Genomic DNA, 112,702 nt, shown 5'->3' with positions numbered 1-112,702 from the left:
TAATCAGATGGCCACGGAAACACAGATTGACACCGAATCAAGTTCAATATTGTTTCTGTGTGTTCAGTGTTTCAGTGGCAAATATAATCTGCGGCCACCTCACGCTCATCAACTTCGCAAATTCTCTCTAATCAGATGGCCACGGAAACACAGATTGACACCGAATCAAGTTCAATATTGTTTCTGTGTGTTCAGTGTTTCAGTGGCAAATATAATCTGCGGCCACCTCACGCTCATCAACTTCGCAAATTCTCTCTAATCAGATGGCCACGGAAACACAGATTGACACCGAATCAAGTTCAATATTGTTTCTGTGTGTTCAGCGTTTCAGTGGCAAATATAATCTGCGGCTACTTCATGATCATCAACTTCGCAAATTCTCTCTAATCAGATGGCCACGGAAACACAGATTGACACCGAATCAAGTTCAATATTGTTTCTGTGTGTTCAGTGTTTCAGTGGCAAATATAATCTGCGGCTACTTCACGATCATCAACTTTGCAAATTCTCTCTAATCAGATGGCCACAGAAACACAGATTGACACCGAATCAAATTTTATATATTATTTCGCGTGTTCAGTGTTTCAGTGGCAAATATAATCTACGGCCACCTCACGCTCATCAACTTCGCAAACTTCTCCCTAATCAGATGGCCACGGGAAACATAGATTGACACCGAATCAAGTTCAATATTATTTCTGTGTGCTCAGTGCTTCAGTGGCAAATATAATCTGCGATTACTTCACGATCATCAACTTCGCAAATTCTCTCTAATCAGATGGCCAGGGTATTGACGAGCCCGAGAAAAACTACAACACTAACAACCCAAACTCCCTCAAAGTATTAATTGGTTTAGCATACCAGAATAATTCAAAATTCTCCATTTCTCTTTCAAAGTCGGCTTTAACTTCAGCAAAAGTATAAACACTTTCAGCAGAAATGTGAATTTTCTCCAAAATTGAAACTAACCACTTACCCTCATTTTCGTTGGTTTGAACGGTAAAACTTTCTCGTTTATCGTGAAAAGTTAGCAATGCCATTTCCCATGTATTACCCTTCTTCGATTTGGTAAAATATTCGGCAGATGGCTTTCCTCCTATCCAAACCACTTTTGCCGTTGGTTTGGTATTGAAATGATCGTCATCATTTAAAGCACGTTCGATAAAATCAACTGGAATTTTTGTCCTTGGGATTTTAAAATCAAACCAATCCTGTAGTTCATAATCGAAACAAATGCCATGCATGAAATTGAACAGCGATTTTTTCAATCCGTAACTAAATTTATTATGGTCAATTCCCGTTTTGTCTATATAATTAATATCGTTATTGGCAAAATTTCCGATGGTTTCTGTTTCTTTGACCACTCCAAATTTCTCCGGGTACATTCCAACAGGGCTATGCGCAGTCATGGCAAACTGATGCCAGAAACCAGATTGTAACACACCAGCTTCAAATAATTGGCGAACCATTTCCAGGCTATCAACCGTTTCCTGAACCGTTTGTGTTGGATATCCATACATTAAATAAGCATGTACCATTATGCCGGCAGCAGTAAAATTTCGGGTAACTTTTGCTACTTGTTCAACTGTTACCCCTTTATCAATCAGTTTTAATAATCGATCAGAAGCCACTTCCAATCCACCTGAAACTGCAATACAGCCAGATGCTTTTAACAGTACACATAAATCGGCGGTAAAGCTTTTTTCAAAACGAATATTCGTCCACCAGGTGACAGCTAATTTTCTACGGAGAATTTCAAGGGCCACTTCACGCATTAAAGCTGGTGGAGCAGCTTCATCAACAAAGTGAAAACCATTCTGCCCGGTTTTGGCATACAAATCTTCAATCCTGTCTACAATTAATTTAGCGGCAACAGGTTCGTAAATTTTAATATAATCCAGAGAAATATCGCAGAAAGTACATTTTCCCCAATAACAGCCATGTGCCATCGTCAGTTTATTCCAACGCCCATCGCTCCACATGCGGTGCATCGGATTTACAATTTCAATTACTGAAATGTATTGATCCAGAAGTAATCCCGAGTAATCTGGCGTACCTACATCAGCTTGCTTGTAATCATTCCTGAATGCATCATTTTTATACACCACCACTCCATTTTCCAGTAGAAACGTACGTTTATAAAAATGTGCCTCAACAGGAGTTGGATGCGTAATGTTGTGATAAAGCAATTCTATTGGCAATTCACCATCATCCAAAGTAATGTAATCAAAAAATTCAAAAACTCTGGGATCAGATAAAGAACGTAGTTCTGTATTGGGGAAACCACCTCCCATTGAAATTTTAATTTCAGGATAATTCGCTTTTACCCATTGTGCACAGCGAAAAGCGCTATATAAATTTCCTGGAAAGGGAACAGAAATTAAAAATAACTTAGGTTGAATTATTTCAATTTTTGCTTTTAAAACTGAAATCAGGATGTTATCAATGTAGGTTGGGACTTTTAAAAGTGCGTTGTATAATTCATCGAATGAATTTGCACTTCTGCCCAAACGCTCTGCATAACGGCTGAAACCAAAGTTTTCATCAATACACTCTACAATATAATCTGAAATATCTTCAAGATAGAGTGTTGCCAGGTGCTTCGCTTTATCTTGTGTGCCCATGGCACCAAAAGCCCAGTCTAATTCTTCCAATTGTGCAAATCGGGAAGCTTGCGGAAGAAAATCATCTCCGCAAATTTGCAAAGCCAGTGTTGGATTTTTGCCTTGCAGGAAAGCAATTGCAGCATCAATCGTTTTTAAATATTCATCTTTCAAAGCCAAAATTCGCTTTGCATTATCGCTTTTTGACTTTTGATTATCCACATTCAGACCACGCTCGGTGTGACCAAATAAATCTGTTAAACCTTTTTTTGAAAACAACTCGAGAATAACTTCTATACCTAAATCTGCCTGAGTAGCAGATATGTTTTTTGTATTCAGAAAACCTTTTATATACGCCGTTGCTGGATATGGGGTATTCAGTTGGGTAAACGGCGGTGTAATGGCAAAGATGTCGGTTTTCAAAAGGAATTGTTTTTCTGCAAAAGTAAGGGAATTTTTATACAGTCGTTACCCTGAATTTATTTCAGGGTCAATTTTGCCCGAAAGATGCTGACCACGAAATAGCTACAAGACCTTTTAAAATAAATTTACTTCAGCTTTCTACTTCGCTACGATCAGCATGACGAATGCCGCGATATGATTCAATAAACTAAAACACCAATCCAAACGTTTCATAAATACATCAACACTGTTCTGCCTGAATGAAAGTTTTCTATTTCCTCTTATTGATGTTCTTTGCGCAATTTAGCTTTGCTCAAAAAACGTTTTTATTTCCTAAAGTAAAACCACAGGGTGCTTCAATTGAACAACTTACCCCTGTTAATTGGACGGTTATTGAAACTGCAAATGGCGATTTGAACAGTGATGGAACTGAAGATTTGGCGATCATTTTTGAATCAAACAAAATCACTGATGAAAAAAGGACTTATGGCGATAACCACTCTGAAATCATTGAGGAAACACAAAAGCCAAGGATTTTAGCGATTTATTTTAAAGATAAAGCAACAGGAATTTATCGTTTATCCACTCAGAACAACGATTTTATTTTAAGAGAAAAAGAAGGAGGCAAACTCGGCGACCCGCTTAATCAAATCGGAATCAAAGACCAACAATTATATCTGCGCTTTCAAGGCGGTGCCGAATGGCGTTGGGAAATGGGTTATACTTTCAAGTTTGAAAATAAAGATTGGTTTTTAACCAGTGCTATAAACCTTTATTTCAATCAAAATACCGGCGATATGACGGAAAGAGTTTACGATTTTAAAACTCGTGAGCTGTTTACAACTGTAGGTAATTTACACAGAAGAGATGTGGCCAATCGTAAAACCAGCGAGGTTTTGTATTTTTCACAACTGAGAACTTTTAAAACGTTTAAAAAACCCTGGGCATGGGAAATTATGCCGAATGTTTATTTGTAGTTTATTAAATAGTTATTGCTGCACACTGCAACACAAAAATCTAAAAGGAGATTACCACTAATATTACCGATGAAAAAATGGAGAATATTCTCGTAAGGATGGAAAAGAGAGGGAAATTGCCACTCTGCTACACGCCCGTCATTGTTGCAACCTCAAATTCAAAAAAAACCAAAGGAGATTGCCACGAATTTTACAAATTCTGTGCTATTACAAAACCACTTGCCCAGGCCCACTGAAAATTATAACCACCCAACCAGCCTGTAACATCTAAACATTCGCCACCGAAAAACAAATTGGGGATTTTTTTGCATTCCAAAGTTTTGGAGGAAATTTCATTTGTATCAATTCCACCACGCATTACTTCAGCTTTATCGTAACCTTTATCACCTGCTGGTTTAACCTTAAATTCGTGTATAGTTTGTTCAATCAGATGAATTTCAGCATTGGTTAAGGATGCCACGGGTTTCCCTAAAGGCAAAAACTTTCCTAAAGCCTCGGTAAATTTCTTAGTATAAAAACGGTTTAATAAAGTTGATAAAAGTGTTTTACCATTTAATCTTCGCTCCTCATCTAAAAGTGAAACGATATGATGGTGGGGTAATAAATTGATGTTAATAACCTCGCCTCTTCTCCAAAACGAAGAAATCTGCAAAATTGCCGGTCCGCTTAACCCCCAGTGTGTAAATAGAATATTCTCTTCAAAAGAAATCTGATCATTACTTACTTCGCAGAAAACCGAATTGCCAGAAAGCTGAGCAAACCATTCTTCATCTTTTCCGGTAATGGTTAAAGGAACTAAAGCAGGCGCCGTTTCAACTATTTTTAAGCCATGTTTTCGGGCAAAACGTAAAGCAAAATCGGTAGCACCCATTTTCGGGATGGGCAATCCGCCAGTTGAAATAACCAGCTTTTCAGCTGTTAACACAATCTTTTTGCCGTTCTTTTCGTAAGTAACCTGAAAATGATTGTCGAGAATCTCAATATCTTTAACATCGGCATTGCACCTGATTTCCTGGCCAAAATCATCACAAATTGAAGTAAAAACCTGAACAACATCTTTCGCATTCTTTTCATCAGGAAATAATTGACCTAATGTTTTTTCCTTGCCATTAATGCCGTAAGTTTCAAAAAAATTAATGGTGTCATCAACAGTCCATTGGGTAAAAGATGATTTTACAAAATGTGGATTGGCAGATATGAATTGTTCAGCAGATGCAAATTGATTGGTGTAATTGCAGCGTCCGCCACCAGAAATTAAAATTTTGGCTCCAGGTTTTTCGTTCTTTTCGAGCACAATCACTTTCTTTCCAAGATAGCCAGCCTGCACAGCACACATTAATCCGCAAGCGCCTGCACCAATTATTATTGCATCAGCATTCATCAATAAATTTATTATGGTTACTTTTGTGCAAAAGTAGCATTATTTTCAAGCGCATGGCAAAACAGATTAGCGAATTAAAATTAGGTATTTTAGGTGGTGGACAATTAGGCAGAATGCTTATCCAACAAGCAATTAACTATAACGTTACTTCATTAGTTTTAGACCCCGACCCAGATGCGCCTTGTAAACACATTGCAAATTATTTCGAAAACGGTTCAATAACCGATTTTGATACCGTTTATAAATTCGGAAAAAAAGCAGATATCATTACCATTGAAATTGAAAAGGTAAATATTGATGCCCTTGAACAACTGGAAAAAGAAGGCAAGCAGGTTTTTCCTCAATCAAGAGTTATTCGCTTAATTCAGGATAAAGGTGTACAGAAGCAATTTTTTAAAGAAAATGATATCCCTACCTCTCCTTTCCAGATTGTAAACACTAAAGACGATATGGTAAACAGCCACTTTCATTTTCCATACATATTAAAGCTGCGAAAAGATGGTTATGATGGTAAAGGTGTAATGAAAATAAATAGCGCTGCTGATTTAGACAAAGCTTTTAACGCCCCTTGCATCATTGAAAAATTAGTAGATTTTGAAAAGGAAGTTGCCGTGATTGTAGCGCGTAATTCAAACGGCGATATGAAAACTTTTCCAATGGTTGAGATGGAATTTAACCCTGAAGCAAATCTTGTTGAATTCTTGATTTCGCCATCAACGTTTGCCGAAAGCCTGCAGCAGAAAGCAGAAAACATTGCCAAAAACATCGCTTCAGCGATGAACATTACCGGTATTTTAGCAGTTGAAATGTTTATTTGCAAGGATGGTGAATTGCTGGTAAACGAGGTTGCTCCCCGCCCACACAATAGCGGACACCAAACCATTGAGGGCAATTACGTTTCGCAGTTTGAGCAACATTTACGCTCCATTTACAATTTACCATTAGGCGATACCACCAGCATTACCAATGCCATCATGATTAATTTGCTTGGCGAAAAAGGATCGGAAGGGGTTGCCAAATATGAAAATCTAGAAAAAATACTGGCTATTGATGGTGTATTTGTCCACCTATATGGAAAGAAGTATACTAAACCTTTTCGCAAGATGGGGCATGTAACTATTGTTGATATCGACAGAGAAAAGGCAATTGAAAAGGCCAGATACGTACAAAAAACATTGAAAGTAATTGCATAATACCCCCTAGGCCCCTAAAGGAGGAACTACAGGCAAGGTGGATGTAGCAAAGCTTAAAAACAATTTTTAAATAAAAGACTAAACGATATATGAACGCTGGAAATTCAAAGTCCCCTTTAGGGGATTTAGGGGTAGTTGTAGGAATAATCATGGGTAGCAAGTCAGATTTACCTGTAATGCAAGATGCTGCTGACGTATTAAAAGAATTTGGAATCAATTATGAAATCACTGTGGTTTCAGCGCACCGAACGCCAGAACGCATGTTTAATTATGCTAAAGAAGCTCAAAGCAGAGGCTTAAAAGTAATTATTGCAGGTGCTGGTGGCGCCGCTCACTTACCAGGAATGGTAGCTTCAATCACAACGTTACCTGTTATTGGCGTTCCGGTTAAATCATCAAACTCGATTGATGGCTGGGACAGTATTCTATCCATTTTACAAATGCCAAATGGTATTCCTGTTGCAACAGTAGCCTTAAATGCTGCTAAAAATGCAGGTTTACTGGCTGCTCAGATTTTGGCTACTGCCGATGAATCTCTAACCGTAAAAATGCAAGCTTACAAAGATGAGTTGAGAAGAAAAGTTGAGGAAAGTGCAGTTGAGATAGAAAGTTAATTTAATTAACTATTTTTAAACATGGAAAAACTTATCACTAAAAATGAAATTATAAGCCAGCTTAAGTCTAACAAACAATTTCTTTTAAGTTTTGGCGTACAAGAAATTGGCCTCTTTGGTTCGTTTTTAAAAGATGATGCAAATAATGGCAGCGATATAGATTTGCTTGTTGATATAAAAAAAGAGTATAAAACCTTTAAAAATTTTATGTCATTAAATTATTTTTTAGAGCATTTGTTTAATAGAAAAGTAGATTTGGTTACAAAACAATCGCTTAGTCCATATATAGGTCCACATATTTTAAATTCGGTTGAATATGTTCCTTTCTCAAGTTGAATTTTTAAGGCATATTTTAAACGAGTGCGAATATCTAATCAGAGAAAGTAGGCAAAATACTTATGATGATTTTATCAGTAACGAACGCTTATCAAAAGCCATTTGTCGAAGTTTAGAAATAATCGGAGAAGCAAGCTCAAAAATAAATCCCGAATTAAAAATCACATATCCCTTTGTTTCTTGGAGAGAAATGTCTGACTTGAGAAATAAAATTATCCATCACTATTTTGGAATTGATTATGATATTGTTTGGGATGTTATTATTACTGATATCCCTGAACTTAAAGAACAAATTATTCTGATTATTAAAGAACTATCATAACAGTAAAGTTAATCAGTTTAATTTTAACTAAACATCACCAACCAAAACTGATTAATTCAAACTTGGGTCTATTGGGAAATTGCTCACATGAGCATATTTTGGTCCCAGGTTTACCACAACATCTCTCCAAAGTTGTTCATCATCATTATTAAAAATTAAGTCAGGATTAAAAATATCACTAACCATCCAGGCATTTTGATCGATCTCCCGGTCAAGCTGTCCATGATCCCAACCAGAATAGCCCATAAAAAATTTAACTTCATCTTCTCTTATTGCATTCGTATTGATTAAGATTCTTAGCGTTTCGAAATTGCCTCCCCAATATAAATCATTACCAATTGGCTCCCCGCTTTGTAACTTATCATAGCAACGGTGGATAAAGTGCAGCGTATCCGCGGCCACTGGTCCTCCGAAATAAATCAAGTTGTTTGCCTCCCATAAATCCTGAATTACATCCTTTAAAAGAAGGTTCCCTGCTTGATTTAGAATATAACCAACTGTTCCCTCTTCGCCATGCTCCGTTAATAAAACAACAGATCTTTTAAAATTTGGATCGGCCATGAAAGGCTCAGAAACAAGTAATCTTCCGGTTTTGGGTTTAATAGAATTAAGCATGATGATATTTATTTGTAAGCCATTAAAAGATGCGTTAAGTTTGCTCTATGCAAGTTACAAATGAATTTCTACAAAACCTGCGCCAAGATTACAAAAGCGCAACGTTAGATGAAACTGACGTAGATGATAATCCTGTTGTTCAATTTAAAAAATGGTTTGAACATGCCCTGAAGGCACAAATTTATGAGCCTAATGTGATGACTCTGGCTACAGCCAATAAAGCTGGCAAACCTGATGCCCGTATTGTGTTGTTAAAAGGAGTTGATGAGGAAGGCTTTAAATTTTTCACAAATTATCTTAGTGCAAAAGGAAAAGAGTTAAAACGAAATCCATATGCAGCATTAGTGTTCTTTTGGCCCGAGTTGGAACGCCAGGTAAGAATTGAAGGTATTGTAGAAAAACTGAATAAGGAAACCTCTGAAGAATACTTCAACACACGACCAGTTGACAGCCAGATTGGGGCAATTGCATCACCACAAAGCCAGATAATTCCAAACAGACAGTTTTTAGAAGAAAAATTTGAAGAACTAAAATCGAAAAGTGAGCATAAAACTATTTTAAAACCTGCACATTGGGGTGGTTATGTTGTTAAGCCAACCCGTATCGAGTTTTGGCAAGGCCGGAGCAACAGGTTACATGATCGGATAAACTTTGAACTTGCAAAAGGAACCTGGGTTAAAACAAGATTGGCTCCTTAATAAAGGTTAAAATCCACATCGGTTATATTGTATAAACTTGTTGTTGTTCATTAAAAAATAGTATTATAAATGATAAAAAATATTTCAGTTATTGGGTCAGGAACAATGGGAAATGGTATCGCTCACGTATTTGCCCAATTTGATTACAAGGTAAATTTAATAGATATCAATCAAACTGCTTTAGATCAAGCCATACAAACAATTACGAAAAACCTGGACAGACAGATCGCAAAAGGAACCTTAACTGAAGATCAAAAATCAGCCACACTTACCAATATCACAACGTATACTTCCATTAAGGAAGGTGTTCAAAATGCTGATTTGGTTGTTGAGGCAGCAACGGAAAACATCGACTTAAAACTTAAGATTTTTAAAGAACTGGACGAATTAGCTCCGGAACATACCATATTAGCATCAAATACTTCTTCTATTTCGATTACACAAATAGCATCGGTAACTCATCGTGGAGAAAAAGTTATTGGAATGCATTTCATGAATCCGGTTCCGGTAATGAAATTAGTTGAGGTCATCCGGGCTTATCAAACAAGTGATGAAACCACAAAAGCGGTAATGGCACTTTCACAAAACCTGGAGAAAACACCTGTTGAAGTAAATGACTATCCTGGTTTTGTGGCGAACAGAATTTTAATGCCCATGATTAATGAAGCCATATATGCTTTATACGAGAACGTTGCGGGTGTTTATGAAATTGATACCGTAATGAAATTAGGTATGGCTCATCCAATGGGGCCATTGCAACTGGCAGATTTTATTGGATTAGATGTTTGCCTGGCCATTTTAAAAGTACTTCATGATGGCTTCGGAAATCCGAAATATGCACCTTGCCCGTTATTGGTTAATATGGTTACTGCCGGTAAAAAAGGAGTAAAAACAGGAGAAGGTTTTTATAAGTATACCGCAGGAACGAAAGAATTGGTAGTATCAGATAAATTTAAAAAATCCTAATTTTTTTAGCATTTAATTTTATATTTGCTGTATGAATGAAAATCTTGATCCAGATTCCAGCCACTTAACGCCAACCGATAGAGATATTGAAAGAGTTTTGAGGCCTCAGGCTTTTGAAGATTTTACCGGGCAGGAAAAAGTGATGGAAAACCTGAAGATTTTTGTTCAGGCGGCTAAACTTCGTGGAGAAGCATTAGATCATGTTCTTTTACACGGCCCTCCCGGATTGGGAAAAACTACGCTTTCTTACATTATCGCCAATGAAATGGGTGCCGGAATCAAAGTAACTTCTGGCCCTGTACTGGATAAACCAGGCGATTTAGCTGGCTTATTAACTGGTTTAGATACTGGCGACATTCTTTTTATTGATGAAATTCATCGCTTATCTCCATTGGTTGAAGAATATTTATATTCTGCCATGGAAGATTTCAAGATTGATATCATGCTGGAAACAGGACCAAATGCCCGTTCTGTACAAATATCACTTAATCCTTTTACACTTGTTGGCGCAACAACGCGTTCAGGCCTATTAACTGCTCCTTTACGTGCCCGGTTCGGCATCAATTGTCGTCTTGCTTATTACGATGCTAAACTTTTAACTACGATAGTTTTAAGATCATCAGATATCCTCAATACACCAATTAGTGATGAAGGGGCTTATGAAATTGCCCGGCGAAGCCGCGGTACACCGCGTATTGCAAATGCGCTATTGCGCAGAACCAGAGATTTTGCCCAAATTAAGGGCACTGGAAATATTGATCCTGAAATTGCAAATTATGCACTTAATGCATTAAATGTTGATGAACATGGATTGGATGAGATGGACAATAAGATCTTAATGACAATCATCGATAAATTTAAAGGTGGCCCGGTTGGTTTAAAAACCATTGCAACTGCTGTAGGAGAAGATGAAGGTACAATTGAAGAGGTTTATGAACCTTTCCTGATTCAGGAAGGGTACATCATGCGTACGTCTCGTGGACGTGAAGTCACCGAAGCTGCTTATAAGCACCTAAACAAAAATTTTCCAGGACAAACAGGAAAGTTATTTTAAAAGCGTGCCTTTAGTTTCCCGCAAATTTAAAATGATAAATTGACTGATTCACGCAAATTCTAACAGTATCTATTCCCTAGTTTGTCATGCTGAACCTGTTCAGCATCTTTCTTTCAATAAACCTTTATTAAGGAGTAAGTACAAGTCTTTTAAATATTATCTTCGAAAATGCAGAATATTCAGTGCGATAAAGAATAAGACATATTGAAGAAAATTTTAAAACAATTAACCTCTCAATAAGCAAAAAACATTAGTGGACTTTTTCTGTTCATAGATTAGAAATCAAACATTATGAATATAGAATTACGCAAATTAACGCTTGAAGATTACGCCGATTTAAAAGAATCCATGTTACAGGCATACGATAGTATGGGTGGATCGATTTGGCCAAAATCAAGTATTGCAAAACTTTTAAATATTTTTCCAGAGGGGCAGCTTTGTATTGCAGTAGATGATAAGGTTGTTGCCTGTTCACTTTCAATCATTGTGGAGTATGATGAATATGGAGACCGGCATACGTATAAATTAATCACAGGCGATTACTCCTTCTCTACACACGATCCAAATGGTGATACATTATATGGCATTGAGATTTTCGTTCACCCTGAATATAGAGGTTTACGTTTAGGAAGAAGATTATATGAAGCCCGTAAAGAACTATGCGAAAGTCTGAACCTGAAAAGTATTATTGCCGGTGGTAGAATTCCCGGATATCATGCTTATGCAAATGAACTTAGTCCGAGGCAATATATTGATAAGGTAAAAACAAAAGAGATTTATGATCCTACCCTAACCTTTCAAATTTCGAATGATTTTCACGTTAGGAAAGTGCTTAAAAACTATCTTCCGGGTGATCATGAATCAAAGGAATATGCAACGTTAATAGAATGGAACAACATTTATTATCAGGGCGTAGATGCTTCGGCACGCTCAGCCATGACCATTCGCTTAGGTTTGGTACAATGGCAAATGCGTTTGTTTCCAGATATGGAATCTTTTTATGAACAAGTGGAGTTTTTTGTGGATGCTGTAAGTGGATATAAATCAGACTTCATTATGTTTCCTGAATTATTTAACACACCATTGCTTCAACCTTATAATCATCTGCCAGAAATTGAAGCGATGCGCAAACTGGCAGAAAAAACAGCAGAAATTGTGGCAAAAATGCATGAATATGCCTTAAGTTACAACGTGAATATCATTACCGGAAGTATGCCTCTCCTTGATGATGGCAAACTTTACAACGCCACTTATCTCTGCCATAGAACTGGTAAAATAGATGAATACAGAAAAATTCACATCACACCAAATGAGCAAAAATACTATGGCATGGTTGGCGGAGATAAAGTACAGGTTTTTGATACTGATTGCGGTAAAGTGGGAATCTTAATTTGTTACGATGTAGAATTTCCGGAATTGAGCAGAATTTACGCCGATCAGGGAATGCAGATTCTCTTCGTTCCATTTTTAACCGATACACAAAATGGATATACGCGTGTTCGTCATTGTGCGCAAGCCAGGGCTATTGAAAACGAATGTTATGTGGCCATTGCAGGTTGTGTGGGCAATTTACCTAAAGTGAATAATATGGATATTCAATTTGCGCAATCGGCAGTATTTACACCATCTGATTTTGCTTTTCCTACCAATGCTATAAAAGCTGAGGCTACGCCTAATACTGAAATGGTTTTGGTTGTTGATGTAGATCTTCATTTATTGGATGAATTACATCATTATGGAACAGTGAAGGTATTAAAAGATAGAAGAGCGGATTTATATCAGGTTAAGCTGTTGAAATAGCGTTTTGAAATCATATTTCTACAAAACAGACTTGAATCTTTTATAATTAAAAATCCTGATCATGGGGGGAAATAATGGCTGTATTTTCCATAAAAAATGCCGGTCGCATCAACAACCGGCATTTCAAATTTTACACTAAGCTAATTATTTTCTCATGGCAAACCATATAATTAAACCAATAATAACAGCAATTGGAATAACCCATTTTAAGGCCTGCCCTGCACCATTTTCGTCCTTTTCGGTAACAGCAGGCTTTGCTGGTCCCGGGTCTTCTTTATGACTTTCGTAATCTTGTTCTATCGGTTTAGGAGCTTCTCCCGATTCCGTATGTTGTGGATCTATATTTTCCATGTTTTGTTACTGAATAAAGTTCCTTTTATTCAATTATCGAATTTGAAGAACTGCTATTAATTAATTTAGTTTTCTGTAGTTAGAACAAGTGATTAGTAAAAAGGTTTTAATTCCTAAGCCTTATCTTTGCAAACTCGTGTATAACCATTCTGCAAAATATAGCCAACTGATAAAAGACGAAGCCATTAGGTTAGGTTTCTTGTCGTGTGGAATTTCCAAGGCAGAATTTCTCGAAGAAGAAGCACCACGATTAGAGAAATGGTTATCTCAAAACCATCATGGCGAAATGAAGTATATGGAAAATTACTTCGATAAACGACTTGATCCCAGGTTGCTTGTTGATGGTGCCAAATCAGTTATTTCGTTATCATTAAACTATTATACCGAAGAAAAACAAACAGATCCAAGTGCACCTAAAATTTCCAAATATGCTTACGGACAAGATTACCATCATGTGATCAAAGAAAAACTTAAGGCGCTTACCTATTTTATTGAAGAGAATATTGGCGAAGTTTCCGGAAGGGCTTTTGTAGATTCTGCTCCGGTTCTGGATCGGGCCTGGGCGAAGAAATCAGGAATTGGCTGGATTGGAAAGAACTCAAATCTGATCAGTAAAAATAATGGATCTTTTTTCTTTTTGGCTGAACTTATTGTTGATCTGGAACTGGAATATGATCATCCTTTTCAAACCGATCACTGCGGAACCTGCACGCGCTGCCTGGATGCTTGTCCAACTGACGCCATTGTTGCACCGCAAGTAGTTGACGGTACAAAATGTATTTCTTATTTGACCATAGAACTGAAAAATGAAATCCCCGCTGAGTTTAAAGATAAAATGAGCAACTGGATGTTCGGTTGTGACATTTGTCAGGACGTTTGCCCATGGAATAGATTCTCAAAGGTTCATGACGAAGAAGCATTTAAACCAGGAAATGGCTTGTTGGATTTGAGCGCAAAAGAATTAACTGAAATTACAGATGAGGTTTTTAAAAAAGTTTTTAAAGGATCGGCAGTAAAAAGAACCAAGCTTACCGGATTGAAAAGGAATATAGACTTTCTGAAATCTTAAAATAATCGTCCTAGTATTACCAAAGCTTTTCAGTGAATAATAAATCATGTTAACTTCAGTATCATTGAGCCGCCGAAAGCAGTCTGAAGACTTTTGAAACAATAAAAGCTATTGAAAGAACAGTTTTATACAAATGAAAAAACAGCTTTTACTTACTCTCCTCCTATTGATTTCGATATTTGGAAATGCACAAACTTTAAAACTAAAAAAGCGATCAACAGATGCCTTAGGAGGTAAAGCATTTGCTTTAAGTATTAGTGACAGCACTTTAAGTTTACAAGACAGGGAACAAAAAATTTATAGGGAGATCAAGAAAGGAAATGTTCCTGATTTTTTAAGAAAACTTGTTGAAATAAGCGATACGAGTTTGGATTTACAGGTTAGTTACTATGTTTTGGCAGATTATCTTTCAATTGGTAGTGATGATGATTTCTTTTATGTTCCTATGACTCCTATTCTGGCTCAAAAGGTAGCAAACCTGACTAAGTGCAGCTTGCCAACAAAAAAAATAGTTGATAACATTTATAGCCAGGCTAAAATAAAATTAAGTCCGCAACCTATTCCACCCACAAAAGCGATGACAACCGTACCAGTATTTATTGCCCATACAGACAGTGTGTTGGCGCAATTAACATCCATTTTAGCCACACGTCATTTAGGAGAACTGGTTGCGGGAAATAAAAAAGATGTGATTATCTCGAATAAAATTTATGGAGAAATATCGCCCCGGGTTGTTATTTATGGCTGGCATAAGTTAGATGGAAAAGTGATTCAACCTGTTTATAACAAACACACCAATAGCTGGGCAGATTATAGTCATGGAATAAGACTCGTCCAAAAAACAATCTATGTTAATCAAAAAAAAACATCTCTTGAAAAGGCTTTAAGAAATGCGAAATTTAATCTGATTTTTAGTGATGAAGGTTCAATTGAAAAATCTTTCTATCCAGTTTTTGAAAATTATTAAATAGTGAAAGCTTTAAGATTATCTTCGGTTTCTACCCAATGTCATTATTTAAGGGAAAATTGCTATTGAAAATAACGTTATCAATGAATAAATCCCCAGGCAACGAAATGCTAATGTGAATAAACCAACAATCAAATCTTAGCGAAACGGCAGTCAGAGCATATAGGTTGGAGATTCTTCGTTGCACTCAGAATGACAAAACCAGGGAAAAACCCGTTTAATTACATTTTGCCGTCATTCCCACGCAGCTAGGGACCACGATAGCTCATTGAAGATAATCTTAAAGCTTTCGTTATTGAAAACGGCATTAGGATATCCAAAGACGTGTCCACGCAATAGCACTTGATGCGAAATCTTAATATGTTTGTGTTTTATTTAGTTATTAATTAACTGTAAAGCTATTATCGCTTTTAACCTTATCAGGCACATGGCTACTGCCCATTATCACTTTAGAAAGTTTTTTAGCAGTTTTTATTTTAATTTCCACTTGTTTATTCCCTTTCTCCCAAACACCTATAGTACTGTGATTTATTTCTTTTGAGCCATCACTGTAAGTTAAAGTTAAATCGATCGGTAAAGCTTTGATACCTTTATTCTCAATAGTAATGGTGTAACCGAAATTTGTTTTATCAACGGCTTTAATGGCCATATCCAAAACTCCTCCCTCAAAAAACCATGGTTTCCAAAACCAATTCAGATTTTTGCCACTTCCTTCATTCATACTGTTAAAGAAATCGTAAGGCATTGGATGCTTTCCATTCCAGTTTTTAATGTAGGTATGTAAAGCTTTGGTAAATAGTTCATCACCTAAATAATCTTTTACGTATAAATAAGCCAGGGCCGGTTTGGGATAAGAATTAGTAAAACCTGCTGTTCCTTTTAAATCAGGGGTTAAAGTCATAATTGGAGAATCATCTTTACTGCCAGAGGAAGAAGCTGTTGGTTGAATGCCATATTCATCAACAATAGTAGAATCGATCATCGGCGAAATTAACCATTCACCAATTGTTGCCCAGCCTTCATCCATCCACCCATATTTAGTTTCATTAATCCCCATGTAGAAAGGAAACATGGTATGAAAAATTTCGTGATCCGTTAACGTAATTGCATCTTCGCGATTATTAACCGGGTTATCGTTAACCATCATTGGGTATTCCATTTGATCCAAGCCATCAAAAATGGTTTCGTGGCTATAAGGAAATGGCCATTTTGGGAATTTATAACTCATTGCCTCAACTGTTTTACAGGCAAAATCAATTACTTCATAATAATCTTTATGCTTTGGATTAAAAACAGCATCAACTCTCGTTCTCCGCTTCGTTTTAGGATCAACCACCAAACTGGTTGATTTCCATAAATAATGATCGCTAAGCGCAAAAACGAAGTCTGTTACATTCCTGGCCTCAAACTTAAATGTGTTGAACTCGTTAGGCAGCGTAACTTTTCTACTGGCTAAATCCTGATCTGTAATCACATCAACAATGCCATCATTCTTTTCAGCTATTGCAATTCGTGATACAATTTCTTTTTGAAAAACATCAGATGAGTTTTTTAGATCGCCTGTTGCCCAAACACCATAACCACCCGGAACAGTGATGTCGGCATTGAATTGATCAAAGTCGTTATAAAATTCTTCAGCTCCTGTATAAGGGAATTTATTCCAGCCATCAACATCATCATATACAGCGATGCGCGGAAAAAAATATGCTAAAAAGTAAGAGCCTTCATCTACTTGTCCTGTTCGCACATGCGAACCTTTATTTAAAATGTAGTTGTAATCTATCGAAAAATTAATGGTTTTTCCAGGTAAAACAGCAGGAACAGCAACGATCATGTTTGTACCCTCAATTTTAAAATCGCTGATTAAATTTCCATTTGAAAATAATTCTTCGATGGTTACGCCTTCTCCTAAATCAGATTCGGCAATTTTTGATTTTCTTGGCGTTCCCTTTTTGTATAAATTCGGATAAAGTTTAAACCAGATTTCTTCTAACGTATCAGGACTATTATTGGTGTAAACAACTTCAACATTTCCTTTTAACAATCTACTGGCAGGGTTAAAATTAATTTTTAAATCATACTTGGATGAATTCTGCCAATAGTTTTTGCCTGGTTTTCCACTGGCACTACGTGTTCCCTTTTCGTAAGTATTTTGAAAAACAGGCACAACAGGAAGTTGAACCTGAGCATTTATGCTTGCTGCAGAAAAAAGCAGCAGGCACAGTATTTTTATTACCTTCATTTTTGTGTTCGCGTTAGCCTTCTGCTTATTTACCAAACTTCATTTTTAATTGCTCCAACATGTCGTTATTAATTGGTTGCGCAGGTTTTTCAGGTTTTGGCTGAGGCTTTGACTGGTATTGTGTTTTTTGATTTGAAGCAGCTTGTTTAGGTTTATTAGCGCGATTTTCATTCTTCTTTGCATTAAATTTTGCCCATTCTTCATCTAATTTCTTTTTAGTATAAAGCGGAAAATCGCCTTGTTTCATCCAGGCATAATAGCTTGGTTCAACAGAAAAAACCTGCGCTGTTGTTTTACCTTTATGTTTACCGAAATTAAAACAAACTTCATTGGCATCATTAAAAACTAAACGACCCGCAAAATCAACTGGTTTATGAATGTTTGTAAAAACATGTAACGCATCTACATCATTAACCACAGGAATACTTTTAACACCCTGTTTATCTTCAAATTCAGTTTCTTTATACATTTCCAACTGACCAAGCAATACTTTGTACGTGGCAATTACATCTGCTTCAGCAGCATGTGCATTAATCAAATCTTCCTGGCAATAAAACTTGTAGGCAGCCTTTAATGTTCTCTGCTCCATTTGGTGGAAAATATTCTGAACATCAACAAACTTACGTTCGTTCATATCAAAATCAACATCTGCACGCAGAAATTCTTCTAAAAGCATTGGAATATCAAATTTATTTGAATTGTAACCAGCCAGGTCACTATTGCCAATAAAGTCGGCTATTTCTTTAGCCAATGTTTTAAAAGTTGGTTCATTAGCTATATCTTCATCATAAATCCCATGAATTAGAGAAGTTTGCAAAGGAATTGGCATTTCAGGATTAACACGCCAGGTTTTAACAACTTCAGTTCCATCCGGCATTGCTTTCAAAACTGCAATTTCAACTATTCTATCCACTCCGACATTTATACCAGTGGCTTCCAGATCGAAAAATGCTAACGGACGTTTTAAATTTAATTTCATTTTTTTGAATATAAGAGGCGATGTTGGCTTCCTCAGCCTCATCATTAATATATGTTTATCCAAAAGTGCTAAAAAGGTTTGATTAGTTTATAAAACATGGTTATTAAATTCAAAAATATAATTATGAAAATATTTTTAAATATTAAATGCTAGTTTTAAATTGCCCCAAATTAAACAACGCCTCGATGAAGAAATTATTAATTCTACTATCAGTATCTTTTATATCCTTAACTGCTTTTTCGCAAAACTTTAATTTCGGAGCAATTACATACGATGATTATGAATTTGACAGGAAAAAGTTAGATAGCAATGCAAATGCTATCGTGTTAAAAGAGTTTGGAACAGCTTCTGTTCAATTGGATGACGCCACAGGAAGGCTTGAACTTGTTTTTGATTACCACGTCAAGATTAAAATTTATAATAAAGAAGGTTTCACAAATGCCAATGTAATCGTTCCGTTGTATAAAGATGATACACGTGAAGAATCTATTAATGATTTAAAAGCGTCAACATTTAATTACACCGGTGGGCGTTTTGTGGAAACGGTAATGGATAAAAAAGCTGTTTTTACTGAAAACAGATCTAAATACACCAGACTGCTGAAGTTTACCTTGCCTAATTTAACGGAAGGTTCCATCATTGAATACAGTTATCGATTAAAATCCCCCAGGTTATTTAATTTTAAAACCTGGGAATTTCAAAGTGAAATTCCGAAAGTGGTCAGTGAATATGTAGTCTATATTCCCGGAATCTATAATTACAATGTATCTCTTCGTGGCTTCCAGAAGCTTACCGATCAAAAGGCTGAAATATCCAGAGAATGTCTGCGCATTTCGGGCGCTAATATAGATTGCTCAAAAATTACTTACCTGATGAAAGATATCCCGGCTTTCATTGAGGAAGACAATATGACAGCGCCAAGTAATTTTAAATCGGCTGTTTATTTTGAGCTTTCTGATTATACCAATCCAAGTGGAGGAAAAGTATCATATACCAAAACCTGGAAAGATATAGATTATGAGCTTACATCTGATAAATCATTTGGATCGCAAATGAAACGAAAAGATGTTTATAAAGACTTAATTCCCTCAATTATAAAAGATGCAACAGATGATTTAGGAAAAGCACAGGCAATTTTCAACTACATTAAAAAACAAATTAAATGGAATAATTATTACGCTTTATATACTGAAGATAACATTAAAAAATCTTTAGATAGCAGATCAGGGAATGTTGCCGATATTAATTTAAGCCTGGTTGCTGCACTTTCTGCCGCCAACCTGGATGCCGAAGCTGTAATACTTTCTACCAGAGACAATGGAACCATCAATAAACTTTACCCGGTTATTTCTAATTTTAATTATGTAATAGCTAAAGTTAACATTGGAGATAAAAGTTACATGCTCGATGCTACTGAACCGCTTTTACCGTTTGGATTATTACCTTTAAGATGCATGAATGATCAGGGAAGAGTAATCAATCTTAAAAAACCATCTTATTGGATTGACTTAAAAGCCAGTCAAAAAACATCAACAAACTATATTTTGAGCGGAAAATTAAATGCTGAAGGAAAAGTTGTAGGCACTTTAACAACGATTTCACAAGGATATGCTGCTTTTAACAAAAGAAAAGAAATTAAGAAATACAGCTCTCCTGATGAATTTGTAGAAAAATTGGATGAGCGTTTAACTAAGATTAGGATTTTAGATCACAGCATCAGTAATCTTGATAGTGTAGAGAATTTGCTTACTGAAAAATACGAAATAGAGTTTACGGTAAATGATGGCTCAATCAAAAATCAATTTTATTTAAGTCCGTTTTTTATCAATGCCATTAGTAAAAATCCATTCAATTTAAATGTAAGAACTTATCCTGTAGATTTAGGTGCGGCATCAGATGAGCGGATTATTATCAACATCGATCTTCCTGAAAAATATAACCTTTTAGAAAAACCAAAGGATTTATCTATCGGATTACCAAACAGCGGGGGCCGATACTTATTGCAAACAAATCTGGATAATAACACCCTTTCTTTAAGTCAGATTTTACAATTTAACAATGCCATTTATCAGCCTGAAGAATATCCTTATTTAAAGGAATTTTACAGCAGAATCATTCAGAATCAAAAGGCAGAATACTTATTAAAAAAAGCTGATTAAAATGAGATCTATACTATTCTTTTTATGTTTTTTGGCTTTTGCAAATACCGGGTTTGCTCAGGATAATTATGATGTGGATCTAATTCCCGGCAATCTCAGGAACCGGGCAAACTCCTGTATCAGAAATGAGGAGACCGTTGTGGATATGCGGGCTCCGGAAAATGTGATGTTAACCGTTAAAAAAGCCATAACGGTTTTTAATGAAAACGGAGAAGATGAAGCAAGATTAGTTTTGTATTATGACAAGAACACCGCTATAAAAGGAATAAAGGGTGAGGTTTATAATGCCGTAGGAAAGCCAATCAGCAAGTTTACACAAAGTGATTTTGCTGATGTAAGTGCCGCTGATGGTTTTTCTTTATTTATGGATAGCCGGGTAAAACATTATTTACCAAATGTAAATCAATATCCATATACCATAGTTTATAACTATGAGATCAGAAATAAACAAAATTTAATTATTCCAAGATGGATACCTAAACCCGCTCATGATGTTTCGGTTGAGAAGAGTTCATATACATTCATCTCAAAACCTACAGATGAAGTACGGATTAAAACCTTGAATTACACTGGCTCTCCGGAGGTTGTAACGGATGAAAAACAGAAAAAAATGATCTGGAAAATCGACAACATTGTTGCAATTAAACCTGAGCCATACAGTCCTGATCCTGAAACTTACCGAACAAGTGTACAAATTGCACCAAAACATTTTTTTTATTATAACCATAAAGGCACTTACCAGAATTGGGAAGAATTAGGAAAATGGATTTATGCTGATCTTTTAAAACAAAGAAACATCTTACCTCCTGCCACCATTCAAATGGTGCAGGAGTTGGTTAAAGATGAAAAAACAGATAAAGATAAGGCAAGAAAAATCTATCAATATTTACAAAATAAAACCCGGTATATCAGCGTGCAAATAGGCATTGGTGGTTTTCAGCCAATTGCAGCAAGTGAGGTAGACCGTTTGGGTTATGGCGATTGTAAGGCATTGGTAAATTATATGCAAAGTATGCTAAATGCTGTTAACATTGAATCATATTATTGTGTGGTTGAGGCTGGTAACGAAAAGAAAGGTGTTGATCCGAAATTTGCAGATATGACGCAAGGCAATCATATTATCTTATGTATGCCCTTAAAGGGCGATACTACCTGGTTGGAATGCACCAGCCAAAAAATTCCTTTCGGGTATTTAGGTGATTTCACTGATGACAGACTGGTTCTTGCTTGCACAGCAGATGGTGGAAAATTACTTCGTACGCCAAAATTAACAGCAAAAAACAACCTTCAAATCCGTAATGTGGAATTAAAAATAAATGAAAGCGGCACAGCTACGGGAAACATGAATACTGTTTTTTCAGGATCACAATATGATAATCATGAATCATTAATTGGCAAATCAATAACTGAACAACATAAATCCCTTAAAGTTTCCTACAACGTTGATAATATTGATTTTGAAACAGTTGTTTTTGCTCAGGAAAAGAACATTGATCCAAAACTCACAGAAGATATTAAAGTAAATATCAGAAATTATGCGCCAATAAATGGAAATAAAATGTATTTGCAACTTAATGCTTTCAATATTACGAGATCAATTCCTGAAATAAAGAACAGAATCCTACCCGTTTACATCAACAGAGGCTTTACAGATGAAGATACCATTACTTACCTGCTTCCTGAAAATGTTCAAACAGATGATATCATTCCGGAAAATAAAAGCTTTAAAAATGATTTTGGCTTATACCAGGTAAAGGTTACCATTGAAGGTAAAAAACTTATTTATTACAGAAAACTCATGATCAATGATGGAACTTTCCCTGCCAGTAAATATGAGGAGTTTTCTAAATTTATGAGTAATGTAAATGCTGCCGATTATTTAAAGTTGGCGCTTAGCTTAAAAAAATAATCCCCAAAGCAATACCAACAATCATAATTAAATACATCAAAATCTCTGTTGTAGCAAAGCGTTTGTACTTGGTCCAGAAAGAATAATCGTTTTCTTGATTTGGCATTTTTGTTTTTTGAATTGCAAAAATAGCTAAAAATTTTAATTATAGGGTTGACAACTTTCTTTAACGTTAGCTTCCATGAATAGAGTTCACAACTTTCTTTCACGTTTGTTATTTAAAGTTGTCAACTCTCAATCGCTGTGAGAATAAATTTCCCGCCATGAATAGAGTTGACAACTTTCTTTCATGTTTGCTATTTAAAGTTGTCAACTCTCATCTCTGTGAGAATAAATTTCCCGTCATGAATAGAGTCGACAACTTTCTTTCACGTTAGCTATTAAAGTTGTCAACTCTCAATCGCTGTGAGAATAAATTTCCCATCATGAATAGAGTTCACAACTTTCTTTCATGTTTGCTATTTAAAGTTGTTAACTCTCAATCTCTTATAAGTATAAATTTCCTTCCACGAATAGAGTTGTCAACTCTCAATCGCTTATAAATATAAATTTCCTTCCATGAATAGAGTTCACAACTTTCTTTCACGTTAGCTATTTAAAGTTGTCAACTCTCAATCTCTTGTGAGAATAAATTTCCGCCATGAATAAAGTTGACAACTTTCTTTCATGTTAGCTATTAAAGTTGTTAACTCTCATCTCTGTTAGAATAAATTTCCCGCCATGAATAGAGTTCACAACTTTCTTTCACGTTAGCTATTTAAAGTTGTCAACTCTCAATATCTTGTTGAGAATAAATTTCCCGCCATGAATAGAGTTGACAACTTTCTTTCACGTTAGCTATTAAAGTTGTCAACTCTCAATCTCTTATAAGTATAAATTTCCTTCCACGAATAGAGTTGACAACTTTCAATCGCTTATAAATATAAATTTCCTTCCATGAATAGAGTTGACAACTTTCTTTCACGTTAGCTATTAAAGTTGTCAACTCTTAAAAGCTATAATCCAATAAATTAAAGTCATTTTTAAGTAAAACGCAACGTATTATTAAGTTCACATAATTTTTAGCGCAACAAATGTTAAAAATCATCGTATAAGTAGTTCAATATTAAACCAAACATCCCTGAATGAAGAAATACATTTTAGGCATTGCTGCGATTTTATTAGTGAGTATGAGCATTGTCGGAACGAGCTGGAAAGCGGTGGAGGCTCCACAAACACAACAACAAGCAGTAAAAAACATAGCTGCAGATAGTCTTTATAATCAATATATACAGAATCTGTATCATACAGCACAACTGGATTCAGCAGGCTTAAATGAAGAAGTTTTTGAAAAAGCACTTACTGGTTTTTACAATATGAAATATTCAGGTTTGTTACATTCAAAATCTATTTTAACCATAGCTGATTTTGATCAGGAAAGTTGTAAAAAACGCTTGTATATCATTGATTTAGACAAGAAAAAACTAGTTCTGAATACTTGGGTAGCACATGGACAAAACAGTGGAGGCGATAAACCATCCTATTTTTCAAATACCCCAAATTCCAATCAAAGTAGTTTAGGATTTTATTTAACAGGAGAAATTTATTACGGCAAGCATGGCCGTTCTTTAAAGTTAGATGGAATGGACAAAGGTTTTAATAACAATGCCAGAGAACGGGCCATTGTTGTTCATGGAGCTGATTATGTTTGTCAGGAAACCATTAATCAGTTGGGTAGATTAGGCAGAAGTCAAGGTTGCCCCGCTGTAGCTGCAAACCTTGCCGATAAAGTCATTGATGCAATTTCTGATCGCACGGTTTTATTTATCAACAATTCTGATCAAAAGTATCACTCATCATTCTTAAATGAAACATTGGCAGCAAACGTAGCCTTAAATCAGGGAGAAGTTTTAGCAGCACAAATGGATTAATAAGTTTTGAGTTTTCTTTTATTTAAGTTTTTAGGCAATAATTTTATAAATAAAAACCTGAAACTTGCCAGAGCATCCCAAATCCAGCGATTGGAATCTTTGGCGGTCTCGCCACAATCAACCACTTCTGCCCTTCTTAAAAGTTTGTGAACTAATTTGTTCAGGGGTTTTATCTTGACTGTCCGATTAAATCTCAAACCCAGGTAATCGCAATAAACATGCACTAATATTTCTACAATGAGTGAGTTATTTGAAATGGCTAAAGATTTGTTAAAATGATTCTCATAATCGTTTTTTATGGTTTCTACTAATAAAGCGAATCTTTCATCTGCTTTTCCATCTAAAAAACGCCATAGTTCTGCATCGCTATAAACACGGATCAATCCTGGTTCTAAACAGGCTTTAATATCACAACTTTCCAGTTCGTAGATTTTATTCATTTATTTTTTAGATTCAGAAATGTATTTCTTGTTACCAAATTATGCATGCGTAACAGCAAAATAACGAAAATGTTTAATGATCAATGGGTTGGCATGTGAGTAAAATTTTAACGTTTGAACAAATATTTTAATCATCTTTGAGGTTGGAAAAATAAGCCCAATTCATGAAGATTGTTATTGCAGAAAAGCCCTCGGTTGGTCGTGAACTTGCCAAAGTTTTTGGAGCGACCACCAGAAAAGATGGATATATTGAAGGTAAAGGATATTCATTTACCTGGGCTTTTGGGCATTTACTGCAATTGGCTCCTCCGCAGGATTATGGTTTTATTGGCTGGAGAAAACAACATTTACCCATGTTACCGGCTAAATTTAAGCTGGCTGTAAGAAAAATTAAAACTAAAGACGGTTTTGTAGAAGATCCTGCAGTTAGAAAACAACTGGATACCATAAAACGACTTTTTGACAAGGCTACTGAAATCATTGTTGCAACAGATGCCGGGCGTGAGGGCGAATTGATTTTCAGATATATTTACTATTATCTGAAATGTAAAAAACCTTTCAAACGACTTTGGATTTCTTCTCAAACTGATGAAGCAATAAAGGATGGTTTTAGAAACCTGAAACCAGGAACAGATTACGACACCTTATTCAATTCTGCACATTGCCGGTCAGAATCTGATTGGTTGGTTGGCATGAATGCTACCCAGGCGCTCAGTATATCTGCTGGTAACAGAACGGTTTTATCGTTAGGGAGGGTTCAAACTCCTACGCTAGCCATGATTTGTGCCCGTTTTCTGGAGATCAAAAATTTCGTGCCTCAAACTTATTATCAAATTAGTATTCAGCTGATCAAAGATGAGCAAATTTTTAAGGCCGTTTCAGTATCAAACTATAAAGATAAAGAAGAGGCCGAAAAGCTCTTTGCTTTGGTTGAGGATGTGGCATCGGGTTTTCCGACAGGAGGAAATATCACGGCTGTTGAAGCCAAACCCAGAAAAGAACCACCACCACTTTTGCATGATTTGAGCAGTTTACAGCAAGAAGCCAATAAAAAGAAAGGTTTTACTGCCGATCAAACCTTAAATATTTTGCAAAATTTGTATGAAAGCAAACTTGTTTCCTATCCACGTACAGGATCGAGATATATTGGAGACGACATTTTTGCCGGGGTGCCCGATTTGATCGCAAAATTTATTCATCATCCGGATTTTGGAAAGCAAGCACAATTCCTTCAAACAATAAGTTTAAATAAACGAAGTGTTAATGCTAAAAAAGTAACTGATCACCATGCTGTTCTACCTACCGGCGAAGAAGCTTATGGTTTAAGCAGCGACAAACAAGCCATTTATGATATGGTTGTTGGCAGGATGATTGAAGCTTTTCATCAGGAATGTTTAAAAGAAATCACAAAGATCACTGTTCAGTCTGGACTCACTTTTGTTGCCAATGGAACAGTGATCCGTTCAGCCGGTTGGCGTTCTGTATTTAATGAAACAGAAGACGATAAAAAAGATGAAGATAATGCGGCCTTGCCAAAAGTAACGGTTGGTGAGCAACTTCCTGTTACCGAAAAATCATTATTGGAGAAACAAACCAAACCAAAATCAATGTATAATGAGGCATCGCTTTTAAAGGCATTGGAAACTTGCGGAAAGGAAATTGAAGATGAGGAATTACGTTACGCCATGAAAGACAGTGGCTTAGGCACCCCTGCAACTCGTGCCTCAATTATTGAAACTTTAATCACCCGCGAATATATTACCCGTGAAAAGCGTAATCTTGTGCCAACAACAAAAGGCCTTGCTGTTTATGAAGTGGTTAAGGATAAGCAAATTGCACAAGCTGAATTAACAGGTCAATGGGAAAAACGTCTTGAGGAAATTCGTTCAGGGTCATCAGTTAAGGATTTCAAATCAGAAATTACAGAATACACCAAAATGATCACTAATGAATTGTTAATTGCAGGTGCAACTATTTCACATAAGCTAGAAGATAAAAAATTAGAGAAAGTCTAATTAAGTGCCCGTTTTAAGATCTCACCAAGAGAAACTCCCATATTTTCATCTTTTTGAATAAAGCCAAATGCACCAGCCTCAATATATAGCTTTTCAAAAGTTGTTTTGTCGTTTCCGGTAAACATACAAACCTTTATATTTGGCTGGATGGCGAGAACTTTCTTAACGGTATCCGGACTGCTGTCGCCATCTGACATATTGATATCAAGCATTAAAAAATCGAATTTCTCTTTCTCAATTAAAGTAAATGTATCAACCAGATTTGATGCCTCGGTAATAGTTGAAGATGGGAGTAGCTTTTTAAAAAAACCTTTCACAATCATACGCATTAATTCACTGTCATCCGCGATTAAAACTTTAAGGTTTGTGTTCATTTGAGCGCTCTGTATTAAATTTGATACTCATTCCAATCATCTTCATAAAACACAGAAAACTGCAAAATGAAATGTACTTCCTACATTCATAAAGGCAATCAATTCAGCAATAAAACAAGTTTTGGGATGATTTTTTCAAATTTAATAATTTATTTGAGCTTTGAAAAGATTAGCAAAAACTCAAAAACCGTTAAGCATTAATAAATTCCCAGGCGCTATGGTAAGCATTAAGGTTTTCAGAATATGCAATGAAATCTGCATAGAATTTCGATTTTGAAAGCGTAGCACTATCTCCCACTACAACCAGTTTTTTTCTTGCTCTGGTCATGGCCACATTCATCCTTCTGGTATCTGATAAAAACCCGATTGATCCTTCCTGATTACTCCGGGTTAAACTGATGTAAACGATATCGCGCTCTTGTCCTTGAAAACTATCTATGGTATTAACCGAAATTTTATTCTGATGAATTGTCAGTTCTTCACTTTCATCAACCAGTGCTTTTAAGATTTGAACCTGTTGTTTATATGGAGAAACAACAGCAATTGATGGGAAATATTCTGCTGCATTTAAAGATTCTATTTCCTTAACTAAATTAATTAAGTGTTTGATTAAAAAAGCAGCTTCTTCAGGATTTGTGGTGCTTGTTCCATCAAGCTTTTCATCGAAACTGCAACCAGCTGTATCGATAAAGGTTAATGGTTCATCGTTTAAAAAAAGTGTTCGATTAGCTACAGAAGCATCTGCAAGTAATTTATTCTCATAGAAAACTTTTGAAGAATAACCCATAATATCTTTATGCATTCGATATTGCTCATTTAAAAGCACAACCGACTCTGGATGAAGGGACACCGATTTCTCTAATAAAGTATTACTCAAACCATTTCTACCTGCTTCATTAGATTTTATTGTAGGCGATAACTGGAAATGATCTCCTGCAAGAATTACTTTTTGGGCTTTAAGTATGGGTATCCAGCAGGCTGGTTCTAACGCTTGTCCGGCTTCATCAATTACAATGGTATTATATTTTAAATTCCTTACGGTATAATGGTTTGCCCCAACCAAAGTAGCGGTAATAATCTGAGCTTTGTTAAACAGATTGTCCATAATATATTGCTCAGTTTTCTCAACTTCCCTGCCAATTTTATGCGCTTCTTCAAACAAGGCTTTTCGCTGATCGCGCTCTGCTTTACCAAAACTTCGTTTATATTTATGAGCCATGTTTTTATATTCATTGGCTTGTTTTTTTAAAGATCTAATGACTTTCATTTCTGAATGATCTGCCATTTTATGTTCTAAAGTTGCAGCCAGCAAATGCTCAGAAACACGGGCAGGATTGCCTATACGGATAACATTTAAACCTTCAGCAGCTAATTTCTCTGTTAATAAATCAACTGCAGTGTTGCTTGGTGCTACCACCAAAATCTTTTGGTTATTGTGTTTAACCAACGATTTTATGGCATGAACCAGTGTTGTTGTTTTACCAGTTCCCGGTGGGCCGTGAACAATGGCCAAATGATCGGCAGAAATGATTTTATTAACGGCTAATTGTTGCGATTCATTTAATTTATTCGGGATGATAAACTTTTCTTCATTTTGAAATGAAGGTTTTTCGCCCTTAGTCAGAATTCTAATGAGTTTATTTTCTGATTCATTTTCAGCCAGATGTGTTGCCTGCTTAAGTGCATTTTGCATTTCATCGTAGCTGTTGTTATCAAAAAGTAAATCAACGCCGAGTTTTCCATCTTTGGTCCAATCTGGTAATTCATCAACCCGAAGGCTGATTTTCATTTTATTACCTGTTAGATGTGTGATTGTTCCTTCCAATCTGTCTTCTTTTGAATCATGATTGGAAAATAAAACCACTGAAGAGCCAAACCTAAACTGATGCGAAAAATCCTGATGTGTGGTGCGTTCGAGATCAACAGTTAAATAATCACCTCTTCCAATTTCTGTGTTTCTAATCGCTATTGGATACCAGGTTAATCCTAAAGCACGCCTATCTGCTGCCGAAGTATTTTCAGTAAGTTTTAAATAAGATCGTAAATCTTCTTCCCGCTCTATGTTGAGCAAATCCTGAAGGTTTTTAAAATATTCTTTTGGCAAGAGAAAAACTGGTTAATTGGTTAAATGGGAAATTGGTTAATTGGTTAATTGGTTAATTGGTTAATTGTATAATTATTTACTGGGAAATTGGAATTATTAGAAAATAATTGTTTTTAATTTACAAAACCAATTCCTGGTATAACCTCAACAAGGTTTCATGCGGGTCTGCGCTAAAGCCTGGATGCACTTTTGAGCATTGAACCACTGTGCTCCTGGTTGCCGTGAGCCACCTGAAGCGCGATGCCTGATCATATTGCCCGATCGGCCCGGAGCCTTTTGATCCGGCACTGATCCTTTCAAAAGCGCTAAGATTTGCTTTAAGCTCTTCGATATCAATATCTGCTGAAAAAGCCTTGATTTTAGGCTCATTTAATACAAAAATGCTTTGTAAAAATTTCTTTTTGGCACAAAACAAAATAATACCGACATTCAGAAACTCCTCACGTTCTACCCTGGGCATCACGCGAATCACGGCATACTCAAATAAGAATCTCTCTTGCATGCTGTGCTTCTTTTAAAAATATATCAGAATGTGCTAAACGCGTTTCTAAAAAGTAAGCGTAAGCTTCGCGATGGGCATTATTGTCTTCAAAATTAGTTTCGGCTTTCAGCCAATCATCTGGAATTAAATTAATAACGGCCTTAATTTTCTCAGCATTAAGAATGGAACGAAATTCCTGATCTACAGTATCTAACTCAGATGCCCAGGGTAATAACACATGATCTTTAACCAAGAAAAACGGTCTTACAGCCTGTTCTTTCCAATTTTGCCATGAATGATGAAAATATAATGATGCTCCATGATCAATTAACCACAATTCTTTATGCCAAAGCAACATATTGGTGTTTCGGCAAGTGCGGTCCATATTGGTTAAAAAACAGTCTAACCAAACAATTTGCGATGCCAGTTTAGCATCGACTGTGGTAACTGTCGGATCAAATGTAATCGCCCCCGACAAATAGTGAAGTGCCAGGTTTAATCCAACACTCGCCTTCAGTAAGTCCTGGATTTCTTCGTCAGGTTCCGTTCTGCCAAAGGCCTCATCCAAATTGGCAAAAACCAATTCCGGCACCCGCAATCCTAAAATCCGGGCAATTTCCCCGCCAATCAATTCAGCAATCAGCGCCCTTGCACCTTGTCCCGCTCCCCTGAATTTAAGAACATAAAGAAAATTATCATCAGCTTCTGCAATTGCAGGCATAGAACCTCCCTCACGTAAGGGCGTAACATACCGGGTAACATTAACTGTTCTAAGTTGAAAATCGTTCATAAGCATGATTAGAAAGACAGTTGCAAACCATGCGCATTTCTAAACCTGCCACAAATTTAGCAGAATTATATCAATAATTTTGTAAAGATTTTGGCAGAGGGTAGTGACTAGTCGTGCCCTAAATAGGCATTTCCTGCTGGTGTCATCGCTGCTGACCACTGTACATCATCGCGATTTATTTTGATTAAACCCATGCTTTCCAATTCTTCATAATCTTCTTCCATTCCACCTAAAATTGAAGAACTAACTTGCTGATTGATTACCTCAAGTAGAGATATGATTTCTGATCTTTCCATATTAATTAGTGGTTAGATTTAATTTAACATATATCACCGCAAAATGTTTACACCTTTGTTTAAACATTTTATGAGGTTAAAGGTTGTATTTAAAAGGTTCAACTTATGGAATCACACATTTATTATTTGTTTGTTTTAGCATTACCTGTAGCTTGTATAGCCTGGACCGTTACTAAAGAAGAGATTTTTAGAGAGGCCAGAGAATTTTGTATTGACAGGTCAAAAAATGGCAGTCGGCTGGTTAAACGTAAGTTCTTTTATGTATTTACCTGCGAGTATTGTTTTAGTCATTACGTAACCATACTTATTCTTTTTATTACCAATTTTAAACTGCTCTACCTTGATTGGCGTGGCTATATCATTGCTTTTTTTGCTATCGTGTGGATTGCCAATGTTTACATGAGCATTTATAATATCATCAGAATTGATCTTAAAAAAGAGAAAATCCGTGCTGAAAAAGAAGAATCTGAACTTAAAGGAGACTGAAACTATTTAATTGGTCCAGTGTTTTAAAAGTATATTTTTAAGATATGCCTTCATCTGTCATTAATCACTTTAGTTATGATGCTGATGCTAAATCTCTCCAAATAACTTTTGTTACAGGAATGGTTTATCAGTACAAAGGTGTACCACAAAAGGTGTTTAATATGCTCAAAGCTGCTGGTTCCAAAGGAAGATATTTTAACCATTACATTAAAGATAAGTACAAGTTTCAAAAAGTAGAAGAATAACATGCCTGAAGGACCATCAATTGTAATATTAAAAGACCTGGTAAAAAACCTTCATTTGAATAATTCTGAAGTTTTGGGCGTTTCAGGAAATGTAAAAACCATTGATAAAAACATAGTTATCCATCAGAAAATCAAAGATTTCAAAAGCTGGGGTAAACATTTTCTCATTTGTTTTGAAGATTTTACCATTCGGATTCACTTTATGCTATTTGGCACTTATTTAATTAACGATACAAAGACAACGCCTTTAAAACTTGGTCTTACTTTTAAAAAAGATCAGCTAAATTTTTATACTTGTAAAATTGATCTGCTTGAGGGTGATATTAATCAACATTACGATTGGAAAGTGGATGTCATGTCTGATGAATGGGATAGTAAATTGGCCATTAAAAAGCTAAAAGAAATTCCTGACGCTGCAGTATGCGATGTTCTGTTAAACCAGCACATTTTTTCCGGAGTTGGCAACATTATCAAGAACGAGGTACTCTATCGCACCCGTATTCATCCTTTAAGCAAAATTGAGAACCTGCCACCAGCCAAACTAAAAGAATTAGTTAAAGAAGCCCGACAGTATAGTTTTGATTTCTTGGAATGGAAAAAAGAAAATAAGTTAAGTAGAAATTGGAAAGTTTACCACCAAACTGAATGCGCAAATGGCCACCCGATTATAAAGGAAGAATTGGGAAAAACACACAGGCAGACATATTATTGTGTAAAGTGCCAGAAAAAATATGAATAATTAATTTAAAGCATTGTTTCCTGCTTATCCTAAAATACAAGTGCTGTCCTAATAGATGTTAATAAAAAATCAAACCATCAATGACTTAAATTAAAATGCTGAAAATCAATTCATTAAAAAAAAATGAAATTGCTAACTACATAGAGAAAGTATAATTTTAAAGTAAAAGAAATGTTAAACTATTAGGAAATATATAAACTAGTATTATATTTGTCCTCGAGAGCGTTAATTTAGATACGGGTATATGGCTTAGGCTGTATGCCCGTTTTTTATTGAATGATATTTTCGGTATGTTCGATAACCTTATCCAAGCATATTTTAAGCCAAGGTGTATAACGTTCAGGATGGTTACCAATATCAATTTTAAGTGATTCTAAATCAATATACTTATAACTTTCTACCTCCTCTTCATTAATTTCAGGAACTTCATTTGATTTGCCAAAGAAAACATGATCCAATTCATGCTCGGTCAATCCACTGTCAAAATCAGCTTTGTATAAAAAATTAAATGCATAATGCAGTTCACACTCTAACCCCATTTCTTCCTTTAATCTTCTTCTTGCAGCTTCTAAATTACTTTCTCCCATGCGTGGGTGGCTACAGCATGTATTTGTCCATAAACCACCAGAATGATATTTATTATTAGCCCGTTGTTGAAGGAGCAGCTCATTGTTATCATTGAAAATAAAAATTGAAAATGCACGATGAAGCAAGCCTTTTTGATGTGCCTCTAATTTTTCCATTTTACCCGTAAACAGATCATTTTTATCTACAAGTATTACATATTCTTTCATTAATTTAAATCACATTTAATTTATGACGGATCATGGAATCAAACATCAATCGTATTTTATGATGATTAGCTATCCGTATCCGCTTAGTCATAATTTTTTCAGCACTCAGTTCCTTGATCTTGTTAAAAAGTTTCTTGTAATAGATATAAGATAAATAAACCCCGTTTCTCGAGCTCAAAGGAAGCATTTTTATCCCAACCAGAGCCTCTTCAAATTCACATTCAATCTCTCGCTCAATTTCTCTTTTTTCATTATCACAAAAGGCCGCTAAATTAACGTTTGGAAAATAATTACGATTTAATGATAGATGATCTGCTTTCACATCACGCAGAAAATTAACTTTCTGGAATGCGGAGCCAAGTTTCATTGCATAAGGTTTTAAGCGTTTATACTCCAATTCATCCCCGTTGGTAAAAACCTTTAAACACATCAGACCAACCACTTCAGCTGAGCCCAAAATATATTCATTGTACAAATCCTGGGTATAATCTTTTGCTTCCAGATCCATCTCCATGCTTTTTAAGAACAGATCAATCAGTTTATGATCAATCCCAAATTCATTAACCACTTTTTGAAAAGAATTCAGAACAGGATTTAAGCTAATTCCTAACTCAATTGCTTCAAAGGTATCTTCTTTAAATTTATTAAGCAGGTATTTTTTGTCATAATTATGGAAACTATCAACAATTTCATCCGCTAAACGAACAAAACCATAGATAGAATATATCGGCTGACGCAATTCTTTTCCCAAAAAGTAAATCCCGAAAGAGAAACTTGTACTATAACTTGTAGTGGTAAGTTTGCTACAGTTAGCAGATAATTGATCAAATATTTCTTTCATTTTAAATTGGGTTTTGAATTGATTTTTCAAACTCATCAAGCGTTTTAAACCAGTTGATGTGATCTATATTTTTTAATTTCTCAATCACTGAGCTGTTACCTGCTAAGTGTATTTTTGCTGATTTGCATATTTCTGATAATTGATCAATATATTTTTGGGCTGAATCTGCCAATCTGGATCTTACCATAAATAACAACAAGTAATCTACATCAACTGTAGAAAACACGGCTTCAATAGAGTTAATGGGTACTTTACTTCCTAAATAAATAACCTTTTGTTTATATGTTCTTAACATGTAATTGGCAAAGATTAACCCTATATCATGATCTTCATCTTCAGGCAAAAAAAGCACCCATGTTTTTGCTTCGGCATTTTCATTGGGAAAGTTATTTATTGCGGCAAAAAGTTTCTGCCGTATAAGGTTAGACATAAAATGTTCATGCGCAGGACAAATATCATCTTTACGCCACATTAAACCTAACCGGACAAGCAAAGGATATATCACTCTTTTGTAGGTTGGAGGGATACCTATCCTTGAAATGCACTCATCTAACAAGGTATTGAATGAAAAGTCATTAAACTCTAAGCCATGCTTTATTAATCTGGAAACATAAAATTCAGCTAATTCATCGTTTGAATGGTAATCATGTTGCTTATCCAGCAGCTCATCAACTGCCTGATCGGATAAGCTACAAATTTTCGAAATTTTTAAGCCAGATCGATTTAAGCTGGCAATATTTAATAATCTTTTTAATTGATTATCATCATATAACCGGGTGTTACCTTGCGAGCGCATAGGTTTTAAGGCATTATACCTTTGCTCCCAGATCCTTATCGTATGAGATTGAATGCCCGAAAGTTGTTCAAGATCTGAAATAGTATAAATCATTTTTGTTTAAATATATTCAATAAAATCTAAACAAAAAGAATTGTTAAAAGTTTTTTAAAAAAATTAACCACTTTAGAACTCCAAAACATGTCAACCCTAAAAAAACTGGGTACTGGCTGTTTTAGAGTTGACAACTTTAATAGCCACAGGGAAAGAAAGTTGTCAACTCTGGGAATAAACACTATGGCCGATTAAATGGATATGACACAAAACTCCAAAACATGTCAACCCTAAAAAACTGAGTACTGGCAGTTTTAGAGTTGACAACTTTAATAGCCATAGGGAAAGAAAGTTGTCAACTCTGGAAATAAACACTATGGCCGATTAAATGGATATGACACAAAACTCCAAAACATGTCAGCCATAAAAAACTGGGGATTGGCAGTTTTAAGAGTTGACAACTTTAATAGCCACAGGGAAAGAAAGTTGTCAACTCTGGAAATAAACACTATGGCCGATTAAATGGATATGACACAAAACCCAAAACATGTCAACCCTAAAAACGGGTATTGGCAGTTTTAAGAGTTGACAACTTTAATAGCCACAGGGAAAGAAAGTTGTCAACTCTGGAAATAAACACTATGGCCGATTAAATGGATATGACACAAAACTCCAAAACATGTCAACCCTAAAAACGGGTATTGGCAGTTTTAAGAGTTGACAACTTTAATAGCCACAGGGAAAGAAAGTTGTCAACTCTGGAAATAAACACTATGGCCGATTAAATGGATATGACACAAAACTCCAAAACATGTCAACCCTAAAAACGGACATTGGCAGTTTTAAGAGTTGACAACTTTAATAGCCACAGGGAAAGAAAGTTGTCAACTCTGGAAATAAACACTACCGCCAATTAAATAGATATGCCACAAAACTCCAAAACATGTCAACCTAAAAACTGGGTACTGGCAGTTTTAGAGTTGACAACTTTAATAGCCATAGGGAAAGAAAGTTGTCAACTCTGGATATAAACACTCCAAAACATGTCAACCTTAAAAAATGGGGCATTGGCAGTTTTAAGAGTTGACAACTTTAATAGCCACAGGGAAAGAAAGTTGTCAACTCTGGAGTAAAACTTTATGGAAGAAAGTTGACAACGTTGAAATAAATATTTTTCAGCTATTTAATTATGTCGTCCACTACAGGTAGGAATCTTCAAGTCAACCAAATTAATATAAATCTGTTTATCTAATTAACTCAAGTTGTTAGTTAAGGTATTATTTTGTTTAACGTAAAAGCGAAGATGAACAAGGTTATTTTCAACAGCCATCCTTTGAAAGTTACAGCATGAAGCTTTCTAAGGAACAATCCTTTAATCTCACTGATCGTTGTTTCCACCCTTTTACGCATATATTCTTTAATAAAGGCAGCGCTTGCGCTGTCTTTTCTTGTTGCATTTGATTTGCGGTGTACCTTTAAAGCGATCTGATCGGTTTCCATTAATTGATCCTCGATTTCGTGGTTGGTATAAGCAGAATCTGCAAACACTTCGCTTTCAGCAGGCAGTTCAAGAGGCAGTTTTCTCAATGCCTGTGCATCATGTTCACTGCCTGGAACAAAGCCAAATTCAACCGGGATGCCATCTTTGGTAATCAATAACTGAACTTTTACACCATAAAAATATCTTCTCATACTGGTTTGCTTACCATGCCATTGCTTACCTTTCAATATTCGGGCATTCAAAATGCGGATATTATCACATACAGCAACGGGAAAAGAGTCCAACACATAACTCATTTCACAACTGATATACTTTAAATAATGGCCAATCTGCATAAACAGACTGTATATCAGTTCAGCCACGGAATGTAAGCGACGGTTAAAACGGCTTTTATCAAGCATCTCAGGCACCATTCCTGTCATTTTCATAAACTGCCTTGCTTTATCCTGATGCCCGCCAAAATATAATGAGGAAACCACAGCGGTAGTAATGACCTCACTGTCGCTAACCTGTCTGCGACCATCTTCATAATGATTGCTTGTTTTCAACAAATCATCTATAAAACAAAATATTCCTATAATTTTATCACTCGTAAGCATCATCATGGGGTCTTTAGTTGTGGTAAACCAAAGTTCTTTGTTTTGATGCTTACTTTTTTATATATTAACTAGCAACTTGAGTTAATTAAAAGCTTTTTCAGTTAAGAGAACCCCTCTTTCGCCATTACCAGTTTCAATTGTATGGATATGTTTATAAGAATGGCTAAAGAAATCGTATCCGTGCTCCATCGCTTTTATGGCAACAGTGTTCATTGGATATTTTCTGTTAGTTTGCATACAAAGTAAACTTCCGTTAGCTAACAAAAGAAAATCGCAATCATACCCTTTCTCTTGCAATTCGATAACTTTCTTAGTGATGGAGACGTTTAGTCTATTGGTTTTTAAGGTTCTGTTTTTCATAAGATATAGGTTTTAGGGATAATGACTTTTGTTAGTTTATTTGATAACAAAAGCATATTATTATTACGAATACAAATACAATATATTGTTATACAAGCAATTGGATAAATTTGTTTTGTTTATTTTTAAACAGTTAGCCTGTTCATTATTTTTAACCAACTGCCCTTTCATATTTTATTTTTTTTCACACGAGCTAAACGAAATTAACAAAATACGTTACGAACAACCATTAAAACTTTACGAACATTATAAATTTCATTATTTAAAAATCAACCTGTAATTTGGCATGCCTCTAGTCTATCTGCCAAATGAAATTAAAATGTATCGTAATTGATGATGATATTCATGCCATCAACGGTATAAAATCTTACCTGAATACACTGTCTAATGTATCACTTATTAAAGCTTTTACCGATCCTTTACAAGCACTTACTGAAATTACGGGAAACGATAATGTGGATATAATTTTTATGGATATTGATATGCCAATGATTTCCGGAATTGAACTATCAAAGGCCATACGCCATAAAACGAATAAACTTATTTTTACCACATCACATTCAAAATATGCTTATGAGGCATTCGAAATGAACGCCAGTGCTTATTTACTTAAACCATATACTTTTGCCCGTTTTGCTGAAACCATAAACCGTTTATTTCCTAAATCGCCTGGCTTACCAAATGTTTCTGTACAACAAGAAGATGATTACTTTTTTGTAAGAAATAAAACTGAAAAGAACAATTTAATTAAAGTTCGTTACAGCGATATCGTTGCCGTGGAGAGTTTACAAAATTATGTGAGGATATATACAATCAATGAATCAATTGTTACGTATATCGCATTATCAGAAATTAAAGTAATCCTGCAAGGATATACAAACTTTGCCCAGGCACATCGCTCTTTTATCATTGCTAAAAATTATATAGAAAAAGTTGAAGGTCATACGCTCAAAATGATAAACAACTTAACGGTTAACGTAGGTAACAGTTACCGGGAAGAAATACAAGATTACATCAAAGAAAAAACGATAAAAACCAGTCGATCTTAAAAAGATAGATCATTTTTTATCTTTGATTGGGCCTGAAGATTTGAAAAATCTTTATGCAATTTTATCATCTTTATCATCATGATTAGCCGATCCCGAATTAACAAGCAATTTCCACTAAATGGGTACTATAAAAAAAACAAAGCCAACATTAAAATACAGTATCAGAAATTGGCTAATAGCAAAAAAATTCCACATCATTATATGGATTGTATTCATCATATATGAATCGGTAATTATTGGATTATTTACCGGAAAATTTGGTAAACTAAGTAATTATATTTTTTATTATGCCCTTAATGTTACTATTTTCTATGTGCACACCCATGTTGTACTATCGAAAGGCTTAAAGAACACCAGAAAAGTTTGGTGGAAATTACCGCTGTTCTTAACACTGGAAATAATAGGTTATTTATTAGTTACGTTTGGCATGGATTATCTGGTGATCAATTTCACTGATTATGATGGTCCTCGAAAAATGGGTTTTAATATGCCTTATTTGTTAGGTCCCGTTTACAGGGCTATTTATTTCATGTTCTTTTCCACAGGTTATTACTTCTTGCTTAAATTTTTAAGTGAAAGAAAAAAAACTGAGGATCTGGAATTGCAACGCTTAAATAACATGATACAGATAGCCAGATCTGAAAATGCATTTTTAAGAGCGCAGGTTCAGCCACATTTGCTATTTAACACCCTTGACTTTATTTATCAGAATGCAAAAGATACATCTCCAATAGCTGCCGAAACGATTTTATCACTATCGGAAATGATGCGTTATTCAGTAGATAGCAATAAGGATAAAGATTTTATCCCACTGGCAGAAGAAATAAACCAGGTTGAAAATTTTATTAATCTGCACCAGCTTCGAAAAAATCATCAGCTTCAGATTCGATTTTGGTATGATGACGAAATAAAGGAAATTGAGATTATCCCGCTGGTGTTAATCACGTTAACAGAAAATATGATTAAACATGGTAATTTGCTTTTAGAAGCCCATCCTGCAGAAATCAAATTGTCTACAGATCATCACGACTTAATTATCGAAACATCAAACCTGATTAACGTTAACAAAGAAAATTCAGGCTTAAATGCAGGAATTGAAAACATTACTAAAAGATTGAATTATGCTTACGGAGATGGATATTCATTTGACCATTATGCTAATCAAAATCATTATTTTATAGTAAAACTAATTATAAAAAACATTGTCTATTAATATGTCAAAATTTTACTGATACTAATTTTTAATTCATACGAATCAAATTAACACTACAAAACCTTGATGAACCAACCATAATCCATTTCGAAATTTATTTTTTTCCATTTTAATTAACGAAATCGTAATTTGCATAATCTAAACCTTGAAAAATGCCAATAAGTTGCATCGCCATCGATGATGATCCTCATTCTTTAGAAAATTTAATTGATTACATGGATAAGCTGCCAGAGCTTAAACTTGTGCAAACCTTTACTGAACCCCTGCAAGCACTCGCAGAAATATCTGTAGCAAACCCTGTAGATATAATTTTTATGGATGTTGAAATGCCATCACTTTCAGGAATCGAGCTTGCAGGTTTATTAAGACAGAAAGCAAAGTACCTTATTTTTACAACAGCACATGCAAAATATGCTATAGACGCTTTTAAAGTAGATGCAGATGCCTATTTGTTAAAACCCTACTCCATTCTTCATTTTGCCAAAACAATTAACAACCTTTACCCTGCCGGAACCAATGAACAGCAGTCTTTTTCTATTTTTGAAGATCATTTTTTTTACATTCCACTTCAAAATGAAAACAATCAACTGGTAAGGATTGATCTTAATGAGCTAATTGCGATAGAAAATCATCAGGAAGATATTAGTTTTGTGACCACTAAGGGATCGTTTGTTAATGCAAAAATAAATTTTGCCAAAATGATTAAAATGCTTAAAAAACATCCTGGATTTATTCAAATCAGTTCCAGCGTGATTATATCGAAACAACATATCAAGAGTGTTCTGGGCGATCAGATACTACTCTCAAGTGAGGTAAATTATACGGCAACAGACAGTTATAAAGAACTCTTCTCAAATTTCATTAAAATGAACCTGCTAAAGGGTAAAGCTTAGTCAGTACGTTTTTTCTGTTTTTAATGTAATTATTGCATATTTCCATATCCTGTTAAAACATTCCTTTCAAAATTTTGTATTAGAAATAGTCCATTTAATTAAAAATTGATTACCCACTTTGAAAAGAATATTAGTTGTAGATGATGACCCTGATATATTGGAGGTTTTTCAAGTTGCACTAGAAACTGAACATTATAGCGTTTACCCCTTACTATCACCAAGATTTATATTTAAAACGATTAAGGATTTTGATCCGGATTTGATCATTTTAGACATCATGTTGGATGGCATGGATGGAAGAGCAGTTTTTAAGGAATTAAAATCAAATCCAACAACAGAAAATATCCCTGTTATAATGGCTTCAGCCCGATATGATGAAGATTACATTGCTTCACAAAAGTATAATCCTGGTGGTTATTTAGAGAAACCTTTTACCATTTCAGATTTACTTCAAAAAGTAAACAAACTAACCGCAAATTAAAACAACAGCGATGAAATTAAAAATATTAACCCCCATAATATTGCTTTGTGCCGCAATATCTGTGAAAGTTCATGCACAAAGTAGCCGTCCTGATAAACTTTATTCTATGAGTGGAATTGGTTTTGCTTTCCCTATCGGAGAAACATCAGATTATTTTAAACCAAAATTTTCCACTTCACTTGGGCTTAATTTAGCTGTTGGAAATGGTGGTTTATTTGTTTACCCTAAAGTAAGTTTACACGCTTTTACTTTTAATCAAATTACACCCGATGCTGGTTTTAATTATACCTTGCAAAAAAGCAGGGCCACAACTTATTTGCTGAATATTGCTTTAGGATATCGCAAAATAGTCGACAAATGGGCATTTTATGGATTTGCCGGAGCTGGTGGGGGCTTTATACTTACTCCACAGGCAGCCGTAAACACATCTACTTTGCAAGTAAACATGGATAATAAAACCAATGGACTAGGAATTGCTGAAGGAGGCGCGGGCATTGAGTATAATGTTGGTGGTGCAAATTTATTTGTAGAAGCCAGTTATATGCATGGCTTTAGCAAAATTCAAAACAAGATGTTTAACACTGCTCCAATTACCATAGGAATCAAACCTAATTTGAGTAAATTATTGGGCAAACTTTAAAATAATATCATACGTTTATTAAAGCGGTTGCGTTAAATACGTAATCGCTTTTTTTATGAAGTTTATTTCGACAGATTAAAAGCTAAAAAAATAATCAACAAATCACGATGCATATTTTTATTACTAACTATTTTAGTATAGATTTGTAGTGTAAAATTTCCTCATGTTATACGCAGTTGTAGATATCGAAACCACGGGTGGTCATGCATCGGCCAATGGAATAACAGAAGTTGCCATCAATATTCATGATGAAAATCAAGTAGTTGAATCATTTACAACTTTGATTAATCCTAAGCAAGCTGTACCTGTTTATATTACAGCTTTAACAGGAATTGACGATGCAATGCTGGCAGATGCGCCAACATTTCAAGATGTTGCTTTGCAAATTTACCAATTACTTAACGATAAGATTTTTGTAGCCCATAATGTAAATTTCGATTATTCTTTTCTGAAACATCATTTAGCTGCTTTTGGTTACGATTTAAATTGTAAAAAACTTTGCACAGTGAGGCTCAGCAGGAAGTTAATCCCTGGAAAATCTTCTTACAGTTTAGGGAAATTGTGTAGTGCACTGCAAATACCAATTCAAAACAGGCACAGAGCTGCCGGCGATGCTGATGCCACCAGCATATTATTTAATCTGTTATTGGAAAATGATCATGAAGGTGTAATTGCCGAAATGCTAAAGAAAGCATCCAAAGAGCAGGTTTTACCGCCTCATTTAGATAAAGCTTCAATTTTAAGGTTGCCAAATCAGCCCGGAGTATATTATTTTAAGGATAATAAAGGTAAAATTGTATATGTGGGTAAGGCTAAAGATTTAAAAAAAAGAGTGATCAGTCATTTTACCGGGAATAAACCAAACAAGCAACGTCAGGATTTTTTACGAACCATTCATCATGTGGATTTTGTTGTTTGTGGCACAGAACTCATGGCATTGATTTTAGAGGCAAATGAGATTAAACGGCTTTGGCCAGAAAACAACCGGGCAATGAAGCGTTATGAGCACAAATATGATTTATACGTTTTCGAAGATCAGAATGGTTATTTACGATTGGCAATAGATAAACACAAAAAAAACAATAAGTCTCTTCAAAGCTTCAACAGCTTATTGGAGGGATATCATTTTTTAAACCAGTTAATAGAGAAATATCAGCTCTGCGCTAAATTATGTTATCTTCAAAAAACAGCTACAAAATGTACGGCACATGAAAACGGACAATGTTTTGGTGCCTGTAGCGGGATTGAAACCGTGTCGGTTTACAATAAAAGACTTAACCATGCGTTGGATGAAATTCAAAATTTACAACCCAGTTTTGCGCTTGTTGATGAAGGAAGAAAAGAGGAAGAATTTAGCTGTCTGGTTATAGAAAAAGGAAAATTTTACGGGATGGGATATTTCACTGATAAAACTTATTTATCTGATGGCTTAGCTCCTATCAAAAATGATTTGTCTGTTTATCAATCTAATAGTTATATTCTTAATTTAATTTTAAACCACGCAGAACAATTTCCGCAGAAATTATATAAATTGTAAGAAATTTAATGAAGTGGGCTTCAAGTATGACACCATGATTTCAAGCAAGTCAATGAAAAACTTTTCAAAGTTAAGATTATTGATAATCTGCCATCGATGTTATGCTTGCCGCAATGTTACCAAATAGTTAGAACAAAATAATTATGGATATATCAACTTTTATAAAACTGGCCCTATCTTTTGATGAGGCTACTGAACAACCTCACTTTGATAAGAACTCTTTTAGAGTTAACGATAAAATTTTTGCAACGATCGATACTAAAAACTTAAAAGCGGTTTTTAAACTCTCAGAAGTTGATCAATCTGTATTTTCTGATTTCGATCCATCAGCTATTTACCCTGCAACAGGCGCCTGGGGTAAGCAAGGCTGGACAATTTTCGAAATTAAGTTTGTTGAGCCTGAAATGATAAAAGATGCATTAACACTTTCTTATTGTAATGTAGCTCCTCAAAAACTTGCAGCTAAATATCAGGATGTAGCTGAATGATACATCAATCTGTCTCAAATTACCCTCTAAATTTTCGTTTTTAGCTATCATCTTTCAAATTGTTGTTTAATATCTTTATTACTTAATAAAATATTATGATAAAATCACTTTGGATAAACCTTCCCGTGAAGGATATCAACAGATCAAAAGCGTTTTTCACCAAACTTGGTTTCAGATTAAACCAGCAATATGGAGTTCGCGATGATTCTGCTAGCTTTATGATTGGCGACAGCGATTTGGTATTGATGCTTTTCGAAAGATCATTGTATGAAGGTTTTGCCGGAACCTCAATTGCTGATGATCTTTCCGGCAGTGAAGTATTATTCTCCTTCGATGCGGAAAGCCCGGAAGAAGTAGATGAGCTGGCTGAAAAAGTTGTAGCAGCTGGCGGTACTTTATATGGGGAGCCTGCATATAAAGATGGTTGGATGTATGGTTGTGGCTTTATTGATTTAGATGGACAAAGATGGAGTATTCTTTATATGGATTTAAGTAAAATGCCTTTAGGTTAACTACAAAATAACATTATTAAAAAAATGGATACTAAACCAGTTATCGTAGAACGTGTTTACAATGCACCAATTGAAAAAGTTTGGAATGCTTTGACGGATCATGATCAACTCAAAAAGTGGTATTTTCAAATAAAGGAATTCAAACCAGAAATTGGATTTAAATTCGACTTTAGTGGTGGCCCTGAAGATGGCCCTCAATTTCTCCATCTTTGTGAAATCACACAAGTTGTTGATGGAAAAAAGATTGCTTATACCTGGAAATATGATGGTTATCCCGGAAACACAGAAGTAATATGGGAATTGTTTGAAGAAGGAGATCAAACCCGTCTTAAGTTATCGCATACCGGTTTGGAAAGCTTCGCAGAAAATGGGAAAGATTTCAGCAAAGAAAATTTTGTTGGTGGCTGGAATTATTTCGTAAACGATGCATTGAAGAACTTTCTTGAGCCAGAAACGTAGAATCTTTTAAAAAGATAGGATTCGAAGAGTCTATTCTATTCATTTCAAAGAGCTCTAATCATTTACTGCGTTTCATTTGAAATAGTGAATTTCGTGTACTATCTTTTCTTAAATTTCTTCAAGAGCAGATTTTATCGCGCTGTAAACATAATCCAAATCCTCATCGCTAATCACATAAGGTGGTAAAATGTAGATAATGTTTCCTAGCGGACGAAGGATAATTCCCTTATCTAAAAAATAAGCATAAAGTAAATTACGCAAACTGCTTAAATAAGAAGTTTCATTTCCTGTTTCCCATTCAATAGCGATAATGGTTCCGGTATGTCTTACTGCTTTTACTTTTGTATGAGATTTGATTTCCTCCAGAAATACGGCATGTTTATTTTCTATTCGTTTTATGTTTTGAAGCGTTTTACTATCTAACAAAATATCTAAGCTCGCCAATGAAGCCACACAAGCAATTGGATTAGCAGTAAAAGAATGCCCATGGTACAAAGTTTTAAGTTTATCTTCACTTAAAAATGCTTCAAAAATTTTGTTGCTACAAGTGGTTATACCAAGAGGCATTGTTCCTCCGGTTAACCCTTTACTTAAGCAGAAAATATCAGGCTTATTCGTCAGTTTTTCGCAGGCAAAATAAGTTCCCGTTCTACCAAAACCAGTCATTACCTCATCAGCAATGGTTAAAATTTCTGCTTCATTACAGGCAAAGATCAACTCATCCAAGTATTTAGCTTCATACATCAGCATTCCGCCTGAGCCTAAAATCAAAGGTTCGAATATGAAGCAGGCTGTTTTAGATTTGAGATTTGCAATTTGTGATTTGAGATTTGCTATGTTATCCTCATTTGGCAAATCAATGAACTCCACATCGAATAACAAACCATTAAAAGCATCGGTAAAAATACTTCTTCCACTAACAGACATGGCGCCGAAAGTATCGCCATGATACGCATTTTTGAATGCCAGAATCTTGGTTTTAGGTATCCCTTTATTATTCCAATATTGCAGGCACATTTTTAATGCTACCTCTACAGCAGTTGAGCCATTATCTGTATAAAACACTTTATCCTGTTGTCCTGGTAAGATTGGCAGAAGTCTTTCAGCCAACAATACTGCTGGCTCGTGAGTAAAACCAGCAAAAATCACATGCTCCAAAACATTAAGCTGTTCAGCAACTTTTTTAGCTATATAAGGATGGGAATGCCCATGAATGTTTACCCACCATGAAGAAACTGCATCAATATACTTTTTACCTTTTTCATCAAAAACATAAACACCTTCGCCTCTAACGATTGGAATGTGAGGCAACGCATTTTTCATTTGCGTGTAGGGATGCCAGATCACTTTTTGATCTCGTTCTGTTAAATTGAGGTTTGAAGTTGGAGCTGGTGTATTGAAGGTATCTGACATAAAATTATAATTAACCCGAATATTGGTCTTTTAAAAGCTGAGCAACGGTTTGATCTGTTCGGAATGTGATTTCATTTATGGATAATTTTTTTATGGCCACCCATCTAAAAGCCTGAAGGATTTCGCCTTCGCTATCAAAATCATATATTTTAGTTTTGAAAGCCAATTGCAGTGGCGCCTTTTCTTTTACCATGTAGTAAACACTAATGACCTGGCTATCGTTAAATGAAGATTTTTCAAAAAAATCGGTAGTGTAAAAATGAGATAGCACTTCAATTTCGGCATTGCATTCTTCCATGAATTCACGTTTCAAACCATCAATTAATCCTTCACCAAACTCAAGTCCCCCACCAGGAAATTTGCTAAAACGAATACCATATTCCTCCTCATCACTGACCAAAACTTCGTTATTTTCATTGATTAACAAACCATAAACTCTTACATTAAAGTAGCTCATTTTCGAAGTGCTTTTTGTTTTTAATAACAATTTCCGGAGTCCAGACAATTTCTTTTCTAAAGGCCTCTGCCCTAACCGGACATTCGCTCATGTGGCAGTAATGACAACATTTGGGCAAACATGGGTCAGCATGAATGAATAATTCTGCCTTGCGAACCCCATTTTTATTAATTAATTCATCAATTTGAGAGATTTCCCGATGAACTTGGTTTAAATCAAAATAATAAGGTAGCGTTACGTGGCAATCGATATGAAAGTCAGGTCCATATTGTTGCGTACGAAGATTATGAACATCAATCCACGGGTTGTGCCTGTTCTTTTGCAATACATCAACCACTTCTTCTACAAGGGTAAAATCACTTTCATCCATTAAACCACCAACGGAGCCTCGCGTAAGTTTGTAACCTGAGTAAACGATATAAAAACCTACCAAAACAGATAAAAAACTATCTAACCAAATAATATTTGTTAACTGAATTAAAATTAATCCCAAAACAATAGCTACGCTTGTATAAGTATCCGTTAACAGGTGTTTACCGTCAGCTTGTAGTGTAACTGAGTGTTGATCTTTTCCAACATTAATAAGGTACAAGCCCACAATCATGTTTACCAGGCCTGTTATGCCAATAATAAGTGTTCCTTCCAAAAGTTGACCAACAACATGTGGGTAAACCAGATTATAAGAAGATTTAAAAATGATGATTACACCAGCAATTAAAATCAACATCCCTTCTACAAATGCAGAAAAAAATTCTACTTTTCCATGTCCGTAAGGATGGTTTTCATCTCGAGGTTGCGTGCTCAGGTAAATACTGTAAAATGCAAAACTTCCGGCAATTACGTTTACAATACTTTCTGCAGCATCGGTTAAAATTGCGTTAGAACCTGTGATAAAGTAAGCCACAAATTTCGCCAGCATTAGTACAACACTCACGATTAACGAAATTACAATAGCTTTCTTTTTTACCGTCACGGGATTATTTTTAGCAAAAATACGCTTATCAAATAAATTAAATGATAAAAACTATAGCTTTTTTAGTGCAGAATAATATTTGGTTTATATATTTGCGCTCAAAGTAATTAACCATGAGCACCTTATCTAAAAGAATCAATAGTTTATCAGAATCTGCAACCCTTAAAATGACCAAACTTGGCCGCGAACTCGCATCCAAAGGGATTAACATCATCAGTTTGAGTGTTGGCGAACCCGATTTTAATACGCCAGACCATGTTAAAGATGCAGCAAAAAAAGCATTAGATGAAAACTATACCCGCTATTCACCTGTACCAGGTTACCCTGATTTACGTCAGGCCATTGTGAATAAATTGAAAACTGAAAATAATTTAGATTACGATGTTTCTCAAATTGTTGTATCAACAGGGGCAAAACAATCACTTTCAAATGTAATTTTAACATTAATTGATCCTGATGATGAAGTAATCATCCCTACTCCATATTGGGTTTCATATTCAGAAATGGTGGTTTTAGCTGAAGGTAAATCAGTTTTTATTGATACAGATATTGAAAGCAATTTTAAAATTACACCTGAGCAATTAGAAGCTGCAATTACACCAAAAACCAAGCTTTTTATGTTCTCATCACCTTGTAATCCTACCGGATCGGTTTACAGTAAAGAAGAATTAGCGGCTTTGGTAAAGGTTTTCGAAAAACATCCAAACATTTACATCCTGTCTGATGAAATTTATGAACACATTAATTTTGTTGACAAACATGAATCGATTGCACAATTTGAGAGCATAAAAGATCGTGTGATTATCGTGAATGGATTCTCTAAAGCTTTTGCAATGACGGGTTGGAGACTAGGCTATATTGCTGCAAATAAAGAAATAGCTGCAGCTAACGACAAACTTCAAGGACAAACAACTTCTGGCACCTGCTCTATTGCACAAAGAGCCGGTATTGTTGCTTACGAACAAGGCTTAGAAAGCGTATTAAAAATGAAAGAAGCTTTCTTGCGCCGCAGAGAACTGGTTTATAACCTGCTAAATGAAATTCCTGGAGTAAAAACTAACCTTCCGGATGGCGCATTTTATTTCTTCCCTGAAATCAGTTCATTCTTTGGCAAAAAAGATGCTGACGGGAATGTGATCAAAGATTCATCTGATTTAGCCCTTTACTTATTGAATGTTGGACATGTGGCTACCGTTGGTGGCGATTCTTTTGGCAATAACAACTACATTCGTTTATCTTATGCAGCATCTGATGAAAGTTTAGTTGAAGCATTGAGGAGAATTAAAGAAGCATTAGCTAAACTTAATTAATATATTAAAACGATAATAATAAATTCGTCATTGCAAGGCACGAAGCAATCTTAAAACATTAGGTTTTAGACCAGCGATAGTAACATTCCTTGGTGCCCAGCAATGACGATCGTTTTAGGTTGCTTGTACTATTTCTGTATAATTAAACCTGATTGAAGCGGCATCCCCTGATTTTTCATCAGGGATATAGCGAAAAGCAGGACGACCACTATAAAATAGAACAGTACCTTGCTTTCCAAATAAGAATTATAAATCTGTTCCTTTTATATTTACACCATGCCAAGTTCCCTTTAAGGGATTTAGGTGTTTAACTTCTGATCGCTTCAACCGGATCTAATCTTGATGCGGAATAAGCTGGCCAAAAACCAGATATCGTTCCTATAATAATCGAAATCCAAATCCCTAAGGCAATATTATTTAAGCCCAGAATAATATAAAAACCTGTTACCGCACCGAGCAGTAAAGCGATTAAATAAACCAGTAGTAAACCTAATAATCCTCCAAGAATGCAGAGTGAAATGGATTCGAAAATAAACTGAAGCAATATAAAATAGTTCTTAGCTCCGAGCGACTTCTGAATTCCAATAATATTCGTTCTTTCTTTTACCGATACAAACATGATGTTTGCAATACTAAAACCGCCTACTAAAATAGAGAAACCACCTATTATCCACCCCGCCCAATTTACCATCGTAAACATAGAGTCTAATTGATTGGAAATAATAGTTGTTTTATTTAAAGCGAAGTCTTCCTCTTGTCCGGGTTTAATTCTATGAATAGAACGCATTAAACCCTTAAGTTCACTTTCCACCTCTTCCAACGAAACATTGTCATTCCCCCGAACTGTAATTTGTGGCCCATAACGCTCATTTTGAATATCCAATATCCCTTTGGCAAAATTAATCGGGATATTAACATTTTTATCCAGTGAGGTTCCAAGCATATCTTCACCTTCTTTTTTGAAAACGCCGATAACTGTTAATCGCCTGCCTAAAATCTGAACCTGTTTTCCAACCGGATCATCACCATCAAAAAGGCCATCTGCAATATCTGACCCCAGAATGCATACTGGCGAACCATTTTTACTTTCGTTTTCTGTAAAATATCTTCCTTCCTGCAACTCAAAACTCCAGGTTTTATTAAAATCATGAGAGGCTGCCCAAACTGATATTCCTTCAATGGAATTGCTTCTGTATTTAATGGTTCTATCGTTTGTAGAGATTTCAAAAGTAATACCCTGTGCATTGCCCATGCGTTCCCTTAATGCTTCAAAATCGCGAAGTGATGGTTGCGGACGATTCATGTATTTCCACCATGGATAATTATCACCAAAACTCCAGGGCCATTTCTGAACATAAATGGTATTTGATCCAAGCTTATCTACGCTAGCCTGAAGTTTCCCACGAAAAGTATCTACCGCCGAAAAAACAGCAATAATGGTAAAAATCCCAATTGTAATCGCTAAAAGCGATAACATGGTACGCAATTTATTCTGGCGTAATGCATCAAAAGCAAAACGGAAACTCTCGCCTATAAGCCTAAAGATTATCATAATTAATGGTTAGATGCAAAGCCCTTAAAAAGGTTACAACTCATTTTCAAAACTAGTTATTTTTATATGTGCTGTAGGTTTAAACCTAATATTTTTTAATTAGAAAAGGATTAAAACATAATATACTATAATTGCGTTTGATAAAATACGAAAAAGAAAAATTAAATTCGTATTTTTGCACCTCAAAAAATTCATCAAGAATGAAATTATCACAATTCAAATTCAACTTACCAGAATCATTAGTAGCTAGTAACCCTGCAGAACAACGCGACGAAGCACGTTTAATGGTTTTACACAAAGACAGCGGTAAAATTGAACATAAAATTTTCAAAGACGTTTTAGGTTATTTCGATGACAAAGACGTAATGATATTAAATAATACTAAGGTTTTTCCTGCTCGTTTATATGGAAACAAAGAAAAAACCGGTGCAACCATCGAAGTTTTCTTGTTACGCGAATTAAACAAAGAGTTACGTTTATGGGATGTTTTAGTAGATCCGGCACGTAAAATCCGTGTTGGAAACAAGTTATATTTTGGCGATAATGATTTATTGGTTGCTGAAGTTGTAGACAACACCACTTCCCGTGGCCGTACCATCCGCTTTTTATTTGAAGGCACCGACGAAGAATTCAGAAGAAACGTGGAGATTTTAGGTGAAACACCACTTCCTAAATACATTAAACGCAAAGCAACTGCTGAAGATAAAGAACGTTACCAAACCATTTTTGCAAAGCATGAAGGTGCTGTAGCTGCTCCAACGGCTGGCTTGCACTTTAGCCGCGAGTTAATGAAACGCCTCGAACTTAAAGGTGTGGAATTTGCAGAGGTTACTTTACATGTTGGTTTAGGCACATTCAGAACCGTTGAGGTTGAAGATTTAACCAAACACAAAATGGATTCTGAACAATTCATTATTGAGCAGAAGGATGCCAACATCGTAAATAAAGCAATCGAAGAGAAAAGAAAAATCTGTGCGGTGGGTACAACATCTATGCGTGCGATCGAATCAGCAGTTTCGGCAAACAGAACTTTGAAGGCCGCTAACGACTGGACTAGTAAGTTCATCTTCCCTCCTTACGATTTTAGCATTGCAAATTCGATGATCACTAACTTCCACACACCAGAATCTACTTTACTGATGATGGTAAGTGCGTTTGGTGGTTACGAAAACGTAATGAATGCTTACGAAGTAGCGGTTAAAGAAAAATACAAATTTTATAGCTATGGTGATGCCATGCTAATTATATAGATTTGAGTATGGAGATATGAGATTTGAGTTTAGGGCTCAAAATCTCATATCTCAAATCTATAATCTCATATCTTACCACATGAAATACTACGCTATAATTGTAGCAGGCGGTTCTGGAAATCGGATGCAGACAGAAACCCCAAAACAATTTTTGTTGCTCAAAAACCTCCCGGTTTTAATGCACACCATAAAAGCATTTGCACAAAGCGATTCTCAACCCAAAATTTTATTGGTTTTAAACAAGGAACAGCAGGGATACTGGAAAAGACTTTGTGAAGAGTTTAATTTCCGCATCCCTCATGAAGTTATTGATGGAGGCTCAGAACGTTTTTATTCAGTTAAGAATGCGCTTGAAACCATTAACGAGGAAAGCATTGTTGCTATTCATGATGCAGTTCGTCCATTGGTATCAAAAGAATTGATTGATAACTGTTTTAAGAGCGCAGAAATGCAAGGAAATGTAATTGCAGCTGTTCAGTCAAGCGACAGTGTCAGAATGCTTAGAGATGATAAAACTTCTGCCTTAAAGCGCGATGAAATCTATCTTGTTCAAACACCTCAAACTTTTGGTTCTGAAATTTTAAAGGAGGCTTATCAGCAAGATTATTCTATTCATTTTACTGATGACGCAAGTGTTGTCGAATCGATTGGTTATGAAATCAATATCGTTGAGGGGGAGAGAAATAATATTAAAATCACTTACCCTATTGATTTGGAACTGGCAGAATTATTATTAAAAAAATAATTGGCGTAAACAAACAAGTGATATAAAATCATCTAACATCAATATTGTTATCTTGACTTTGTAAAGAATAAACAAAAAGAGGAATTTCTAATGAGATTCCTCTTTTAAGTTCTACTGATTTTGTAGCAATGCTACCAATCAATAATGCTCGTTTATATTTTACGCTGCTCTGCCGATTACTTTCAGCAAGATTGCAATAACTGCGATCACTAATAAAACGTGAATTATTCCTCCCACATCGCCGAAGCCGTGGAATACAAAACCAATCACCCATAGTATAACCAATACTACTGCGACTAAATACAATAAATTTCCCATAGTGTTAATTTTTTAAGTAAATATTACTGTACTAACACATGGGCAAAAGTTTTGTTTAAAAAATGTAAATTATAATCGTAAACAATTGATTATCAATCATATTTAAATTTTATTAACAAAAAAATCTGCAGCATTTATTGTTCATTGCCTAACTACAACATCATTGGCTTAAAAAAGAGCCAACAATAAAATATTCATTACTTTTTTTTTAATTAATGTATTGACATTCAGGTATTTACTATTTTATATTAGCTATACAAAGCATTAAAAATGATGTTAACTTTTTATATAGCAAATATTCATGGAAAAGAAGATCAGAAGGGCATTGATCTGGTTGTTTCCCTCAAACTTCATAATTGTTGATTCTTCAGAGAACCTGAGCGCTAACAGGCGCATGATTTGCCGCTACGTGGACGCGATTGGATATCCTTTATTTTTGGATAAGAGCTTAATGAGGAACTTCAGTGGCATTCTACTTTAAGTCAAATGAGGCAGTTTTTTAACAGTGAAGAATTACTGCCATATTTAAAGCTGGTATCACCAGTAGATTGAAAAGGGATTGGTTAAAAGGTTGGTCATGGACAGCCTATGCTACTATACAGGGTGTTGTTGAACGAGAGTTCCTGGCTGGCGTAATGTACTTATAGAAAAGAATTGGATTTAGGCACATTGATGGTTATTCATCTATTTTAAAATGCAAAAAGCCGAATAACCATTTAATTTAAAATGTTATTCGGCCTTTTATTTTAATTTGTGCAACAGCCACTTTTGCTGAGGCTCTTCAAATTAAATTACAAGCTAAATCCGTAAGCTAAACGGATACCTGCAAAACCGATGCTGCCGTTGTTTGAATATCCTTCGTATTTAGCAGCTAGATCTAAGCCGTTACTCCAAGAATATCCGATAGCAGGAGAATACACAAATGATGTTCCTGCGCCTTTATTCGTACCAAATCCAGCACCAAGTTCAGCTAAGCCATAAGCACCTGCACCAGAATCACTAAAAAAGTATTTTGCTCCTACTTTAACAGGAATAACTCCAAAACTACCCCCTCCGTAAGAATCTTTAATAGAAAAATTGTTATAACCAGCTGTAATTGGAATTGACAACTGTTTATCAACATTAAACTGATATCTGATATCTCCACCTAGAACCAGGCCGTAACCAGTTGATGTTCCAGCGCCTACATTTAATCCTATTCCCAAATTTGTTGATTGAGCTTTAACATTTGTAGTAAAGAATAATGCCACAACAGCTGCTGAGGTAGCAATGATTTTAGTAATTGTTTTCATTTTAAGATATTGTTTTTGAGTTAAACTAATATGTTTTTCATAAACACAAAGGTTGTGCCAAAAGGGCCTTTTTAGCATCATTTGAGCCATAAACAGGTCAAAAACAAGCAATTTTTGTTAATTAATCTTAATTGAAACTTTATTTAGAATCTGTTGTTTTAATTGGTTTATTTCTTCATTTGCATTCAGCCAGATAATATCCACTTTATCCTTTTCCATTTTTCTAAAAAAGGTGTTCTGACGTTTTGCATACTGACAAATTGCCGTTCCTAATCGCAATTTAAGTTCATCGTAGCTTAACTGCCCCTCCAGGTAATTGACAATAAATTTATATTCCAAGCCGTAAAAAATTAAAATTTCTTTTGATATTCCATCGTCAATAAGCTTTCTTACTTCCTCAATCATCCCGCTTTTCAATCGTTCATCCAATCGGGTTAAAATTTTAGCCCGGGTAATTTCAACCTGATTTTTTAAACCAAAAATTATAGGCATAAGCTCGGGTCTTTTAACTGTTTCCAAAGAATTAAATTTTAAAAATTCAGCTATTTCAATTGCTCTTATTATTCTCTTTTTAGAATTTAAGTCAACGTATTCTATATTATCACGGGTATTTAACTTCTCAATTAATTCATCCTTCTCATATTTTTCCAAACTTTTTCTTAAATTTTCATTTACAGGGATGGATGTATAGTCTTGTTTTTGCAAAAGACTGTGAATGTACATTCCGGTACCTCCGCATAAAACCGGAACTTTCCCCCGTTTAGTGATATCATCAAAAGCTTTATAAAAATCATTTTTAAATGCATCAACATGATACCGGTCACCAGCTTCCAATATATCAATTAAATGGTAGGGAATCTTTTGATCATCGACTTGATATTCCTGAAGGTCTTTTCCTGTTCCAATATCCATGTGTTTAAAAACCTGACGGCTATCTGCACTGATTATTTCTCCATTTAAAGCCTGAGCCAGTTGAACTGCCAGCTTGGTTTTGCCCGACGCGGTTGCACCTAAAATAATAATCAGATTAAAATCAATCATGCTAAAACTTTAAGATATATTTTAAGCTGCCTGTATTAAATACCGTTTTCCTGGGAAAATGATTTTCTTTTATTAAGGAACGATTAAAGTGTTCATCGAGGCAAAAATATTGTGGCGGTAATGAATCTGTATTAATAAAGCCTAACTTCACGTAAGCTCCTCCTGTTGACCAATCCCGATCGGCATAGGTCATTAAATCGTCTGGCTTGTATTGTTCAGAAAAATGAGATATCAGTTTACTCAAACCACCCGTAACTGAATAACCTGTTTTAACGGCAAACCTGATTAATTCTGCAGACTTGTAATTTTCCTCGTAATTCATTTTACGTAAAGCTGAAAAAGTGGCCACCGCCACAAGCTGTTCCTTGTCAAACAATCCAAGCTTATATCTGCTGCTCACATATCCCTGTAAATGGTTTTCATTTAAAAATGATTGAGCAATCGGCTTTGTTATTTTTTGAATAGTAGTTTTTCTTCCGTGAATCCGGTTATTTAAACCTAACAGAGAAGCAATCCGGCCAAGAACTTGTTTCGATCTGGTTATCCAAACATCTTCCCATAAATGAATTAGTTTTGGTCCTTTAGCGGTATATTCACCTTGTAGCTTAGTAAGATCTTCCGGACAAAAATGATGGTTTAAATTAACCAAATGGATGGTAAAATCATGATCAACCAGTTTGAGCAATTCAAAATCATTAAACCAAAAAAAATGGCATTCAATTTTTAATTCGGCTAACGCCGAACATAATTGATGATGCCAGATAATATTTTTTTCAGGTATTGAGTTGTTCAATTAATTTATTTGAATAGCTTTAAAATCCACGCAAATTTAACCAACTGATTTTAAATCCATTCTTTTTCTTTGAAGTTAACGTGAATAATTTCAATTAATGTTTCTACTTCTTTGAGTTGAGCATCGTCAAGTTTATCAATTTTCAACCCTGCTATATCATTACCAAAACTTACCAGATTTTGATTGGAAGCAGAGAATTCGCTTGTATTAACTTTTACTTCTACCACATCTCCATTAATGTATATGCCTGCAAAAAAACGTTCAGTAACTTTTTGTCCATCTTTTTCAATGTTTTTTTCACTGTAAAGATCATATCCGGTTTCAGAGTTTTCATGTACAGTATAGCCAAGCGTGGCATAAGGTTGAACGCTTGCCCTTATGGTTTGAAAGATTTCTACAAGGTCAGTTTTCATAATGTATTTTGATTTTAGATTTTAAACATCAAAAGAGAAATATTGTTTAAGTTTTATCATCAAGCCACCACGCAGTAGTTGGCAAATAATCATTTAAAACAACGGTTTCACCCAATCTTGGCGTCACAATTTGTAATTGTTTTTTTGCTGCTGCAGCCACTACACGAGTGATCGGCTCGTTCCAGGGATGCATGGCTAAACTAAATTTGCCCCAATGTACTGGCATTAAAACTTTTGCTTTTAAATCTATTGCGGCCTGTACGGTTTCTTCAGGGAACATATGGATATATGGCCAGTATGCATTGTATTGTCCGCATTCCAATAAGGCCAAATCAAACGGACCAAACTCTTCTCCGATTTTAACAAAATGGGTATCATAGCCTGAATCGCCACCTAAAAAAAGTTTGCTATGGGCGGCCTGCATTATAAAAGCCGACCAAAGTGTTTGATTACGTTTAAATTTTCTGCCAGTAAAATGCCTTGCCGGAACGGCTGTGAATTTTATTCCATTGGAAAAGCTTAAAGACTCTCCCCAACACAATTCTTTTATTTTCGATGCATTAATCCCCCATCTTTCCAAATGAGCTCCAACACCCAACGAAGTAATGATTTCTTTTGTCTTAGGGGCTAATTTCAATATACTTTGGTAATCTAAATGATCGTAATGATCATGTGTGATCAAAATCACATCGATTTCTTTAAAATCGTCTGCTTTAACAAAGTCTGTTCCAGGGAATGCCTTGCTCCCAATAAAAGAAAACGGAGACGGGGATTTGTTAAATACGGGATCTACTAAAACTTTTAAACCATCAACTTTAATCAGGTATGAAGAATGCCCGAACCAGATAACTTCCGGAGATTGGGTTCTTGTTTTACCATTCAAATCGGGTTTAACAAAACTTAATTCTTTTTGCGGAATTTTGTTTGGTTGCTTATCAAATAAAAAAGCCTTCAGCACTTTAAAAAAACTAACTCCCTCTGGCTGCATTGGTGTAACGGAAAGGTTTTGCAACGCACCATCACGATAGTTTGACAGATGATGAATTTTATCTAACCTCAATCCATGTGGCAACCTTCCGAATACGGGAAGGTTTAGAATCAGGAGAAAAAACAGTGTTAAAATCAGTATTATATAAACAGCAATCATGAAATTAAAATTTTAAGCAATGTACGTATTAGATAAATGATGTTTAAAATAATTACGTCAGCGGAAAGCAAAATAAAAAAGCTCCAATAAATTGGAGCTTTTCAATCATTAATATACCTAAGAGCGCTTTTACTTCAATAACCACATGGTTTGGTTTTGATCATCATTACCTCCATATTGACTTGCTACAGCGGCAGCCAAATTGGCTCCATTGTAATTCAGCTCATTTAAAGGATATAACCAACGTAGTGGAAATTTGCTTGAAGGAGTATTTAAATTTGTTGAAGAATTTAACTTAAATACCGGATAACCAGTTCTTCTATTCTCAAACCAACCTAAATACTTGGGCCCCTGCAAGAAATTTGCCAGATATTTTTGTGTAATAATTTGGGCGATTTGTTCCTCGGCTGTTCCAGCTAAAGCCACGCCAGGTGTTGAAGGATAGGCTGCAATATACGCAGCATCCATTTTCATATTATGGTGGTAATCGGCTACATCTGGTGTGTAAGCAACTATAAAATTCATTGAATTTGTAATTGCTGATGCATAATGAGTTTGAGCAGGTGTGGTAGTAATCCATCCTCTAACTGCACCTTCAGCAAGTGCAAGCTCTTGATCCCAATAATTAAATACACCGACTGGTTCGGCATTTACCAATTGAACATATCTGTTATTAATATCAGAATAATCTTTATTTACTCTTCTGGTTTGTAAACTTGAAAAAGAATCAGAAGGTTCTACACTTGGATATGCATTATAGTCTGTTTCACTTAAGCCCGCTGCTATTTTTACTGGTGAGGGTTTGGCAAAATAGAATAAACGCTTGTCTTGCAGTGTTTTCAAGGGTTCCAGCAATACGTTCGTTAACATCGTATAATTCGATTTTACGAACGAGTTTCCTGAGCCTGCGGGTACATCGCTCCATGGATAATTTTGCCCTGCGGTTGAATTATAAGCTAATGCAAAATTATCTCTGTAATCTCTCATTATTGGTCTGTTTGCAGCGATATCTTTAAAACGTTCAATAACTTTTAAATCTGCATCGGCTGTTTTTTTATACAGATTTATTAAAACATGTAATTGAAAACTATTGGTCAATCTTCGCCATTTGTCTACATTACCGCCATAAATAGGATCACCATCAAAGTTTGTACCTTGCGAAAACAAGGTATTAGCTTGATCGAGTTCGTTTAAAATGCCTAAAAAAACAGCTTTCTGCGAATCATATTTAGGTTGTAGTATAGCATCAGTTTCGCCTTTAACAGCTTCAGAATACGGAATATCTCCTACTTGCATGGTTGCCATAAAAAATTGCCAGGCACGAATAAAATGACCTAAACCATCATACGATTTTTTCAAACCATCTGTTGTTGCATAATTCACCATAGGAGTAACATTTCTTAACAGCGTTATACGACCAAAATCTGCTCTGCTGATATTGTTGTATTGGGCGTTTTCCTGACCTTCTCCCCAGGTAAGATATTTTCCTAACAGGTAAGGTTGCATAAAACTTTTCTGAGTGCTGATATCGCCCCTGGTAATGCTCAGAATCATACTTGTTGCAAGCATTGCCGAGTTAACCTGAGTTGTTGCATTTGGATTTGTATTTATTTGCTCAAACTTTTTACAGCTACCAATCATTAAAACCACTATGGGAATTAAGAGGATAATTTTTTTCATATTATTTTTCATAAAAATCTCTTTTAGAATTGCCTGAATAACACTATAATCCAATTTTTAAATTAAAACCAATCATTCTCATAGATGGGGAATTTAGGTTTTCGGTATCAACATCCGGATCTGAGAATTTGAATTTGGTCCACATGTAAAGATTTTGTCCGGTTAATGAGAATGAAGCATTTTTCAAACCGAGCTTACTCACAAACCTGGATGGGAATTGATAACCTAACGATACTTCTCTTAATTTAATAAAAGATTGTTTTTGCGCGCCCGCGTCACCACCTCTATACCATTGTGCATAATCCTGGTATCCAATCTGCTGGTCATTTGGCGCATACTGACGGGTATCACTGGTAATTTGACCGTACTTATCATAGGTTACGGTTCCGGAGATAACTTTAACTCCCTGGCCAACAAAATTATTTTGACCTAATACCACCTGATTGTAGCGATAAATATTATCTGATTCAGGATTTGTACCAGAATCCCACATTTTGTCATACACGTAGTTGTACATTAAGCCGCCAATTCTCCCATCAATGTTCACTCCTAAATTCCAGTTTTTGTAAGTAAAGTTATTGATGAAACCGAAAGTAAAATCAGGATCCCTGTAACCATACTTTTTAACATAATTGCTCCACACCGGAAAGCCACTTTCGTATATTACATTTCCATTTGGATCAGTTAACCAATAATTATCGGTGTAAATATCTAATCTTTCTCCTTTTTTAACCCACAAATTATCTGCTGAGTAAACCGGATCAAGATCTACATAATAGCGATGTTGTTTCGACCAATTGATTGTTGAATACCATTCGAAGTTTTTGTTTTTAATGATTGATCCATCAACAGTAACCTCCAAACCTTTTCTTTCAAATGTTTCCTGAGTATTAACCAGTGTTGATGAAAACCCCGATGTTGCCGGTATCGGTGTACTTACTTGCTGGTTGTAATAAAGTTTATTAAAATAAGCTATATCAAAATGCAGGCGTTTTTTAAATAAGTAACTTGCGGCACCAATTTCATAAGTTCTTTGCGAACTTGGAAGTAAGTTTGCGCCTAGTAATGATGATGGATAATTGGCAGAATTTAAGTTATTCCAGGCTGATGTAGTGGTACCATAATTTCTGTTTGTTGCATAAGGATTCAATGCGGTTTTGAACACTGCCCATGAACCTCTCACTTTAAACATATCAATTAGTTCTGGCATCTTAATCAACTCGGAGATAACCACACTTGATCCAATTGAAGGATAAAAGTAAGATCTGGAGCTTTTAGGTTGAGCTGAATTCCAGTCATTTCTACCCGTGAAATCTAAAAACACAGCATCATTCCAGCCAATTGATGCCCTCGCATAGAGACTATTAATTTGTCTGGTTGAATAAGATTGAGAAACTGTTGGTGGTTCAATTGAGCCGGCCAAAGAGTAAAATGTTGGACTTATCAATCCATTTCTTGTGGTACCACTTAAAGATTCATCAATCCAATAATAAATTGTTCCTCCGGCTAAAGCATCAAATGACCATTTATTAATTTTCTTTTTATAACTCAATATCGCATCATCATTTGTACTAAATCCCCTCGAATCTGTTATCGAGTACATTCCTCTGGCATTCCATCCACCTCTTGTGGAGTAAATATTGGCAGCAGGATTACGCATGGTCGACTTGTTGTTATAATTGTCGTATCCTAATCTAACCAGGAAATTTAAGTCTGGCGTGATTTGATAATTTGCCGTAATGTTTGCATTAACGGTATTTTGCTGATATCCGCTTAATTTTTCGTAAGCGATCAAATAAGGGTTATCATACCAGTTGGAGTATATCCAGTTTTGAGTTTTATTGGGTTCTTTCCAGTAATTTTTATAGTCTCTAATATCATACTCTGGTCCGGTCCACATAATCAACTGATATAAATAACCCTGGTCATTATATCCTCCACCCCAAATCTGGTCAGACCAACGTCTGCTCATTCCCACATGACTTTCTAATTTAAATTTATCACTTAGTTTTATCTCTCCGGCAAGGGTAAGATTTAACATGTTTAGTTTTTGATTTGGGAACTGACCTTTATTATAAATATCGTTAATGCCAACTCTAAAACTTCCATTTTCTCCAGTTTGGGCCAAACTAATATTATTGTTAAGTATGAAGCCTGTACTCGTGAAGTTTTTTAAATTGTCTTTCCCTACTGACAATAATGGGCGATTGTCTTCAAATTGCATTGTTATAGGATTCCAATCTCTGGCTGTACCACCGATATCAAGTTTTGGCCCCCAAACATAATCGTTATCAATTACGCCATTTTGACCTCTTGCATAAGAACTTTGAACTTCCGGAATGGCTAAATATCCAAGTTGAGCCATTGTATTACTATTAAAATCAACTGAGAATCCTTTCGTGTTCGAACCTTTTTTCGTTGTAATTAATAAAACACCTCCTGAAGCTCTGGAGCCATAAAGTGCTGACGCTGTAGGGCCTTTTAAGATATCCATACTTTCAATATCGTCAGTTGGAACATCTCTTAAGGTTAAATTGCCATAAGGAACGCCATCAATAACCAATAACGCACCCTCGCCCCTTAATTCGATTGTTGGTCTTGCGTTAAATTCTGTTGAGTTTTTGACTACTAATCCAGCTACTCTACCAGTTAAAGAAGTTCCTATATCAACACCTTTTACCGTTTGCAAATCTTTACCTGCAACTTTTTGCACTGCATATCCCAACGATTTTTCTGAACGTTTTACCCCCAATGCAGTTACCACTACATCGGTTAAACTATTAGGAGCAGGTTCTAAAGTAATGTTGTAATCTTTGTTTTCACCAACCGATACTTCTTTTGAAATATATCCGAGATATGAAACCACTAATACAGAGCCCGCAGGTGCATTAATTGAAAACACTCCATTTGCATCAGTTGTAGTACCAATTTTAGTTCCTTTAATTAAAACACTTGCTCCAATAATGGGCGCTCCTGTTTCGTCTAAAATCTTACCACGGATAATTTCAAATACCGTAGGTTTAGTAATCTGGTCCTTTTTTTTGAGTACTATGGTTTTCTCAAAAATCTTATAGCTTAAAGGCTGATCTTTGAAACACAAATCCAAAACCTGATCAATTGATGCATTTTTAACATCAATTGATATTTTCTGGGCCTTTGTGAGTTCTAAATTATCATATAAAAAAACATATTCACTCTGTTTTTCTATTGATTTAAAAATGGCATCCATTGAAACATTTTTATAATTCAGGGTAATGTTTTGGCTATAAACACTCGCTCTAACCTGACAAAGGACAGTGAGTAAAAGTATTGTTGTTAGCTTCATAACCAGTATGAGTTGTTTTGGTTTATACAGTATCTCAAATACAGTATTAAAGAATGTACTAAAATTCATAACTTTGAATTTGGGTTTAAAACATTATAGCTTAGATAACTTATTGTTGTCCTATTGCAGATTTATCGGCGTAGGATTGTTAATCCCAAACTTTATAACGGGAAGTGGTACGAACACTTCTCGTTTTTTTATTGTGGGCAATTAACTAGTTCGGTTGTTTTAGTATTATTTCTTCATATTAGAATCAGTTTTGCAGTTAGTTTGGTTTTGGTTATTTATTTAGGGTTTACAGTGATCTGATTTCGCTCCACTTTACAATGAATACCGGTGTATGATAGCATTTCAATTAGCTTTTTAACCTCTGCATTTCTAGGCAATTTGCCGTTATATTCCTTTACAGGTATTTGTCCGTTATAACTAACTTCGGTATCATACCAGCGGGAAATCTGCCTCATTACTGATTGTAAGTCAGCTTTTTCGAATTGAAAATAGCCATTTTTCCATGCCACTACAGCCTCTACATCATCAATTTCTTTCAGTTTAATTACATCTGATGACTTACTTATACTAGCCTGTTGGCCTGGGCTTAGAAGTTGTTTCTCACGGCCTTTGCTAATTTCAATTGATCCTTCCAATAAAGTAGTACGCTGATAATCTTCATCAGGATAAGCATTGATATTAAAATGGGTGCCTAATACTTTAATTTCTGATTGATCGGTATTAACAATGAATGGTTTAGATTTATTTTTTGAAACTTCGAAGTAAACTTCTCCCGTTACCTCAACTTTACGGCTGGCTCCTGAAAATACGGTAGGAAACTTGATTGATGAGCCGGCATTTAACCAAACACCCGTTCCATCTACCAAAATTAAATGATATTGACCACCCCGGGGTGTTGTAACAGTATTAAATTGCGCTTCTTCTAAATTTGATTTGCCTATAAAACGATAGACAAGTTCTCCGCTTTTAGTCTTTGTGATCTTAACACCCGGTTGATCGACTACCTGACCATCTACAGCCTCATTCAAAATAACTTGCGAACCATCGGCCAAAAGTAATACAGCGTTATTACCGCCTGGCTTAATGGGCTTTTCCTTTGATAAGGAAACTTTTGTCGAAGCGCCGGAATCTGATTGTTTTAAATATAAATAGGTACCACCCAGTAAAGCCAATATTAAAACCGCCGCTCTAAATAAATTAATATAAAATGACTTGAGTTTTAGTTTTGTATGATTTCTTTTCTTTTTAATCCCACGCTGAATTTTTTTGTGAATTTTATTTTTTACGGCAAAAAGATCTGAATTCCCGGCATCAGGTTCATTGCCATTTACATGCTCATACCACTCCTCTACAACCCTTTTTTCTTCGGGTGTAGCAGTTTGGCTATTGTACTTACTTAATAAATGTTGTAATTCGTCTTGATTCAAAATAATGGCGTTTATTACATATCCGCTGCAATAATCAAAAGTACTATACCATTAAATATTTTTTTTTGATATCAGATTTACTTCATCTAATAAAATGAAACTATTCTGTTTTTTATAGGAAAGCCAGGAAAGCAGAGCGGGATAAATAACCAATTTATCAGTAATTCAAACTAAAAATGGTTGACTATAAATATCGTTAAGAGTGCCAATGAAGAGTCATAATCCTTTACCCTCATTCTTAAACGGCTATAAGCACTTTGAAGCTGATTTTTGATGGTTTGTTCTGACAACGATAAGTCATCGGCAATTTCTTTTATGGAAAGGTCATCTTCTTTTTTCAGAATGTAAATTTCCCTCATGCGGGGCGGCATCCGCTCAATTTCTAGATCGATGATCCTTTTAAGTTCTTTTTCGAGAAGAATGTTTTGAGAATGAATATCAGAAGATATTTCTTTCGCGGTTACATTTATGGCATAACGTAACCTAACCTCATCTTTCTCATACAGTTTTAAAATCTTATTTCTTAAAATAGCATATAAATAAGCTAGTACACTTTTTTCGGCGTCCAGTAGTTCAATTTTATCCCAAAGGGAAATAAAAACATCCTGAACCAGATCCTGAGCAATATCATCAGAATAGATTTTTTTACAAGCTTGTTTGTAAAGTGTTTCCCAATAGGCATCAAAAACAAGTTGAAAAGCCTTATTCTTATCCGATTTTACTAAAAGAAAAAAATTACTTTCTAATTCTTTATACATATCGATCTACATCAATGAGATAAATAATACACATAGTATAACTAAGGATCGGAAAAAAAACTGAAATGACTCGATTAAGTTTGTTATCCTGCTCAAAATAACTGCATCATCATTAACCTATTGTGAACTTAATAAAAACATTTGCCTTTTAACAATAACATTTCACGGTTTAAATTAAAGAGGATGTCCAAAAACCTCGTTCAGCCAAAGCCAGCAAGGGAATGGCGGATCGACTTTTCGGACAAGCTCTTTTTATATTCATTTGGTAGTTGTAATTCTTGATTTAATAATCGTCGTTCAAAGCAAAAACTGGTTTTCTGCTCATCCATTTTCCTCCGGTAAAATCCGGAAAATCAATGGTTTCATTACCCATTTCTATAGATTGCTCACTTAATGGCGTAATTGCACTCCATGATGCCGCATCGTAAACATCAAGAGGTGTTGGCAGGTTACGTTTTGCTGACTCAATGAAAGCGTGGATCACGAAAAAGTCCATGCCTCCATGTCCTGCGCCCTGTGCATCATTACCATATTTTTTCCAAAGTGGATGGTCATATTTTTCTAACCACTCTTTAGCATTATCCCATGTATGAGGTTTGCTCACACCCTCTACATAAATACTTTTATTTACATCCATCCATAAACCTTTGGTACCCTGAACACGAAAACCTAAAGAATATGGTCTGGGTAAATTGGTATCATGTTGCAAGATAATCGTTTCGCCATTTGCACAGTTAATGGTTGTGGTTACAATATCCCCTAATCTGAAATTTATTTTAGCATTTGGATGATCAGCGCCACCTTTTTCTACAATATAATTGTGCAAACCACGGGATTTGGTAGCAAATGAATTTAATTTTAAAAATCTGTTTCCACGGTTAATATCAATACACTGTGCTACCGGGCCAATGCCATGAGTTGGATATAAGTCGCCATTGCGGTAAACTGAATGATTGGTTCTCCATCTTGCCTCAGAAAAACCTTTTTCGCCAAATTCAACTCCGTGGCCATAAGCATTTACTCCATCATTGAATTTAACCTCTCTTAAATCATGTTGATATCCCCCCTGAAGATGTAATATTTCTCCGAAAACACCCTGACGAACCATGTTTAAAGCAGCAAGTACATCTCTGCGGTAACAAACATTCTCCAACATCATTACATGTGCATTGCTTTTTTCTGCTGCATGAACAACATCCCAATGGTCTTGTAAGTTGATTCCCAACATTACCTCCGTGCCTACGTATTTAATACCCGCATCAATAGCACCCAAAATCATTGGTTTGTGCAATTCCCATGGGGTTGCAATAACAACAGCCTTAATTCCTTTGATTTCAAGCATTTTTTTCCACGCATCATCATCTCCGGTAAAAATTTTCGGCATGGGTTTACCACTTTTTGCAATAATTGCCTTGCTCATCTTTAACATTCTCTCATCTATATCGCAAATAGCAACTAAGTCTACATCTTTTCTTTTTAAAAGTAAATCGAGGTGGTTTTGTCCTCTTAATCCAACTCCAATCATCACTACCTTAATTTTATCTTCAGCAGTTGAAGCAAAGATGGATTGATCTGGAATGGTTGCAAAAGCTGCTGTTGTTAATCCGGCATTTCTTACAAATTGTCTTCTGTTCATAAAGTTTTGTTGTTGATTTCCTTGTGTTTTGTTTGGCTATCATGGTTAATGATTCTCGAATGTATTGATATTTATATTCGGAATAAAAGAAATGAAGCAAAAAAAACAACGCAAACGTTTGATTAATTTCGTATTATTACAACTCGAAGAAATAATGTAGTTTAGCAGTTACAATGCAATCGAAACCGACAACAATAAAGGAAATCGCCAGAATTTTAAATATTTCTCCCTCTAGTGTATCGAGGGGATTACATGACCATCCCAGTATTGGAGCCGTTACGAGAGAGAAAATTAAACAACTGGCAAAGTCACTTAATTACGAACCTAATAATGCCGCAATTCTGTTCCAGAAAGGCAAAACCTATACTATTGGTGTAATTTTACCCGAACTTTCGGAACATTTTTTTTCAACTGCAATTTCAGCCATTGAAGATGAGGCATTAAAGAAAAATTATACTGTAATTTTTGCACAGTCTCATGATGATTATGAGCAGGAAGTAAAACTGGTTGAAAAAATGAAAAATCAACGTGTTGATGGCTTATTGGTTTCCATCAGTAAAGACACTTGTAAATTTGATCATTTTGAGAAATTAAATTCGTTTAATATTCCGGTAGTGTTTTTCGATCGCATTCCTCCTTTTAAAAATGTGCACTACGTTGCTTGCAGTTTAGAAAGTGCAACTGTAAAAGCGGTAAACTATCTGTTAAAAAAAGGGCATAGAAGTATTGGAATGATCAATGGTCCTACCACATTATATGCCAGCGATGAGCGTAAAGAAGGTTATATGCAGGCCATCACATTCAACAGACTAAAATTTGACCCTTCACTTATTGTTAATTGCGATTTAACCGAAAAAGGTACAATTGAAGCTGCAAACCAGTTTTTAAATCATAAAAGAAAACCTACTGCCATTGTTGCTTTTAATGATTATGTAGCACTTTTCTTAATCAAATATTTTAAACAATTAAACGTGATCAATGATTTTGATGTGGTAAGCTATGCTAATTTACCCATTATTAGTTATTTAGATCATTCTCCCGTTGCATCTGTTGAGCAGTACCCATATCTTCAGGGCCAAAAGGCAGCAAACATACTTTTAGATTTAATTGCCAGCCCCAATTCTGAAAATCAAGCGTTTTATAACACCATTGTTGAATCAGATTTAGTAGTTAACGAAGTAAAAGAATAATTCAATCAAACGTTTGCGTTGAGTTTTTTAGTTTTTATTCAAACTTCCTGGAAGAATATTGTAGCGCTTTTTAAAGGCTGTAATAAAGTGTTGTGCATTTTTATATCCGACCAGAAAAGATACTTCGCTAACTGATTTTTTCTCATTTGCTAAATAATGGTATGCTTTTTCCATCCTTATTTTATAGAGATAGCCAAAAACAGTACAACCGGTTAATTCCTTAAAACCTTTCTTCAACTTATAATCATTTATGCCAGCTTTTCTGGATAGTTCAATTAAAGAATTAGGCTTTTGCAAATTACTCTCCACAATCTGCCTGGCTAACTGAATTTTATCGACATCATCTTTCTTTAGTGAAAAATTATCTCTACCGCTTTTCTGATTGATATAAAAAATTATCAGCTCAAAAATTTTTGCCTCAATGAATAAACGCTTAACCCGCCCGGTGTGCTGATGGTTGAGCAAGGCTTGCAATATCAACGCCAATTCAGGAGCGATATTTTTTTTGTTGCAGGAACCATCACTTTTAAATTCAGAGTTAGCTATTTTACTATAGTAAGGTTTAGTTAATTGAATATAAATATAACGTGTTTTGCCTGCAGAATTAAAAACCACATGATTTAATTGTCCGACTGTAATACTTTGCTGATTTTTTTCAATCGACAGAAAATGATCAAGCTTATTTCTACAATAATAGTTTAAGCTACCGTCCAAACAATATAAAAAAGTAATGTTTTGCTGTGATAACTCAAATAAAAAATCAATGTCTTTAACAGATTCAATCTCTGTAATACTGATGTGGATCCCCTCAAACCATTTTTCCTTTAACCTGATTTGATAAGTTTCTCCGATAAATTCCTTTTCACACTCATCAATATCTTTCTTTCCATCAAAATTATGAGGATACGTGTTCGTATACACAACCTTACCAGTAGCATGTTCTGACAGTTTAACTTCCATTTTATTTAATCCGTATTACGGCATTAATTATCCGTTTGGCGTTATCTTATTTTTATGATTATGCACAAATTTGCACAATTATTTATAATTAGTCTAAATAAATGAAGATATATTTATCACTTGCCTTATCATTAAGTGTGTTTGTAACTGTGGCTCAAGAAATTAAAATTGACACCGCTAAGGCAAATGATTTAAAAGATGTGGTGGTTACCGGCCAATATGGGCCACAAACTTTAAGAAATTCGGTCTACAATGTGAGAACAATCAGCGCTGAAAGAATCAGGTTGCGTGGAGCCGTAAATGTTCAGCAGGTTTTAAATACAGAATTGGGTTTCAGGTTCAGTAATGATTTAACCCTTGGCACTACTGATGTTTCATTAATGGGAATGACAGGAAGAAATATTAAAATATTACTTGATGGCGTACCAATGGTTGATCGCTCAGATACACGGGAAAGTTTAGGTCAAATTGATATTAACACCATCGATAGAATTGAGATTGTCGAAGGGCCAATGTCAGTGGTTTACGGTACGGATGCCTTAGCAGGTGTAATTAATATTATTACGAAAAATGCAGGAAAATCACTTTTGAACGTTACTGCGCGTGTACAAGAAGAAACTGCCGGAGAAGAATACAAGGCGTTTTCTAATAAAGGAAATCATATACAAAATGTTGGTGTGAGTTGGCAAAACAATGGCTGGAGTGCAATGATTGGCACTACACATAATGATTTTGCCGGCTGGAATATTAAGCCAAGTACCACATCAAGAGATATTGTTGATCAAGATTTAGCAAGCGGAAATCGTTGGAAACCAAAAGAACAATGGCTTGCCAATACTAAAATTGGCTACAGAAATGAAAATTTCAATATCTGGTATAGATTGGATGGTTTACAGGAAGAGATTATCAGTCGTGGAGGTATGAACCCGTTAAACTACATTGCAGAATGGCAAACTTATAAAACACTGAGATATACCAACCAATTGCAATCTGAATGGCGATTACACCCTTCACTACAGCTTACTGCAATTGCCGGATATTCTGATTTGAAAAGATTAACGCGAACAATCAATCATAATTTTAGCACTGGTGTTGATGTTTTGAGCACAGAACAAGGCAAACAAGATACAGCTAAGTTTAACTCAACAATATTTAGAACCACATTACAATATCAACTTAGTTCAAAAGTTTCATTTCAACCAGGATTTGAGTACAATAGAGATGCAGCAAGTGGCCAAAGAATTAAAGGATCACCAGTAATTAATGATTACGCATTTTTCATCTCATCCGAAATTAAACCAATTAACGGAATCAATATCAGACCGGGGTTAAGATTTATCAAAAATTCAATCTATCCAGCTCCGCCAATTATTCCATCATTAAACACTAAGTTTGGTTTAAGCGAGAATTTTGATTTGAGGTTAGCTTACGCAAGAGGATTTAGATCTCCGGCTTTGCGTGAATTATATTACGATTTTGTTGATGCAAGTCACAATATTATTGGCAATCCAAATCTTAAAGCAGAAGAATCAAATAGTTTCAATGGTTCACTAACATGGGCAGGTTTAAATATCAACAGTTTACAAATCCGCTCAACCTTTGCTGCTTTTTATAATCTGTTTAAAAACCGAATAACTTTTGCGCAATCAACACAAGATGCCACCATGACAACACTATTTAATGTGTTAAGGTATAAAACTACAGGCTTCACTTTAGATAATACGATCATTTATAAAAACTTAAATGCAACTATTGGGGCTTCTTATATTGGTCGTTACAATGATCAGCTAGAGCATAATCCGGATTTAGCAATTCCTGAATTTGCATGGTCGCCAGAAATTACTGCAACTATTCTTTACAATTTTACAAAAGTTAAAGGAAATATAAGCTTGTTTTACAAATACTCTGGTAAAGTACCAAGTTACCAAAACAGTGGAACAAGCGCCGCAGATTACAGACTAGTTGAAATTGGGGATTTTAGCTTAGCTGATTTAATGCTAAATAAAAGCATTTATAATTACTTTACTATTAATGCGGGGGTAAAAAACATTTTTAACGTAACTCAATTAAGTAATACTTCCACAGCATCGGGGGGCGCACATAGCACAGGTGGAGGTACTGTTCCCTATAGTTACGGTCGCTCTTATGTGCTTGGTATGACTTTTAACTGGAATAAATAATTTTTAAACACAAAATAAAAACATGAACAAACTTAATTCAATGATCGCAATCGCTGCTTTGGCGATAACTTTTACAGCTTGTAAAAAAAACACTGAAGAGCCTATTATTGTCGTTCCACCTTCTGATGGTTCCACAATTACCTTAAGCGGTAAAACTGCTGAGTCAAATTATGCAAATATCGCTTATGTGGATTTAAGTACGGATAAATCAACTGCGGTAGATAGAAAGAGTTTCAATATCGGTTTAACATCCGATAGCAGATTTAGGGCTGTGCTTAATGCCTCTTATCAAACTACAGCGGTTGCAACTTCTAAAACTGATATTAATGTGGTTACTGTTGCTGATCCTGGTACAACTACAGAACTTAATCACAATATTAGTGATCCACTTACTGCTTCATTAGTTGATAGTTGGGATGGCGACATCACTAAAACAGTGTTTGCTGAAGTTAGTGCTACAGATACCGAAAACAAGGTTTACTTAATCAGTTTCGAAGGAAGTAAAGACAAAGATAAATGGTTTAAGGTTAAAATATCCCGCAATGGTACAGGATACAAATTACAGTATGCAAGACTTGGCGAAACAATTATTAAAACTTTAGATATAGCCAAAAACGCAGACTATAATCTTGTTTTTGTTTCATTAGAGAACAACAAGACCGTTAATGCTGAACCTAAGAAATTAGAATGGGATCTTTCCTGGAGTTATAGTACTTACAATTCTGGTTTAGGCTCTCCATATTGGTTCCAGGATTTTATTTCAATAAATTATTTAGCTGGAGTTTCTGCTGCTCAGATTGAAGAAACAGGCACGCTGACTTATTCATCATTTGCCGAAAGCAATATCTCCGGCTTAACTTTCCTTACCACCAGAGATGCTATTGGAGATAAATGGAGAGTAACAACAGGTACAGGAATTAGAACCAATCGTTTCTACATTTTGAAAGACAGTGCTGGGAATTATTATAAACTAAGATTTGTTAGTATGGGCGTTGGAAACGATGGCGGCGAACGTGGCAAACCAGTAATTGAATACAAATTAGTTAAAAAGGGATAAGATTTAAATCTTCCTCAAATTTTAAAAATATGTTTTGTTAGTTGGATAGATGCTCCCCGCGATGGGGAGCTTTATCTTTTTATAGTTTTTTTTAGAGTTTTTATTGGTCTTAACAATCTTGCTGAACTCGTTTTACAAGTGTAAGTATTAAAGTATTATGCTCAACTCCGATGTTATTAAGTTAAGGGAAACTTACTTGTTGTGAACTGAAGCGGGGACTTGTGGAGTGGAGTGAGGCAATATTTCCAAATGTTGCAAATTGACTACAGCGAAAAAGATTACTTCGTCGTTCCTCCTCGCAATGACGGGATCTAAGTGGCTGAACTTCGACTGTTTTAAAATACTCGTCATTGCGAACTGAAGCAGGGATTTGTGAGGTGGAGTGAAGCAATCTTTCCAAATGCAACTACGATAGCAAAACAGATCACCTAGTCGCTACGCTCCTCGTATGATGAATTTATTTTACAAGTGTAAATATTGATTTTTAAAAAGGTCTTGTAGCTACTTCATGGTCAGCATCTCTCCTGTTATGCGTTCATGTCATTAAGGTCCTGAAATAAACGGCGCAGCCCCCTTGAATACCAATAAAAACTTAAAAACAAATGAAAAATTCAGGATCACGATGAATCAAATTTAATCGCAATTTATTCCTCTATCTTAACCATCGCTTTAATTACGCCATTACCCGGGTTTAACCAGCTTTCAAATTCATCTTTTACATCTTCGAATTTTACCTGATGCGTGATGTAATTTGTTGGGTTAACCAGGCCGGCTTTCATAGATTTAATTACGTGTTCAAAATCTTCAATAGTGGCATTTCTGCTACTCATTAATGTAGATTCCCTTTTATGAAATTCAGGATGATTAAAGATTAAATCGCCTTTTTGAAGCCCTATCAATACAAATCTGGCCCCATGCGCCATATAGTTAATGGCATTATTAATTGCTTTTTGATTTCCTGTTGCATCGATCACAACCGTTGGCATATCGCCGCTGGTAATATCACTTAGTTGCTGCGTTACATCATGCGAAAGCGCATTAACCACATGAGCAACTTTCAATTGATCCTTACAAAAAGCCAGGCGATCTTCATTAATATCCAGAACGATCACATTTGCACCTGCAATTCGTGCAAATTCCATGGTTCCCAAACCAATTGGTCCGGCGCCAATAACGAGCACAAATTCGCCCGGCTGAACATTCGCCCGGCGAACACCATGCGCACCGATAGCTAAAGGTTCAACCAAAGCCAGTTCATTATAACTCAATCCTTCACCATGCAAAAGTGTTCTTGAAGGAACCTGTAAATATTCTCGCATGCCTCCATCAACATGTACCCCGCAAACCTGCATTTTCACACAGCAATTCGGCTTGTTCATTCGGCAAGCAATACATTCTCCACAATTGAAATATGGGATAAAAGTAACAGCCTCTCCTATCTTAAATCCTTCTGCTCCATCAACCTCTGCCAATTCTCCCGAAAGCTCATGACCTAAAACTCTTGGATAATTGAAAAAGGGTTGCGTACCTTCAAAAGCATGCAAATCAGTTCCACAGATACCAATTCTTTTTATTTTGATGACGGCGTGGTTCTTTTTAAGTTCAGGCTTTTCTGTTTCTGAATACTCAAAAGTTCCAGGTGTTGTGCAGGTAAGGGTTTTCATTAAAGTAATGGTTAATTGTATAAATTGATGAATCGGTTAACTGTGATTTGCAAACTGCTGAATAAAAATAAAGAGTAGTAATGGTTAATTGTATAAACTGGTTAATCGGTTAACTGTGATTTGCAGACTGTTAATGAATAAAGAATAATCATGGTTAATTGTATAAATTGGTTAATTGGTTAACTGTGACTTGCAAACTGCTGAATAAAGAATAATCATGGTTAATTGTATAAACTGGTTAATCGGTTAACTGTGATTTGCAGACTGTTAATGAACAAAGGGTAATAATGGTTAATTGTATAAATTGGTTAATTGGTTAACTGTGATTTGCAGACTGTTAATGAATAAAGAATAATCATGGTTAATTGTATAAACTGGTTAATTGGTTAACTGTGATTTGAAGACTGCTGAATAAAGAATAATCATGGTTAATTGTATAAACTGGTTAATTGGTTAACTGTGATTTGCAAACTGCTAAATGTTAACTGCAAACTGCTAACTGTAAACTGTTAACTTAAAACTGACTAAGCGTTTGCCAAAGCCCTATCGAGATGAACGTAACCACCATCTACATGAATAATCTGCCCCGTGGTATGGCTCGATTTACCAGACATTAAAAAGGCTGTCATGTTCGCGATTTCTTCTGCAGTTGTCATTCTGTTTTCTAATGGAATTTTAGAAGTGATTTCGTCTAATTTAGCCTGAGCATCGGGCAATGTTTCAATCCACGTTTCGTAAGCTGGTGTCCAGCATTCGGCCACTACAACCGCATTTACACGGATTCCATATTTCAGCAACTCAACAGCCCACTCGCGGGTTAAGGCATTTCTTCCTCCATTTGCAGCTGCATAAGCAGATGTGTTACCTTGTCCCGTTTCGGCAGTTTTTGAGGTAATGTTTACAATCGCACCTTTGCTTTTAATTAATTCAGGCAAAGCATGGTGTGCCATTAAATAGTAATGAACTACATTTTTGTGCAGTGAAGCCATGAAATCTTTGTAGTTTCCGCTTTCTAAACCTACGCCATCATTAACACCAGCGTTATTGACCAGGCCGTCAATTCTCCCAAATTTTTCAACAATAGCAGCAACTACTTTTTCACATTCATCAGGGTTTGATAGTTCAGCTACAAAGTGAGCTGCCGTCCCGCCATTTTCTGTAATTGCCTCAACAACTTTTTGGTTATCTTCTGCTTTTCTGCCAACAATTACTGCTATTGCATTTTCTTTTGCAAAAACTTCTGCAATACTGCGACCAATGCCTTTTGCTGCACCTGTGATCACAATAACTTTTTCTTCTAATTGTAAATCCATATTTTTTTAATTATTATAACTCATCGTCAACTGAATTTTCATTTGTTTTAGGTTTTTATTGATATTCAAGAGGGCTGCGCCGTTTATTTCATGGTCAAATATCAAAAGATGCTGATCATGAAGTAGCTACAAGACCTTTTTAAAATCAATATTTATACTTGTAAAATAAATTTACTTCGTAGCTTTCCGCTTTGCGACAAGTCAGCATGACGATAGGGTTAGGCAACTTGTCTGATACATTCACTCATTCAAAAATCAATCATTCAATCATTTTATTAATTATATCTACCTTTCTTGATTCAGGCAGCACTTTTAAATTCGTCAGTTTTCCATTCTTTAAAGTTCCCTCAACTGTAGTTTGGTATGGTCCATGAAGTTTGAAATGAACGTCCCAGTTTTTTGGCCATGCAGGGAACAGATAAATCTTTTTACCATCAACCTGCATCAGCATTTCCTGCAAACCAATCATGCCCGATCCGCCCCAGTTATGATCTGGTGTCCAATCGAAACCAGGCCCCCAAAATGCGGGGAATCTTCTTTCTGAATCTTGCAGCTTGAGTGTTGTTAATCTTGCTGCATCTTCCACTAAACCTAACCTTGCCGCAAAAATATTATCTTGTTTCCAACCCACATGACTACGGAACTTTAACACATCTGTATCATACCTGAAAGTATTAATCGCAGTGTCTAACCCAGGTTTTCCAATACCATAAATGCCCCATGGATAAACAGGATACAACTGCGGACTTTCCGTATTGTTAATTCGTTCCCAAAGTTTTGCAGGAGCAATTGTCGCATGCCCATCGAATTGCCTGAAATTTATCGGAGGAATGGTTTTTAGCATTTCCTTCCAATCGTATTTTTGCTTTTCAGATAAAGCAGGGTATTCAATTAGTCGTTCCAAAACCGTTTTTAAAGCAACAATTGTCGAAGTTGAATTGTAAGCCATTTTATAGGTTTCAGCTCCAGAACCGGGATACAAAACCAAATGACCATTAGCATCTAAAACCTTTGTGCCCCTTTGCTTTGCCAAATAAGTATAATGTTCCTTGAAAAAGGCAAGCGAACTTTCAATCAACGGAACATATTTTTCAATGTTTGTATCATTGTATCGTTCGCTTTCCAAAATCATCATACAGAATTCTAAAACTGTATCCCATTCGTATTCAAGCCAGGCATTGTATTCCATTCCCTGATTAAAATCAATGGGACGTTTCCATCCATATTCAGCAGGATTTGGCAAACCAAAATTCTCCAATTGCTCCGTGAAACTTGCACCTTTATGTCCCCAGGCAGATTCCGTTCTGATTTCTGCATTTTTTAATAGATTTAAATAGAAATCAAACTGCGGTTTCATCATATCGAAGTCACCACTTTTTAGCATTGGCCAATAAACTAAGCGTTGGTTTTGCGCTGTATGCGTTCCTCCTCCCCAGTTTCTAAAATCAGGAGTATATTTTAAAGTGGTATCTGTTAGCTGAGGGTCGAAAGTAAACAAACCTCCGTTAAACTTTGTAGGATATTTGCCAAAGGCATTACAACCCAACATATACCTAAACAATTGATAGTTTTTAGCAGATTGATTAGCAGTTTCATCTTTCGAATTGATGTAAATAAAACTCTTTTTCCAGTAGTTGTTCCACCATTTTATACTGACTTGCTGGTCATTTTTATTTTTTATGGCACTTAAATTCTTCTTCCAATCTTGAATTGATTCAGTTTTTGAAGTGTTTAATGTGATATTGATTTTGAGAGACTTTAACGGTCTTTTACTTTTTAACTTCCAACCTTGAAACGGTGTACCAAGATATGTTCCGTTATAATACCCAGCCGGAATCATACTGTCACCTTGCATCGAACCACCAAAAATCAGGTTTTTTAAAGGATTGAATAATTCTGATTTTCTATCTTCCAATCCTTGTTGTTTCACTGTTACATCAAATATAGTTTCTGGTTTATTCTGATGGAAAAACTCAATACTGCTGTTTTTAAAAGCGATTTCATCTTTCAGGGTTTTTACAACGCCCTGAGTCGCCCATTTATAGGAATTCTGGTTGTTTTCCTTGCCTTTGGTAATCCGATCTTCAAAACGCCAGCTTTCATAGCTCGCCTCCGTTGTGATATTTTGATTTGATTTAACATCTAAATGAATTACAGGATTAAAAACATCAACCCAAATCCTGATTTGCGCATTTAGTTTACCATTTGAGCCTGAAATCCGGGCATAACCATCTTTTAAAACCAGTTCTTGCTTAAAGGTTTTTCCTTCAAAAGGATTCGGACTCAATTTCAGTTTTACGCGACCGAGTTTAAGCAAAGTGTTGTTTTCATCAAAGGTTCCACTGCGGGATAAGTAAAAGTAAACTTCGCCATTTTCAACCCAGAGATTCAGGCCGATATCTCCACCACCGACAGGCATTGATTCTGAAGAATTACGGCTTTGGGAAGTCCAGATAATACTTTCCTGTGCTTTCCCAGTTGTAATGAACCACAAAGACACGAAGAACAAAAGGAAAAGGTTCGGCCACCTTAAACACCTCAGAACACCTGAGAAAGCGTTTTTAATTTTCAGCATTACTGATGATTTTACCCATACAAGATGCATAAGAATATTTAAATTCTTAGCCACAATATATTGGGTACTTTGTGTCTTAGTGGTTAAAATCATTATTTAACTTTGATAGCGCTTAAAAAATCATCTGCTTACTGGTAACCACACCGACATTTCAGAGTGTCCTCTGTTTCCCCAGGCGAAATATGGCACCAGTTTTATTTCTGTTTCTGTATTTTGATTATCAATTGGCCTGTACAAAACATTTTTCCAATTTTTAGGTTCAACTATTTTTGCATTTCCAATCAAACTCATCATTTCTGCTCCATCAATATTTATTGGTTCTGCCTCAAACTTTGTTGCTATTGGAATAAAAGCATTGAAGATACTTTTACCTGGCAAATCAGTTGATTCCAGGCAGTAAACAATTGGCCCGCGTTTAACGGCAACCTGATTTCTGTTTTCTTCAACCAATGGGTTTGCCTCGATCAAAAGCGCATCCATCGGAAGATTTAACTCAACAACATCATTCTTTTTCCAAATACGATTAATTTCTGCATATGTTCCGGCGATGGCTTTAACATTTTCGATTTTTCCGTTGATGCTGATTTGGGCATCATGTGTCCAACCTGGTATCCTTAAAAACAAAGAGTATGCTTTATTTGCAGTTTCTTTGATATTGATTTTGATCTTTCCGTTCCAGGGATAATTGGTTTCTTCAGCAAGAGAAACTTTAGTTCCGTCAGTTAATTTTGTACTTAAGTTATTCCCACCATATAAATTGATCCATAAACCTTTATCTGAAATACAGTAAGCATAATTACTCACTTCGGCAATCGTTCTAACCACGTTTGGAGGGCAACAATTTGACAAGCTGATGTAAGCTACTCTATCTTTCGACCAGCGCTGTTTAAACGGTAAATTATCAGACTGCGCCAAAGGATTGGTATATAAAAAGTTTTTTCCATCCAAACTGATACCAGATAACACACTATTGTGCAGCGCGAGCTCCATTACATCAGCATATTTTGCATCGCCAGTAATTTGTAGCATCCTCCAGTTCCAAAGTACATTTCCAATGTTGGCGCAAGTTTCATTATGCGCTGTGAAATTTGGTAATTGATAATCACGACCGAAAGCCTGATGTATTTTTTGAACATCAGCAGGATTGTAAGAAGTACCATCGGGCGAAGTTCCATCATAAAGTGAACCACAACCTCCTGTAATGTACATTTTGTGTTGATTTACGTCATCCCACATTAAATTTAAAGTATTCAACAACGAATCTTTTCCAGTTTCTGCATACAAATCCGCCACGCCAGCATACAAATAATTTGCCCTGACTGCATGTCCCATTGCTTTGGTTTGCAGTAAAAAAGGGATTCTATCCTGATTATCGTCTGTTCCGTCGTCAATTTTACCTTTAATGGCAATTAAATGTTTGGCGAGTTCCAAATAGCGGGGATCTTTTGTGGTACGATACATTTCTACCACACCCATATAATGCGACGGACAAATGGCGTTTCTGGCTAAAGTTGGCGATGCCGATTTATAGAAATGGTATAAGTAATCTGTGGCCTTTTTTGCGATGTTGAGCAAAGTGGTTTTACCAGTTGCCCGGTAATGAATGCAACCAGCCGTCATTAAATGGCCAATGTTGTATGATTCAAAACTCAACCTGTCCTGAAACTGATTTTTAGTACCCGTTTTACGCTGATCAATCATGGCTTTGGTATAAATATAACCATCTTCCCGCTGCGATTTGCCAATTACCTGAATAGCTTTATCCATCATTTCATTCAACTTGGGGTTTTTGGTTGATGCATACAAACTCGCGACAGCCTCTAAGGTTTTGTAATAATCTCCGTCATGAAAAGATGGTCCTGAGTGCGAACCTGTATCCAAACCAGCTGCAATTTCGAAGTTTTTAAAAGCATGACTGATTTTCGGATCGTTGTAAATTGCCCACATATTTGGAACCATGGTTTCGGTTGCTACTTTAAACCGGTCTGCCCAAAAACCTTTTGTCCAGGTTACATCTGCCATGTTGATGCTACGTAACTTCGTGTAAGGCGAATTAGAAGTGTTAACCAAAGCTTTATCCTGGGCATTTATGCAGAGCGAAATCACAGATAAAACTATAAACAAATTAATTTTTAATGCATTCATATCTTATTTCTCCTCCACTTGAATAACCACTGGTCCTAATAATCCAGCAGGACTTAAAGGCTTCCCTTCCAAGCGGAAAGGCGCAGTCGTTTTAGTAATTCTTTTATTTTCAGGCAATTTACTGTCGCCAATTAAACGGTTAGCCCAGGTATTAGTAACTTCTATTATGATTTGGTTTTTACCTTTTTTAATAGCTTTACTAATTTCCAGGCGATGGGGAGCAGTCCATAATGTACCGAAGTTTATACCATTGATTTCTACTTCTGCAATACTTGAAAATGCACCTAAATCAATCCAGATTTTACCATCAGGATTGCCATTAAAAATGAAGTCTTTAGTGTAAACCGCAGTTCCTGAGTAGTATTTAACTAAACTGTCGGCATTTTGGGTCCAGTCGGTTAAATTAGCAAAACCAACTGGTTTTGATGGCCCGGCATAAGTCGGATCAAATTTCGCCTGCCATGATTTAGAAATATCCTGAATAGTCTTAAAGCTCGACCAATTATTACCTTTAGTAACCTGAGTTTCATTAGTCTCTTTATCAAAGATGATGAATAAAGATTCGTTAGGTGCCATTCTTAATGAAAGCGCTGTTCTTCCATCTTTAATTATCCAATTCTTCAAAACAATCGTATCATTTGACACTGCATAATAAAGTTTAGGAATTTTATTATTAATCCTAAATGAAAAATTTAAATTTCTATATTTATTTACCTGATTTGAAATAAAATATATATCAGAATTTTCATCACTTCTATGAGAAAAAGTTACATTTTTGGCATGAGATATTGACGAATCATTTTGAGCAGAGATCTCCTCAATATTCAAATCTTTTTCTAAACCAATGCTTGTGAAATCATTACCTTCAAACGGAGCTCTAAAAACTTGTCCTGAACCAAGTTTCTTAACATAAATTGGTTTACCACCATTCTTAAACGAATCGAAATTTCCACCCCAAATCTCTTCAACTAAATCATTAAATTCTGATGATTTAATTTGCTTTAAACCAGACTGATATAATGGCCTATCTGCAACAATTACTTTAGCTCCATTTTTTATCAGGTCTCTTAGTTTTTTTACAGTTTCATAGCTGATGTATTCATGGTTCGGATTCATTTTCAGTTTCCCGGTAAATACCAATATTTTATACTTTGCGCCACTTTCGAAAACTACGTCACCGCCTTTAACCGTTGCTGTGGCTAATGCATCAGGATTAAAACTATCGTAAGCATAGCCCCGCAAAGGATTTACCCAATTTTCAGGGTCGGCCATGTTGGCTGAATGTGTTACGCCAGCAGGAATCTGCCTTAAAGGTTCATTAACATTTGCCAAACGTTTCTTTTCGGATTCCACTACATCCGCACCAAAAATCCCAGGAAGAGTTTCCACCAATCGATCGGGCAAAACTGAACGACGAGGTAATTCCTCCCCTGTGAACACCGTAATGTCCACTACAGGCTTACCTTGCTGCAATAAATTTTGAGTCCGCTCCGCATACGCTACCCAGGCTTTTCCTGCTTTCCACCAGGTTTGATCGCGTTGGAAATACAAACCGACACCATCCAGCGTCATCCCTGGCTTCCTGTCCACCCAGGGATTATGTGTAAAAACGTGATAGCTTAATTTGTTAATGCCAAGTGCATAATTTCTATCCTGCAAGGTCTTCATATTTGCCGGGCTTTCATTCCAATCCATTCGAACCGTGGTAAAAGCCTCTGCCTGAATGATATTTTTTCCATAGATATGCGCACCAGAAATAGCATCCAGCATATCGTTTGGTTTATCATGTGTAGGACTGTTCAACCAGAATTCGCCCATTGGCACATCAACGGTTTTATAATGCATCAAACCGTCGCTCATCATGGTTGGTGCAATGCTTTCAGCCGTAAAAGTTACGCCCTGCTCCTTTGCCAGATTTGCCAGCGTTTTATAAAACTGGTCTACCACCAATTCAGAAATGGTTTTTCTAACATCATAAAGGAAGCTTTCAGATGCTGATACACTTTCTACAGGCAAACCTGTCATGATGGGTAAATAAGGCGTTAAATCGTAACCTCTTCGCTTTAAAAACTCCGCTTTAAATACCGGCGACCAATTCTGACTGCCACATTCCCAACTATCCACGTGAAAAACATTTAAAACTTTCTTTGCAATTTCAGGTCCGCCGTGCTTTAAAGCTTCGCCATACCAATTGTTAAATTGAAGTTTTACCGCCTCAGGATTAAATTTATCACATTCAAGGCCCATTCCGCCACCCGCTGTTGCGTTGGTATGCCCCGTGGAAGTATGACCGATTCTTAAAATTGTCCAGTTTCCTTTTGGCGCTCTCCAATCCAAAGTTCCATCGGGCTTTAATTGATTGGTTAGGTTAATGATTTTATTTAAAGGAACACACAGGTTTTTGGCGATTTGCGCTTCTGTACTTCTTTTACTTATCCGCCAAACCGAACCGTTTTTACCTTCAAACTGATTAATCTGTGCCGCTGAGCTTAATTCGAGATTAACAAGCTTTAAAGATGGTTTCCACTTTGCTGCATCCAAATCTTCTGAACCTGGCTCCGAAGCTTTTTTATCATAAATAAACCTGAAAAACTTCGCCGTTGCAGGTACAATGGAATGGGTTACATCTTCATCAGTATCCTGCCAACCATGGCGAGGTGGCTCCAACCGGCCAATTGAACGAAAGTTTTTTCCATCATCACTAACTTCAATGGCTAAACGCTGTGCCTGGTAATTATTACCGCTAATTTTAATGGTTATTGTTCGGCAAGTGAAGGGTTTATCGAATTCATATTGAATATAGCATGGCTCGTTTGAACTAAAATTCCTCTTATTTCCAGGTTGAACCAAACCTGTTGCATCAGCACCATTGCTGGCAATGATTTTTGGAATAACGCTTCTTGTTGATATATTTTCGCCAACAGGTGTTGGATAAGCATAAACAGCAATATCTTTATAATAATTTTCTTTCTTTTCAGGTTGGGCTAACTTGATTTTAGTTATCGGATTTTTAACAACCAACTTTGACCAAACTACCTTTTGCATGGAAAGCTCAGGCGTGATCCAGGGCCCACCTGCCAAAGCAAAACCATCGCTAACATGCATTCCGAGTTTAAGATCCAATCGTTTAGCTTCACTCATGGCAAAACCAACCAATTCCCACCACTCTGGTGTAAGTTGAACCGCAGGAGGCGTATAAACAGGCATTTTATCCGGACCCTGAATGCTCATTAAATATGCACCAGCAATTCCATTCGATTTCATGGCTTCTAAATCGGCTGTGATACCCGCTTTTGAAACTGCACCCTTAACCCAATACCAAAATACCCAGGGCTTTGCATTTTCATTTTGTTGTGCAAAAGTAGGTTTTGCAAAGCAAAAGCTTGACAACAGAACAAATAATAGAATTTTACTAGACGTTGGCTTCATTTTTATAATTTATATCGCCATTGCTTCATGCATCACAATGACGAACTTATCCTATATTATTTATGAGCGATTTTATAACCCCGTAAGCCGAAATAAAGAATAAACAGGAAGCATACCAACGGAATGCTGTAACCAATTTGAATATTATCGCCATACATATCGATTAATGTTCCCATACCAAAAGGCAAAATGGCGCCGCCAACAATTGACATGATCAGCCATGAGGAACCTGGCTTAGTATCATCGCCGATTCCATCAATTCCCAATGCAAAAATGGTTGGAAACATGATAGACATGAAAAATCCAATAGCACCCAAGGCATAAACAACATAAGAACCTTGTCCTAAAATGGCAACCAGGCATAAAAGAATCGATACAACAGCATAAATTGCCAGCAATTTATTTGAGGCGATAAACTGCAAAAGGGCTGTTCCCGCAAAACGACCAGCCGTAAATAAAAATCCATAAACGGCTAAATACGATGCGGCTGTTTTCTCATCAAAACCACCACCCTGTTGTGCCATTCTGATGAAGAAACTGGTTACACAAACCTGTGCCCCCACGTAGAAAAATTGCGCTATAACTGCCCACCTCAAATGTTTGTGCCGCAATGAGCCAAAAAAACTTCCTTTTGCTTCGCCATCAATGCTTTTCGTTTTAATTTCAGGCAAATGAATAAAGTAAAATACAACTGCAATAATGAGTAAAACTATCCCCAATGTAATATATGGTGTTTTTACAGATGCAGCCTCTTCAAGGAAATAATTATTTCGGCTGACCTCTGTCATCGCTGCTAATTCCTCTTTGGTATGTGATTTTCCTGAAAGAATGAACAAGCCGCCAATCATTGGTGCAACCATTGCGGCTAAGCCATTAAAAGATGCCGCAAGATTTAATCTGCTTGTTGCTTTCGCCGGATCGCCCAATATTGCAGCATACGGATTTGCAGAGGTTTCAAGCATTGTTAACCCACAACCGATAATAAAAAGCGCAACCAGGAATGTGATGTATGAAAGATTATTTGCCGCAGGCACGAATAAAAATGCACCAAAAGCAAATGCCAGTAAGCCAGAAATCATTGTGGTTTTATAGCCCCATTTTTTCAAAATCATTCCCGCTGGGATAGCCATTAAAAAGTATGCAAAGAAAACCGAGGTATCAATTAAAGTAGATTGTCTGTTATTTAAATCACATGCCTTTTTTAAGTGTGGAATCAATACTGAATCCAGGTTATGTGCCATTCCCCAAAGGAAAAACAGGCTTACAACGAGGATAAAAGGCAATAAATACTTTTTCCCTGATGACGGATCGCCAGTTGTTATCATTTCTGTTTGTGTGTTGTGGTTCATTATATTTGGTTTTTATTTGGTTCAATGGTTCATTTGGTTCAATGGTTCATTTGGTTCAATGGTTCATCAGTCATTGGCTCATTGGTAATCATTAGTTCATTGGTCACTGGTCATTAAGTTTATTAGGCTGCGATTGCATTAGGCATTTTGACTAATGAACGAGTGGGCAAATGAACTAATGAACTTTTTTAACTACAAGAAGATGATCGCAAACGAGTACGATTTCTCCACGTTGGTTAATGATTTCTACATGTTCGGTTACAGTTCCGTATTCTGGTCTTTTACTCTCTCCTTTTTCAGATATAGTCACTTCAGAGTGAATGGTATCGCCAATGAAAACAGGTTTTACAAAACGCAGTTTATCATAACCTTTTGACATTGCTTCAGGATTAATTTCAGATGCGGTTAAACCGATACCGATGCTGAAAATCATGGTTCCATGAGCGATTCTTTGCTTAAAAGGTTGGGTTGCACACCACTCTGCATCCATGTGATGTGGAAAGAAATCACCTGTATGACCAGCGTGAACAACGAAATCGGTTTCTGTAATCGTGCGACCCAAGGTTACACGTTTATCCTGTAATTGATAATCTTCAAAAAATGTTGATTTGAAATACATTTTAATATTTTTATTTTTTTAGTTTACCAAGATTAAAAATCATGGATCATATTTATAAATTTTGCATGTGCACCCAACTTGGCCTACTTACTACATCTTCGTTTTACTAAAATCCGGCCTAACAAATTTTTCAGGGTGCAGTTTCAAGCCTAAGCAGAAACTTCAAAAGAAAAATTTTAAGCCGGGAGTTTTGTGTTTTCACTAGTTATTATTTTTTCACTTGTGCTCAAGCTTGCTTCGCAGGTCTTTTGCGGTCAAATGAAAAAAACCCGTCTGGCTAAGACATCACTAAAAGAACCACCCCGCCTTACAGGCACCCTTAAGAGGGGAATTCCCCTCATAATTTTATATTTTTCATCGAAATAAAGCAATCTGTCTTTTAAAACAGATTGCTTCGGCTCGCTCATTCCCTGCCTCGCAATGACGATTTATCTATTTGTGACCTAACCTTTACTCCTCCAATATCACTCGATTTATAGGCGCTTTCTACAGCAGCCATGGTTTGAATCACATCTTCTACACTTGTATGCAAGACAGCTGTTGATCCTTCATTATACCGCATTAAATTGGCCATTGTTCCAATAAAAGCTTCAGGAAACCAGGAGCCATCCAGTTTTATGGTTTGCCATTCCGGAGATTTCCCATCTTCTACAATGCAGTATTCAAAAACATCAGGAACACCATGCGGATAATCCATCAATAAACCTATTTTAGCTACAATTGATCCTTTCGTTCCCTCCCACTTAATATAACTTTCCTGGTGCTTCGACCCGAAATCATGGTCATGATTGGTATTAATTACTGCATGCATGGTATCGCCGTAATCCAGTAAAATTGTAGAACGGGAAGACGATAAACTCTTGGCAGGGTGTTTTAAGGTTTTTGCTAAAACACTTTGAGGATTACCTAAAAACGAACGAATTAAATCTACATAATGAATGCTGTGATATTGAATTTCGAGCCTCGGATGGATAATGACATGGGGAAAAATCTCCCAGGGTGTTTTAATCGTGACCCGAATTTCCATATCGTATAACTCGCCAATCAAACCTTGATCAATCATATATTTTGCTGCACTTACGAAAGGTGCAAAACGCAGCTGAAAGTTTATGGCTGCCTTTAAATTTTTCGCTCTGCACAATTCGAGAATTTCATTGGCTTGCGCAAAATCATCGCCCATTGGTTTTTGGATCAGAACTGCACTTCCATCGGGCAACTGCTTTAAGGTTTCAATGTATTGCTCAGGCATGATGGTTAAATCGTAAACCACATGTTCTGGCGCAAGCTTTACAGCTTCGGCCACTGAGTTATAAACATTTGGAATTCCAAAATCAACGGCCAGTTTTTGTGCACGTTCTTTGGTCCGGTTCACAATCCCATGAACTTCAAAACCTGCGATTTTGTAAGCAGGAAGATGCGCATCAGCTACAATTCCACCGGCACCAATGATGATGATGGGCTGCCTGGTTTGAGGTAATGCTGGCTTATATTTAATATCGATACTCATTTGTCAATTTCATTAATCTGGTTTTGTGCAATTCGAATTAACTCTTCAGTTGACACATTTGTATTAATCGCCTGCAAAACCATTTTATCAATTATCGCAGCAATTGCTGCCCAATTTTGTTTTTGAGGCAACGTATTCGCCACCTCGTGCAATTGCGCTAATTTAAAGTAGTAGGGAATGATTTCATTGATTCCCTCATCTTTCCAGGTTGAAAGCCTGCAACCAATTCCACCTTCCAGAGTGAGCTGTTTATCCTGCTCTTCAGCTAATGCAAAGCGAAGAAAATCGTATGCAATGGTTTTATTTTTGCTGCCCTTAGCGATGGTATAAAGCCAATAAACATTTAAAGAAGCTGATTTTTCATTTACAGCTGATGGCAGTAATTCCACATCGATTTTACCTTTTACCTTAGAATTTGCATCCACTTCGCACATGGCGGCAAAGCCAAACCAATTGATCATCATCGCCGCTTCTCCTTGTGAAAAGGCAATTCCTGCCGCTACAGATTCAAATTCAGCGGATTTTGGATGAACTGCAGTTTGATCGTTTACAATTGTGCGGTAAAAATTCAATCCATCAACCGCAGCTGGTGTATTGATTTGGATGAACCCGTTTTTATCAACCAATGTTCCTCCTCTCGTCCATAATTGCAAACAAAAATCAAAAACCGTGTTGTGGCCATCAGGATAGCAAGCGAAAATACTACCATAAAGGTTATTAGCCGGGCGATTAAAAAACTGCGCTGTCTGATGGAAATCTTCCCAGGTTTTTGGTACTTCTAAAGGCTTACCGAATTGAGCTAAATAGTTGGCTTTTTCGGTTTCGCTTTCAAATAAATCTTTCCTGTAGATAAAACATTCTGGGCCATCGTGAAATGGAAAACCCACTATTTCCCAGCCAAATCGTTGTAAGCCTAAAAGCGATTTGCTCCATCCTTTCGGAAAATCTTCGGGTTTGTTTTTATTGATGTAAGGGTTTAAAATCTCGAAATCCTGGTTGGAATGTCCCTCCAAAACCCAATCAGTGCTAATGTGAGCGATATCGAAATCGCCATTAGCCAAACCTTTTTGAGTGATGGCTGCACTGTAAAGTTCATGCAAATCCATTACCACCATTTCCAACTTTAATGTACAGCCCGAAAACGCACAATATTTATCCCAGAATTTCTGCATGGCAGATTCAAACGGGGCAAATTTGCGAACGGCTATTTTGAAGGTTTTTATTTGGTTATGCATTTGCAATCGTGTTCTGTGTTATAAATTCTTTGATAATTTTTTCATTATCCTGTCCTAATTTTGGCGAACCTTTCGATGAAGTAAGCAATTCTCCATCAATACGAATCGGGCATCTGGTAGTCTCATATTTGTAACCATCAACCATTTCCACTTTCTGGATCATCTTCAGCACCTTGAAACCATCGTGAGCCATCAATGCATTCCAGTTCAAAACATCGGCACACCAAATATCGGCTGGTTCCAAAATAGAAAGCCACTTTTCCGTAGTTGCTGATAAAAGATGTTCAGCCAAAATTGTTTTGATCTCATCCCGCTTATCGAAAGCTTCGCTTAGTTCAATATAATCTTCCAGTTTCTCGCAGCCAAGTAAATTACCAAGCTGAGGAATTGAACCCATTGCCAGGGCTAAATATCCGTTTTCTGTTTGATAAATACCATACGGAGCACCTAAATATGCGTTTGCATTGTTCTTTTGCGAGCGTTCAGGTAAACATCCGCCATCATTCATAAAAGTGGTGATGGTTTCAAACTGGAAATCGTAAGCCGATTCCATCATGCTTATCTGCACAAATCCGCCCTCATTTTTTATCGCTTTACGATATAAGCAGGCTAAAAGTCCTTGTGCTAAATGCGCACCCGCCAACATATCCACAATGGATAAACCCATTGCGACAGGGCCACTATCAGCATTGCCGGTTAATGAAGTCAGGCCGGTAACAGATTGTAAAAGCAAATCCTGACCAGGTTTGTTTTTCCATTCGCCCTCCGTTCCGTAACCTGAAATTTCGCCATAAACGATTTTAGAATTTAGCGCTGCTACAGATGGATAATCAAAGCCTAAACGTTCCATTACACCCGGACGAAAATTATGGATCATTACATCTGCTTTTTTAAGCAGTTCGCGGACCATTTCGCAATATTCTTCTTTTTTTAAATCGACTTCAAAACTTTCTTTATTTCTATTGATGGCATGAAAAACCGATGATTCGCCATTCATGATCAGGTTTGAAGTATAAAGTGTACGGCAAATATCGCCCACCCCTAAACGTTCAATTTTGATTACACGGGCACCCAGATCGGCAAGGCGTAAACTTGCCGATGGCCCCGAAAGAAACTGGCTAAAATCAATAACTAAATAATCTTCAAGCGGTAGCATAATTTTATTTTTTCTTACAAACCTTGGCATACTGAATTCATTTCAGCATCTTTTTGCCATCATTACCCTGAAATGAATTCAAGGTAATGGACAGGCTCAATTTATTTTATTTCCTTTTGTCATTCTGAGTGCAACGAAGATCTTCAACGGATTAGCATTACCATAATCCATCCCACCTAATCTGGTTCTGTGGTATATTCTGTTGCAATTTTCCATGGCATGAGATTCTTCACTACGTTCAGAATGACAACTGTTTATGTATGGATTTCTAATTCAAACTCTTTATTAATATCTGGTGTATTTAAACCCAGTTTTGGTGCTGGCCTTGCAGCAAATAACTTTTCATTATCCAATCGAATCGGGCTTACGGTCGTTTTTATTTGTTTACCACCACCTAAATCCAGATTCTGTTCGATATCGAGAATCTTATACGCATCCAGCGTTGTAGCGGTTTGATAGTTCAACACTTCAGCACACCAGATTCCACGATCTTCTAAAAGGTTAACCCAGGTTTTGGTATTTTCTCTTTTAAATGTTTCAGACAGGCGAACAATCAATTGATCCCGATTTTCGAACGCAGAACCCGCTTCTACATATAAATCAGCAATGTCACAATTAATGATTGAACAAATGTTGGGCAGATTACCCATTGCCATGGCGATATAACCATCTTTGGTTTCATACATGCCATAAGGTGCACTCAAATAAGCATGTGCGCTACCTTTTGCTCCGCTTCTATCGGGTAATTTTCCACCGTCATTAAGATATGTAGTCAATACTTCGAATTGTACATCAAGAATCGATTCGAGTAAACTTACTTCAACCAATACACTTTTATTGGTTTTTGCTCTTTTGATCAAAGCGGCCATAATTCCTTGTACCAGGTGGTTCCCGCACATAATATCGGAAACAGAAAGCCCGAATGGAACTGGCCCATCAATATCTACACCTGATAAAAATGTTAATCCTGAAACCGCTTGTACCAGTAAATCCTGGCCAGGTTTATTTTTCCATGGCCCCTCACTACCATAACCTGTAACTACGCCGTACACTATTTTAGGATTGATGTTCTGAACGTTTGCATAATCTAACCCGATCTTCTCCATTACACCCGGGCGGAAATTATGTGTCATTACATCAGCTTTGCTGATTAATTTCTTCAACCTTTTCAAATCCTCTGGATTTTTCAAATCGGCAGTATAACTTTCTTTATTACGGTTAATGGTATGAAAGAGCAGGCTATCCTCATCAACGAAAAGGTTTTTAATGGATAACTGGCGACAAGCATCGCCTGTATTTGGCCGTTCGATTTTGATTACACGAGCGCCTAAATCTGCCAGTTTTAAGCCAGCAGATGGTCCTGCCAAAAACTGGCAAAACTCTAAAACTAAAAGTCCCTCTAATGGTCTGTTCATGATAACACTAAGCTTTTAGATTTCTGATATAATTCATTTATAGCCGATAAAACCTGAGTTTCATTGCCGCCGTTCATTAAATAATCCCGAATAACATCGCCTGCATGATCCTGAAAATACATCGAACCGTGGTAACGCGGGCGAAGAAAAGCTCTTTGCAAAGCGGGTAAAGTATTCAAAAAATAATTCTGACTTTGACGGTTTACTTCTTCATTTTTCCATGCAGCTAAATGCCCTGGTTGTCCACCGCTTTCAAAAAACAATGTGGATTGACAAATTGGAGAACCTACAAATTTTACGTATTCTGCCGCCATATCAAGCTCCTCACATTTAGCAGAAATGGCCAAACCAGTTCCCCCTAAAGTACTTCTCAAATTTGTTTTACCATTAAGTGAAATCATGTCGTGGAAATGAAGTATTTTGCGGGCGTAACCATTTCTCGAGTAATTTGAATAACCATAAGCGAAAGGACAGTAAGCAATCTCATCGGTTAAAGTCATCGCCTCGTAAACCTGAATCGGGTTTCTGTTGAAGTTCGCCTTATCCATTCCGGACGCCAATTCACAATACATTTTCAAAGCTTTAACGCCAGTTTCTGTGGAAACAACTTTCTCATCATTTTGACAAGGGTCTTCGCCTAAAGAGCAGCAAAGCGTATAAAAATTCATTAAAACGTCAATCGGAATTCCTGCAAAAGCAACCAATCCTTTATTGGCAAGGGCTAATAAATCTTCGAAAGATTTGGGCAATTGCAGTCCTTTTTCGATTAATAAGTCTGGTCTGGATGCGGCTACAGGTGTTGCTGCATCAATTGGCAAAGCCCATAAATGTTCATCATAAAAATAACTTTCGTAAGATTGACCAACGGAGTTTTCTTTCTGGTCTTTCAAATATTCATCAGAAAGGTAAAAATCTAAAGGCAAAATTGATTTTGTTTTTGCTGCAAAACCAGCCCAGGGATGGTCAATAACCAATAAATCAAATTGCTCTGCCAATTCCTGAATCGAAAAATCGGCAAATTGCTGCAAACTTCTTTTTTCCCAAGTGATGTGAACATTTGGGTGTAATTCAGAAAATCGCTGTGCTGTTGCCACCATCGGCAACAGCCCACGACTGTGATTCCAGGTTATTCCTTTTAAATTAATTGTCTTCTCCACTTAATTTCCTTTTTTTATTTTCTAAACTTTGCCGTCATTGCGAGGTACGAAGCAATCTCATTAACTAATAGATTGCTTCAGCTCGCTCAATCCCAGCTTCGCGATGACGAGTCGTTTATACCAGTCATGTTTAAAATTTTATTCTTTTTACTTTATTGTTTACTTCCTCCTTTTTACCCTCAAAAGGCAACAGATAAAAGCTGTAATTATAATCTTTAGATGGAATTTGATATTGCGGTAACGGTTCAGCAACATCGCTCCAACTATCGTTTCCACCAACACCCATTTGGATTAAATCGACATTTACAGTCAAACAACCTGCATCATTTAATTTATTGGTATGTTTTGCTGTTTGAACATTTTCATCCGTATAAGGACTGGCACTCATGCTTAACAAGCTATCGGCAACGAAAATTAAACCTTGTTTTTTTGATGGGTTTGAAAAGTACATCCAACGCACATCGGTACGGTTTCCATTTTCTCGCGGAACAGCGTAATGTTCCATAAAATCATTAATCTGCTCGCTATAAATTGCAACATCAAAACCGTAATTTTTATCAATATAATTTTCCATCGGGCCTTTTCCATACCAGGAAATAGTATCGTAATTCCGAAGAATTCCCATTTGCATCCCCACTTTCGGAATATTGGGCAAACCTGGTTTTACTTGTAAAGCGTAATCAACTTTGATGGTTCCTGTTCCGGAGATTTGATAGCTCACTTTAACTTTTGCACTGTCGTTAATCAAACTGTACTCGCTTGTAATCAATAATCCAGAACCATTTTTACCATCAAATTTTGCTGCTGTGCCCGATAAAAACTTTAAATCATTCGCATACCATTGCTTAAGTTTTTTGTTCGATTTCCAGCCGCGTTTGTCATTATCCGTTAGCGGACGAGTAAAATGGGGCAACAACGGTGCAAAAATTTGCTCTTTGCCTTTCCATTTATAAGAAACCAATGCACCATTCTTTTTGCTGATTCCAATCTCAAAATTTTGTCCCGAATAGCTATCTAAATCTGAATTGCTGAAATATTTTGGCGGAGTGATTTTATCGATGGTATTAGGTTTGGCCAAGCCTGTTAATGCAAACTGATTGGAAGCCACTTCAAAACCTTTTTTCGCCCAAAGTTCATCCTGACTTAAAGCGAAATGGATATCGGCCAAGTATTCTGAACCTAATTCCATCTTTGGCAAATACCTTGAAATATTTAATAAGGTATCTCTCCCTGCTGTCAGATTAATCGCTGGTAAGATTTTCTGACTAACCACGGCTCCATCTTTACGAACAATTAATGTAACGGTGTAAGCATTTAAGTTTTTAACCGCATGGCGATTGGTAATTTTAATGGTCTTTCCTGCCTGATCAGCTAATTCAGTTTCTGCCCCCTGATAAACCCGCTTGCATTCGTACATTGCACCTTTGGGTGTTCCATCAGAGTTTACCACACCTTTAATCGTGAAATTATCGAAATACTTTTCGCCGAAATCTCCGCCATAAGCGTAAAATTTATTACCTGCGCTGTCGGTTTGTAAAATTCCCTGGTCTTTAAATTCCCAAATGGCACCACCAATTACACGGGGTGTAGAGCGAAAAACATCCCAAAAATCTTTCATGTTACCAACTGAATTTCCCATTGAGTGTGCATACTCCACAAAGAAAATGGGCCGATTATCACCATTCTGCTGTTCTGCAAGCATTTTTGGGGTGTAAATACCCGGATACATTCTACTCACAATATCCACGTAAGGTTGGTCTAGCGGATTTTGCAGGCGATGCGAATGATCATTTGGCTTTAAATAGATTGGATTGCCTGGATCTATATAGCCATCCAAACGAGGATTTCCCATTGCAGGTTCATAATGCACTGGTCTTGTTATATCAAAATCGTGAATCCAGGCTGCCATTGCCGCATGGTTTGGCCCACTTCCCGATTCATTTCCTAAACTCCATATGATGATACTCGGATGGTTTTTATCACGCATAACCATTCTGCTGCTGCGTTCTAAATAGGCTGCTGTCCAGGTTGGATCATTACTTAATTTACCGCCTAAACCATGCGTTTCCAGGTTCGCTTCATCAATTACCAAAATGCCATATTCATCACATAAATCGTATAAATATGGGTCCATTGGGTAGTGACTGGTACGAATACAATTGAAGTTGAACCGTTTGATGGTTTGTACATCATTCAAAATATCAGCACGACTTAATGCTTTTCCCTTGGTAGGATGATGATCCGGGCGATTGATCCCATATAAATAAGTTTCTTTTCCGTTAATTAAAAGTTTGCCATTCGTTTTAGAAAATTCAACACTTCTAAAACCAACTTTACAGCTTTTAACCTCCAAAACTTTACCCAAACTATCTTCTAAAGAAATGGTAAGTGTGTATAAATTTGGCACTTCATCACTCCATTTTGCAGGATTTTTAATTTTAGTTTCAAGCAAGCCGAATTTTACATTATCTAAACGAGGCCAGATTTCATTAATAATGCTTTCAGCACTTCTTTCCAAAGGTTTATCTAAAACAGCTGCGCCATTTTTATCGAAAAGCGATGCTTTCACTTTGTAGCCTTTAACCTCTTTACCCGTTAGGTTTTCGATTCTCGGACGGATACTTAACGTTGCGTCTTTATAATCTTTATCTAATTTGGTTTGAACGAAAAAATCGGCGATTCTCAGTTTCGGTTCTGCTAAAAGCATTACTTCGCGATGAATGCCACTTAAACGCCAATGGTCCTGATCTTCAAGGAAACTTCCATCTGTCCACCGCATAACCTGAACCGATAAAATATTCTCTCCAGCCAGTAAATATGGTGTAATGTTAAATTCAGAAGAGAGAAAACTGTCTTCGGCATAACCTAAAAATTTACCGTTCAGCCAAACTTTATAGCCTGAACTTACCCCGCCAAAATGTAGCGTAATATTCATATCTTTCCAGTTTTGAGGAATGGAAAAAGTGCGTTGATAGCTGCCTACTCCATTATAATCCATTGGTGGATTTGGCGGATTAACAGGACGAAAAGGGTAAACCGCACTTTTATAAATGGGTTTATCATAACCTTTCATTTCCCAGTTGGATGGAACTTCTATTTTTTTCCAGCCGCTCACGCGAGATTGATAAAAATCTTTTGGTGCATCTGCAGGTTTAATGGCAAAAGAAAAGTCCCAATCGCCATTTAAGCTAATCATTCTGGTAGATTGATCTCTGTTGCCTTTTTTTGCTTCGTCTACATTGGTAAAAGAATAAGCGGTTGCACGAGCAGCATCGCGGTTTATGCCGCTAACAAGCTGATCTTCCCAAGGTTCTTTGCTATAAATTTGAGGCACCTTTTGAACGGCGGTTGGCGTTTTATCAACGAGTTGGGCGGATGCCGAAGTTGCCAGCAAGGTTAAGCATATGAATTTTAACCATCTAAGACGTTTAAGAACATCTAAGTTTTTCGAAGCTGAAAAACTTTTGCAAAAAGATTGCTTTGTCGTACCTCTTCGCAATGACGACAATGGGAACTTCATTGCGATGCACAGTCTATCCCGACCGTTCGGGAAAGCAATCTCTATATAATTAGGTCTCTTCATCATTTACCTGTATTAATTGTGATTGATGAAGAAGACAAACCATTAGATGTTGCAGTTAATTTAATGCTTCCACTTTTTTCTGTTGATTGAAGAATGGCCAGACATAAGCCATGGAAAGCTTTACGATGGTTTGCTTTAAAAGGTTCAAGACTGGCCTGAAATCCATTATCCACCCCAGCAATAAAACCAGATCCTTCCACTTTAAATTCAACCAGATGATCGGCATCCGGAACTAAGTTGCCCGCTGCATCTAAAATGCGAATGGTAACGAAAGATAAATCCTTTCCATCTGCCTTGATGTTTTTTCTATCGGCCATCAGCTCGATTTTAGCGGCTGCTCCGGCAGTTTTTACCTCACGAATTAACACATCCTTACCATTTTTACGGGATACTGCTTTTAAGGTTCCAGGCACAAAATCCACATTCCAAAGTACATGTAAATCATTACCTTGCTTTGATTTCTTCCCTAACGATTTTCCATTTAAGTACAATTCCACTTCATCGGCACTGTTGTAGTAGGCCCAAACTTCTACTGATTTCCCTGGCTCCCAATTCCAATGTGGCAAAATGTGTAGTACAGGTTTGTTTGTCCATTCACTTTGATACAGGTAATAAGAATCTTTTGGGAAACCTGCTAAATCCACAATTCCAAAATATGAGCTTCTGGCTGGCCAGGGATAAGGTAAAGGCTCGCCGAGATAATCAAAGCCTGTCCAAACGAATAAACCTGAAACATGCTCATATTTTTTGGCTTCTTTCCAGGTTTCTTCATGCGTTGAACCCCAGTATGCCGAAACGTTATCATAAGAAGATGCCGACCATGCTGCATTGCCCTCTGTAAATTTCGTTTTTCCATCTTTCGGCCAGCGGCGAATGGTATCTGCAGTATCGTAAAAACCTCTTGTTTCTAAAGCTGAAGTTGTTTCTGTGGCCAAAAATTTAACTCCGGGATAGTTTTTAGGGAAATCTTTATAAAGTTTATGATTGTAGTTTAGTCCGTAAATATCAAGTGCATTGGCCTGATAAATAAAGTTTTTCTTCGCATCTGTTTCAGTTAAAGCAGAAAGTACAGGACGGGTTTTATCCAGATTTTTAACAATGCCCACCAATTTTTTCGTAATCGCAATGCCTGTACTATCAAACTGTTCCCGAATTTCGTTACCAATGCTCCAAAGGATAATTGACGGATGATTGCGGTCGCGTTTTATCATATCTTCCAAATCTCTTTGGTGCCATTCAGGAAAATTCAAGTGGTAATCATTTTTAGTTTTCTTTTTTGCCCACATGTCAAATGCTTCATCCATTACCAGAAAACCCATTTTATCACATAAATCCAAAAACTCTGGTGCCGGGGGATTGTGAGCTGTACGAATCGCATTCACGCCCATCGCTTTCATGATTTCGAGCTGGCGTTCCATGGCCCTAACATTTACGGCAGCACCCAAAGCACCTAAATCATGGTGCAGGCAAACACCTAAAATTTTCATTGGTTTTTCATTTAACGAAAAGCCTTTTTCTGCATCAAAATTGAAAGATCGAATACCAAATTTGGTTTCATAAGTATCGATTACCTTTCCATTTTGAAGGATTTGAATAAGCAATTTATATTGATAAGGATTTTCGACAGACCAAAGAATTGGATTTTTGACTTCCAGATTTCCTTTTATGATTGCACCCGAAATATCAACATTAACCAGCTGAGGTTTATTCTTGATGATTAATTTCCCTGAAGTATCATAAATCAAACTTACCACAATTACAGATTGTGATTTTAAAGTTTTATTCTGAATTTGTGTCTGAATATCAACTTTACCCGAAGCATCAGCTGTGACAAAAACGCCCCATTTTGCAACGGCAACCTTTGATGTTGATGTTAACCAGACATTTCTATAGATTCCCGAACCTGAATACCAGCGTGAATCGGGTTGTGCCGAATTATCAACCTTAACGGCGATAATATTTTTTCCAGGTTTTAGAAATTTACTGATCTCGTACGAGAATGAGCTATAACCATAAGGTCGTTTGCCTAAATAATGACCATTAATCCAAACTTCACTGTTTTTATAAACGCCATCAAATTCGATGGTTATTAATCTATTTTGAAAATCAGCAGGTGCTGTGAATTCTTTCCTGTACCAGCCAATACCAGTTGGCAAACCACCACCCTCAGGTTTTGCAGGATTTTTCTCGTCGAATTCCCCCTCGATGCTCCAATCATGCGGCAAGGTTAACCTCCTCCATTTCAAATCACTGTATACGGGAGATTTAGCCCCTGGTTCATCGCCTAAAAAGAATTTCCAGTTTTTATTAAAGCTGGTTCTAGTCCGTGCCCCGGAAACAGTCGTCATTGCGAGGCTTGGATTGAGCGAACTGAAGTAATCTGATTTTGCGAAGATTGCTTCGGTTCCCGGCAGAACGGTATTCGTAGATTTCGCCTCGCTATAACGTGATGCAAGAAACACCAAAAGCGTTAACCCAAAAATTCTATATTTCAGTTGAAGCATCTTCATATTATTTATCGGTTTCGCTTACAAAATTCAATTGGCTTTTACCTAAATCTTTCGAAGTAGCTACGGCAATTCCGCGTTGATCTTGTTTATTTACTGCACAATAAAAGTGGTAAACCACTCCTTTGTATTTCAATACGAAAGATTTATGAGCATACAATTCATCATATTTTTCTGATGACTCAACCAGGTTATTGCCTGTCCAATCTGTCCAGTTTACTAAATCATTTGAGGCAGCAAACCGATTGAAAGCACCTTTTCTATCTTGCCAAAATGCACCGAAGTAGAACATTACCCAGGTTCCGTTTATTTTTTGAATAACTGCATCTCCCGTAATACCAACAGGATGATGAACCACAGGATTTTCATTGAAACGCTGCCAATGTACCATATCATCAGAAACAGCCATGCCAATTCGCTCGTACCAGCGTGTTTTTTTATTGTTGGCTAAAGAATCTCCAACAGCATTATAATACATTACAAACGGATGTCCTGTTAATTTTTGTTTATCCTCAATTACTGTGCTTTTAAAAAGCTTATTTCTATTTTCCCACCAGCGCACATCAGCATCTGCAGAAGTTAAAACAGGTTGATCTAACCGGCTCCATTCCTGCACAATTGATGGATGTTTTTGAGTATAAGCCATTCCTATTGATAATGGTTCCACTTCATAACCTTTTTCTTTGCCTCCAAAATATGACATCCAGTATTTGCCATCGAATTTATTTAAGGCATAATTTCCACCCCATGCTGTGTTTTGCAAAGCATTGTAGCCTGCTTTTTGGTTGTCATCCCAATGGCCGGCATCACCAAACGACATAATTTTACCTAGGTTTTCCCAATGCAATAAATCTTTACTTTTGGCCAGCCAGGTTTCATAACCACGTCCGCTAAATATCAGGTAAGTCATATACCAAAATTTCCCTTTACGAAAAACGGTCGGACAATCCATTTTATGCTGATTATCTTCTGGAACCATCACCAAGCCATACTTATATGGTGTTTTCACTTCCTGATAAATCTCTTCCATCGTTTTTGCAGAAACCGGGTTAGCAGTTTGCGCCTGCACTCCGGACACGATAAAAATCAGAAATAGGATAATCTTCATTCTACTCATTAGTGCATAAAAATTTATAATGTCCTGAACCTATAGTAACTTTTGCTTTCCCATTTTCAAAACTTAAAGTATTCATTCCTGGGTTCAGTTTATCAGTAATGGCCTGTTTTGATTCACCTGGAAAATAAACGTCGGCTTTTGTATTTACAGGAATATTAACCTCCAACGTAAAAGTTTTATCTGTTTTTTCCCATTTTACAGATATTTCTCCATAAGGAGAATGGTAACTCACATTGGCCGATGTTAAATCGCCAACTACCTCAGGCTGAATTTTGATATGGTTAAAAGCAATGGAATTTTCTGCCCGACGGATACCACCCACACCACTGTACAACCATTCCATTAAATGGCCGAGCATAAAATGATTATTGGAAACTGTTGGTAATGCCGCCCAACTTTCGGTTAATGCGGTTGCACCTTTGGCCAGCTGCATGCCATAGCCAGGAACATCCGAGCGGCTGTTCATATCGAAAATCACGTCTGATTTCCCTGCATCTTCCAAAACACGTAAAACATAACGATAGCCAATGTCACCAGCTGTTAAGCTATTTTTTCGATCTCTAATGTCTTTAACCAGATTATCGATTACTTCATTTTTATATTTATCTTCAACTAAACCCATGTAAACTGCCATTGCATTTGCAGCCTGCGAACCAGTGGCATATTGCTTGGTTTTGGCATCAAAAAAATTGTTGTTAAAAGCGCTCTTAACCTCAGCAGCCAATTCTGCATAAGCCATAGCATCGGCCTTTTTGCCTAAAAGTGTTGCTATTTTCTCTAACACTTTTAAATCGTAATGATAAATCGCCGTTCCGGTAACACCCATTGGGGTTAATTGAGAAACACCAGGAGGTTTTGGTCCCAGATCATACCAATCGCCTAAGCCTTGAGTTAAAATATGACCATTTGCTTTTGTACCCAAATAGCTGATATAGCGTTGCATCATTGGGTAATAATCAACCATAGCTTGTTTATCGCCATACCATTGATATAGATACCAGGGCAGTAAAATTCCACTACTTCCCCATTCCGGAGAATCGCGAAACATATCGCCACCCCATTCAAATTTTACATATTCAGGTGCGATCTCAGGAATCAATCCGTTAGCCAATTGGGAATTTTTCATATCCTGCAAAGCCTTTTTAAATAAAGGTGCAGCATTATAATTATAAACTACTGAGTTACCCATTAAATGTAATTGTTCTAACCAACCCAGTTTTTCACGGTGCGGGCAATCAGTAAAAACGCTGACCATATTACTCTTAATCGACCAATCAATCAGGCTAAAAGTTTTATTGAATAACTCGTTGGACGAAGAGAATTTACCCACTTGTTCAGCTGCATTTCTGATATGTAATGCCTTTAAATCTTCAATAACAGCTTGGTTTGTTGCAGTTTCTTTTCCTGCAGGAACAGCACCTTTAACCTGCAGATATCGAAATCCTGTATAAAAGAATTTTGGCCTCCAGGTTTCCGAACCGTTGCCTTTTAAAATGTAAGTAAAATAAGATGGGCTTCCGATATTTTTTTGGGTCACTGAACCATCAGCTTTTGCTAATTCAGCCGGTGTGATGCGAACCGTATCGCCTTTCTTGCCCCGAATTTTTAATTCGATAATGGCTGATGAATTTTGCCCCATATCATAAACCCATTCATTGTTTGCAACGGCGTAGCTATTTTGTGGGGAAAAGTTTTCAAAAATTTTTACAGGCTCTTCTTTCTGTGCGTTTAACTTCGGTCCATCAACCAGAAACACCGATTTCCATTTCATGTCATTAAAACCAGCCGAATCCCAGCCTTTTTGTTCGAGGTTAGCATTATAATCCTCTCCACCATAAATACTCGAAAAAGTAACTGGCGATGGCGCCGTTTTCCAGGTTTGATTACTGATGATATTTGAAGAAGTTCCATCAGTATATTCAATCAATAATCTGCAAATCATTTTCGGATAACCGAAAGCAGCTTTTAATTTTCTATATCTTTCCTTCACTGGCGGAACGTAATAAAAACCGTTACCCAACATTACCCCTATTGCATTTTCGCCTTTTTTAACTTGTTTGGTTAAATCGTAAGTGACATACAAAGCCTCCTGGTCATATTTTGTCCAGCCTGGCGCTAAGAAATCATCGCCTACTTTTTGGCCGTTTAAAGTCATTTCAAAATGACCTAAACCAGAAATAAATGCAGTTGCTTTCCTGATCGGTTTTGCTGCTGTAAAAGCTTTACGAAACATTGGCAAGATATTATTACCACTGAATTTATCTTTTTTACCATCAGTGGGCAGGCTAATTACATTTGAATCAGCAAGCTTTTCATAAGCAATCCATTTCGCACCTTTCCAATCATCAGCATTTAGCAATCCCATTTGCCAAAAAGCTAAATTGCTCCAGGCAGATTCATTTCCCGAATTATCCCAAACGCGAACTTTCCAGTAATAAGTTTTTGTTGATAAAAGTTTAGCGCCTTTATATTTTATCTGAATCGATTGACCCGAATTAACTTTTTTAGTATCCCAAATATCGCCTACGTTTTTTTTCAAACCTGCAGCGCTGCTCGATACCAAAATCTGATAAGCTGTTTGCATTACGCTGTGCTTTGATGACTGTAATTTCCAGCTCAAACCCGGGGAAACCAAATCAATACCAATAGGATTATTCCGATATTCGCAGCTTAAGTGAGCAATTTTAATCTCCTGCGCAAAAAGCGGAATGCTTAAAAGATAAAGCCAAGAAAAAATCAGGATTTTACTCATTATCTTATGGTTAGCACTGCGTTAATTATTTTACGCAAAAGCAATAGTTAAATTTTGGTTTATAAATGGTTATTGATACCTTAAGCTAATAAAAGCCAACTTAAAATCAGAAAAAAAGCATCAATTCAAATATAAATGTTTTTTTTAAATATGAAAACATATATTCGTATTTAAATTATACAAAATCTTCTCATCAATAATTAAGAAAGCATTTTGTATGTTTGAAATTGTAAAAATAACGCTACAGCCAAATTTAATCCTGTATGAACGAGAAAGAATCGAAATACCAAGCCCCCGCATTAGATAAGGGACTTGATATATTGGAATATTTATCAGCACAATCCATTCCATTGTCTCAAACTGAAATAGCCATCGGAATCGAGAAAACGCCAAACGAAATTTACCGTATGTTGATGAGTTTGGAAAGTCGTGGCTATATTCTGCGTGATGAAGTTTCGGGAAAATACAGGCTTTCGCTAAAGCTTTTTTACCTATCGCACAGGCACTCGCCTATTGATGAGTTACGCAAAGCGGCACAATTTCCATTGGAAGAGCTGGCCAATACCATTCGCCAATCGTGCCATTTAAGTATTTTGTACATGAACCAGGTAATGGTTATTATTCATGCTAAAAGTCCAGGGCCAATTGCGCTTTCAATAGAGGAAGGAAATTTATTTCCATTGCCTTTAACGGCATCGGGTAAGGTTTTACTGGCTTATATGCCCGAGGCTGAACGTACAACTACTTTAAAGAACAACGTTATTTTTAAGAAATATCATAAGACACAACAGGAAGATTTTCTAAATTCTTTAACCGATATTCAGCAAACAGGTTCTTATTTTAAAAACAGTGATTCCGTTTCGGGAGTAACTGATATTTCTGTACCCATTGGAATTGGTGGAAACAACGGCATTATTGCTTGTTTAACTATTTCAATGTTGAATGCATTGAATGCTGATCACGCCATTGAAAACGAGGTAATTTTAGCCGAAGCTTATAAATGTGTTAAAAAGATTGAACAAAGGATTGGGGTGTAAATTTATCTCGTCATTGCCTTTTGTTAAGCAAAGGCAATGACGGCAAAGTAAAAATTCAGAACTTGCCTTTATGTACAACCAACACGCTCGAAATGGCTATCCTGAATACTTTACCTTATATTCTTTTCCTTTTTCAATTTTTATCTCATACAATTCTTTTGATACTTCTTTAACTTCAGCACCTTTAACCACAGGTTTTGATTTGCTTTTTATCCTTAACTTTCCTGTGCCTGTTGCCGAAGAAACCTTAATTTCTTTCTGGCTACAATACACCGAAATATCGCCGTTGGCTGTTGGCACTTTACCCTCCATCCATTCCAAACCGCCTAAGTTTGGTTCAATGGTATACGTTTCATAACCTGGAGTTTCAGGTTGAACGCCTAAATAATATTTCCCTAACAAATAAATCGGACTAGCACCCCAGGCGTGGCAAAGGCTTTTTCCAAATGGGCGACCATACATTTCTAAATGTTCAGTTCCCTTTTTATCAGGATTATATTCTTCCCAAAAAGAAGTTGCACCAAGTTTTAACATTCCACCCCAGTAGTTTTTCATTTCTTTTAATACGTAAGGCTGTTCGCCCATGGCGCATAAAGCCTCCAGTTCATAAAAACGCATGTAAGGTGTTGTGATTTTGGCAATGTTATCATTCAAAAGCACATTCTTTTTAACGGCTAATTTTTGCTCTGGGGTAAAGTAATCAAAGAAAATTCCAAACATATTTGCATATCGGGTTACATTATCCGTTGGCTGATCATTGATTCTGCTATGCACCAAAGCACTTTTATCCTGATTCCAATAGCGTTCGAAAATTTTGCTTTTTATTTCCTTTGCCTGTTTATCGTATTTCGCAGCACTTTCAACATCATTTGCCAGTTTGGCGCACAACACCATGGTTTCCAAACTTCTGGCATAAAGCAATTGCTCAAAGCTTACTTCTCCATCTTTACTCAATTTATCGGCCCAGTCAATGAAAATCCAGTCGCCTGGCATCCATTCCAGTAAACCATTTTTATTCTTTCTGCCATCGATGTAAGTCATTAACGATTGCATCCGTGGATAAATATCCTGTACAAATTTTTGGTCGCCAGTAAATTTATAGTAATCATAAATCCCTAAAAACCAATAGAAAGAATAATCCATAATGGTATTAATATGTGCTGTTACAGGGTCTTTCCCACGTTGGGCAAGCAAAGTTCTTTTAACTGTTGGAGCATCAAAAAAAGAATAATAGTTCATCAAATAACTTTGATAAGCATCGCCACTCCAAACCCAGCGATCGCGTTTTATACCATCGATGAAAAACTCACGCGTGTTTAGATGGAAAGTATATTTAGCTACCTCATAGATTTTGTTCAATTCTGCATCTGAAGATTTAAAACTTCCTCTTTCGGTTACTGGTGCGTATTCATAAAGCATTGAAATTGAATCTACTGAAACCCCACTTTCAGATTGATAATTCACATACCTGAAAGCCTTGGAAAGCGGCATAACGGAGTCTTTTTTCTGCACTAGATCAATATCCAGGTTATCCAAAGTTTCGCATTTATTGATCGATAAAGCCTCTTCTTTTGATTCTCCATAGTAAATGCTCAATCTGCCTTTTCCTTTTAAACCATGAACCTTGATAAAACCGAATGTTTCTTTGCCGAAATCGACAACAAAACCATTATTTACCTTTTCAGTTTTAATGGCTGAATGAGCTACTACAGGCAACTTGAATTGAGATGGCAGGATCATTGGATCGGTTAAATTCCACGAACCTGCAGAAACAAATGTTGTACCTGATTTATCAGAGGTTTTTCCACTTGCATCAATCCATTCTTTATCTTCAAAGGTAGTTAACCAGCTTTCATCAGAAACCACCGTTTTGCCCTGAACAAAAATAGCCGGAACATGAGCCTGATTGTAAACCTTTAAGCTCAATTTATGCTTTCCTGCAGGAATTTGAATGCTTGTTGGAAATCCTGAAATCGCCTGACCATCAATTTTCACATTGTAAGTTCCTTCTACAAAAAGCTTAACTTCTTCGGCCTGGGCGAGGTTGAATTCTTTGTGAAAATCGACCAAAACATAATGACTATCCATTTTCCAAAAAACAGGAAAAAACGAACCTCTTTCTGTTCTGCGATTCTGCATAACGTTGCTCATGTAAATATCAAAATCGCCAGGATACCAAATCCATGATGCTTTTTGAGCAAATACAGGTGCTATCAAGCATGTGAAAATTGTTGCCAGAATTATTTTTTTTAAGTTTTTCATATTATTGAAATTATGCATAACGCCATGTATTCTATTTATCATCCGACTTCGGACTCCCGACTTCAGACTTTTTTAATGACCGTTAAAGAAAATATAAAGTGCTACCATCACAATGGCAAGTGCAATCCACGAAATCCATACCGCACGAGCTGGCTTTTCGATATTCGCTTCGTGTTCTTCGTTAATGGCGTAAATGCTTGGCATTCTATCCAATAAAGAAATCAAAACCGCGATGAACAGCAATCCTGTAAAAATCAAAAAAGAAAGCATGAGGTAGTGGGGCCAGAAGGCATATTTATCTGATGGTAAAATCCAAAGGTAAGTTACACCAACGCCCAGACTCAAAATTGAGCCGATAGAAAGGGTAAAATTTACGGCTTTTCTGGTTGTTCTTTTCCAAAAAACGGTTAGCAAAAAAACGACGGAGAGTGGTGGTGCAATGAAGCCCAAAACCGATTGAAATACATCGAATAAATTTAATCCTTTGATATTGTCAATCGCCAGAACCACAATTACAGCGAAAATACAGCCAATAACAACTGTCCATCTGCCTACACTGATCATCTGTTTATTGCTTGCCTGAGGATTAATTTTCTTAACGTAAATATCCATCGTAAAAACCGTACTTAATGAATTTAAAGATGAACCTATTGTGCCAACCAAAACCGCAATCAATACCACGATGACCAAACCGTTCATGCCAGGAGGAAACAAATTGGTAACCATTGTCATGTAAGCCTCGTTCGGATCTTTTAAATTTGGAAATAATACATAGCAAAGTATTCCTGTTCCGATAAATAGTGGTAGTGAAAGAATTTTTAACCAGCCAATAAAGCTTACGCCCAATTGCCCTTGCTTTAGGTTTTTTGCTCCTAAAACGGATTGAACCATTGATTGATCAGTACAGAAAAAAGCCACCGCAGCAACCGGATAACCTAATAAAATAGCATACCATGGATATTTCGGATCGCTGGCAGGTTGGATTAAATTCCAGAAATGAGGTGGTGTTTTTGCATACAAAGCAGAAATTCCTCCAACTTTGTTTAGCCCCAAAAGCATTAGTGAAAGTGAAACAGCTATCAATAAAATCATCTGGAAAACGTTCACTTTTGCAATGGCTTTTAATCCGCCGAAAAAGGTAAATAATCCTGCGAAAGCCACTAAAACCGTAACCGATTGCCACATCGGGATGCCCAAAATCTGGCGGACTAAAAATCCTCCTGCGAATAACCCGAGCGACAACCACGAAATTAAGATCTTAATCAACGCATACCAGGCCAATATGTTTTGAGTAGAATCGCCATATCGATTTCCCATAAACTCAGGCATGGTACTCACTTTTGCTGCAAGGTATTTCGGAGCAAAAACAATTGCCAATAAGAATAAAAATATAAAAGCATACCAATCGAAATTGACCGCTACAATGCCTGTGCTATAGCCAATACTTGCAAAAGCCAGTAACATGGATGGACCAACATTTGTGCCCCACATGTTAAAGCCGATACTCGACCAGTTTAATGATTTATTAGCCAGGAATAAGGTTTCATCTTCATTTTTCTTCTTCGAAAAACTGGCCCGATACCCGATTATGATCAAAATAATGAGGTAGGCGATTACGATGAGGTAATCTAAGCTGGTTAAACGTTCTACAATGTGGTTCATTGGTTCATTTGGTTAGTTTGGTTTTTGTTTTGCCTCGGACTCATAGCATTCACGGAGATAATTTTTTATGCGCCCCGTAGTTGCGAGGCACGAAGGAATTTTATGTGTTTGCTACCCAACCTAAAATTGTAGGATTGCTTCGTGCCCCGCAATGACAATCGCTGTATGTTTCCGTGGTAAACAATCACAATCCTATCGATTCCCGGGTAATATTGTTTGCTTTCAATATCTCATCAACTTTTACTGGTAAACCTGTTTCCAAAGATTGATCCATTGCCTGTAAAAGTGCAACTGTCCCAATTCCTTCTTTCAAATCAGGATAGGCTGTAAATTTATTGTTGATGCTATCTGCAAAATAGTCCAGGTAATTTTGGTATTCTCCTGCATGATGGCTTTGTCCTTCGAAACGAAAGTAATGTTTTAAGGTAGAGTCGCCCCAGGTAATTATCTTTTCTTCGCCAGTTTTTGTGGTAACAGAATAACGTAATTCATGGTAATCGGCCTGACTGGCGCCTTCGGTTCCACGTAAAATACAACTCATTCCACTGTCGCGACTTGCAGGTTGCGTTGGACCCGTGTAAGCGCCGCTCACTCTTGCTATTCTTCCATCTTTTGCCTTAAAAATGAAGTGCATCGTATCCTGATTTTTCAAACCCGCTTTCAGTCCATTGCTGCTCAACATACCATAACCCATTACCTCTTCAATATCTGGCATATACCACCGCACAAAATCGACCGGATGACTTAAGCCACCATAAAGCCATTTGAACGATTGTTTTAGTGCCCAGCCTTTCTCTAAAAACCAACGATGATCGGCGTGATAATGGCTTTCAATCGTGATTAAATTGCCAATCAAGCCCTTATCAAAATCTTTCTTTTGGCGCATGGCCGGTTCAAAAAAACGAGAGCTTTGCCCTACGAAAATCTTTTTCCTAGATTTTTTAGCCAGCTCCAGAAGTTCGTTTGCCTGTGATAAATCGTCAATGAAAGGTTTTGTACAAACCACATGTTTTCCATGTAGCAAAGCTTGTTTAATGTGTTCAAAATGCAAATGATCTGGCGTGTAAATTGCAATCATATCGATTTTGTCACTGGTTAACATATCCTCGTAACTGGTTGTCCAGTTTTGAAAATCGAATTCCAAAGCGCGTTCTTTACAAAGCTTTTTATTGGCATCGCAAATTTGAATGAGCTTAAATTTTTTGCTCGCCAATGATGCAGAAATCGTACTTCTGCCCTCTCCTAAACCTAAAATCCCTAATCTTAACATGGTATTATTTTTCTAAGCGTTATTATTTTTCGTTTTGTCATTCTGGCGCAGGAAGAATCTCTAACCGAAAAGTACAGAACCCGCATCTATCCAGGGTTTTTGTTGTACTTTAATTTAAGCCGGTTTTCCATCGCTTGGAGATTCTTCACTTTGTTCAGAATGACAAACCCTCTAATCTTAACATGATCTATTTTTATAAGCATTATTATTTTTCCATCAGTTGTTGTCATTCTGGCGCAGGAAGAATCTAACCGAAAAGTACGGAACCCGCATCTATCCGGGGTTTTTGTTGTACTTTAATTTAAGCCGGTTTTCCATCGCTTGGAGATTCTTCACTTTGTTCAGAATGACAAACCCTCTAATTTTAACATGATATTATTTTTCTAAGTGTTATTATTTTTCCATCAATTGTTGTCCTTCTGACGCCGGAAGAATCTCTAACCGAAAAGTACAGAACCCGCATCTATCCGGGGTTTTTGTTGTACTTTAATTTAAGCCGGTTTTCCATCGCTTGGAGATTCTTCACTTTGTTCAGAATGACAAACCCTCTAATTTTAATATGATATTATTTTTCTAAGCGTTATTATTTTTCCATCAATTGTTGTCTTTCTGACGCAGGAAGAATCTCTAACCGAAAAGTACAGAACCCACATCTATTCGGGGTTTTGTTGTACTTTAATTTAAGCCGGTTTTCCATCGCTTGGAGATTCTTCAATTTGTTCAGAATGACAAACCCTCTAATCTTAACATGATCTATTTTTATAAGCGTTATTATTTTTTCATCAATTGTTGTCATTCTGACGCAGGAAGAATCTCTAACCGAAAAGTACAGAACCCGCATCTATCCGGGTTTTTTGTTGTACTTTAATTTAAGCCGGTTTTCCATCGCTTGGAGATTCTTCACTTTGTTCAGAATGACAAACCCAGCAACACGTATTTATTCTATCGGTTTAAAAAAAAACCCAAACCTCATCAAGTTTTGTACCTTCAATTCCTTCCTGATATTTTTTCATTATGGCATTCCATTCATCCACTTTCGGATTATTTTCTGTTGTTTTTGGATTGAGTTCATCTAAACTTTTTCCTTTTGGAATACTAATGACCAGCATTAATTGCCTGTCATTTTTAAAAATTGCCAACCGTTGAAACTCTGCATTGCAAAATCCTTTTGATATCTCAGGCCATTTTTCAAACTGCGTTTTATGATAATCAAGGTATTCCTTTTGCAGTTTTTCATCCTTAACCAAATTCGCCGATAAAATGATATTATCCCATTCTCCCACGGGTTTTTCGCCGCAATTATTTTGTCTGTTGAAATCGTAAAACAAATTATCATACAGTTTAATTTCAGTTGCGTTCAAACCTTTCAAAGTTTGTTTTAAGCTTTCTACTTTTAAGCTTGAGGTGTAAATGACTAACCGGTTATTCCATTTACAAATTGAACCTGGCAGAAGGTTATTTCCTTTTGCAAAACCTCTTAAAACATTGTCTCCCGGAAGATGATCAGATTTAAAGATCAATTCAAATACAACTGACTTATCCTCAGCCTGATTGATTTCTCTTTTTGAATAAGCAGATTTTTCCTTTAATAAATATTGAAAAGGCTTTTCCAAACCTGCATTCAACTTTATATTTTCATCAACTTTTGGCCCATTGTTTTCCCATAAATTGCCAGGACCATTTGCATTCTGAAGATATTTTTCGGCAGGTGTCCAGTTGTTTTTGATGGTAAAGTATGATGAACCTTCATCGGTATACAGGTAAAACCAATGTTCAGGAAGATGTGCAAAAGGTGCTTTGTAAATACTATCAATTACATTTTCTGTAATAAATGATTCGGGTTGGGCAGATAAAGTGTAAATACCAGCCACATCATACAGGTGTTTTCCATAGTGATGAATTTTATTACCGCTAATGGTATTGGTCTTCATTGCATTCTGCGTTTTGGTCCATCCCCAACCCATGCTGATTCCCGAATAAGAGACCTCATTGATTTCATTATGAAGGATTTTAATGCCCCGAACATAACCTGCACCAATGCCTACAGCGCCCCAATCTTCATTGGTCACATCCGTAATCAGATTGTTTTCGATCTTATCATTTGTCGAAATCTCTCTTTGATCTGAAGGATTGTAAGGCAGATGCACTTCTGTTGCCTCATCAGAAAAAGTTCCGATCAAAATCGCAGAGCCGCCAATATCTTTAAATAAATTCCCTTTGATTTTATTATCAGCTGTTCCTTTCTTATAATCCAAACCTGTTGATGCCAAATGTTCGAACCGGCAGGATTCAAACGAAGTATTTGTTGCATAAACCACTTCGACTGCAGATGCAGGCCTCCCCACCCAAGCCTGATTTTCCAAAGTTGTCTTGTCTGGTGTTCCTGGTGTTTTTAGTTTGTAGGCATCGAGCATGTACATCCCTGCCTGATGTGGAACGTGGCCCTGTTGTGATGGCCTCAACCAGGTAGAGTGCTCGAATGAAATGCCTTTAAATCGGATATAAGAAACGGGACGATCAATAGTGCCTTCGATTTTAACAAGATTTTCGATAGCGGGAGCAATAACTTCTGCATTGAGCATATTTTCTGATGCTCTGGGCCAGTAGTAAAGTTTATGGTTTTGTAAATCTTCAAACCATTCGCCAGGTTCGTTTAAAAACTGAATTGCATTAGTCAGATAAAAAGCAGAGTTACCTGTTTTCTCTGAAATCCAGGGTGCTGGCCATGGATGCTCGGATTGAACTCTACTTTCGGGCTGCATAAAAAATAGTTCAGCAACATTTCCGACAACGTTAACTGATTTTACCCGAAGGTTTGCAATTGCCCACCATTGATGAATGAGCATCTCCATTCCCTTAATATCAGTCAAGCTGATGTTTTTTATGATTGGAATTTTACAGGTTTGCTTCCCGGCATCCCAGGATAGTATCCTGCCCATTTCCCCGCCATTATAATTTTTTGCCCGGATGGCTTTCTTACCATTTACCCAGAGTTGCCTGAATATTAAATCGTTTCCATCGAAGTTTGGAACATCAGTAACCCAAACTTTTCCTATAGATTCTTTTGGCAAACCTGGAATTGTTCCATTAAGTTTTTTCCAGTCTTTTATTTTTATGCCGCCACTTAAAATAACCTTTTCATTGGATTCTGCAATAATTTCCGTGGGACTGTCTTTTGTTCCAGAATCTTCAGGACGAAGGACTACAGGTTCGTGCAGTTGATAAAAACCTTTACCGATGATGATTCGAATTCCTCCCTTAATTGAAACATCGTTCAAACGCCTCAGTTCACGAGCTTTTCTGATTGCAAAGTGAAGTGTGCCCAAAGGTTTATCTTTGGTACCGATATTCGTATCAGCGCCATTTATCGAGACATAAATATCGGCTGCATTTGATTTAATGCTCCATAAAAGCAGAATTATGCTAAAAAACAGTTTAAATTTTGAAAAACTGAATTGTTTGGTTTGTGGGAACATGTACCAAGGCATCAATATTCCCGAGCTGTGATACGTTTCTCCACGGGCAACCATATTGCAAAACCAACAAATCATATTTAAGCAATTTTTAACTCTACTCATATTATTTAGCTTGAAAAACTGATTTCAGGTAGCTTGTATTGGCACTGAAGTTATATTTTACATTTGTGGGTTGTGTCGCATCACGGCTTCTTTCTACCACTAACCAACCCCTCCAACCCATAGCATCAAGTGTTGCTTTTACTTTATTTAAATCGATTTTCGAGTCGTTTTTCAACCAAACGCCATCTTCATTGGTAGCATGGATTTGAATGATATTCTTCTTACCCAGAATCTTTAATTCTTCCTGTAAATCTCTTCCGTTTTTTATTGCATTAGAGAAATTGAAGTAGCTTTTTACCTGTTTAGAACCTACATCTTTTAACAATTGCAATTCGCCCTTCGCATCGAGCGCACTTTCAATCCCAATGACAATTCCTGCTTTTGAGGCCATTTTTCCAGCTACTTTAAGCCTTTCTACAATTGGTTCACGCAACTCAGGGTTTTTAACCAAATCGCCCTGAACACCTAGCGGAAGAAAAACCACTTTAACATTCATCGCTTTTGCTGTGTCCAGGCAGTCCTGAATCATTTTTTGATAAGTTGGACGTTTAGCGAACGATTGCGCATAAAATCCAGTCATTGCCAAAGCGCAAATCTCGAGGTTCAGTTCTTTTGCCTTATCCAGATATTCTTGCCTGATTTTCGGATCGGCCAATTTATTGTCGAATGTTTCTCTATCGCCTAATCCGCCCATATCAATTTCCACTCCATCAGCTCCGATTTCTCTTGCAAGTGGTAAAGCACTTATCTTCTGTCGTTTCAGGATCATTAAATCAATAACCGCCACTTTATACCTGCTCTTTTTCTCAGCCGCTACCAGCAATTGATCAGGGATCATTAAAGCTCCTGTTAATAAGGCGACTTGACCAATAAAAGTTCTTCTGTTTTGATGCTGATTATCCATTATTTAGTTGCGTTTAAAGGAAATAACCTCTCCAAATTTTCAAATCCCATAACTGCATTTTTGGGTAATTTTTCGCCCTTATCTCCAAAAACATACAGGGCATTTTCTTTCTCGATGGTAACTTTACTTTCATCGTATTTACCCGTTTTATCTTTGGCGGCAGTGCCGTTAAGTTTGAAATTCCTGATTAAAAAATCGTAAAGTGCGATGCGTTTGTTGATGCCAAAATCATGCTTTTCATCAGGAAGATGAACGTTTTCAACTTTGTCTCTGACGCCGTAATAACCATACATTTTTTGCAGGTACGGAAAATCGTGTTCGGGAGTATGAGCAGTCCAGTCGCTGCCATCAGAAACCAATAATTGAGGTCGTGGTGCCGCCATGGCAGCCAGCTCCACATTATCTGTTCCGCCTGCACATTGATGAATGGGCATTCCGCTTTCGCAAGGGCAACCACCATAAAAGTATGATGACATGGCAACCACTGGTGCGCTGAGTTTAATTCGGGCATCCATAGCCGTCATTAAAATGGAATGACTTCCGGCGCCAGACCCTCCACTAATTCCTACTCTGGTGGTGTCGGTTTCTTTCAGAGCAGTGAAATAATCCAAAATCCTGATTCCGCCAAGGGTTTGAACCGTTTGTGCTAAACTTCGGCGATGGTCTTCATATTTAAACTGGAGCATGGATTCACCCCAGGCAAATAAATCATAGCTGAAAGCCATGGCGCCCATCCTGGCAATCATAGCACAACGAATCTGGCAATCAGGTCTGTAACGTTGTTTCTCCCAATGCCCGTCAGGGCTTAAAACCACTGGAATTTTACC

90 protein-coding genes (1 of these 90 only partly in view) are annotated in these 112,702 nt (G+C 36.5%); 34 read left to right on the top strand and 56 right to left on the bottom strand.

The window, feature by feature from the left end:
• Positions 1-809: 809 nt before the first annotated feature.
• The gene (locus DU508_RS01185; RefSeq protein ID WP_115401012.1) at positions 810-3,026 is read right to left on the bottom strand and encodes a B12-binding domain-containing radical SAM protein; all 2,217 of its coding nucleotides are present in this window, start codon (positions 3,024-3,026) and stop codon (positions 810-812) included.
• A gap of 239 nt (positions 3,027-3,265) precedes the next feature.
• Here DU508_RS01185 and DU508_RS01180 point away from each other — a divergent pair, with 239 nt between their 5' ends.
• Positions 3,266-3,982, top strand: coding sequence for a hypothetical protein (locus tag DU508_RS01180; protein ID WP_147273576.1), 717 nt, complete (start codon positions 3,266-3,268; stop codon positions 3,980-3,982).
• A 190-nt stretch (positions 3,983-4,172) separates the two neighbouring features.
• Here the strand turns inward: DU508_RS01180 and DU508_RS01175 are convergent, their stop codons facing one another.
• Positions 4,173-5,363, bottom strand: coding sequence for a BaiN/RdsA family NAD(P)/FAD-dependent oxidoreductase (locus tag DU508_RS01175; protein WP_115401010.1), 1,191 nt, complete (start codon positions 5,361-5,363; stop codon positions 4,173-4,175).
• 53 nt (positions 5,364-5,416) lie between these two features.
• Between DU508_RS01175 and DU508_RS01170 the strand changes: the two genes are divergently transcribed.
• The 4 genes from DU508_RS01170 to DU508_RS01155 all read left to right on the top strand — a co-directional run bounded on the left by DU508_RS01170 (position 5,417) and on the right by DU508_RS01155 (position 7,828).
• Entirely contained in the window at positions 5,417-6,556 is a 1,140-nt protein-coding gene (locus tag DU508_RS01170) for a 5-(carboxyamino)imidazole ribonucleotide synthase (RefSeq protein WP_115401009.1), read from the top strand.
• Between the two features lie 89 nt (positions 6,557-6,645).
• Positions 6,646-7,170 carry a 5-(carboxyamino)imidazole ribonucleotide mutase gene (gene purE, locus DU508_RS01165; RefSeq protein ID WP_115401008.1) on the top strand — a complete coding sequence of 175 codons (525 nt, stop codon included), beginning with the start codon at positions 6,646-6,648 and terminating at the stop codon, positions 7,168-7,170.
• Positions 7,171-7,191: 21 nt separating this feature from the next.
• Positions 7,192-7,506 (top strand): nucleotidyltransferase family protein, encoded by a 315-nt coding sequence (locus DU508_RS01160; protein WP_115401007.1) that lies wholly within the window; start codon positions 7,192-7,194, stop codon positions 7,504-7,506.
• Positions 7,487-7,828, top strand: a complete 342-nt coding sequence (locus DU508_RS01155; protein ID WP_115401006.1) for a HepT-like ribonuclease domain-containing protein — start codon at positions 7,487-7,489, stop codon at positions 7,826-7,828. Before DU508_RS01160 ends, DU508_RS01155 begins: the two co-directional genes overlap by 20 nt.
• A 51-nt stretch (positions 7,829-7,879) precedes the next feature.
• Here the strand turns inward: DU508_RS01155 and DU508_RS01150 are convergent, their stop codons facing one another.
• A complete protein-coding gene (locus tag DU508_RS01150) occupies positions 7,880-8,443 on the bottom strand; it encodes a YqgE/AlgH family protein (RefSeq protein WP_115401005.1) in 564 nt (187 codons plus the stop codon).
• 47 nt (positions 8,444-8,490) lie between these two features.
• On the opposite strand from DU508_RS01150, the gene pdxH reads away from it, so the two are divergent.
• The 4 genes from pdxH (at position 8,491) to DU508_RS01130 (ending at position 12,961) form a co-directional block, all read left to right on the top strand.
• Positions 8,491-9,141, top strand: coding sequence for a pyridoxamine 5'-phosphate oxidase (gene pdxH, locus DU508_RS01145; protein WP_115401004.1), 651 nt, complete (start codon positions 8,491-8,493; stop codon positions 9,139-9,141).
• Positions 9,142-9,210: 69 nt separating this feature from the next.
• Complete coding sequence (locus DU508_RS01140) at positions 9,211-10,107, top strand: 3-hydroxyacyl-CoA dehydrogenase family protein (protein ID WP_317047840.1); 897 nt, start codon at positions 9,211-9,213, stop codon at positions 10,105-10,107.
• Between the two features lie 31 nt (positions 10,108-10,138).
• Positions 10,139-11,161, top strand: a complete 1,023-nt coding sequence (ruvB, locus tag DU508_RS01135; RefSeq protein WP_115401003.1) for a Holliday junction branch migration DNA helicase RuvB — start codon at positions 10,139-10,141, stop codon at positions 11,159-11,161.
• A 291-nt stretch (positions 11,162-11,452) separates the two neighbouring features.
• Complete coding sequence (locus DU508_RS01130; protein ID WP_115401002.1) at positions 11,453-12,961, top strand: bifunctional GNAT family N-acetyltransferase/carbon-nitrogen hydrolase family protein; 1,509 nt, start codon at positions 11,453-11,455, stop codon at positions 12,959-12,961.
• 144 nt (positions 12,962-13,105) lie between these two features.
• On the opposite strand, the gene DU508_RS01125 is transcribed toward DU508_RS01130, so the two are convergent.
• A complete protein-coding gene (locus tag DU508_RS01125) occupies positions 13,106-13,312 on the bottom strand; it encodes a hypothetical protein (RefSeq protein ID WP_115401001.1) in 207 nt (68 codons plus the stop codon).
• Positions 13,313-13,448: 136 nt separating this feature from the next.
• On the opposite strand from DU508_RS01125, the gene queG reads away from it, so the two are divergent.
• Complete coding sequence (gene queG / locus DU508_RS01120; protein WP_115401000.1) at positions 13,449-14,381, top strand: tRNA epoxyqueuosine(34) reductase QueG; 933 nt, start codon at positions 13,449-13,451, stop codon at positions 14,379-14,381.
• Between the two features lie 133 nt (positions 14,382-14,514).
• Entirely contained in the window at positions 14,515-15,348 is an 834-nt protein-coding gene (locus tag DU508_RS01115; protein WP_115400999.1) for a hypothetical protein, read from the top strand.
• Positions 15,349-15,730: 382 nt separating this feature from the next.
• On the opposite strand, the gene DU508_RS01110 is transcribed toward DU508_RS01115, so the two are convergent.
• Together DU508_RS01110 and DU508_RS01105 are read right to left on the bottom strand one after the other, a co-directional pair.
• Complete coding sequence (locus DU508_RS01110; protein WP_115400998.1) at positions 15,731-17,590, bottom strand: M1 family metallopeptidase; 1,860 nt, start codon at positions 17,588-17,590, stop codon at positions 15,731-15,733.
• 25 nt (positions 17,591-17,615) lie between these two features.
• Positions 17,616-18,569, bottom strand: coding sequence for an exonuclease domain-containing protein (locus DU508_RS01105; protein ID WP_115401032.1), 954 nt, complete (start codon positions 18,567-18,569; stop codon positions 17,616-17,618).
• A gap of 185 nt (positions 18,570-18,754) precedes the next feature.
• On the opposite strand from DU508_RS01105, the gene DU508_RS01100 reads away from it, so the two are divergent.
• The gene (locus DU508_RS01100) at positions 18,755-20,728 is read left to right on the top strand and encodes a DUF3857 domain-containing protein (RefSeq protein ID WP_115400997.1); all 1,974 of its coding nucleotides are present in this window, start codon (positions 18,755-18,757) and stop codon (positions 20,726-20,728) included.
• Between the two features lies 1 nt (position 20,729).
• The gene (locus tag DU508_RS01095) at positions 20,730-22,637 is read left to right on the top strand and encodes a DUF3857 domain-containing transglutaminase family protein (RefSeq protein WP_115400996.1); all 1,908 of its coding nucleotides are present in this window, start codon (positions 20,730-20,732) and stop codon (positions 22,635-22,637) included.
• On the opposite strand, the gene DU508_RS24175 is transcribed toward DU508_RS01095, so the two are convergent.
• Positions 22,621-22,743: a hypothetical protein gene (locus DU508_RS24175; protein WP_262511007.1), complete on the bottom strand. Its 123-nt coding sequence runs from the start codon at positions 22,741-22,743 to the stop codon at positions 22,621-22,623. The genes DU508_RS01095 and DU508_RS24175 overlap by 17 nt on opposite strands.
• Before the next feature lie 1,018 nt (positions 22,744-23,761).
• On the opposite strand from DU508_RS24175, the gene DU508_RS01090 reads away from it, so the two are divergent.
• A complete protein-coding gene (locus DU508_RS01090; RefSeq protein WP_115400995.1) occupies positions 23,762-24,547 on the top strand; it encodes a murein L,D-transpeptidase catalytic domain family protein in 786 nt (261 codons plus the stop codon).
• Here DU508_RS01090 and DU508_RS01085 read toward each other — a convergent pair.
• Positions 24,544-24,987 (bottom strand): hypothetical protein, encoded by a 444-nt coding sequence (locus tag DU508_RS01085; RefSeq protein WP_115400994.1) that lies wholly within the window; start codon positions 24,985-24,987, stop codon positions 24,544-24,546. The two genes, DU508_RS01090 and DU508_RS01085, sit on opposite strands and share 4 nt — an antisense overlap.
• A 164-nt stretch (positions 24,988-25,151) precedes the next feature.
• Here DU508_RS01085 and DU508_RS01080 point away from each other — a divergent pair, with 164 nt between their 5' ends.
• On the top strand, positions 25,152-27,002 hold the full coding sequence (locus tag DU508_RS01080; RefSeq protein ID WP_115400993.1) for a DNA topoisomerase 3: 1,851 nt from the start codon (positions 25,152-25,154) through the stop codon (positions 27,000-27,002).
• Here the strand turns inward: DU508_RS01080 and DU508_RS01075 are convergent.
• The 5 genes from DU508_RS01075 to DU508_RS01055 form a co-directional block, all read right to left on the bottom strand.
• Positions 26,999-27,376, bottom strand: a complete 378-nt coding sequence (locus tag DU508_RS01075) for a response regulator transcription factor (RefSeq protein WP_115400992.1) — start codon at positions 27,374-27,376, stop codon at positions 26,999-27,001. The two genes, DU508_RS01080 and DU508_RS01075, sit on opposite strands and share 4 nt — an antisense overlap.
• Positions 27,377-27,566: 190 nt before the next feature.
• Complete coding sequence (locus DU508_RS01070; protein ID WP_115400991.1) at positions 27,567-29,480, bottom strand: AAA domain-containing protein; 1,914 nt, start codon at positions 29,478-29,480, stop codon at positions 27,567-27,569.
• A gap of 118 nt (positions 29,481-29,598) precedes the next feature.
• The gene (locus DU508_RS01065; protein WP_115400990.1) at positions 29,599-29,982 is read right to left on the bottom strand and encodes a DUF3037 domain-containing protein; all 384 of its coding nucleotides are present in this window, start codon (positions 29,980-29,982) and stop codon (positions 29,599-29,601) included.
• Positions 29,960-30,751 (bottom strand): HipA family kinase, encoded by a 792-nt coding sequence (locus DU508_RS01060; RefSeq protein WP_115400989.1) that lies wholly within the window; start codon positions 30,749-30,751, stop codon positions 29,960-29,962. Before DU508_RS01060 ends, DU508_RS01065 begins: the two co-directional genes overlap by 23 nt.
• A gap of 107 nt (positions 30,752-30,858) precedes the next feature.
• Positions 30,859-31,047, bottom strand: a complete 189-nt coding sequence (locus tag DU508_RS01055; RefSeq protein WP_115400988.1) for a hypothetical protein — start codon at positions 31,045-31,047, stop codon at positions 30,859-30,861.
• A gap of 105 nt (positions 31,048-31,152) precedes the next feature.
• Between DU508_RS01055 and DU508_RS01050 the strand changes: the two genes are divergently transcribed.
• Genes DU508_RS01050 through DU508_RS01040 form a run of 3 tightly spaced genes read left to right on the top strand, consistent with a single transcriptional unit; the run spans position 31,153 to position 32,517 of the window.
• The gene (locus tag DU508_RS01050) at positions 31,153-31,533 is read left to right on the top strand and encodes a hypothetical protein (protein WP_115400987.1); all 381 of its coding nucleotides are present in this window, start codon (positions 31,153-31,155) and stop codon (positions 31,531-31,533) included.
• Between the two features lie 44 nt (positions 31,534-31,577).
• Complete coding sequence (locus DU508_RS01045) at positions 31,578-31,778, top strand: KTSC domain-containing protein (RefSeq protein ID WP_115400986.1); 201 nt, start codon at positions 31,578-31,580, stop codon at positions 31,776-31,778.
• A 1-nt stretch (position 31,779) separates the two neighbouring features.
• Positions 31,780-32,517 (top strand): endonuclease, encoded by a 738-nt coding sequence (locus DU508_RS01040; RefSeq protein WP_115400985.1) that lies wholly within the window; start codon positions 31,780-31,782, stop codon positions 32,515-32,517.
• Positions 32,518-32,786: 269 nt separating this feature from the next.
• Here DU508_RS01040 and idi read toward each other — a convergent pair whose 3' ends face one another.
• The 5 genes from idi to DU508_RS23695 all read right to left on the bottom strand — a co-directional run bounded on the left by idi (position 32,787) and on the right by DU508_RS23695 (position 37,441).
• Positions 32,787-33,311 (bottom strand): isopentenyl-diphosphate Delta-isomerase, encoded by a 525-nt coding sequence (idi, locus tag DU508_RS01035; protein ID WP_115400984.1) that lies wholly within the window; start codon positions 33,309-33,311, stop codon positions 32,787-32,789.
• Between the two features lie 4 nt (positions 33,312-33,315).
• Positions 33,316-34,152 carry a phytoene/squalene synthase family protein gene (locus DU508_RS01030; protein ID WP_115401031.1) on the bottom strand — a complete coding sequence of 279 codons (837 nt, stop codon included), beginning with the start codon at positions 34,150-34,152 and terminating at the stop codon, positions 33,316-33,318.
• Position 34,153: 1 nt separating this feature from the next.
• Complete coding sequence (locus tag DU508_RS01025) at positions 34,154-35,041, bottom strand: MerR family transcriptional regulator (protein ID WP_115400983.1); 888 nt, start codon at positions 35,039-35,041, stop codon at positions 34,154-34,156.
• A gap of 1,209 nt (positions 35,042-36,250) precedes the next feature.
• Positions 36,251-37,081 carry an IS982 family transposase gene (locus DU508_RS01020; RefSeq protein ID WP_115401030.1) on the bottom strand — a complete coding sequence of 277 codons (831 nt, stop codon included), beginning with the start codon at positions 37,079-37,081 and terminating at the stop codon, positions 36,251-36,253.
• An 81-nt stretch (positions 37,082-37,162) separates the two neighbouring features.
• Positions 37,163-37,441, bottom strand: coding sequence for a hypothetical protein (locus DU508_RS23695; protein WP_147273575.1), 279 nt, complete (start codon positions 37,439-37,441; stop codon positions 37,163-37,165).
• Positions 37,442-37,749: 308 nt separating this feature from the next.
• Here DU508_RS23695 and DU508_RS01010 point away from each other — a divergent pair, with 308 nt between their 5' ends.
• From DU508_RS01010 to DU508_RS00970, 9 genes are all read left to right on the top strand, one after another.
• On the top strand, positions 37,750-38,490 hold the full coding sequence (locus DU508_RS01010; RefSeq protein WP_115400981.1) for a LytR/AlgR family response regulator transcription factor: 741 nt from the start codon (positions 37,750-37,752) through the stop codon (positions 38,488-38,490).
• A 118-nt stretch (positions 38,491-38,608) separates the two neighbouring features.
• Complete coding sequence (locus DU508_RS01005; protein ID WP_115400980.1) at positions 38,609-39,703, top strand: sensor histidine kinase; 1,095 nt, start codon at positions 38,609-38,611, stop codon at positions 39,701-39,703.
• A gap of 152 nt (positions 39,704-39,855) precedes the next feature.
• Entirely contained in the window at positions 39,856-40,596 is a 741-nt protein-coding gene (locus DU508_RS01000; protein ID WP_115400979.1) for a LytR/AlgR family response regulator transcription factor, read from the top strand.
• Positions 40,597-40,714: 118 nt separating this feature from the next.
• Entirely contained in the window at positions 40,715-41,077 is a 363-nt protein-coding gene (locus DU508_RS00995) for a response regulator (protein ID WP_115400978.1), read from the top strand.
• Positions 41,078-41,087: 10 nt separating this feature from the next.
• On the top strand, positions 41,088-41,717 hold the full coding sequence (locus DU508_RS00990; RefSeq protein ID WP_115400977.1) for an autotransporter outer membrane beta-barrel domain-containing protein: 630 nt from the start codon (positions 41,088-41,090) through the stop codon (positions 41,715-41,717).
• A gap of 163 nt (positions 41,718-41,880) precedes the next feature.
• On the top strand, positions 41,881-43,254 hold the full coding sequence (locus tag DU508_RS00985) for an exonuclease domain-containing protein (protein WP_115400976.1): 1,374 nt from the start codon (positions 41,881-41,883) through the stop codon (positions 43,252-43,254).
• 143 nt (positions 43,255-43,397) lie between these two features.
• Positions 43,398-43,742, top strand: coding sequence for an MmcQ/YjbR family DNA-binding protein (locus DU508_RS00980; protein WP_115400975.1), 345 nt, complete (start codon positions 43,398-43,400; stop codon positions 43,740-43,742).
• A gap of 95 nt (positions 43,743-43,837) precedes the next feature.
• A complete protein-coding gene (locus tag DU508_RS00975; RefSeq protein ID WP_115400974.1) occupies positions 43,838-44,254 on the top strand; it encodes a VOC family protein in 417 nt (138 codons plus the stop codon).
• A 24-nt stretch (positions 44,255-44,278) separates the two neighbouring features.
• Positions 44,279-44,713, top strand: a complete 435-nt coding sequence (locus DU508_RS00970) for an SRPBCC family protein (protein WP_115400973.1) — start codon at positions 44,279-44,281, stop codon at positions 44,711-44,713.
• A 108-nt stretch (positions 44,714-44,821) separates the two neighbouring features.
• On the opposite strand, the gene bioA is transcribed toward DU508_RS00970, so the two are convergent.
• Genes bioA through DU508_RS00955 form a run of 3 tightly spaced genes read right to left on the bottom strand, consistent with a single transcriptional unit; the run spans position 44,822 to position 47,556 of the window.
• A complete protein-coding gene (gene bioA, locus DU508_RS00965) occupies positions 44,822-46,126 on the bottom strand; it encodes an adenosylmethionine--8-amino-7-oxononanoate transaminase (protein WP_115400972.1) in 1,305 nt (434 codons plus the stop codon).
• A gap of 10 nt (positions 46,127-46,136) precedes the next feature.
• Complete coding sequence (locus DU508_RS00960) at positions 46,137-46,583, bottom strand: NUDIX domain-containing protein (protein ID WP_115400971.1); 447 nt, start codon at positions 46,581-46,583, stop codon at positions 46,137-46,139.
• Positions 46,570-47,556: a cation diffusion facilitator family transporter gene (locus DU508_RS00955; RefSeq protein ID WP_115400970.1), complete on the bottom strand. Its 987-nt coding sequence runs from the start codon at positions 47,554-47,556 to the stop codon at positions 46,570-46,572. The genes DU508_RS00960 and DU508_RS00955 overlap by 14 nt, the downstream gene beginning before the upstream one ends.
• Before the next feature lie 113 nt (positions 47,557-47,669).
• Here DU508_RS00955 and DU508_RS00950 point away from each other — a divergent pair, with 113 nt between their 5' ends.
• Positions 47,670-48,866: a pyridoxal phosphate-dependent aminotransferase gene (locus DU508_RS00950; RefSeq protein ID WP_199562624.1), complete on the top strand. Its 1,197-nt coding sequence runs from the start codon at positions 47,670-47,672 to the stop codon at positions 48,864-48,866.
• 307 nt (positions 48,867-49,173) lie between these two features.
• Here DU508_RS00950 and DU508_RS00945 read toward each other — a convergent pair whose 3' ends face one another.
• The gene (locus tag DU508_RS00945; RefSeq protein WP_115400969.1) at positions 49,174-50,418 is read right to left on the bottom strand and encodes an ABC transporter permease; all 1,245 of its coding nucleotides are present in this window, start codon (positions 50,416-50,418) and stop codon (positions 49,174-49,176) included.
• A 200-nt stretch (positions 50,419-50,618) separates the two neighbouring features.
• Between DU508_RS00945 and queA the strand changes: the two genes are divergently transcribed.
• Both queA and DU508_RS00935 read left to right on the top strand, forming a co-directional pair.
• Positions 50,619-51,668, top strand: a complete 1,050-nt coding sequence (queA, locus tag DU508_RS00940; protein ID WP_115400968.1) for a tRNA preQ1(34) S-adenosylmethionine ribosyltransferase-isomerase QueA — start codon at positions 50,619-50,621, stop codon at positions 51,666-51,668.
• 79 nt (positions 51,669-51,747) lie between these two features.
• Positions 51,748-52,413 (top strand): 2-C-methyl-D-erythritol 4-phosphate cytidylyltransferase, encoded by a 666-nt coding sequence (locus DU508_RS00935; RefSeq protein ID WP_115400967.1) that lies wholly within the window; start codon positions 51,748-51,750, stop codon positions 52,411-52,413.
• A gap of 159 nt (positions 52,414-52,572) precedes the next feature.
• Here the strand turns inward: DU508_RS00935 and DU508_RS00930 are convergent, their stop codons facing one another.
• The 11 genes from DU508_RS00930 to DU508_RS00880 all read right to left on the bottom strand — a co-directional run bounded on the left by DU508_RS00930 (position 52,573) and on the right by DU508_RS00880 (position 66,252).
• Positions 52,573-52,731, bottom strand: a complete 159-nt coding sequence (locus DU508_RS00930; RefSeq protein WP_109924584.1) for a lmo0937 family membrane protein — start codon at positions 52,729-52,731, stop codon at positions 52,573-52,575.
• Between the two features lie 791 nt (positions 52,732-53,522).
• Complete coding sequence (locus DU508_RS00925) at positions 53,523-54,023, bottom strand: hypothetical protein (RefSeq protein ID WP_115401028.1); 501 nt, start codon at positions 54,021-54,023, stop codon at positions 53,523-53,525.
• A 117-nt stretch (positions 54,024-54,140) separates the two neighbouring features.
• Positions 54,141-55,064, bottom strand: a complete 924-nt coding sequence (gene miaA, locus DU508_RS00920; protein ID WP_115400966.1) for a tRNA (adenosine(37)-N6)-dimethylallyltransferase MiaA — start codon at positions 55,062-55,064, stop codon at positions 54,141-54,143.
• A 1-nt stretch (position 55,065) separates the two neighbouring features.
• Positions 55,066-55,857: a hypothetical protein gene (locus DU508_RS00915; protein ID WP_115400965.1), complete on the bottom strand. Its 792-nt coding sequence runs from the start codon at positions 55,855-55,857 to the stop codon at positions 55,066-55,068.
• Between the two features lie 50 nt (positions 55,858-55,907).
• Complete coding sequence (locus DU508_RS00910; protein WP_115400964.1) at positions 55,908-56,270, bottom strand: hypothetical protein; 363 nt, start codon at positions 56,268-56,270, stop codon at positions 55,908-55,910.
• Positions 56,271-56,316: 46 nt separating this feature from the next.
• Positions 56,317-57,417: an MBL fold metallo-hydrolase gene (locus DU508_RS00905; RefSeq protein WP_115400963.1), complete on the bottom strand. Its 1,101-nt coding sequence runs from the start codon at positions 57,415-57,417 to the stop codon at positions 56,317-56,319.
• Positions 57,418-57,546: 129 nt separating this feature from the next.
• Entirely contained in the window at positions 57,547-59,097 is a 1,551-nt protein-coding gene (locus DU508_RS00900; protein WP_199562623.1) for a SusD/RagB family nutrient-binding outer membrane lipoprotein, read from the bottom strand.
• 43 nt (positions 59,098-59,140) lie between these two features.
• Positions 59,141-62,422 (bottom strand): SusC/RagA family TonB-linked outer membrane protein, encoded by a 3,282-nt coding sequence (locus DU508_RS00895; protein ID WP_199562622.1) that lies wholly within the window; start codon positions 62,420-62,422, stop codon positions 59,141-59,143.
• 284 nt (positions 62,423-62,706) lie between these two features.
• Positions 62,707-63,858, bottom strand: coding sequence for a FecR family protein (locus tag DU508_RS00890; protein WP_115400961.1), 1,152 nt, complete (start codon positions 63,856-63,858; stop codon positions 62,707-62,709).
• A gap of 170 nt (positions 63,859-64,028) precedes the next feature.
• Positions 64,029-64,616 carry an RNA polymerase sigma factor gene (locus DU508_RS00885; RefSeq protein ID WP_115400960.1) on the bottom strand — a complete coding sequence of 196 codons (588 nt, stop codon included), beginning with the start codon at positions 64,614-64,616 and terminating at the stop codon, positions 64,029-64,031.
• Between the two features lie 283 nt (positions 64,617-64,899).
• Positions 64,900-66,252 carry a Gfo/Idh/MocA family protein gene (locus tag DU508_RS00880; RefSeq protein WP_115400959.1) on the bottom strand — a complete coding sequence of 451 codons (1,353 nt, stop codon included), beginning with the start codon at positions 66,250-66,252 and terminating at the stop codon, positions 64,900-64,902.
• Between the two features lie 173 nt (positions 66,253-66,425).
• Between DU508_RS00880 and DU508_RS00875 the strand changes: the two genes are divergently transcribed.
• Positions 66,426-67,442, top strand: a complete 1,017-nt coding sequence (locus DU508_RS00875) for a LacI family DNA-binding transcriptional regulator (RefSeq protein WP_115400958.1) — start codon at positions 66,426-66,428, stop codon at positions 67,440-67,442.
• 27 nt (positions 67,443-67,469) lie between these two features.
• On the opposite strand, the gene DU508_RS00870 is transcribed toward DU508_RS00875, so the two are convergent.
• Positions 67,470-68,402: a helix-turn-helix domain-containing protein gene (locus DU508_RS00870; protein WP_115400957.1), complete on the bottom strand. Its 933-nt coding sequence runs from the start codon at positions 68,400-68,402 to the stop codon at positions 67,470-67,472.
• 101 nt (positions 68,403-68,503) lie between these two features.
• Here DU508_RS00870 and DU508_RS00865 point away from each other — a divergent pair, with 101 nt between their 5' ends.
• Positions 68,504-70,582 (top strand): TonB-dependent receptor plug domain-containing protein, encoded by a 2,079-nt coding sequence (locus tag DU508_RS00865; RefSeq protein ID WP_115400956.1) that lies wholly within the window; start codon positions 68,504-68,506, stop codon positions 70,580-70,582.
• A gap of 22 nt (positions 70,583-70,604) precedes the next feature.
• The gene (locus DU508_RS00860; RefSeq protein WP_115400955.1) at positions 70,605-71,639 is read left to right on the top strand and encodes an HmuY family protein; all 1,035 of its coding nucleotides are present in this window, start codon (positions 70,605-70,607) and stop codon (positions 71,637-71,639) included.
• Positions 71,640-72,283: 644 nt separating this feature from the next.
• Here the strand turns inward: DU508_RS00860 and DU508_RS00855 are convergent.
• From DU508_RS00855 to DU508_RS00780, 16 genes are all read right to left on the bottom strand, one after another.
• Positions 72,284-73,303, bottom strand: a complete 1,020-nt coding sequence (locus tag DU508_RS00855; RefSeq protein WP_115400954.1) for a zinc-binding alcohol dehydrogenase family protein — start codon at positions 73,301-73,303, stop codon at positions 72,284-72,286.
• Positions 73,304-73,827: 524 nt separating this feature from the next.
• On the bottom strand, positions 73,828-74,616 hold the full coding sequence (locus DU508_RS00850) for an L-fucose dehydrogenase (RefSeq protein ID WP_115400953.1): 789 nt from the start codon (positions 74,614-74,616) through the stop codon (positions 73,828-73,830).
• 259 nt (positions 74,617-74,875) lie between these two features.
• The gene (locus DU508_RS00845) at positions 74,876-77,284 is read right to left on the bottom strand and encodes a DUF5703 domain-containing protein (protein ID WP_233509369.1); all 2,409 of its coding nucleotides are present in this window, start codon (positions 77,282-77,284) and stop codon (positions 74,876-74,878) included.
• Positions 77,285-77,311: 27 nt separating this feature from the next.
• Entirely contained in the window at positions 77,312-79,336 is a 2,025-nt protein-coding gene (locus DU508_RS00840; RefSeq protein ID WP_115400952.1) for an aceric acid hydrolase, read from the bottom strand.
• 3 nt (positions 79,337-79,339) lie between these two features.
• Positions 79,340-82,765 (bottom strand): glycosyl hydrolase, encoded by a 3,426-nt coding sequence (locus DU508_RS00835; RefSeq protein ID WP_115400951.1) that lies wholly within the window; start codon positions 82,763-82,765, stop codon positions 79,340-79,342.
• A gap of 56 nt (positions 82,766-82,821) precedes the next feature.
• Complete coding sequence (gene fucP / locus DU508_RS00830) at positions 82,822-84,114, bottom strand: L-fucose:H+ symporter permease (RefSeq protein ID WP_115400950.1); 1,293 nt, start codon at positions 84,112-84,114, stop codon at positions 82,822-82,824.
• 175 nt (positions 84,115-84,289) lie between these two features.
• The gene (locus DU508_RS00825; protein ID WP_115400949.1) at positions 84,290-84,733 is read right to left on the bottom strand and encodes a MaoC/PaaZ C-terminal domain-containing protein; all 444 of its coding nucleotides are present in this window, start codon (positions 84,731-84,733) and stop codon (positions 84,290-84,292) included.
• A gap of 403 nt (positions 84,734-85,136) precedes the next feature.
• A complete protein-coding gene (locus tag DU508_RS00820; RefSeq protein WP_115400948.1) occupies positions 85,137-86,240 on the bottom strand; it encodes a Gfo/Idh/MocA family protein in 1,104 nt (367 codons plus the stop codon).
• A complete protein-coding gene (locus tag DU508_RS00815) occupies positions 86,237-87,475 on the bottom strand; it encodes an extracellular solute-binding protein (protein ID WP_115400947.1) in 1,239 nt (412 codons plus the stop codon). Before DU508_RS00815 ends, DU508_RS00820 begins: the two co-directional genes overlap by 4 nt.
• Complete coding sequence (locus DU508_RS00810; RefSeq protein WP_115400946.1) at positions 87,468-88,631, bottom strand: CaiB/BaiF CoA transferase family protein; 1,164 nt, start codon at positions 88,629-88,631, stop codon at positions 87,468-87,470. The genes DU508_RS00815 and DU508_RS00810 overlap by 8 nt, the downstream gene beginning before the upstream one ends.
• A 254-nt stretch (positions 88,632-88,885) precedes the next feature.
• Positions 88,886-90,046 (bottom strand): CaiB/BaiF CoA transferase family protein, encoded by a 1,161-nt coding sequence (locus DU508_RS00805; protein ID WP_115400945.1) that lies wholly within the window; start codon positions 90,044-90,046, stop codon positions 88,886-88,888.
• On the bottom strand, positions 90,043-91,203 hold the full coding sequence (locus tag DU508_RS00800; protein ID WP_115400944.1) for an ABC transporter substrate-binding protein: 1,161 nt from the start codon (positions 91,201-91,203) through the stop codon (positions 90,043-90,045). Before DU508_RS00800 ends, DU508_RS00805 begins: the two co-directional genes overlap by 4 nt.
• Positions 91,204-91,333: 130 nt before the next feature.
• Positions 91,334-94,789 carry a glycoside hydrolase family 2 TIM barrel-domain containing protein gene (locus tag DU508_RS00795; protein ID WP_233509368.1) on the bottom strand — a complete coding sequence of 1,152 codons (3,456 nt, stop codon included), beginning with the start codon at positions 94,787-94,789 and terminating at the stop codon, positions 91,334-91,336.
• Positions 94,786-97,290: a beta-galactosidase GalB gene (gene galB, locus DU508_RS00790; protein ID WP_233509367.1), complete on the bottom strand. Its 2,505-nt coding sequence runs from the start codon at positions 97,288-97,290 to the stop codon at positions 94,786-94,788. The genes DU508_RS00795 and galB overlap by 4 nt, the downstream gene beginning before the upstream one ends.
• 7 nt (positions 97,291-97,297) lie before the next feature.
• A complete protein-coding gene (locus tag DU508_RS00785; RefSeq protein WP_233509366.1) occupies positions 97,298-98,401 on the bottom strand; it encodes a glycoside hydrolase family protein in 1,104 nt (367 codons plus the stop codon).
• Position 98,402: 1 nt separating this feature from the next.
• Positions 98,403-101,162: a family 78 glycoside hydrolase catalytic domain gene (locus DU508_RS00780; protein WP_115400941.1), complete on the bottom strand. Its 2,760-nt coding sequence runs from the start codon at positions 101,160-101,162 to the stop codon at positions 98,403-98,405.
• Positions 101,163-101,425: 263 nt separating this feature from the next.
• Here DU508_RS00780 and DU508_RS00775 point away from each other — a divergent pair, with 263 nt between their 5' ends.
• Positions 101,426-102,199, top strand: a complete 774-nt coding sequence (locus DU508_RS00775) for an IclR family transcriptional regulator (RefSeq protein WP_115400940.1) — start codon at positions 101,426-101,428, stop codon at positions 102,197-102,199.
• A 96-nt stretch (positions 102,200-102,295) separates the two neighbouring features.
• Here DU508_RS00775 and DU508_RS00770 read toward each other — a convergent pair whose 3' ends face one another.
• From DU508_RS00770 to DU508_RS00740, 6 genes are all read right to left on the bottom strand, one after another.
• Complete coding sequence (locus DU508_RS00770; RefSeq protein ID WP_115400939.1) at positions 102,296-104,461, bottom strand: alpha-L-rhamnosidase-related protein; 2,166 nt, start codon at positions 104,459-104,461, stop codon at positions 102,296-102,298.
• Positions 104,462-104,533: 72 nt separating this feature from the next.
• Positions 104,534-106,123, bottom strand: coding sequence for a sodium:solute symporter family transporter (locus tag DU508_RS00765; RefSeq protein ID WP_115400938.1), 1,590 nt, complete (start codon positions 106,121-106,123; stop codon positions 104,534-104,536).
• Between the two features lie 184 nt (positions 106,124-106,307).
• The gene (locus DU508_RS00760) at positions 106,308-107,393 is read right to left on the bottom strand and encodes a Gfo/Idh/MocA family protein (protein WP_115400937.1); all 1,086 of its coding nucleotides are present in this window, start codon (positions 107,391-107,393) and stop codon (positions 106,308-106,310) included.
• 950 nt (positions 107,394-108,343) lie between these two features.
• Entirely contained in the window at positions 108,344-110,971 is a 2,628-nt protein-coding gene (locus tag DU508_RS00750; RefSeq protein ID WP_233509365.1) for an L-rhamnose mutarotase, read from the bottom strand.
• A 1-nt stretch (position 110,972) separates the two neighbouring features.
• Positions 110,973-111,875 (bottom strand): sugar phosphate isomerase/epimerase family protein, encoded by a 903-nt coding sequence (locus DU508_RS00745; RefSeq protein WP_115400935.1) that lies wholly within the window; start codon positions 111,873-111,875, stop codon positions 110,973-110,975.
• A protein-coding gene (locus tag DU508_RS00740) for an acetylxylan esterase (protein WP_233509364.1) crosses the window boundary here: on the bottom strand, positions 111,875-112,702 show its 3' portion. 876 nt of this gene lie beyond the right edge of the window; the window shows 828 of its 1,704 coding nt (coding positions 877-1,704); its start codon lies off the right edge, out of view; the stop codon is at positions 111,875-111,877. Before DU508_RS00740 ends, DU508_RS00745 begins: the two co-directional genes overlap by 1 nt.

This window comes from Pedobacter chinensis, assembly GCF_003339865.1.
GTDB lineage: Bacteria > Bacteroidota > Bacteroidia > Sphingobacteriales > Sphingobacteriaceae > Pedobacter > Pedobacter chinensis.
Note: the sequence above shows the minus strand (reverse complement) of the source record. Positions and strands in the feature narration are given on the sequence as shown.

What these genes read in the sequence shown, in the direction of transcription:
- DU508_RS00810 (WP_115400946.1), bottom strand. Translation starts at nt 88,631, where the DNA reads ATGCTACCGCTTGAAGATTATTTAGTTATTGATTTTAGCCAGTTTCTT.
- DU508_RS00840 (WP_115400952.1), bottom strand. Translation starts at nt 79,336, where the DNA reads ATGAATGCATTAAAAATTAATTTGTTTATAGTTTTATCTGTGATTTCG.
- DU508_RS00850 (WP_115400953.1), bottom strand. Translation starts at nt 74,616, where the DNA reads ATGGATTTACAATTAGAAGAAAAAGTTATTGTGATCACAGGTGCAGCA.
- DU508_RS00885 (WP_115400960.1), bottom strand. Translation starts at nt 64,616, where the DNA reads ATGTATAAAGAATTAGAAAGTAATTTTTTTCTTTTAGTAAAATCGGAT.
- DU508_RS00975 (WP_115400974.1), top strand. Translation starts at nt 43,838, where the DNA reads ATGATAAAATCACTTTGGATAAACCTTCCCGTGAAGGATATCAACAGA.
- pdxH (WP_115401004.1), top strand. Translation starts at nt 8,491, where the DNA reads ATGCAAGTTACAAATGAATTTCTACAAAACCTGCGCCAAGATTACAAA.
- DU508_RS01040 (WP_115400985.1), top strand. Translation starts at nt 31,780, where the DNA reads ATGCCTGAAGGACCATCAATTGTAATATTAAAAGACCTGGTAAAAAAC.
- DU508_RS01100 (WP_115400997.1), top strand. Translation starts at nt 18,755, where the DNA reads ATGAAGAAATTATTAATTCTACTATCAGTATCTTTTATATCCTTAACT.
- DU508_RS01080 (WP_115400993.1), top strand. Translation starts at nt 25,152, where the DNA reads ATGAAGATTGTTATTGCAGAAAAGCCCTCGGTTGGTCGTGAACTTGCC.
- DU508_RS00815 (WP_115400947.1), bottom strand. Translation starts at nt 87,475, where the DNA reads ATGCATAACCAAATAAAAACCTTCAAAATAGCCGTTCGCAAATTTGCC.
- DU508_RS00805 (WP_115400945.1), bottom strand. Translation starts at nt 90,046, where the DNA reads ATGAACAGACCATTAGAGGGACTTTTAGTTTTAGAGTTTTGCCAGTTT.
- DU508_RS00845 (WP_233509369.1), bottom strand. Translation starts at nt 77,284, where the DNA reads ATGATTTTAACCACTAAGACACAAAGTACCCAATATATTGTGGCTAAG.
- DU508_RS00820 (WP_115400948.1), bottom strand. Translation starts at nt 86,240, where the DNA reads ATGAGTATCGATATTAAATATAAGCCAGCATTACCTCAAACCAGGCAG.
- DU508_RS00865 (WP_115400956.1), top strand. Translation starts at nt 68,504, where the DNA reads ATGAAGATATATTTATCACTTGCCTTATCATTAAGTGTGTTTGTAACT.
- DU508_RS00785 (WP_233509366.1), bottom strand. Translation starts at nt 98,401, where the DNA reads ATGAAGATTATCCTATTTCTGATTTTTATCGTGTCCGGAGTGCAGGCG.
- DU508_RS23695 (WP_147273575.1), bottom strand. Translation starts at nt 37,441, where the DNA reads ATGAAAAACAGAACCTTAAAAACCAATAGACTAAACGTCTCCATCACT.
- DU508_RS00910 (WP_115400964.1), bottom strand. Translation starts at nt 56,270, where the DNA reads ATGAAAACTGACCTTGTAGAAATCTTTCAAACCATAAGGGCAAGCGTT.
- DU508_RS01075 (WP_115400992.1), bottom strand. Translation starts at nt 27,376, where the DNA reads ATGAACACAAACCTTAAAGTTTTAATCGCGGATGACAGTGAATTAATG.
- DU508_RS00750 (WP_233509365.1), bottom strand. Translation starts at nt 110,971, where the DNA reads ATGAGTAGAGTTAAAAATTGCTTAAATATGATTTGTTGGTTTTGCAAT.
- DU508_RS00765 (WP_115400938.1), bottom strand. Translation starts at nt 106,123, where the DNA reads ATGAACCACATTGTAGAACGTTTAACCAGCTTAGATTACCTCATCGTA.
- DU508_RS01005 (WP_115400980.1), top strand. Translation starts at nt 38,609, where the DNA reads ATGGGTACTATAAAAAAAACAAAGCCAACATTAAAATACAGTATCAGA.
- DU508_RS01170 (WP_115401009.1), top strand. Translation starts at nt 5,417, where the DNA reads ATGGCAAAACAGATTAGCGAATTAAAATTAGGTATTTTAGGTGGTGGA.
- DU508_RS00780 (WP_115400941.1), bottom strand. Translation starts at nt 101,162, where the DNA reads ATGAGTAAAATCCTGATTTTTTCTTGGCTTTATCTTTTAAGCATTCCG.
- DU508_RS01090 (WP_115400995.1), top strand. Translation starts at nt 23,762, where the DNA reads ATGAAGAAATACATTTTAGGCATTGCTGCGATTTTATTAGTGAGTATG.
- DU508_RS01115 (WP_115400999.1), top strand. Translation starts at nt 14,515, where the DNA reads ATGAAAAAACAGCTTTTACTTACTCTCCTCCTATTGATTTCGATATTT.
- DU508_RS00880 (WP_115400959.1), bottom strand. Translation starts at nt 66,252, where the DNA reads ATGAACAGAAGACAATTTGTAAGAAATGCCGGATTAACAACAGCAGCT.
- queA (WP_115400968.1), top strand. Translation starts at nt 50,619, where the DNA reads ATGAAATTATCACAATTCAAATTCAACTTACCAGAATCATTAGTAGCT.
- DU508_RS00775 (WP_115400940.1), top strand. Translation starts at nt 101,426, where the DNA reads ATGAACGAGAAAGAATCGAAATACCAAGCCCCCGCATTAGATAAGGGA.
- DU508_RS01030 (WP_115401031.1), bottom strand. Translation starts at nt 34,152, where the DNA reads ATGAAAGAAATATTTGATCAATTATCTGCTAACTGTAGCAAACTTACC.
- DU508_RS00945 (WP_115400969.1), bottom strand. Translation starts at nt 50,418, where the DNA reads ATGATAATCTTTAGGCTTATAGGCGAGAGTTTCCGTTTTGCTTTTGAT.
- idi (WP_115400984.1), bottom strand. Translation starts at nt 33,311, where the DNA reads ATGAAAGAATATGTAATACTTGTAGATAAAAATGATCTGTTTACGGGT.
- bioA (WP_115400972.1), bottom strand. Translation starts at nt 46,126, where the DNA reads ATGTCAGATACCTTCAATACACCAGCTCCAACTTCAAACCTCAATTTA.
- DU508_RS00960 (WP_115400971.1), bottom strand. Translation starts at nt 46,583, where the DNA reads ATGAGCTACTTTAATGTAAGAGTTTATGGTTTGTTAATCAATGAAAAT.
- miaA (WP_115400966.1), bottom strand. Translation starts at nt 55,064, where the DNA reads ATGATTGATTTTAATCTGATTATTATTTTAGGTGCAACCGCGTCGGGC.
- DU508_RS01180 (WP_147273576.1), top strand. Translation starts at nt 3,266, where the DNA reads ATGAAAGTTTTCTATTTCCTCTTATTGATGTTCTTTGCGCAATTTAGC.
- DU508_RS00985 (WP_115400976.1), top strand. Translation starts at nt 41,881, where the DNA reads ATGTTATACGCAGTTGTAGATATCGAAACCACGGGTGGTCATGCATCG.
- DU508_RS01045 (WP_115400986.1), top strand. Translation starts at nt 31,578, where the DNA reads ATGCCTTCATCTGTCATTAATCACTTTAGTTATGATGCTGATGCTAAA.
- DU508_RS01125 (WP_115401001.1), bottom strand. Translation starts at nt 13,312, where the DNA reads ATGGAAAATATAGATCCACAACATACGGAATCGGGAGAAGCTCCTAAA.
- DU508_RS01000 (WP_115400979.1), top strand. Translation starts at nt 39,856, where the DNA reads ATGCCAATAAGTTGCATCGCCATCGATGATGATCCTCATTCTTTAGAA.
- DU508_RS00875 (WP_115400958.1), top strand. Translation starts at nt 66,426, where the DNA reads ATGCAATCGAAACCGACAACAATAAAGGAAATCGCCAGAATTTTAAAT.
- DU508_RS01095 (WP_115400996.1), top strand. Translation starts at nt 20,730, where the DNA reads ATGAGATCTATACTATTCTTTTTATGTTTTTTGGCTTTTGCAAATACC.
- DU508_RS00905 (WP_115400963.1), bottom strand. Translation starts at nt 57,417, where the DNA reads ATGATTGCTGTTTATATAATACTGATTTTAACACTGTTTTTTCTCCTG.
- DU508_RS01010 (WP_115400981.1), top strand. Translation starts at nt 37,750, where the DNA reads ATGAAATTAAAATGTATCGTAATTGATGATGATATTCATGCCATCAAC.
- DU508_RS00825 (WP_115400949.1), bottom strand. Translation starts at nt 84,733, where the DNA reads ATGTATTTCAAATCAACATTTTTTGAAGATTATCAATTACAGGATAAA.
- DU508_RS00930 (WP_109924584.1), bottom strand. Translation starts at nt 52,731, where the DNA reads ATGGGAAATTTATTGTATTTAGTCGCAGTAGTATTGGTTATACTATGG.
- DU508_RS00935 (WP_115400967.1), top strand. Translation starts at nt 51,748, where the DNA reads ATGAAATACTACGCTATAATTGTAGCAGGCGGTTCTGGAAATCGGATG.
- DU508_RS00900 (WP_199562623.1), bottom strand. Translation starts at nt 59,097, where the DNA reads ATGAAAAAAATTATCCTCTTAATTCCCATAGTGGTTTTAATGATTGGT.
- DU508_RS01060 (WP_115400989.1), bottom strand. Translation starts at nt 30,751, where the DNA reads ATGAACGATTTTCAACTTAGAACAGTTAATGTTACCCGGTATGTTACG.
- DU508_RS00925 (WP_115401028.1), bottom strand. Translation starts at nt 54,023, where the DNA reads ATGAAAACAATTACTAAAATCATTGCTACCTCAGCAGCTGTTGTGGCA.
- DU508_RS00795 (WP_233509368.1), bottom strand. Translation starts at nt 94,789, where the DNA reads ATGATGAAGAGACCTAATTATATAGAGATTGCTTTCCCGAACGGTCGG.
- purE (WP_115401008.1), top strand. Translation starts at nt 6,646, where the DNA reads ATGAACGCTGGAAATTCAAAGTCCCCTTTAGGGGATTTAGGGGTAGTT.
- DU508_RS01025 (WP_115400983.1), bottom strand. Translation starts at nt 35,041, where the DNA reads ATGATTTATACTATTTCAGATCTTGAACAACTTTCGGGCATTCAATCT.
- DU508_RS00760 (WP_115400937.1), bottom strand. Translation starts at nt 107,393, where the DNA reads ATGTTAAGATTAGGGATTTTAGGTTTAGGAGAGGGCAGAAGTACGATT.
- DU508_RS01150 (WP_115401005.1), bottom strand. Translation starts at nt 8,443, where the DNA reads ATGCTTAATTCTATTAAACCCAAAACCGGAAGATTACTTGTTTCTGAG.
- DU508_RS01160 (WP_115401007.1), top strand. Translation starts at nt 7,192, where the DNA reads ATGGAAAAACTTATCACTAAAAATGAAATTATAAGCCAGCTTAAGTCT.
- DU508_RS00895 (WP_199562622.1), bottom strand. Translation starts at nt 62,422, where the DNA reads ATGAAGCTAACAACAATACTTTTACTCACTGTCCTTTGTCAGGTTAGA.
- DU508_RS01110 (WP_115400998.1), bottom strand. Translation starts at nt 17,590, where the DNA reads ATGAAGGTAATAAAAATACTGTGCCTGCTGCTTTTTTCTGCAGCAAGC.
- DU508_RS01050 (WP_115400987.1), top strand. Translation starts at nt 31,153, where the DNA reads ATGGAATCACACATTTATTATTTGTTTGTTTTAGCATTACCTGTAGCT.
- galB (WP_233509367.1), bottom strand. Translation starts at nt 97,290, where the DNA reads ATGCTTCAACTGAAATATAGAATTTTTGGGTTAACGCTTTTGGTGTTT.
- fucP (WP_115400950.1), bottom strand. Translation starts at nt 84,114, where the DNA reads ATGAACCACAACACACAAACAGAAATGATAACAACTGGCGATCCGTCA.
- DU508_RS01055 (WP_115400988.1), bottom strand. Translation starts at nt 31,047, where the DNA reads ATGGAAAGATCAGAAATCATATCTCTACTTGAGGTAATCAATCAGCAA.
- DU508_RS00855 (WP_115400954.1), bottom strand. Translation starts at nt 73,303, where the DNA reads ATGAAAACCCTTACCTGCACAACACCTGGAACTTTTGAGTATTCAGAA.
- DU508_RS01130 (WP_115401002.1), top strand. Translation starts at nt 11,453, where the DNA reads ATGAATATAGAATTACGCAAATTAACGCTTGAAGATTACGCCGATTTA.
- DU508_RS01105 (WP_115401032.1), bottom strand. Translation starts at nt 18,569, where the DNA reads ATGAAATTAAATTTAAAACGTCCGTTAGCATTTTTCGATCTGGAAGCC.
- DU508_RS00835 (WP_115400951.1), bottom strand. Translation starts at nt 82,765, where the DNA reads ATGAAGCCAACGTCTAGTAAAATTCTATTATTTGTTCTGTTGTCAAGC.
- DU508_RS01020 (WP_115401030.1), bottom strand. Translation starts at nt 37,081, where the DNA reads ATGCTTACGAGTGATAAAATTATAGGAATATTTTGTTTTATAGATGAT.
- ruvB (WP_115401003.1), top strand. Translation starts at nt 10,139, where the DNA reads ATGAATGAAAATCTTGATCCAGATTCCAGCCACTTAACGCCAACCGAT.
- DU508_RS00990 (WP_115400977.1), top strand. Translation starts at nt 41,088, where the DNA reads ATGAAATTAAAAATATTAACCCCCATAATATTGCTTTGTGCCGCAATA.
- DU508_RS00745 (WP_115400935.1), bottom strand. Translation starts at nt 111,875, where the DNA reads ATGGATAATCAGCATCAAAACAGAAGAACTTTTATTGGTCAAGTCGCC.
- DU508_RS00860 (WP_115400955.1), top strand. Translation starts at nt 70,605, where the DNA reads ATGAACAAACTTAATTCAATGATCGCAATCGCTGCTTTGGCGATAACT.
- DU508_RS01155 (WP_115401006.1), top strand. Translation starts at nt 7,487, where the DNA reads ATGTTCCTTTCTCAAGTTGAATTTTTAAGGCATATTTTAAACGAGTGC.
- DU508_RS00970 (WP_115400973.1), top strand. Translation starts at nt 44,279, where the DNA reads ATGGATACTAAACCAGTTATCGTAGAACGTGTTTACAATGCACCAATT.
- DU508_RS00980 (WP_115400975.1), top strand. Translation starts at nt 43,398, where the DNA reads ATGGATATATCAACTTTTATAAAACTGGCCCTATCTTTTGATGAGGCT.
- DU508_RS01065 (WP_115400990.1), bottom strand. Translation starts at nt 29,982, where the DNA reads ATGCAAGAGAGATTCTTATTTGAGTATGCCGTGATTCGCGTGATGCCC.
- DU508_RS24175 (WP_262511007.1), bottom strand. Translation starts at nt 22,743, where the DNA reads ATGCCAAATCAAGAAAACGATTATTCTTTCTGGACCAAGTACAAACGC.
- DU508_RS01140 (WP_317047840.1), top strand. Translation starts at nt 9,211, where the DNA reads ATGATAAAAAATATTTCAGTTATTGGGTCAGGAACAATGGGAAATGGT.
- DU508_RS00950 (WP_199562624.1), top strand. Translation starts at nt 47,670, where the DNA reads ATGAGCACCTTATCTAAAAGAATCAATAGTTTATCAGAATCTGCAACC.
- DU508_RS00870 (WP_115400957.1), bottom strand. Translation starts at nt 68,402, where the DNA reads ATGGAAGTTAAACTGTCAGAACATGCTACTGGTAAGGTTGTGTATACG.
- DU508_RS00770 (WP_115400939.1), bottom strand. Translation starts at nt 104,461, where the DNA reads ATGAAAAACTTAAAAAAAATAATTCTGGCAACAATTTTCACATGCTTG.
- DU508_RS01085 (WP_115400994.1), bottom strand. Translation starts at nt 24,987, where the DNA reads ATGAATAAAATCTACGAACTGGAAAGTTGTGATATTAAAGCCTGTTTA.
- DU508_RS01175 (WP_115401010.1), bottom strand. Translation starts at nt 5,363, where the DNA reads ATGAATGCTGATGCAATAATAATTGGTGCAGGCGCTTGCGGATTAATG.